Origin of the sequence: Streptomyces sp. CB02959, from assembly GCF_002803155.1 — a bacterium.
GTDB lineage: Bacteria > Actinomycetota > Actinomycetes > Streptomycetales > Streptomycetaceae > Streptomyces.
In genome coordinates this window covers 112,284-211,771 of sequence record NZ_NNBP01000028.1, presented here as the reverse complement: position 1 = coordinate 211,771, position 99,488 = coordinate 112,284, and the positions used below count along the sequence as shown (strand labels likewise).

Genomic DNA, 99,488 nt, shown 5'->3' with positions numbered 1-99,488 from the left:
GGTGCGGGGCCTGTCTGTTTTTGATGAAGCCTCGTTCCCCGAGTTTCGACTCGGGGAACGAGGCTTTTTTGCGTTGTGCCGGAAGTTGTGCCGGAAGTGCGGTGCGCCTGGGCGTCAGGACGGGCGGGGGAGGGCGGTGGCGGTGAGGAGGATGCCGTGGGCGGTGTGCCAGCGGCCGGGGAGGACGGGTGCGGGGACGCCGGCCGGCCAGGGGAGCAGCAGGCGGGCGGTGAAGGTGCGGGTGGTGGGGGTGAAGGTGATTTCGGCGTCGTCGAATTGGAGGGGGCGGGGGGAGAGCGGGGCGCAGGTCTTGTAGACGGATTCCTTGGCGCTGAAGAGGAGGCGGTCCCAGGGGATGTCCGGGTGGGTGGTGGTGAGGTCCTGGAGGTGGGTGCGTTCGGTGGGGGTGGTGATGCCGTCGCGGACGAGGGGCGGCAGGGGGGCGTGGGGTTCGGCGTCGATGCCGAGGTGGGGGAGGTCGGCGGTGCGGGCCACGGCGGCGGCGCGGTAGCCGTCGCAGTGGGTGATGCTGCCGGTGATGCCGGGGGGCCAGGTGGGGGCGCCGGTGGGGCCGGGGGGTACCGGTGTCGGGGGGAGGCCCAGGCGGGTCAGGGCGCGGTGGGCGCAATGGCGGGCGGTGGTGAATTCGCGGCGGCGCTTCTCGCCGGCGTGGGCGATCTCGCGTTCCTCGATCGGGAAGAGACCGGTGGGGGCGGTGGGAGGCGGGTCACCGAGGGCGTCCTCGCCTACGGCGTGCGGGGGGAGGACGTGCTCGATGAGCATGTGGGGGCTCAACTCCTCGGGGATGGGCGGTAGTAGACGGTTTGTCGGGTGACGACTCTATGTGACGGGGGCGACAACGGCGGGCGTTGAGATTCTAGGTCGGGTGACCTAATGTCTGCGCTGTGGACGATGACCTCCAGCTTGATGTGAATGGTCCGGTGCTCGTGGTCGGCGGTTATGGGACCGTCGGTGGCGATCTGGCCCGGCTCGCCGCCCCCTCTTGGTCGTTACTGCTCACCGGGCGTACGCCCGAGAAGGGGCAGGCGCTGGCCGAGGAGGTCGGGGCGGAGGTGCGGCGCTGGGACCTGGGTGATCCGGAGCCGTTCTCGGCGCGGGTCCGGGCCGTGATCAGTACGGTGAACGACCCGGACGACCGGGTGATGCTGGCCGCCATCCGGGGCGGGGTGCCGTATGTGGACATCACGCGGTGGACGGCGCGGTTGCAGCGGGCCACGGCGGTTGCGGCGGTCAATCCGCCGACGGCGCCGGTGCTGCTCTCGTCGAGTTGGATGGGCGGGGTCAGCGCGCTGGTCACCGCGGCACTGGCGGCGGAGCTGGGCGGTGCGTCCGGGGTGCAGATCGCCATCCGGTACGACCTGAAGGACCGGGCCGGTACGGACTCGGTGGAGTTCATGGACCGGCTGGGGCTGGACTACGAGGTCACCGAGAACGGCGGGCGGCGGATGATCATGCCGTTGAGCGATGCCGGGTTCGTGCAGATCGGTGAGCACCGGACGAAGGTGGCGCGGATCGACACGCCGGAGCAGTTCACGCTGCCGCTGGTGCTGGGGCTGGACACCGCGATCACGCGGATCGGGTTCAGTGCGAACTCGTCGACGTCCACGCTGCTGGCGTTGAAGAAGACCGGGTTCTTCCGGTGGGGGCGGGGCGACTCGTTCGAGAAGACCCGCCGGTCGATGCTGTACTCGCCGGGTGAGGGCGGCAGCGCGCTGCTGCGGATCGATGTCCGCGGGCGGGGCGGGGAGCTTCGCAGCGCGGTGGTCGAGGATGCTGCCGGGCAGGCGCATCTGACCGCGCTGGGCGGGCTGTTGGGGTTGCGTCGGGTGTTGGGTGCGGATGGCGCGAAGGCGCCCACCGGGGTGGTGTTCCCCGAGATGACGCCGGTGCCGCAGGACGTCGTCTCCGTGCTGGAGAAGGCAGGGGTCGAGGTCACGGTGTCATGAGCGAGGAGAAAGGCGGCGGCAAGCCGCAGCTGACGCGGCAGGGGAGCCTGCGGCGGACCAGTCTGCTGGATGCCGCCGAGTCCGTACTGGTCGCCAAGGGCAACGCGGACGCGTCGCTGCGGGCCATCGCCGGTGAGGCGGGCGTGCGGGTCGGGCATCTGCAGCACTACTTCCCGACCCGGGCGGACCTGATCAAGGCCGTGCTGGAGCGGGCGTTGGACCGGTCGCTGGAGCGGCTGGCGGAGACCACCGGGCTGCGGATGAGCCGGGAGGACCCGTCGGTCATCGAGGTGCCGGAGGGCGGGCGGGCGGAACCCGACCGGGTGGTGGCCGTGGTGCTGGCCGAGCAGGAGGACCCGCAGCTGGTCCGGCTGTACGTCGAGGTGTGGGCGCTGGCGGCGCGGGACGACGAGATCGCCGCGGTGGTCCGGGAGTTCTACCAGAAGTACGTGGCCCATGTGGAGGCGTTCGTGCAGCAGGGGCGGCCGGAGTGGTCCGCCGAGTTCTGCCGGGCGCGGGCCGAGACGTTCGTGGCGTTGGTCGAGGGGGCGGCCCTGATGCGTTCAGGGATCGCCGGGAGCCGGTCGGGCGCGATGGATACCCAACTCGCGCAGCAGGCCGTGCAGTTGCTCCGGGACTGAGTCCGGGGCGTGCCATCCGCCGGCCGTCGACGTCCGGGGTGGCTTTCTCAGGGCCGGTCGGCCCATGGCGTGGCGTGCGGGCCGCGGCATGGGCCGGCGGCCCGTCATTCGTGGCACAGGGGGGAGTTCGTCATGTCCGAGGTAGTCGATCTGGCCGAGCTGGCGGCTACGGCGGGGCTGGAGCGGGAGCTTGCGTCGCTGGCCGCGCGGCACGACATCATCCGTACGCGGCAGCCGAACGGGCAGGAGACCTGGACGGTGCTGGGTGCGGCGCTGACCCGGGAGCTGCTGGGCGATCCGCGGCTGTCGAACGACGTGCACGCGCATGCGCCGCACGGGGCGCTGGTCCCGGGGCTGCGGGTGATGCTGCTGGAGCAGGACGACCCGGGGCATGCCCGCTACCGCCGGCTGGTGACCGCGGCGTTCGCGTCGAAGGCGGTGCGGCAGCTGGAGCCGCGCATCGTGGAGATCACCCGGCAGTTGCTGGACAAGCTGGGCGACAGCGGGACGGTGGACTTCATCGACGCGTTCACCTATCCGATGCCGTTGGAGGTGATCTGCGATCTGCTGGGTGTGCCGGGTGAGGACCGGGAGCCGTTCCGGAAGTGGGCGATGGACCTCTCCGCGGCGCCGTCGCCGGAGGCGATGCAGGCGTCGGCGGGCGAGCTGTTCGCGTACTGCATCGGGCTGATCGGGGCCAAGCGGGAGCGGCCTACGGAGGACCTGCTCGGTGAGCTGATCGCGGCGCGGTTCGAGGACGGGACCGGGCTGTCGGACGAGGAGCTGTCGTCGTTCGCCGCGGTGCTGCTGATCGCGGGCCACGACACGGTGACGAACCTGCTGGCCAACGCGTTGCACGAGCTGTTGACGCATCCGGAGCAGCTGGCCGCGCTGCGTGCCGACCGGTCGCTGGTGGGCGGGGCGGTGGAGGAGGCGCTGCGGTTCCGCGGGTCGGCGATGACCACGGTCAACCGGGTGGCTCTGACGGACATCGAGGCCGGCGGGGTCACCCTCCGCAAGGGCGAGCTGGTGCGGTTCCTGCTGAACGCGGCCAACCGGGACGCGGAGGTGCGGGCGGACGGGCACCGCTTCGACATCGGGCGGGCCACCGCGCAGCACGTCGCGTTCGGGATGGGGCCGCACTTCTGCCTGGGGCAGCGGCTGGCCCGCCAGGAGGCGACGATCGCGCTGACCGAGATCCTGGACCGGTTCCCGACGTTGGAGTTGGGCGTGCCGGCGGGGGAGGTGCGGTGGCTGGCCTCGGACGCGATCCGGGGGCTGGAGGCGCTGCCGCTGCGGTATGCGCGGGAGACGGTGTAGGGGCGTTGCGGTGGCCGGCGGTGCGGGCCCTGCGGGGTGGTGGCGCCGGTGCCGGGCGGGTGGGGCGGGGGGAGCTCTCCGCCCTGCAACTGACGTGATGTGTCGCGGAGTTGGGGGAGGCAGGTATGCGGATCACGGTCGATTACGCGCTGTGTGACGGGCTGGGGCAGTGTGCCCTGGTGGCGCCCGAGGTCTTCGAGTTGGACGACGATGAGCAGTTGGTGGTCGCGCCGGACCCGGCGCCGGAGCTCGCGGACCGGGTGGTGGCCGCGGCGCGGGCGTGCCCGGTGCGGGCGATCTCGGTCGAGGGGGCCTGAACCTTGCGTGAGGTCGTCGTGGTGGGCGGGGGCCTGGCGGCGGTCCGGGCCGGTGAGTCGCTGCGGGCGCGGGGGTTTTCCGGAGCGCTGACCGTGGTGTCGGACGAGAGTGAACTCCCTTATGACCGGCCGCCGTTGACCAAGCAGGTGATGGCCGGGACGCTCACCGCCGACGACATCCGGCTGGCGGGCGCCGAGGACTTCGGGGCCCGGTGGATCCGGGGGACCGCGGCCGTCGGGTTGGACCGGGAGCGGCGTCGGGTGCGGCTGGCGGACGGCACCCAGGTGCCGTACGACGGGCTGGTGGCGGCGACCGGGGCGCAGGCGCGGCCCTGGCCCGGGGAGGTGCCGGCCGGGGTGCTGACCGTGCGGGGGCTGGACGACGTCCGGGCGCTGCGGGCGGAGATCGACGGCGGGGCCCGTGAGGTGGTGGTCGTCGGGGGGGGGTTTCGTCGGGGTGGAGCTGGCGTCGTCGCTGGTCGGGCTGGGGCTCGGGGTGCGGGTGACGTTGGTGGAGCCGTTCGGGCGGCCGTTGCGGGTGCTGGGCGGGACGGCGCCGGAGGTGGTGGCGGAGGCGGCGCGCCGGGCCGGGGTCGTGCTGCGGCTGGGCACCGGGGTGACGGGTTTCCGGGTGGCCGGGGATCGGGTCGGCGGGGTCGAGTTGGCCGATGGGAGGGTGCTGCCGGCCGAGGTGGCGGTGGTGGCGATCGGGATGGTGCCGGCGACCGGGTGGTTGCGGGGGGCGGGGCTGGCGTTGCCGTCCGGGCGGGTCCACTGCGACGAGCGGTTGTTCGCGCGGACCGCGGGGGTGGCCGGGGTGGCCGATCCGCGGATCGTGGTGGCCGGGGACGTGGCCCGGTGCGATGCGGTGCGGGGTGCGGACGGGCCGGTTCCGTTGGAGCACTGGAGCAATGCGGCGGCGCAGGGGGAGTTGGCGGCGCGGAATCTGCTGGCGGGGCCGGCGGCGGCCGCGCCGTATGTGCATGTGCCGTCGTTCTGGACGTCGGCGTTCGGGCTGCGGATCAGGTCGGTGGGGCTGCCGGGGACCGGGGACCGGGTGGTCGTCGAGGAGGGCGACCCGGGTGCGGGGAAGGTGCTGGAGGCGCACTACCGGGAGGGGCGGTTGGTCGGTGCGGTGAGTGTGAATCTGGGGAAGCGGCTGGCGGGGTATGCGCGGCGGCTCCAGGAGGAGGGGGGACCGGTGGCGGGGGAGGCGGCCGGGGGGTCCGGGGTGTCCGGGGTGCCCGGGGCTTCTGGGGTGTCCGGGGTGTCCGGTGGGGGGTCGGCCGGTGGGGCCGGTGGGTGAGGTGGCGCTCGGCCGGTGGCCGGAATTCGGTGTGGTGGCCGGAAAGCGCATGACTGGCGGGTAAGTTTACGCGGGGTAACCCGCCATATCGCCGGTGGCGAGCAGTGAAACCGGCCTGCGTGAATGGCGCGTTAAGTTTTCCATTACCACGGAACATTTATGGTTTACCTCTTCAGGGGCACTTTGGGTCACGTGACCTATCGCACAAACGAGTGACGGCCCTGGGTGACTCTGGTAACGTTTTTATCGCGCCTCCAGGAGAGGCGGGGCGGGCTTTGCGAGTGCGTCACGACGAGGTGATCGCCGCCAATAAAAGCCTGCTCTTTTTGCAAGCAGGTGTCGGGGGATCATTTGCTACGGGGGATAGCCATGTGTAGCGCCTACGCAGGCGTCTGAAGCTGGGACTTCCTGAATTTCGGAAGCGTTCCCTTTCTCTTGTGTCCGCAGGGTGAACCAGTCGTTTCCGCGACGAGTCGTCATGCCCTGAGCGGGTAATCCATCAACATTTTTCACCGAGTGGCAGCCGGTTGCCGCGGTCGTCTCCGGAAATTCCGAACGACTTCGCGAACGGCTTGCGAAGCGGACTTCTGGTATCGCGCATTTATCGTGCCCGGTGTTCTTACGGGGCGGTGGTGGGCGGTCGTAAATGCGCCGTCGGGTAATTTCTGCTGCCGTTTTCCGGAAATTGCCATGACGGGGCGACGACGGTGTTCAGAGTGCTCAGAAACGAGGAGAGAAGAATGCAGAACCCCTACGAGGCCGAGCAGATCCAGGACATCGTGCGGGAGGGCCTGGCGCAGGTCCTGGGCACCGGTGCGGACGAGATCACCGCGGACGCCACCCTGGTCGCCGACCTGGGCGCGGAATCCCTGGACCTGGTCGAATTCCGCTTCGAGATGGAGACCAAGCTCGGCGTGGCACTGCCGAAGTCGAATGTTCTGGACCAGCTCGCCACCGCCCTCGGCGGCTCCGAGCGGCTTTACGACGAGCGCGGCGGAATCACCGAACTGGCCGCCGAGGTGCTGCGCCGCAGCGCGTTCGGCTACTCCGCGGAGCAGGTGCACGCCGGCCAGCGGCCCTACGAGGTCGCCGCGGCGGCCACCAGCGCGCACTGGGCCGCCTTCACCCACGCGATCTTCGACCACCTGCCCGAGACCTGCACCGAATGCGGCGCCGACAAGGCCGAACTCGCCGCGTCCGGCAAGGCGATCTGCGCCGGCTGCGGCGCCGCGCTGGAGGCGGCCACCGGCGACGAGGTGATGGCCGAGGGCGTCCGGGCGGCGCTCGCCGCCATCGGGCACGCCCAGCCCGTCGGCTGACCGTCCCGCGGCCGGTGCGGAAGGCGTCGCTCGTCGTGCGAGTCGTGCGAAAGGAAAGCAAGTGACACCCCATATACCCAACGGGGCCGAACACGAGGTCGTGGTGACCGGGATCGGTCTGGTCGCCGGGCAACTCACCGACCCGGAGGCGCTGTTCGACCACCTCGCGGAAGGACGCACGCTCATCACCGAGCACCCCCTCCACAAGGAGTGGGGCGTCCCCTGCGCCGTCTCGGCGCACATCGACCCCCAGGTGTGGCAGGCGCTCGCCGACGCGGCGCCCGAAGAAGCCGGGCCGCTGGGGCCGGCCGGCGTCCTCGCCTGGCACGCCGCCGCCCAGGCATGGGAGCGCAGCGGACTGCCGCGGCGGCTGGACACCGAGCGCGGCGGCGTCTTCCTCGCCTGCAACCGCATGGTCATGGAACCGGCCGAACTCACCTGGCTGGCAGCCCACGTGGACCACGAGGCGGGGGCCCTGGACCTGGACGGCTACCTGGAGCACCTCGACGGCCCGGCGGCGTCCGACGCGGACGGCGGGCTCGACCCGCAGCGGTACGAAAAGATCCAGCCGGACTCCGCCACCGCCGCGCTCGCCGACTACTTCGGCGCGGCCGGCGTCCTGGAGACCCACGCGGACGCCTGCGCCGCCGGCGGCATGGCGATCGGCAGCGCCTACCGCTACATCCGCAGCGGCACGCTCGACGTGGCGCTCGCCGGCGGCGCCGAGAGCCTGACCACGCTGACCGCGGTCACCGCCTTCTACGGGGTGGGCGCGCTCGCCCCGGCCGAGGGGCGGGACCCGGCGCGGATCAGCCGCCCCTTCGACAAGGACCGGTCCGGTTTCGTCATCGGGGACGGCGCGGCCTTCCTCGTCCTGGAGTCCCGGGCGCACGCCGAGGCGCGCGGCGCCCGCATCCTGGCCGAGGTCGCCGGGTACGCCGGGGTGACCGAGGCGGTGAAGATGACGTCCAGTTCGCGGGACGGCTCGGACTACGCGGAGTGCATACGGGCCGCGCTCGCCGACGCCGGGCTCGCCCCGGAGGACATCGACCACGTCAACGCGCACGGCACCTCGACCGAGGCCAACGACACCTGTGAGGCGGCGGCGCTGCACACCGTCTTCGGGGCGCGCGCCGCGACGCTCCCGATCACCGGCAACAAGTCCGCCATGGGGCACTCGTTGGCGAACAGCGGGGCGGCCGAGGCGGTGCTGTCGGTGCTCAGCCTGGAGCGGCAGACGCTGCTGCCGACGCTGAACTTCGCCGAACCGGACGAGGTCACCGGCGGACTGGACATCGTCACCGAGCGGCGCCCGGCGCGGGTGACCGCGGTGCTGTCCAACTCCTTCGGCTTCGGCGGCCAGAACTGCTCGCTGATCCTGGCCGAGGCGGGGTGAGCGGGGCCATGGCGACGTATGACGTACGACTGACCGCGCCCGGCCTGTACACCGCGGCCGGCACCGATCCGGACGCCCTGTGGGAGACCCTGGTCGCCGGGAAGGACACCCGCCGGCCGACCGAGGCCCTGGCCGGACCGTGGCCGGAATGCGACACCGCCTTCCTGGTGGACGACCTGGACGCGGCCACCCTCGGGGTGCACCGCAGGGTGCTGCGCACCTCGGAGAAGCAGGCCCGGATGGCGCTCTACGGGGCGCGACTGGCCCTGGCCGGCCCGGCGGAGCGCGGCCCGGTGGGCGGCCCCGGCTGGGGGCTCTACCTCGGACTGCCCACCGTGGACGAGGAGTTGCTGCGGTTCGGCGCCCTGGACCGGCTGCACAAGGCCGCCGGTTCGCCGGGCGAGGTCGCCGCGCTCTACGGGCGGGAGGTCCCGCCGTTCAGCGGACTGTCCCACCTCAACAGCACCGCGGCGGCGCACATCTCGGCGGTCTTCGGGCTGACCGGGGCGATGGCCGCGTACTCGCCGTTCTCCGACGCGGGCCTCACGGCGCTGATCGACGGGGCACTGTCGGTCGCGGAGGGGGAGAACGAGGCGGCGCTGGTCGGGGCGGTGAGCCCCAAGGTGCATCCGCTGCTCTTCGCGCAGTACGAGGAGCTGGGGTGGAACGGCGCGGTGCCGGGGGAGGGCGCGGCCTTCCTGGTCGCCGAGCGGGCCGGTGACGCTGCTGGATCCGGTGGTTCCGGTGGTTCCGGCGGATCCGTGGCCGGTGCCGGGGCTCCCGGTGCGCGGCTGGCCGGTTACGGCCGGGCCTTCGGCGCGGGGGCCGGGGACCGTACCGAGGCGGTCGTCGAGGCCGTCCACGCGGCCCTGGAGGCGGCCGGTACGGACGCCGGGGGGATCGGCTGGGTGCTGCCCGACGCCGCCTGGTCGGCGGACGCCGCACGGGCCCAGAGCGCCGCGCTGGAACGGGTCTTCGCGGGCACCGCGGACCGGCCCGCCCAGTTCACCGGCGAACGGGCCACCGGGGTACTGGGCCCCGCCCACCCGCTGGCGCACACGCTGCTGGCGCTGCATGGCCTGGCGTCCGGGCGGCGGCTGGCCGCCGACGGTGACGCGGTGCGCGAGGAGGCGCTGCCCGTCCCGCGGGCCCTGGTGCTGGCCTGCGGCGCACGCGGCCAGGTGTGCGCCGTCGTACTGGAAGGAGCCGGGAAATGAGCCGCCGCGTAGTGGTGACCGGACTGGGCGCCGTCTGCGGACTGGGGCTCGACTGGCAGACCATGTGGGAGGGCCTGACCGCGGGCCGGTCGGCGATCCGCGCCTGGCGGCTGCCCGGCGTCGAGGACTTCCCGGTGCGGTACGCCGCGCCGGTCGACGACGCCGCGTTCGCCGCGCGGTACGGCGCCGAAGCGGACCCGGACCGGCCGCTGGAGCGGCGCACCCGGTTCGGACTGGCGGCCGCCGCGCAGGCGCTGGCCGACGCCGGTATCGACGGGCCGGGCCCGGTGGGCCGGATCGGCACCGCGGTCGGCTCGGGCGTGCCGGAGCGGGACCCCTACGAGCTGCTGCACGCGGTCGGCGAGGACGGGCAGCCCAGCTGGCAGACGCTCTTCGGGCGGCGCGACCGACTGGACCGGGCCAGCGGCCTGTTCTGCACCAACGACGCGCTGGCCGCCGGGATCGCGGCCCGCCACCGGCTGCGCGGCCCGGCGCTGAACTTCTCCACCGCCTGCGCCGGGGCCACCCACGCCGTCGGCCACGGCTTGAAGATGATCCGCCGCGGGGAGGTGGACGCGATGGTGGTGGGCGGCGCCGACTCGGTGCTCAACCTGCCGACCATGACCGGGCTGCACCTGCTGGGCGCGCCGTCCACGTCCACGCTGTTCGGGGACCGGCTGTGCCGGGCCTTCGACCGGGACCGCAGCGGGCTGGTGGCCGCCGAGGGCGCGGCCATGGTGGTGCTGGAGAGCGAGGAGAGCGCCCGGCGGCGCGGCGCGACCGTCTACGCCGAACTGGCGGGTTTCGGCAGCTCGTTGGACGCCTACCAGGTCACCGCCCCGCACCCCGAGGGGCACGGGGCCGCGCTGGCGATGAGCCGGGCGCTGGCCGACGGCCGGGTGGCGCCGGACGCGGTGGACTCCATCAACGCGCACGGCACCTCCACCCCCCTGAACGACCCGATCGAGACCCGGGCGATCAAGGACGTGTTCGCGGCCGGCGAGCACTACCGGAAGCTGGCGGTCACCGCCAACAAGACCATGCTCGGGCACCTGATCGCCGCCGCCGGCGCACCCGAGCTGATCGCCACCGTGCTGTCCGTACGGGACGGCATCGTGCCCCCGACGCTGAATCTGGAGAACCCGGATCCGGCCTGCGACCTGGACTACGTGCCGGAGAAGGCGCGGTACCGGGAGGTGTCGGTGGCTGTGAGCAATTCCTTCGGCTTCGGCGGACTCAACGCCAGTCTGGTGGTGCGTGGTTATGAGCACTGACATCGTTTCGAGCGACGACATCCTTCCCGGCGCCGGGTCCGCCCCGGCCGCCGACGCCTCCTTCGACCCCGACGCGATCGTCGTCACCGGCATCGGCGCCGTGCTGCCCACCGGGCGCGGGCCCGAGGCCCTGTGGACGGCCTGGCGCGAGGCGCGGACCGCGCTCGCGCCCTACCGGGACCCCTACGTCCGGACGCAGCGGATCACCCACTTCGGGCACGTCCCCGCCGACCTCCAGCAGGCCGGCCGGGACAGCGTCCCCCACAAGCTGCGGAAGTTCGGCACCGCCTTCACCTTCAACGCCGTGCTGGCCTCCGAGGACGCCATGCGGCAGGCCGGCGACAGCTGGCAGACCATCCCCGAGGAGCGGCGCGGGCTCTACGTCGCCCAGGACGACTCCACCGAACTGAGCGCGGCCGCCTTCCACAAGGCGCTCGCCCAGGCCCGTACCGACACCTCGCCGCAGGTCGGCGCGGACCTCACGCGGGTGGTGGCGGAGGCGTTCGGCAACGCCGCGACCTTCAACCCGTTCACCGTCATCCGGGCGCTGAACAACAACACCCTGGCGCTGGTCAGCATCGCCCAGCGGTTCCGCGGGGACTGCGCGGCCTTCGTCCAGGACGCCGGGGCCGCACTCGGCGCCCTCCAGCGGGCCGCGTTCAGCCTCCGCCGGGGCGACTGCGACACCGCGCTGGTCGTCGGCGCCGGCAGCTACAACGAGCCGCTGAAGCTGGCCGCGCAGTACCGCGCCGGCCACCTCACCGCCGGCGGCCGCGGCACCGCCTCGCTGCGCAGCTTCGACGCCGAGCGGGACGGCACGGTGCTGGCCGAGGGCGCGGTGGCGCTGGTCCTGGAACGGGCCGGGGACGCCGCGGCGCGCGGGGCCCGTCCGCTGGTCACGGTGGCGGGCGCGGCGCTGCGGCCCGCCGTGGACAGCGGCGTCGGCCCGGCCGCGCTGGCCGAGAGCGTCCGCGGCCTGATGGCCGCGCACGGGATGACGCCGGACACCCTCGGCGCCGTCCTGGCCGACGGCAAGGGCACCGTCCGGCACGACGCCGCCGAGGCCGAGCTGCTGCGCGCGCTGCTCAAGGACAGCGGCGTCCCGGTCAGCTCCGTACGGCCGGTCACCGGCACCCTGGGGGCCGCCGGCCCGCTGGCCGAACTGGCGCTGGCGCCGAGCCTGTTCGCCACCGGTGAGCTGCCGCCGATCGCGCACCTGACGACGCCGCCGGACGATGGCACCGACTTCGTCACCGGATCGGCCCGGAAGCGCCGGATCGACTCCGTCCTCAGCCTGCACAGCAGTTTCAACGGGTTCGCGGGAGCACTGCTCGCCAAGCGGCCGCACCTCGCCTAGGAGACCACCAGCCAATGTCAGCTACGTCAGCTACGTCAGCGTTCACCGAATTCGTGCAGCCCCAGATGGGCCGGGTCTTCACCGCCCTGGGGCTGGACGTCGAGTACGAGCGGGCCGAGGGCAACACCCTCTACCACCGCGACGACCAGGGCGAACTGGTGCCGGTCCTGGACCTGATGGGCGGTTACGGCTCGCTGATCCTCGGACACAACCACCCGGAGATCGTCGCGCACGCCAAGGGGCTGCTGGACCAGAACCGCGCCGTGCACGCCCAGTTCTCGCTGCGCGGCGAGGCCGGCCGGCTCGGCGCCGCGCTCAGCGACGTCGTCCGCCGGGAGACCGGCATCAAGGAGCCGTACCTGGCCACCTTCGGCAACAGCGGCGCCGAGGCCATCGAGGCGGCCGTCAAGCACGCCGAGCTGGTCCGGGTGACCAAGGCGGCGGCACTGGCCGAGGAGACCGCCGCGCACCTGGAGGCGGCCCGGGACGCGGTCCGCCGCGGCGCGGCCGCCGTCGACCCGGACGCCTACCGGCTGCCCGCCCTCCAGGGGCAGACCGCCCCGGCCGACGGCATCGAGGGGCTGCTGGCCGCGATCGGCGCGCACAACGCGGCGGCGCTCGCCACCCGACCCCTCTTCCTGGCGCTGGAGCGGTCCTTCCACGGCAAGCTCGTCGGCAGTGTCCAGCTCACCTACAACGCCGGCTTCCGCACCCCGTTCCAGAACCTGGGCACGCGGGTCCGCTTCGTCCCCATGGACCAGCCGGAGCTGCTGGACCGGATCGCCGAGGACGAGCGGGTGGTGCTGCTCGACACCGAACTGGCCGACGGCCGGGTGCGGGTCGTCGAACGGGACTTCCCGGCCATCACCGCCTTCCTGGTCGAGCCGGTGCAGGGCGAGGGCGGCATCCACGCGCTCACCACCGAACAGGGCCGCGCCATCCGGCTGTTCTGCAACAAGGTCGGCACCGCACTGATCCTCGACGAGGTGCAGAGCGGCACGGGCCGCTGCGGCGCCTTCCTGGCCAGCTCGCTGATCGGGCTGCGCGGCGACTACTACGCGCTGTCCAAGTCGCTGGGCGGCGGCCTGGCCAAGGTCTCCGCGATGCTGGTCCGCCGGTCGCTGTACCAGGGCGAGTTCGACCTGATCCACAGCTCGACGTTCGCCATGGACGACTTCTCCTCGTCCATCGCCCGCAAGGTCGTCGACATGCTGGAGGACGCCGGCGGACAGGTGTACCGCCAGGTCACCGAGCGCGGCGAGCGGCTGGTCGAGATGCTGGCCGACCTCAAGTCGGCCTACCCGGACGTCATCGAGGACATCCGCGGCAAGGGCCTGTTCCTCGGTGTGCAGCTGCGCGACCAGGGCGAGGCCCGCTCCATGGTGCTGCGCGGCAGCGCCTACAACGGGGCGCTGGGCTACCTCCTCTCCGGCTACCTGCTGCGCCAGGAGCGGATCCGGATCGCGCCGACCGGCAGCGCCGGCAACGTGCTGCGCATCCAGCCGTCCGTGTACCTCACCGACGAGGAGATCGAGCGGCTGCGCGGCGCACTGGACCGGCTCTGCCGCATCCTGCGCTACGAGGACACCCTGCACCTGGTCCACCCGGCCAGCGACCGGACCATCCCCAAGCCGCGGGCGGAGATCCGCGACTTCCGCGGCGCCGTCGAGGGCTACGAGCAGGGCGAGCCGCGGCCGGTCACCGGCCCGGTCCGCAAGGTGGCGTTCGTCAACCACCTGATCACCCCGGCCCATCTGCGGCAGGTGGACCCGGCGCTGGCCGACTTCGGCGACGCCGCGCTGCGCTCCTTCGTGCTGGGCATGGACCCGGTGAAGAAGGCGGCGCCCTACCCGGGCGTGCGGATCGACTCGCCGCTGGGCAGTGCCGTGGAGTTCGCGCTCTACCCGCTGATGGTCGGGTCCGAGCAGATGGGCCGCTACCTGGCGGCCGGGGACGTCGCCGGGATCCGGGCGGACGTCCAGGAGCGGGTGCAGGCGGCCCGCGAGGACGGCTGCGAGGTCGCCGGGCTCGGCATGTACACCTCGATCGTCACCAACAACTGCACCGCGCTGAACGTCCCCGGCATCGCGCTGACCTCCGGCAACGCCCTGACCGTCGCGATGGGCGTACGGGCCATGGAGCGCGGCGCCCGCGACCGCGGCTTCGCGGTCGCCGACGCCACGCTGGCGGTGGTCGGCGCGGCCGGCAACATCGCCTCCGTCTACAGCCAGCTGTTCGCCGAGCAGCTCAGCAGGATCGTGCTGGTCGGCAGCCGCCGGGACGGCTCGGCGCGGCGGCTGCGGAACACCGTGCACGGCATCTACCAGGAGAGCTGGGCGCGGATCGCGGCCGGCGGCGAGCTGACCGGCATCCCGGCCCGGCTGGCCGAGGAACCGCTGATCGCCAAATGGCTGGCCGGCGACCCGACCGCGGACGACGCCGAGCGCGGCAAGGCGATCGCCGCGTACCTGGAGGAGCGCTACGGCCAGGACCCGTTCCTGACCGTCACCCAGGACACCGACGCGCTCCGCGAGGCGCAGCTGGTGCTGTGCGCCTCCAACAGCCCCGAGCCGTTCCTTACCGGGGAGCACTTCGCGCCGGACGCGGTGGTCTGCGACATCGCCGTCCCCAACAACGCGGTGCCGGACCTGGCCGCACAGCGCCCCGACCTGGCGTACATGCTCGGCGGCATCGTCGCCACGCCCCACGGCGAGAGCCTGCACCCCTCGGCGCGGGCCTTCCTGGAGGCCGGCCAGCTCTTCGCCTGCATGGCGGAGACCGCGCTGATGGGCCTGGCCGGCATCGACCGGCACTACTCCTACGGGAACATCAGCCGCCGGCAGGTCATCGACATCGCCGCACTGGCCGACGCGCACGGGCTGCGGCTGGCCGACTACAAGAGCGCGCACTCGGTGTGAGCCTCCCCCCAGCCACCGCTGGGGGGACCCTCGGGCGCCGCACGCGACCCGTCGCGGGCAGCCCCGCGTGCGGCGCCCGGCCCCAACCGCCGAGCCGGTCAACCGACTTCATTCGAGAGGACACGTCAGCTCATGGAATTCGCAGGTCAGGTAGGACTGGTGACCGGCGGCAGCCGGGGCATCGGCCGGGCCGTCGCCGTCCGGCTGGCGGAGGAGGGCTGCGACATCGCCCTCAACTACCGCAGCGCGACGGCCGAGGCGGAGCAGGTCGCCGAGCAGATCGCCAAGCTGGGCCGCAGGGTCGAGCTGTTCCAGGGGGACCTCTCCGACCCCGAGGTGCCGCACACGGTGGTCTCCGCCGTCCGGGCCTCCTTCGGACGGATCGACGTCCTGGTGAACAACGCCGGGATCACCCGCGACGAACTGCTGGTCAACCAGAGCCTCGCGGACATCGAGGACGTACTGCGCACCAACCTCGTCGCCCCGATGCTCACCCTCCAGGCGGCGGCGCCCGCAATGCTGCGGCAGCGCTACGGCCGGATCGTCAACATCTCCTCCGCCGCCGCCTCCAAGCCCGGCCGCGGCCAGTCGAACTACGCGGCGGCCAAGGGCGGTCTGGAGTCCTTCACCAAGGCGATGGCGGTGGAGCTGGCCTCCCGCGGCATCCTCGTCAACGCGGTCGCCCCGGGCGTCGTCAGCACCGACATGACCGACACCATCCGCGCCCACGGCGAGGACGAGATCATGAGCCGGCTGCTGCTGAAGAAGTACGCCGGACCCGAGACGATCGCCGACGCCGTGGCGTACCTCGCCAGCCCGCGCAACACGTACACCACGGGCGAGGTACTGCACGTCGACGGCGGCCTGAAGATGGCGTGAGGGGCTGGCCATGAGCGCACTCGACACCCCCGTACCGGGCTCCGTACCCGGCCTCGTACCCGGCTCCGTACCGGGCGAACTGGCCGGCCGGACCGCCGTGGTCACCGGCGCCGCCCAGGGCATCGGCCGCGAGGTGGCCCTGCTGCTGGCCGAGTCCGGCGCCGCCCGCCTGATCCTCCTCGACCGGGACGCCGCCCAGCTGGAGACCGTCGCCAAGGAAGTCCGCGACCTGGGCGCGGAGGCCACCGCGCTCGCCGCGGACCTGCGCGAGCGGGAGGCGGTCCGCAGCGGACTGCGCACCGCGCTCCGCGCCGCCGGACACCTCCACATCCTGGTCAACAACGCCGGCGTCGCCGACGAGAACGGCCCGGACGACGAGGAGACCTGGCTGCGGGTGCTGGACATCAACCTGCACGGCACCTTCGCGGTCACCGCCGCCTGCCTGGAGTACCTCGTCGACAAGGGCCGGATCGTCAACGTCTCGTCGATCCTCGGCAAGGCCGGCAAGATGCGGAACACCGCCTACTGCGCCTCCAAGCACGGCCTGATCGGCTACACCAAGGGCCTCGCCCTGGACCTGGCGTCCCGCGGCATCACCGTCAACGCCGTGCTGCCGGGCTGGATCGACACCCCGATGCTGCGCCGCGAGATCGCCGCCTCCGCGGAGGAGATCGGCGCCGACCCGGCGCGGATGCTGCGGCAGGCGCGCAAGTCCATCCCGCTGCGGCGGCTGGTCGAGGCACGGGAGGCCGCCGAGCTGATCGGCTTCCTGGTGTCCGACCGGGCGGCCGCCGTCACCGCGCAGTCCCTCACGGTCGACGGGGGCTACACCCGTGGCATGTGACGCCGAGACGGCCACCCTCCCGCGGCCCCGGCCGGCGCCCGCCGCGGACCCGTGGCTGCGGCGGCTGCGCCCGGGGCCGGCCGGGTCCGCCGCCGGGGCCGCCCGGGTCGTCTGCTTCCCGCACGCGGGCGCCGGCGCCGGCACCTACCGGCCGCTGGCCACCGCCGTCGCCGCCCGCACCGCCGGCGGCCGCCCGTACGAGGTGCTGGCGGTCCAGTACCCGGGCCGCAACGACCGGATCCGGGAGGCCCGCGTCGAGGACCTGGCGACGCTGGCGGCCGGCGTGCACCGGGCGCTGGCCGCCCTGACCGACCGCCCGCTGGTCCTGTTGGGCCACAGCATGGGCGCCCTGGTGGCGTACGAGGCGGCCCGCCTCCTGGAGCGCGCCGGGGCCGCCCCGGCGCACCTGATCGCCTCCAGCGCCTGGGCGCCGTCCGAGGTCCGCGGCGGCACGGTCCACCTCCAGGGCGACGACGGGCTGATCGACGAGATCCGGCGGACCCGGGGCACCGACCCGCGGCTGCTGGACAACCGGGACGTCCTGGCGATGGCCCTGCCGGTGGTCCGCAGCGACTACAAGGCCGTGGAGACCTACCGGCACCGGCCCGGCCCGCCGCTGACCACCCCGGTCACCGCGCTGACCGGCGACCGGGACCCGCTGGTCGCCGTCGGGGAGGCGGCCGCCTGGGAGCGGCACACCACCGGCGGCTTCCGGCTGCGGGTCTTCCCCGGCGGCGACCACTTCTACCTGTCCGGGCACTGGGCGGAGCTGGCGGACCACCTGGTCTCGGCGCCGCCGCGCCCGGTGGTGGCGGCGGCCGGGTAGGTCCGGTGGGGGCACCGGCCGGGCGGGGCGCGTCAGGCCGGTGCGAAGTCCTGCGGCCAACGGGCCCGGGCCTGCTCCCGGGAGCGCATGGTGGCCAGCGTCAGCAGGCCGCGCTCCCGGCCCGTCTCCAGCAGGCCCGGCAGGGCGGGCAGCGGGGCGAGCGCGGCGATGTCGTCCAGGACGAGGGTGAGTGGTGGGTCGAGCCGACCGGCGGATGACCGTTCGGCCATGCGGCGGCCGTGCTCGACCACGTGCGAGAGGAGTGCGGTGATCAGCGGCATCGCACCCGGGTCGGTGCGCGGGTCCTCGATGGACTCGCCCACCAGGTACAGCGTTCCCCCCTCGGCGAGGAAAGATTCGAGAACCAGCGCATCCGATCGCAGCGGATTGCTGGCGTCGCGGATATGGACCGAGGAGAGCGCGGTCAGCGCCCGGCCGACCAGCTCCTTCGCCATCTCCCGGCGTTCGGCGTGCGCGGTGAGCACCGACTCCAGCTCGCCGGCCTGCCCCGCGGACGCCTTGGCGTTGGTGCGCAGGATCCGGACCGGCTCCTGGGCGCCGCCCGCGGCGTGCGCCCAGCGGTGCAGCTGGCGGAACGGGCGGCCGTCCAGCGCGGCGGCGTGCAGCCAGCAGCGCAGCAGGGTCCGCGCGGCGTCCGCGACGGCCGAGTCCAGGGCGCTGGCCGGGCGGACCGGGGCCAGCAGCGCGGTGGCGCGGGCCGCGGCGGTGCCGATCTCCTCGCAGCCCGCGGTGGGCGACCAGCGCAGCCGGGCCGGGGTGTCGAGGCGGTGCGTGGGGTCGTAGGCCAGCAGCGGGCCCAGTTTGGCGCGGGCGTCCTTGGTCTCGGCCCAGAGGTCGGGGTCGGTGGTGGCGACGACCAGCGGGCCGGTGGCGGCGGTGGCGGCGGCCAGCGCCGCGGCCCGGGCGACGGCCCGGTCGCTGCCGAACTGGACGCGCGGAAGCGTCGGTTCCGGTGCGGCGACCGGGGCGGGCGCGGGCACGGGGATGGTGCCGCGCTGCTCGGGGAGCGAGCCGGGCTCCGGCGGCGGTGCCGCGGCCGGCACCTGGGGGACGGCGGGCGCCTGCGGGACGGCGGGCACCGGGGCCGCCGCGGGTTGTGGAGCGGCCGGTGCGGCCGGTGCGGCCGTCTCCGCCCCCGTGGGAACGACCGGCTCGGTGCGCCGGCCCCGTGCCGCCTGCGCCCGCTGCTGGGTCCGCTGCTGGGCCCGCCGCGTCGCCCGGACGGCCCGGTACCGCGTGACCGTCCCCAGCGTGAAGATCGCCAGCACCAGCAGCACCATCAACTCGCCGACGAACAGCCCCCAGAACAGGCCGTAGCCCGACAGCTGGTCCTTCGGGGTGCCCGGCCAGGCCGCCGCGATGTCGTGCGGCGCGGCGACCAGGTGCCGCAGCGCGGTCGGCGTACCGGTGTACGTCACCCCCGACGGCCAGCCGCCGTGCGCGAGCAGCCCGGCCAGGCCGGTCGCCGTCCACACCACCAGGGTCAGGCCGAGCAGGAAGCCGATCAGCCCCACCAGCAGCGTGTCGGGCACGCCGCGGTTTCTGGGACGGCCGCCGCCCCGGCCGTCCCCGCGGTCGTACGGGCCGTCGTGGCCACCACCGCCGTCGTGGCCGTCATAGCCGTCGTAGCCGTGGCGGCCGTCGTCGTATCCGCGCCTCACGCCACCGTCTCGCTCGACTCGTTCCGCAACTGCCGTTCCATCGCGATGGCCTCGGCGCGCGCCTCCGCCTCGGCGTCCGCGGCCAGCGCGAGCGCGCGGGCCTCGTCGGTCGGCAGCGGGGCCGACTCGGTCATCGCCCGGTCGGTGTAGACCAACGGCCGCTCGGCCTCGGTGATGAGGTGCTTGACGACCTGCACGTTGCCGTTGACGTCCCAGACGGCGATGCCGGGGGTCAGGGTCGGAATGATCTCCACCGCCCAGCGCGGCAGTCCGAGCACCCGCCCGGTGGCCCGCGCCTCGTCGGCCTTCTGGGCGTAGATGGTGCGGGTGGACGCCATCTTGAGGATCGCCGCGGCCTCCCGCGCCGCCGCGCCGTCCACCACGTCGCTGAGGTGGTGGACGACGGCCACGAACGACAGGCCCAGCCGGCGGCCGAACTTCAGCAGCCGCTGGAAGAGCTGGGCCACGAACGGCGAGTTGATGATGTGCCAGGCCTCCTCGACCAGGAAGATCCGCTTCTTCCGGTCCGGGCGGATCCAGGTGTGCTCCAGCCACACCCCGACGATCGCCATCAGGATCGGCATCGCGATCGAGTTCCGGTCGATGTGCGAGAGGTCGAAGACGATCAGCGGCGCGTCCAGGTCGATGCCCGCCGTCGTCGGGCCGTCGAACATGCCGCGCAGGTCACCGTCGACCAGCCGGTCCAGCACCAGCGCCACGTCCAGGCCCCAGGCGCGGACGTCGTCTATGTCGACGTTCATCGCCTCCGCGGACGACGGCTCGGGGTGCCGCAGCTGCTCGACGATGTCGGAGAGCACCGGCTGCCGGCCGGCGCGGGTCGCCCCATCCGCCGCATCCGCCCCGTCCGCCCCGTCGGTCTCGTCGATCCCGTCCGTCTCGTCCTCGTGTCCGCCGAGCACCGCCGCGTGCGCGACCTTCAAGGCGAAGCCGGAACGTTCGTCCAGACCGTGCCCCATGGCGACCTCGATGATCGTCCGGAGCAGGGCCAGCTGGCCGGTGGTGGTGATCGAGGGGTCGAGCGGGTTGAGGCGGATGCCGCCGTTGAGGGCGGCGGTGGGGTCCAGCCGGATGGGGGTTATCCCCAGCTCCTGGGCGATGAGGTTCCACTCGCCGACGCCGTCCTCGCCCTGCGCGTCCAGCACCACGACCTGCCGGTCGCGGAACCGCAGCTGCCGCAGCACATAGGTCTTCTCCAGCGCGGACTTGCCGTTGCCGGACTCCCCGAGCACCAGCCAGTGCGGCGCCGGCAGCTGCTGCCCGTACAGCTGGAACGGGTCGTAGATGTACCCCTTGCCGGAGTACACCTCGCGCCCGATGATCACGCCCGAGTCGCCGAGCCCCGGCGCCGCCGTCGGCAGGTAGACCGCCTGCGCCTGGCCGGTGGAGGTGCGTACGGGCAGCCGTGTCGTCTCCACCTTCCCGAACAGGAAGCTGGTGAAGGCTTCGGTGAAGGCACCGAGCGGATCGAACATGGCCATGGCGTACGCGCCTCCCAGGGCTTAAGCGGCGTTGGCGGCGTTAACGGCGGATACCGGTCGCGAACGGCAGGGTGTTCACGAAGGCCCGGTGGTGCTCACGGTCGCACCACTCCAGCTTGAGGTAGGACTTGCCCGCCGAAGCGCGGATGGTCCGCTTGTCGCGGGCCAGCGCCTCCGGCGACCGGGACGAGACGGTGAGGTAGCCGACGAGGTTGACCCCGGCCGCGCCGGACGCCAGGTCCTCGCCGCGCTGGTCCACCCGCCCGTGGTGCGCCACGTCCCGCGGGTCCACCACCCGGTTCATCTTCGCCGCCCGGCTCGCCTCGGCGTCGTCGTTGGTCTTCTCCGTCAGCATCCGCTCGATGGCCACCTCGGTGGGCTCCAGGTCCATGCAGACCGCGACCGTCCGGATCACGTCCGGGGTGTGGACCAGCAGCGGCGCGAGGAAGTTGACGCCCACCGGCGTCAGCGGCCACTCCTTGACCCAGGCGGTGGCGTGGCACCAGGGCGCCCGCGTCGACGACTCCCGGGTCTTGGCCTGGAGGTACGTCGGCTCGGTCGCGTCCAGCTCGGCCGGCCAGGCGTTGCGCTTGCTCATCGCCTGGATGTGGTCGATCGGGTGGTCCGGGTCGTACATGGAGTGCACCAGCGACGCCAGGCGCGCCTGCCCGAGCGGCTGGCGCACCCGGATGTCCGCCTCCGTCAACCGGGCGCAGATGTCGGTCAGCTCACGCGCCATCACCACCGCCAGCCCGGCGTCCCGGTCCAGCTTCCGGCGCAGCAGGCCGGTGCGCTGGGTGGCCGCGGCCCGGGCCATGGTGACCGCCTCGGCGGCCAGTTCACGGGTGAAGTGCATGCAGGCCACCAGATAGGCCCGGTGCTGCTCGGACGAGGTGGACACCATCGACTGCAGCTGCTCGTACGACTCGCGCAACCACTCCGGGGAGTCGGCGTCGCCCCGCTGGGCGACGTCCTTGGCGTGCGCGTCCGGATCGGCGGGCAGCGTCCGCGCCAGCATCTGCAACCGGGTCACGAACCCGTCCCCGTTGGCCACGTGCTTCAGCAGCGTCCCGAACCGGTCGACCAGGGCCTCCTGGTCCTCGCTGTCCCGCAGGCCGACGCCCGGCCCCTCGATCTCGATCGCCGCGGTCACCGTCCGCCGGTCGGCGTGCAGCAGCACCGCGATCTCGTCCGGCCCGAACGGCGCCGACAGCCAACTGATCCGCCCGATGCCGGGCGGCGGCCCGATCTCCACTTCACTCCCGTCCAGCCGTACGCCGGCTTCCGCGGCAGCGGAGCGGTACACCGCCCCTCCCTTGCGCACGGAACGGCGGAAACTCCGCCGGATCTCGAACCACTTGTAGTACGTGCGCCCCTTGTACGGCACGTAGACCAGGGCCAGCCCCAGCACCGGGAAACCGGTCAGGCTGGCGATCCGCAGCGGCAGCGACGGCACCAGCAGCCCGCACACCATCCCCAGGAACGCACCGGCGATGATCAGGGTGATCTCGCCGGTCTCCCGGTTCTTGCCGACGACGGCGTTGGGCCGGGCACGGCCGATCAGATACGTGCGCCGTGGCGCGATCGGCTGGGACGGCGTGCTCAACGCCCCTCACCTCCAGGTGTCTTGCCGGTGCGGGGGCCGCCGGCACCGGGGTTCGCCCGGGGAGCCGGCGCCGTCGAGGACGAACGGGAACCGTGCGCGGCGACCCCGCCGGACACCGCGTCGGCCGGGCGGGACTGCCCGCCCTGCGCGCCGCCGCCGTCCCCGCCCGACCGGCGGGAACTGTGCGTCTTGATGCCCTGCGACACCAGCGCCGCGGGCGAGGAGATCATGGCGGCCGCCTGGCTGCCGTCGGTGGCCCGCCCCTTGCTGGACCGCGCCGACACCATCTCGTCGCCGAAGCCCGGTACGAACCGGTAGATCACCGCACTCGCGAAGATCGCCAGGATGATGATGGCGAGCCCGGACACCACGGCCGAGAAGGCGTTCGGCCCCTTGTCCCCGGAGAGCGCCCCGGCGATCCCCAGCACGATCACGATCACCGGTTTCACCATGATCACCGCGATCATGATCCCCGCCCAGCGCCGGACGTGCCCCCACATGTTCTTGTCGACCAGCCCGGCGTACACCACGGTCCCCAGCAGCGCCCCGACGTACAGCAGCGCGGCCCGGATCACCAGCTCCAGCCAGAGCACACCGGCGGCCAGCACCGACACCAGCGACACCACGATCAGCATGATCGGGCCGCCGCCGATGTCCGTCCCCTTGGTCAGCGCCTGCGAGAACGCCCCGAAGAACGTGTCGGTCTGCGCCCCCGTCCCCTTCGCGATGATCTCGGTGACGGCGTCGGTCGCCGACACCACCGTGTAGAGGATCAACGGCGTGAACGCGGACGCCAGCACCGTCAGCCAGAGGAACCCGACCGCCTCGCTGATCGCCTCCGTCAGCCGCACCCCCCGCACGGCCCGCTTGGCGACGGCCAGCAGCCACAGCACCAGCGTGAGCACGGTGGACGCGGCGAAGACCACCGCGTACTGCCGCAGGAACGCCGCATTCGTGAAGTCCACCTGCGAGGTGGCCTTCACGGCCCCCGACAATTTATCGACAATCCAGGCCGCGGCTTTGGCACATCCCTGCGCGAGGGAACCGAGGGGGTCTAGGGGGTTGTTGGTGGAGAGACCGCCGCCGCCCGGATCGGCTGTCCCGGTCCCGCCGCCCGAGCTGCGCTGCTCGCAGAGCTCTTTGGCCTTGTCCGTGAGGAGGGCGCAGGCACCGTCGGAGGGGTTCGGTGAGGGTGAGGGCGCGGCGAACGCGCGTGCCGACAGGACCACGAGCGTGGTCTGCACACCGGTCAGCGCCGCGGTGACCCCAAGGAGCCGACGCCGGTTGTCACCTCGCATAGGTCAACCCTCCGAACCCTTGAACGGCCTTGGAAATGGCGTCGGCCGTGGCGGCGGTCTGGTCTCCGCCGATCGGAGCCGGCCCGGCGCTCGTCGTGAACCCGGCGACCTTCCAGTCGCCGTTCACCCACTGCAGTTGCATCGTGGCCGTGTACCAGTTCTCCGAGACCGGATTCTGGGATCCCTGGCCCGCGACGCCGAAGAGGAGGGAGTACCAGACCGAGACCTTGGCGGTGGTGCCCCCGAACGCCTCGGTCTTCGTCCCGGCCGGGTTGGCCCTGGAGACGAAGGTCATGCCCTGGGGGACGCTGCCGTCGGCCTTGAGGCCGACCTGCGCGAGGAATTTCGGGTCGGTGTAGGTCTTGCCCAGGCTCGCTTTGCGGGCCGTGGCGGCGGAAGGGGTGTAGACGGCGTCCACGAGTGCGTCCCGGCGGCCGGACTGGTACATCCCGTCCCCGGAGAGCGCCACCACATAATTCGCCGCCGCCGACTGCGCCCCCTGTTCCGTCTGCGGGAAGCCCGAGGCGATGCCGCCGGTCTTGCCGGTGACCGGCTTGGTGCCCGTGGGGGCGGTCGGCTGGGCCGCGGCCTGGTCCTTGGCGGAGCCGGTGGAGCCGGAGTCGGTCTCGCTGTTGCCGCTGCCGCCCCGGTTCGCGAAGGCGATGGCCGCGAGCAGCAGGACGACCACGCCGACGACCGTGATGAGGTTGCGGCTGGAGAGGCCGGCCCGGGCGCGGCGGGGCGTGCCGTAGGTGTCGGTCTCGCCGTCGGGAAGTCTGGTCCTGGTCTGACCCGTGCCGGAGCCGCGGCTGTCGCCGTAGCCTCCGTCGTCGCCGATACTCATCGCGCCTGTGCCCCCTCTGCCGCCATCGCCGTTGCCGCCCTCGCCGTCCGTGCCGTTGGTGTGCCGCCTTCATATGACCGTAGCTGCGCGGGCGGCGGCTCGGGTGAAGTGGTACGAGTACATCTCACCGTGACGGTTCCTCAGTTGCTGGGCGGCAGAGGCGAATGGGGGACTCTGGGAGGTTTGTCCCCGTCGTCCGCCGAACGCCCGCCGCGGCCTGCTTGTCTCCGGAACCAACCGTCCCCGCGACACGGGCGGCCCAATCGGCCCGCTGGTGGCGGGTGTGGTCACGGCGCGGCTCAGGGCCCCGCGGTCCGGGGTGAGTGGGCGTCAGCATGGGGCCTCGGGCAGGGGGGTGGGACATGTGGGGGCACGGGACGGCGGAGAGGGGTCGGGCGGGGGCGCACGGGGGGCGGCGCCGGGACGGGTGCGTGCCGACGTGCGCGGTGCGGTGGCCGGTGGCGGCGGGCAGGGCGAAGGGGTGGTGCCCGTCCCGCCGGGGCGCCCGGGCGTCCGGCGGCCCGCCGTCGGGCCGCCGGTGCGCGGCGGCTAGACGGCCATGCCGTAGACGATGGTGAACAGCGTGCCGAGGGAACCGATGATGAAGACGCCGGTGAGGCCGGCCACGATCAGGCCCTTGCCCTGCTCGGCGCTGAAGGTGTCGCGGAGTGCGGTGGCGCCGATGCGCTGCTTGGCGGCGCCCCAGATGGCGATGCCGAGGCAGATCAGGATCGCCACCGCCATGATGACCTGCACCATCACGCGGGCCTCGTTGCCCAGGGTGCCGAACGGTCCCCAGTCGGGGGCGATTCCGCCGATGATGGTGGTGATGTCGCCTTTTTCGGCCGCAATGAACATGTGTGAACTCACCGCCCCTTCATGGGTAGTTGCCAGTCCGTGCCGTTCGGCACGGGTCCAGTCTCCATCTTCGCTGACGAAGACGCCATCAGATGTCGACTTGGCGGCTTTCTTCGACGGATCCGGTGCGGGTGTCGTGTGTGCGGCCCCGTCCGTCGCCCGCCGCCTCCCCTTGTCTCACCGTGTGTATCACGCGCGATAACGCTGAGCAATGACTGTCGGGTCGGGGCGGTGTCCGCCGAGGTGCGGCCCAAGGGGCGGGGTGGGGAGGGCGGTTCGGCCGGTCCGCGGTGGCGGCGGGCGGATGTGACGGGAATCGCACACCGTTCGAAGCGCCCCGTGCGCCGGATCGTGCACCGTGGTGCGGCGGCAAGGCGCGCGGTGGCCGGCGAAAGGGCTGTGAACCGGGCCTGAATGGGGGAGGGTTGTGGGGTGCGGAAATTCTGGATGGCCAGCGGGCTCGGGGTGGGGCTGATGCTCTGCCTGGTCGCCCTGCTCGTGATCGGTACGTATGGGGCGGCGGCCGGGCTGGCGGGGGCCGCGGGCCGGGCGGTCGGGCTCGCCAAGGGGGCGGTGCCGGCCGCATACCAGTCGCTGGTGCAGAAGTGGGGGACGCTCTGCCCGGCCATCAACCCGGCTCTGCTGGCGGCGCAGCTCTACCAGGAGAGCGGCTGGAACCCGCATGCGCAGAGCCCGGCGGACGCCCGTGGCATAGCGCAGTTCATCCCGGGGACGTGGGCCACCCACGGCATCGACGGCAACGGCGACGGCAAGAAGGACATCTGGGACCCGGAGGACGCCATTCCGTCGGCCGCCTCGTACGACTGCGAACTGGCCGGTTATGTGAAGGGCGCGGCGGGCAGCGCCACCGAGAACATGCTCGCCGCGTACAACGCGGGCGCGTACCGGGTCATCCAGTACAACGGCGTGCCGCCGTACCGCGAGACGCAGAACTACGTGAAGACCATCACGACCCTGGCCAAGAGCTTCGAGGCCCCGGTCGGCCCGGTGGCGTCCTCCCGGCAGGCCGCGGCCGCCATCTACTACGCCCAGGGCAAGCTCGGCACGCCCTATCTGTGGGGCGGCAACGGAACGGCCGACCAGGGCGGGCGGTTCGACTGCTCGGGGCTGACCAAGGCCGCCTACCACTCGGTGGGCATCGAACTGCCGCGGGTGGCGAACGACCAGTGGAACGCCGGCCCGCACCCGAAGCGGAACGAGTTGCTCCCGGGCGACCTGGTGTTCTTCGCCTACGACCTGAACGACCCGCGGTCCATCCACCACGTGGGCATGTACGTGGGCGGCGGGTACATGATCAACGCGCCCTACACCGGCGCGGTGATCCGGTTCGACAAGATCGATACGCCGGACTACATCGGCGCCACCCGCGTGACGTCGGATGGCGCGAAAGCGCTCCCCGTCGCGAACGGCGGGTGAACATGAGTCCTGGACTGCGGTGACCGACCAAGCTTCGATAACGTCCTGGTGATCATCCCGTGGAGAGTGGAACGCCGGGGGTGAGCGCCACGTTCCCCTGGCGTAGGGGGCACGGCAACGCTCGCGGCGGGTAGGCAGTAGGCAGTACAAGCTCGACGGCCACACGGATCGGCAACGGGGGTTGGTAGCACTGGGCGGCGCTCGCACGGCGCGCGGAAGATAAGGGGCCACGGTAGATGGCTGGACTCGCATTCGAGGGGCCGAACCCCGACGTCGACGTGCTCGACGGCATCAACGGCCTCGCGAAGCACGCCCCGCAAGGGGTGAACCGCGCGATGGAGTTCATCGGTGAGTACGGCATCATCGCCGCCCTCGGAGTGCTGTGTCTGATCGCCTGGTGGTCCGCCCGCCGCCGTCCGGAGGGGCCGGCCGCGATCGCCGGGCTGGTCTGGGCACCGCTGGCCGCCGGACTGGCGCTGTTGGCCAACGTCCCGATCCGCGGATTCGTCCAGCGGCCGCGGCCGTTCAAGGACCACGCCGGCCTGACGGTGCTGATCCCCGGCAAGAGCGACTTCTCGTTCGTCAGCGACCACGCCACGCTCACCATGGCCGTCGGCGTCGGCCTGTTCATCGCGCACCGCCGGTTCGGCCTGATCGGGATCGGGCTGGCGCTGCTCGAAGGGTTCTGCCGGGTCTACATGGGCGTCCACTACCCGACCGACGTGGTCGGCGGGTTCGCCCTCGGCACGGCCGTCGCCCTGCTGCTGGCGCCGCTCGCGCAGGCGGTGCTGGTGCCGATGATGACGGCGGTCGAGCGGTCGCCGCTGGCCTGGCTGGTCCGGGCCGGAGGGCGGCCGGCGGAGCCGGTGGCGGCCGGCCGGGGCGCGGAGCCCGGACCGGTGGTGGCCGCGGAGCCGGCGCTGCGCCATCAGGACGAGCGGGACAAGGACCTGGCGGCCTGACACCCCCGGTACGGCCCCGGCGGTCCGGGCGCCCGGCGCGGGGCGTCTGACGGAGCGTAGGGCGATGGCCCGGTCCCCATGGAAGGGGGCCGGGCCATCGGCGTTCGGTACGCGCCCGGGGCGGGTCAGAGGGCCTGGGCGAAGGTGCTGAACAGCCGCTGCGGGTCGTAGGTCTGCTTGACCTTGTCGAGGCGGGCGGCGGCCGTCCCGTAGTAGGCGGACTTCCAGTCGGACAGGCCGGCGTCGGTGTAGTTCTGGTACGCCGCGCCCGAGGAGTGGCGCCGCATCGCGCCGTGGAAGGCGTCCAGCCAGGCGGTGCCGGCGGCACCGGAGCCGCCGGCCGGCCAGGACGCCAGGTACTGGGCGAGGAAGCGGGAGCGGCGGTGGACGAAGGCGGTGTCGCCGGTGCCCACGCGGTTGATGGCGCCGCCCAGCGCGGTCAGCGCGACGTTGCCGGTGACGCCCTTGCGGCCGCCGCTCTCGATCTGCGTCAGAAGGGCCTGTATGCCCGCCGCGGACAGCGAGCGGTCGAAGAAGTGCGAGCGGGCCGCGTAGGTCTCCCGGCCCAGCTTCCCCTCCCCGGTGTGGCCGGGGAGGGTGCCGGGCATGTGGCACTGGGCGGTGGACTTGGAGGAGCAGCCCGCGTACGCCTCCATCGCGTCCAGGTAGCCGATCGGGGTGAGGCTGACGTGGGTGGCCGGGCCGGGGCCGCCGGGCTGGTCGGCGAGCTTGTCGACGGCGTTCTGGAGGTCCCGGTAGCTGCCGAGGGAGAAGGCCGCGACGGAGACGGCCGGGGTGTTGCCGGGGCGGGCGTCGAAGTGGGCGGTGGACCATATCTCGTCGGCCTGGTCCGGGCCCCACTTCTGCCAGGAGCCCAGCACCGCCGCGGCCTTCGCCCACGGCCAGGTCATGTACCCCATCACCGCGCGGGGCGCCGGGTGGGTGCGGAAGCGGAGTTCGGTGACCACGCCGAAGTTGCCGTTGCCGGCGCCGCGCAGCGCCCAGAAGAGGTCGGGGTGGTGGTCCTTGTCGCAGTCGACGGTCTTGCCGTCGGCCGTGACGACGGTGGCGCCGACCAGGCTGTCGCAGGTCAGGCCGTACGCCCGGGACACCACGCCGTGGCCGCCGCCGAGGGTCAGGCCGGATATGCCGACGGTGGGGCAGGAGCCGCCGGGGACCGTGACGCCGTGCGCGCCCAGGCCCTCGTAGACGTCGATGAGTTTGGCGCCGGCGCCGATCCGGGTGATGCCGCCGGACGGCGCGCCGACCTTGTCGAGCGCCGAGACGTCGATGACGAGCTTTCCGTCGCCGCTGGAGAAGCCGGCGTAGGAGTGGCCGCCGCTGCGGATGGCGACCGGGGCGTTGTAGCGGCGGGCGAAGCCCAGGCATTCGGCTATGTCGCCGGGGTGCTTGACGTAGGCGATGGCGGATGGCTTCAGGGTGTCGAAGCGGGTGTTGTAGAGGCGTCGGGCGGAGGCGTAGGAGGCGTCGGAGGCACGTATCAGGTCGCCGTCGAGGCTCTTGCCGAGTGCGCTCCAGGCCGTCTGGGTGGCGGTGGTCTTGGCGGCGGCCGCGGTGTTCATGGCGCCTCCGATCCCGCTGCCGGAGGCCGCCGCGGCGGGGCCGCCCGGGGCGTCGCAGCCGGTGGCCAGGGCGAGGGAGGTGGCCGCGAGTCCGCCGCCGGCCGTCAGGAGTGTGCGCCGCTTCACTGGGATGAATCCCCCTTGGTTGTCGTACGGTCCGGCCCCGGCCCGCCGGTCGTCCGGCGGGTGGTCGCGGGGTGTGTGCCGGGACACCGCACCGGCGGGGGCGGCCGGGCACATCCCCGTTGTGCCGTTCCGTCCGGTAACGCGAGTGAAGTCCGTTGCCGCGCGGTGCTGTTGTGTCCTCACTACCCAGATGCGGCGCGGGGGGTGGCGGGTTCCCGGAACGGACCGGGTCATTCCACCGGGCGTCCCGGGGCGGTGCCGGGGCCGCTCTGCGCAGCGGCCTGGTGACGCTCGGCATCGGTCCGCGCCTGGGAGCGGGCGCGGCGGGCCATCCCGGTCCAACCGCAGTCGCAACGAGCCAGGCAGAAGGAACCGCGCTCGGTGGTGAAGGCGCGGTGCGGGGCGGATTCGGGCACCCGGCCACGCTAGCCCCTGTCGGTGCACTCCGTCCCGCGGGGCGGACTGCGGGGCGGGCTGCGGGGCGGACGGCGGGGCCGCCGGCGGGGGCGGCGCCCCGGGTGCCGTTGCGTGACGAGGCCCCGGAACGGTCGTTGAACGGATCGGTCGACGCACCGTCAGACGAGCCGGGGGCGGAACGTCCGACCGTCCCGAGCGGACCGGCCGGCCCAGGCGGTCCCGAGCACAGCGGCCGAGGGGGCTCGTACGCATGGTGGTGCAGGACAGGCGAGGCGGCGCGGTCGCCGCGGCCGTGGCGTGCGGGACGGGGCTGATGGCGGGGCTGCTGGCGACGGGCTGCTCGCCGGAGGGTGCCGCGGCGGACGACCAGGCGGCGCCCAAGCGGGCGGCGGCCGCGGTGGACCTGCGGCGCAGCGCCGAGGCGCTGGTGCGGGCCGGCACCGCCAAGGTGCGGACGGCGATGGAGACGGTCAGCGGCGGGACGCTGGTGGCGATCCGGGGGACCGGGGGCTACGACTTCGCGGCCGCCAGCGGGCAGCTGCGGGTGGTGCTGCCGGACCTGAAGGGCAAGCCCGGCGGCGGCCACCAGCCGATCACCGAGATCCTGGCGCCCGGCGCGCTGTTCATGAAGAACCGGGGGGCGGGGGTGCCGGTCGACAAGTGGGTGCGGGTGGACACCGCGGCGCTGTCCGACGGGAACCTGGTCACCGGCGGGGCGACCGACCCGCTGGCCGCCGCCGAACTGCTGCGCGGCGCGCGGGAGGTGACGTTCCAGGGGGAGGAGCGGCTGGGCGGGGTGGTGGTGCGGCACTACCGCGGGACGACCGATCTGGCCGCGGCCGCCGGGCGGGCGTCGGCGCGGACCAGGCCGGCGCTGGTGGCGGCGGAAAAAGGGTTCACCACCGTCGTGGTGCCGTTCGACGCGTACCTGGACGACGCCGGACGGCTGCGCAAGGTCCGCGAGCGGTTCCGGTTCGCCAACGGCGCGCCGGCGGGGGCGGCGGTGACCTCCACGACCGTGCTGTACGGGTTCGGCACCGAGGTCGCGGTACGGCTGCCGGACCGGCGGGACATCTTCACCGGCAAGATCGCTTCGGCGTCGTCGTAGCGGGCGTGCTCGCGGATCGCGCCCTCGGGGGCCGGGTCTCCGGAGGCGGGGTCCCCGGTGGCCGGCGGGAGCGGAAATGGTCCTTCCGTGTCATGTGCGGGACGGGCGGGATCCCTACGCTGGCGGTAACCACCGAGGCGTGGGAAGGCGCTCGAAGGGAGGAGGTGTCGGACGTGCCCGCCCATCGCCATCCGACCGTTCAGGACCAGGTCGCCCTCACCGAGATCGACCTCACCGGTGAGTTGATGATCGCGGCGGCGGCCGCGAGCGAGGACCGGCTCAGCAACGACCGGATCGACGAACTCCTGCACGTGGCCGGGGTGCCGCGCCGGGACGGGTCCGACCGGGGGGTGCCGGACACGCCCTGACGCGCCCGGCTCCGCGGCGGTCAGCTCCGCAGCATCCGCTCGATCGCCTTGGTCGCCTCCTGGACCTTGGCGTCGATGGCGTCCGGGCCCTTGGTGGCGGCGTCGGCGACGCAGTGCCGCAGGTGCTCCTCCAGCAGTTGGAGGCCGAAGGACTGCAGGCCCTTCGTGCTCGCCGAGACCTGGGTGAGTATGTCGATGCAGTAGACGTCTTCTTCGAGCATGCGCTGGAGGCCGCGGATCTGGCCCTCGATGCGGCGCAGTCGCTTGATGTGCGCGTCCTTTTGCTTGGCGTAGCCGTGACCGCCCGGCGCCGGATTTTCCACAGCGGTATCGGTCACAGATCCGGGCCCGGTGCGGGGGTCGGATTCCGGCTGGGGGCCGTGGCAGGCCGCGGCGGCTGCGGTGCCGCCGCTGGTGCCCGCGTCCGTGGTCGTCATGGCCATCTCCCGTGGTATTGAGGCGATCCGTATACCCCCGGCGGGTATATCGTACCGAAGTTTGCGGGCACCCGCGGTACCCCGTGCAGAGCATGCTGCCCGATGGGCGACACTGAAGGAATGCCGGTTAGCTGTGGCTGGATGATGCGCCTAGCATCAACTCGACCGAATCCGATGCACCCCGAGGATTTCACGTGCGCTTTCGTCTGACCCCCAGGGAGACGAGCTTCTACGACATGTTCGCCGCTTCCGCGGACAACATCGTCACCGGCTCCAAACTCCTGATGGAAATGCTCGGGGCGGACGCCTCCGCACGGGCCGAGATCGCCGAACGCATGCGGGCGGCAGAGCACGCGGGGGACGACGCGACCCACGCGATCTTCCACCAGCTGAACTCCTCGTTCATCACGCCGTTCGACCGCGAGGACATCTACGCCCTCGCCTCGTCGCTCGACGACATCATGGACTTCATGGAGGAGGCCGTCGATCTGGTCGTCCTCTACAAGGTCGAGGAGCTCCCCAAGGGAGTCGAGCAGCAGATCGAGGTGCTGGCGCGGGCGGCCGAGCTGACCGCCGAGGCGATGCCGAACCTCCGCACGATGTCGAACCTCACCGAGTACTGGATCGAGGTCAACCGTCTGGAGAACCAGGCCGACCAGATCCACCGCAAGCTGCTGGCCCACCTCTTCAACGGCAAGTACGACGCCATCGAGGTGCTCAAGCTCAAGCAGATCGTGGACATCCTGGAGGAGGCGGCGGACGCGTTCGAGCACGTCGCCAACACGGTCGAGACCATTGCGGTCAAGGAGTCCTGAGCCCCGGCCATGGACACCTTCGCGCTTGTCGTGACCATTGCGGTCGCGCTCGGTTTCACCTATACCAACGGCTTCCACGACTCGGCGAACGCGATCGCGACCTCGGTCTCGACGCGGGCGCTGACCCCGAGGGCCGCGCTGGCGATGGCGGCCGTGATGAACCTCGCCGGTGCCTTCCTGGGCAGCGGCGTCGCCAAGACGGTCAGTGAAGGGCTGATCGCCACTCCCCACGGTGCCAAGGGGATGGGCATCCTCTTCGCCGCGCTGCTCGGCGCGGTCGTCTGGAACCTCGTCACCTGGTACTTCGGGTTGCCCTCGTCGTCCTCGCACGCGCTGTTCGGCGGCATGGTCGGTGCCGCGCTGGCCGGCGGCACGACGGTGATCTGGTCCGGGGTGATCTCGAAGGTCGTCCTGCCGATGTTCATCTCGCCGGTGATAGGGCTGGTGCTCGGCTACTTCGTGATGGTGCTGATCCTGTGGCTGTTCCGTAAGGCCAATCCGCACAAGGCCAAGCGCGGTTTCCGCATAGCGCAGACCGTCTCGGCGGCGGGCATGGCGCTCGGGCACGGCCTCCAGGACGCCCAGAAGACCATGGGCATCGTGGTGATGGCCCTGGTCATCGCCGATGTCGAGAAGGCCGACGACGCCATTCCGCTGTGGGTCAAGCTGGCCTGCGCGATCACCATGTCGCTGGGCACCTACGCGGGCGGCTGGCGGATCATGCGGACGCTGGGCCGGCGGATCATCGAGCTGGACCCGCCGCAGGGCTTCGCCGCGGAGACCACGTCCGCCTCGGTGATGTACGTGGCGTCCTTCATGTTCCACGCGCCGATCTCCACCACGCACGTCATCACCGCCTCGATCATGGGCGTCGGTTCGACGAAGCGGCCGCGTGCGGTGCGCTGGGGCGTGGCCAAGAACATCGTGATGGGCTGGTTCATCACCATGCCGGCCGCGGCGCTGGTCGCCGCCCTGGCGCTCTGGCTGATCAAGCTCGCGTTCGGCTGACGTACCCGGTGCCGTCCCCGCGGACGGTGCGCTTCGACGCCAAAGGGCCCGCCCCCCGGAAGGGGAGCGGGCCCTTCGTCCTGTGGTGGCACCGCCATGCAGCACCGCAGGACACCGGGGGCGGCCGACGGGAGTGCGGCGGCCTAGCCGAACCGTCCGGAGATGTAGTCCTCCGTGGCCTGGACCGACGGGTTGGAGAAGATCCGCTCGGTCTCGTCGATCTCGATCAGCTTGCCGGGCTTGCCGACGGCCGCCAGGTTGAAGAACGCGGTGCGGTCCGAGACCCGCGCGGCCTGCTGCATGTTGTGCGTCACGATGACGATCGTGAAGCGCTCCTTCAGCTCGCCGATCAGGTCCTCGATGGCGAGGGTGGAGATCGGGTCGAGCGCCGAGCAGGGCTCGTCCATCAGCAGCACCTGCGGCTCGACCGCGATGGCGCGGGCGATGCACAGCCGCTGCTGCTGGCCGCCGGAGAGGCCCGAGCCGGGCTTGTTCAGGCGGTCCTTGACCTCGTTCCAGAGGTTGGCGCCCTTGAGGGAGCGCTCGACGATGTCCTTGAGCTCGCTCTTGCGGTACTTGCCGTTGAGCCGGAGGCCGGCCGCCACGTTGTCGAAGATCGACATGGTGGGGAACGGGTTGGGGCGCTGGAAGACCATGCCGACGGTGCGGCGGACGGCGACCGGGTCGACGCCGGAGCCGTAGAGGTTCTCGTCGTCCAGCATCACCTTGCCCTCGACGCGGCCGCCGGGGGTGACCTCGTGCATGCGGTTCAGGGTGCGCAGGAAGGTCGACTTGCCGCAGCCGGAGGGGCCGATGAAGGCGGTCACCGAGCGCGGCTCGACGGTCATGGAGATGTCGTCGATGGCCTTGTGGGCGCCGTAGTACGCGTTCAGGCCGCTGACGTCGATTCGCTTGGCCATGGAAATCACTGCTTCTTTCGTGGTGGGGCTGGTCAGCGGCCGGGCTGACCGGGATGGTCGGACTGCACTTCGCTTCCGCTCCGGCCGGGTGCCACGCCCTCGTTCCTCGGGCGCGCCCCCCGGCCTCCGCTGCAGCTCAGTTCGTCCTCCGCGGGGCCTTCCAGCGGGCGATGCCGCGGGCCACCAGGTTGAGGACCATGACGAAGGCGATCAGCACGAGTGCCGCGGCCCAGGCCCGGTCGTAGGAGGCGTCGGAGCCCTGCTGCCACTGCTGGAAGACGTAGAGCGGCAGGGACTGCTGGGCGCCGGCGAAGGGGTTGTTGTTGATCGTCTTGGCGCCCCACACCAGCAGCAGCACCGGGGCGGTCTCGCCGGTGATGCGGGCGATGGCGAGGACCACGCCGGTGGTGATGCCGCCGATCGAGGTCGGCAGGACGACCTTCAGGATCGTGCGCCACTTCGGGACGCCGAGGGCCAGCGACGCCTCGCGCAGCTCGTTCGGGACGAGCTTGAGCATCTCCTCGGTGGAGCGGACCACGACCGGCATCATCAGGATCGCCAGCGCCATCGAGCCGGCGAAGCCGGACGGGCCGAAGCCGAGGATCAGGATCCACACGGAGAGGACGAACAGGCCGGCGACGATCGAGGGGATGCCGGTCATCACGTCGACGAAGAAGGTGACGACCTTGGCGAGCGTGCCGCGGCCGTACTCGACGAGGTAGATCGCGGTCAGCAGGCCGAGCGGGGCGGCGATCAGGGTCGCCAGGCCGACCTGCTCCAGGGTGCCGATGATCGCGTGGTAGACGCCGCCGCCGGGCATCGCGTCGGGCAGCGTGCCCATCGAGTGGGACAGGAAGTAGCCGTCCAGGACCTTGGTGCCGCGGGCGACGGTCTCCCACAGCAGCGAGGCGAGCGGGACCACGGCGAGCAGGAAGGCGGTCCACACGACGGTGGTGGCGAGCCGGTTCTTGGCCTGGCGGCCGCCCTCGACGGCCGCGGTCAGCAGATACGTCCCGAGGATGAAGAGCAGCGCGGCGATCAGGCCCCACTGGACGGTGGAGTCCAGGCCGGCGGCCAGCCCGATGCCGCAGCCGGCGGCGACGGCGACCAGGGCGAGGACCGGCAGGGTCCAGCGGGGCAGCCGGGACTGCTTGAGCGCGAGCGGGGTGCGGGGCTCGGTGGCCTTGCGGTGGCGGTGGCTGGTGGCGACGGTCATGAGGAGGCCCCCGAGTACTCCTTGCGGCGGGCGATGATCAGCCGCGCCGCGCCGTTGACGAGCAGGGTGATCACGAAGAGGACGAGGCCGGAGGCGATCAGGGCGTCCTGGCCGAAGGTGTCGGCCTCGTTGAACTTGCTGGCGATGTTCTGGGCGAAGGTGCCGCCGCCCGGGTCCAGCAGGCTGGCGTTGATCAGGAAGCTCGGGGAGAGGACCGTGGCGACCGCCATCGTCTCGCCCAGCGCCCGGCCCAGGCCGAGCATGGAGGCGCTGATGACGCCGGAGCGGCCGAAGGGGAGCACCGACATCCGGATGACTTCCCAGCGGGTGGCGCCGAGGGCCAGCGCGGCCTCCTCGTGGATCCGCGGGACCTGGAGGAAGACCTCCCGGCTGACGCTGGTCACGATCGGCAGGATCATGATGGCGAGCAGGATGCCGACGGTGAACAGCGAACGGGCGGCCCCGTCGCTGTAGCTGAAGATCCCGGTCCAGCCGAGGTAGTCGTTCATCCAGCCGTACAGGCCGCCCAGGTGTGGGACGAGGAAGAGCGCGCCCCACAGGCCGTAGACGATGCTGGGGACCGCGGCGAGCAGGTCGATGACGTAGCCCAGCGGCGAGGCCAGTCTGCGGGGCGCGTAGTGCGAGATGAACAGCGCGATGCCGACCGCGACCGGCACCGCGATGAGCATCGCGATCAACGAGCTGGCGATGGTGCCGAAGGCGAGCACCGCGATGCCGAACTTGGGCTCGGTGCCGACGGCGTTCCAGTCGAGGGTGGTGAAGAAGTTGCTCTTGTCCCCGGAGATGGCGAGGACCGAGCGGTAGGTGAGGAAGGCCGCGATGGCGGCCATGATCACCAGGAGGACGATCCCGGAGCCCCGGGAGAGGCCGAGGAAGATCCGGTCGCCGGGGCGGACCGCCTTGCCGGACACCGATCCGGTGGCCGGTGGCGGTGGGGGCGTTGCGGTGGTCGGGTGTGGTGAGTAGTCCATGGGTTTCTCCGGTCTGCGGAGCCCTGCGGGGGCTCCTGCGCGGCGGTGCACCGGATGGGCGGCGGTCCCGTGGTCACCGGGACCGCCGCCCGGCGGGTCAGGAGAGCGTGGCGACGGTCTTGCGGACCTTGTCGGCGATCTCGGTGGGCAGCGGGGCGTAGCCGAGGGCCTTGAGGGCGGCCTGGCCGTCCGTGCTGGAGACGTAGGTGAGGAAGGACTTGGTGGCCGGCAGGGTCTCGGCCTTGTTGCCCTTGTCGCAGGCGATCTCGTAGGTCACGAGGGTGATCGGGTACGCGCCCTCGGCCTTGGTGGTGTAGTTCAGCTTCAGCGCCAGGTCGTTGCCCTGGCCGGCCGGCTGGGCCTCGGCGATCGCCTTGGAGGCGTTGTCGACGGTGGCCTCGACCGGGGCCTTGGCGCCGGTGTTGATCTTGACCGTCGGGATCTTGCTGGCCGTGGCGTAGGACAGCTCGAAGTAGGAGATCGCGCCGCTGGTCTGCTTGACCTGCGAGGAGACGCCGGCCGAGCCGGACGCCGCCTGGCCGCCGGTGCCCTCCCACTTCTTCGCCGGCTCGTGCTTCCAGGCACCGCCGGAGGCGGCCTTGAGGTACTTGGTGAAGTTGTCGGTGGTGCCCGAGTCGTCGGAGCGGTGGAACGCCTGGATCTTGAGGTCGGGGAGCTTGGCGCCCGGGTTGAGCTTCTTGATCGCGGGGTCGTTCCAGTTGGTGATCTGCGAGTCGAAGATCTTCGCCAGGGTCGGCGCGTCCAGGACGAGGTTGTCGACGCCGGGGACGTTGTAGCCGACCGCGATCGGGCCGCCGACCATCGGCAGGTCGATCGCCTGGCCGCCCTTGCAGAGCGTCTTCGACTTGGTGATCTCCTCGGGCTTGAGCGCCGAGTCCGAGCCGGCGAAGGCGGTCTGGCCCTGGAGGAAGGTGGTGACACCGGCACCGGAGCCGGTCGGCTGGTAGTTGATCTCGGTGCCCTGGCAGGCGCCCGAGTAGTTCTGCACCCAGACGTCCATGGCGTTCTTCTGCGCCGACGAGCCGGAGGCGAGCAGCTTGCCCTTGCCGTCGCACTTGATGTTGGCCGCCTTGGCGGAGCTGCCGCTGCCGCCACTGCTTCCGCTGGTGTTGTCGGAGCCGCACGCGGTCAGGGCCAGGGCACCGGAGACGGCGAGAGCGCCAACGGCGAGGGCGCGAACCCGGTTCTTGCGCTGAAGCTTCACTGTCGAGAGTTCCTTCCTGGTGCGCGCCGTTTCCTCGGCGTGCGGGTGGTGACGGGACGGGGCGGTGTCGCGTTGCCTTCCGGCGTGCCGCGCACTCGGTACGGCCGAAATTAGGCAGATCAGGTGAAGCGGCCGATGGGGCGGAGTGAACGCACGGTGAACCTCGGCCGTCGGCTGTGTGCGGCCCGGAGGGGTGCGGGAGGCCGCCCCTGGGGCCACGGCCGGGGGCGGCGGGCGCGGTCCGGGGCGCCGCCCTGGAGCGCACGGTTCCCGTATGCGGCGCCGCCCGGGAGCGCGCGATTCCGGGCCCGAGCGCCCGTTTCCTTCCGGAAAACGGCCCGTCGCCCTGTTGAATTACTGGCCGGTATGGCAGCATCCGCGCCGAAGGCGGGCACACGAATCGGTGCGGAACGACCGGAGGTGACTGGTGGGGAGCCAGGGGGCACAACAGGGCGTTCGGGACACGAGTGGGGGGCGGGGTGTGCGGGGTGGCCGGCTGGCGGTGTGCACCGCGGTCGTGCTCTGCGCGACGGGACTGCTCGGCGGGACGGCGACGGCGGCGCAGCGCACTCCGGCCCCGACGCCGTCGCCCGGGGGCGACGCCCGCCACCTCGACGAGGTGCGCAAGGAGATCGAGGGCCTCTACCGCACGGCGGAGCAGGCCACCGAGGACTACAACGCCGCCGAGGAGCAGGTCCAGCTCCAGCAGAAGAAGATCGTCGAGCTGGCCCGCACCATCGACACCGCACAGGGCCGGCTGGCCGTCCTCAAGCGCCGGGCCGGGGCACTGGCCAGCGCCCAGTACCGCACCGGCGGAATTCCCCCCGAGGCGAAGCTGATGCTCAGTGCCGACCCGGAGATCTTTCTCGCCAATGCCGATCTGGCGCGTAAGGGGCAGCAGGCGGTCAAGGGCGTGATCAGTCAACTCACGCATCTCAAGAGCGACTTGGAGGATTACGCGCAGGACGCCAGTCGCCGCTGGGAGGAGTTGGAAGCCAACCGCAAGAAGAAGGACGCCGCCCGTAAGGAGATCAACGACAAGATCGACGCGGCGAAAGAACTGGAATCCCGACTGGCCGCCAAGGAAAAGGAACGCCTGCGGAAACTGGAGGACGACCAGGCGCTGCTGGCCCAGCAGAAATGGCTCGACTCCGGCGCGCTCAAAGACATCAGCGGCAAAGCGTCTGACCAGGGCAAGAAGGCGATTTCGTACGCCACTTCGCAGATCGGCAAGAATTACGTCTGGGGCGCGGTGGGGCCGGACACCTTCGACTGCTCCGGGCTGACCCTGCGGTCCTGGCAGGCCGCGGGCCGGACGATTCCGCGCACCTCGCAGGAGCAGTGGCGGCAGCTGCCCAGGGTGGCGCTCAAGGATATGCGCCCGGGCGACCTCATCATCTATTTCTCGGACGCCAGCCACGTCGGGATGTACCTCGGCGATGGCGCGATCGTGCACGCGCCTCGTCCGGGCCGGCAGGTGACGATCACCGGTGCCGGCTCGATGCCGATCCTGGGCGTCGTCCGGCCGGACGGGAGTCCTTCCGACTGAGCGGGCGCGGGGGCGCCGTCAATGGCGGTACGGAGTGATTCCGGACATTTTCCCGGCATTCATTCCGTACCGTGCGGGCGGAATGTCGGCGGTGCCGGACGGCACCGCCGCGACTCCTTTGTTTCCTCCGGCGCGACGGGCCGAGGATGATCGACGGCCGTCCATCCGTAGCGATCCGGTAGCTGAATGCGCTCGCCCGGGGTGATGTTCGTCATTCCCCTTCCCGGCCGCCGCAGGTGAAATGGCTTATCAGCCCTGGCATATGACGAAGGCCGCGTGCCAAAGGGCATTCCGTGTGCAGTGGTCCGGGCGCTATGGTCGCCATTCGATGCCCGGTAGCGCCCCGCTCGGCTGACCGACGAGAAGGGGTCGGACCGGGCACGGTGGCGTACCGGTCGGTGCATCGCCGTACCCCTCGGGGGGAGGGAAGGAAGCAGACCCATGCCCGTACCCGTACCGCACAAGCGGACGGTCGTGCTGCCGCACCAGGCAGGACCGGTGGACCCCGGCTGCGCGGAAACCGCCCGCGCCGCCGCCGTCGGCATGCCCGCGCACGGGGGCTGCTCCGGAGCTTCCCGTACGCCGCAGGGTGCGCCGGAGGCGCCCCTCGGGCCCGCCCCGCTGTCCCGGGACCTGCCGGCGGCCGACCTGCCGAGGCCGGCCGCGGACCGGCGAATTCCGGCCGGACGGACTGCTGCCCGCGCGGAGGCCGCCCATGTGCCCGCCACCACGACCGAGCCGGTGACCTCCGTCACACCCGAGACGCCCGAGGTCGAGGACCCCGCGGCCGCCGCCTCCGCCGCAGCCGAGCCGGCACCGGAGCCGCCCGCCCAGGGGCTGACGCTCCTCCTCATCGGCGAGGACCCGAACAACCACGTCCCGGAGATGTGGGACTGGGCCGGCCGCAAGGTCCGGCTGCGCACCGCCCGCAACCTCACCGAGGCCGAGCGGCTGCTCACCGACGACGTGCACTGCATCCTGCTCGACCTCACCCCGGCCGAGCCGGCCGGCCGCGAGGAGCGCGAGCCCGCCCGGGCCGACGCCGGCGGCACCCCCGGCGACGAGCTGGCCGCCCTGCACGCCGTACTGCGCATGGCGCCCTCGCAGGCCGTCCTCGTCCTCACCTGCGAGACGGACGCCGAGCGGGCCGCCGACGCGGTGCGGGTGGGCGCCCAGGACTACCTCTTCCGCGACGAGCTGGACGGCAAGGTGCTCAGCCGCGCGGTGCGCTACGCCGTGGAACGCAAGCGCGCCGACCTCGCCCAGCGCCAGCTCACCGAGTCCCGGCTGCGCGCCCAGGAGAACGCCCGCCTGGAGCGCGGCCTGCTGCCCACGCCGCTGCTCGACGGCTCGGAACTGCGCTTCGCGGCCTGCTACCGGCCCGGCCGCAGCCGCGCCCTGCTGGGCGGCGACTTCTACGACACCGTCCGCACCCCGGACGGCACCGTGCACGCCATGATCGGCGACGTCTGCGGCCACGGCCCCGACGAGGCCGCGCTCGGCGTCGAACTCCGCATCGCCTGGCGCGCGTTGACCTTCGCCGGACTGTACGGCGACGAACTGCTGGCCACCCTCCAGAAGGTGCTGGAGAACGAGCGCTCCGACGACGAGATCTTCGCGACGCTGTGCACCGTCGACATCTCCGAGGACGGCCACCGGGCCGGGGTGTGCCTGGCCGGCCACCCCGCACCGCTGCTGGCCCGCGCCGGCGAGCAGCCGGAACTGCTGCCCTACGAATTCGGCGGCCCGGCGCTCGGTCTGCTGCCGGAGGCCCGCTGGCCGCGCCGCCAGGTCGAGCTGGGCGCGGCCTGGAGCCTGATGATGTACACCGACGGCCTCATCGAGGGCCGTATCGGCGAGGGCACCCAGCGGCTGGGCCAGGAGGGGATGACCGAGCTGGTCACCCGCCAGATGGCGAGCGGCCTGACGGGCGAGGAGCTTCTGGAGGCGTCGGTGCGGGAGGTCCGGGCCCTGAACGGCGGGGAGCTCACGGACGACGTGGCGGTCCTGCTGCTGGACCGGCGGTAGCGCCGGTCCGGTGGCTCAGGGCCGGGCCCGGGGCGGAGACGGGCCCTGCCCGGCCTCAGCGGCCGCCGTTGTACGGCCCGTAGGGGCCGTCCGAGCTGGAGCCCCGGCGGGGACCGCGTCCGCCGCCGGCCACCGCGCGCAGCGCCGGCCGGACGTCGACGGTGTAGACGATCACCGCGATCAGGCCGATGATCGGCAGGAACGACAGCAGCGGCAGCAGGAACAGCAGCGCCGTGGCGGCGCCGAGGAAGATCAGCCACATGGCCTTGTTGTGCTTGTCGGCCGCGCGGTAGGCGTCATCGCGGCGGACGGCCGCGTCGATCAGCATCACGGCGGAATAGATGCCGAGGGCGAGCTGAACCCAGCTCAGAATGCTCTGGAATCCGTAAATCAGCACGCCGTCCACCGCCCGTTAGCCGTTCGCCAGGAAACTCGGTCTGTCATCTCGGTCCGTGTGGCCCCTGTGGGCCCCACCGTACCCGGACAACGGGCCGGACACGTGCGGAGTGCCCGGCCCGTGCGATGACCACCGCTCACCGGCGGCTCACTTCGCGGACGGCGGCGGGGTGCTCTTCTTCGCCGGGCCCGCCGCGGGCTTGCGCTGCGCGGCCGGCTTCTTCGCCGAGGCGGTCTTCGGCTCGGTCGAGGCGGTGGCCTTCGCCTCGGGGCGGGTGCCGTTGGCCGGCACGGTCCTGGCGCGGCTGCCGGTCTCCGTGCCGTTCCTGGCCTCGGTCTTCGGCGCCGACTCCGGCTCGATCGCCACCGCCAGCTCCTCGACCTGCTCGGCGGCGCCGCCGCGCCAGTTCTGCACCGCGCCGCGGCCGCGCTCGGCCAGCTCGTCGTAGGTCTCACGGGCCTGCACGGCGACCTCGGCGGCCCGGCCGACGCCGCGCAGCGCCAGCTCCTGCGCCTGGTCGCGGAACTTCTTCAGGTCCCCGTCGAGCGAGCCCAGCAGGTCGGTCAGCTTGTCCTGGGCCTCCTTGGCCTGCTTGGTGACCAGGGCCTGGATGTCCTTGGGGTCGGTGCTGCGGACCGACTCGAAACGCTTGGGCGCCTCGGCCTTGATCTTCTCGACCAGCTGCGGCACCTCGCTCAGCTTCTCGGCGGCCAGGTCGGCGGTACCGGCCAGGGCGTAGAGCGGGGTGGTGTCGGTCAGGGCCTTGCGGAGGTCATCGGTGGTGATGGCCATGACGTGGTTCCTCCTGGAAACGATGGGGTTGCTCAGGTGGCGTGCGGGCCGCCGTCGGCCCCTGCCTCATGGGGGTGGCCCCCGTCCTCGGGTCCGTCGCCGGACCGGTGCGCCGTGCCGTCGTCCGCGTCGCCGGTGCCGAGCCCGTTCTCCTTGCGGAAGGACTCGTAGATCTGCAGCAGGACCTGCTTCTGCCGCTCGTTCAGCGACGGGTCGGTGAGTATCGCGGTCTGCACCCCGGCGCCGTCCGGGCCGCGCCGCTCGTCCAGGATCCCGGCCTGGACGTACAGCGTCTCGGCGGATATCCGCAGCGCCTTGGCCAGCTGCTGGAGGATCTCCGCGCTCGGCTTGCGCAGACCGCGCTCGATCTGGCTGAGGTACGGGTTGGACACCCCTGCGGCATCCGCCAGCTGCCGCAGGCTCAGCTGCGCGGTGCGCCGCTGCTCCCGCAGGAACTCGCCGAGATTGCCGACATTGAGAGATGCCATGCCTCGATAGTGCACGGCGCTGCTAACTATTGCAAGCAAGTGCTAGCAATAGTGGCGTGTGCCATGCGGGGCAGCACGCCGTCCCCCCTGCGGCGGCGCCACCCCAGGGGGGATATCCCCCGGTCGAACCCGGAGGAAGGCGCCAGTGTGGTCCACCCTCGCCCAGGCCATGATCGTTTCGCCGTCCGGAAAACGAGACCGAGCCGAGGAGTTCATCATGGCCGTGCACCACCAGGGGAGAGGCCGACGGAGGCTGCTGCTCGCAGCAACGGTCGGCCTCACAGCCGTGGCCCTGCTGGCGCCGACCGCCTGCGCCTCGATCAGCGCACCCGCCGCACCCGCCGCACCCGCCCTCACGGGGGCGGAGGACCAGCAGGCCGCCGCGGTCCGCGCGCTGGACCGCGCCGCCCACCCCCTGCGCTCGACGGAACCGGGCGGCAGCACCTCCGACCTGCGGGCGCTGGACGCCATGATCGGCGACACCAAGGTGGTCGGGCTGGGCGAGGCGACCCACGGCTCGCACGAGTTCTTCGCCATGAAGCAGCGCGTCTTCAGCCACCTCGTCGAGGAGAAGGGCTTCACCACCTTCGCCCTGGAGATGAGCTGGACGGCCGGTCTGCGGATCGACGAGTACGTCCAGGGCGGCCCGGGCGACGCCCGGCAGGTGGCCAAGGAGACTCTGGCCGGATCGCCCTGGGAGCGCGAGGAGTTCGTCAGCCTCATCAGCTGGATGCGGCAGTACAACGACCGCCACCCCGACCGCAAGGTCCACTTCATGGGGAACGACATCGGGGCGCCCAAGCTCGGCGACGCCGTCTTCGACCGGGTGCTCTCGTACGTCCGCGCGAACCGCCCCCAGGACGTCGCGCGCCTCGAAGAGCTGTACGCGGGCCTGCGGCCCCTGGACGACGTCTTCGCGTACCTGCGCAAGCCCGTTGCCGAACGCCGCCAGAACGCCGCCACCGCCCAGCAGGCGTTCGACCTGGTCACCGCGAACAAGGGGGCCGGCGGCGACGCCTACGAATGGGCCGAGCAGCACGCCCGGAGCATCGCCCAGACCTTCGAGTTCGCCGCGCTCGACCTCTCCGACCCGGCGTCGGTCTCCAAAGCGGAGCACTTCCGTGACCGGGCCATGGCCGACAACACCGCCTGGTGGCACCGCCGCACCGGCGACAAGATGCTGCTCTCGGCGCACAACGGCCACGTGGGCTACCTGTCCAGCGACCCGGTGACGTACCCGACGACCCAGGGCGTCTACCTGCGCAAGGCCCTCGGCCGGGACTACGCCGCCATCGGCTTCACCTTCGACCGCGGCTCCTTCCTCACCGCGACCACCCTCGGCAGCCCCTGGAACAAGGTCACGGTCCCCGCCGCCACCCCCGACATGCAGGAGTACACCCTGGACAAGGTGCGCTACCGCGACTACTACCTCGACCTGCGCACCCTGCCCGCCGCGGGCCGCACCTGGCTGAACACCGCCCGCCCCACCTACGATGCCGGCTCGTCCTTCAAGAAGGACCCGCTGCCCACTCTCGCCATCACCCCGGCATACGACATCCTGATCCACCTCAACCAGGTCCACGCAGCCACCAGCCTCTGAGGCGCCGGGCCGATTTCGGGGTTCGGCTCCGTCGGCGAGCGGGCCCGAGCGCCCCGGCGGACCCGTTCAGCCGTCGTGGCCGGCGGTGCGGCGCCGCTCGGCGCGGTGGGCGAGCGCGTCGAGGACGCGTTGCCATGCCGGTGACGCCTCGGAGATCCGGGAGGAGACCAGCCGCAGATAGCCGGCCCGGCCGCTGTCCCGTTCGTTCTCGACCTCCCACGCGTCCAGGTCGTCGATGAGCCGGTCCAGGCGCGGATCGTGCGGATCCCAGTCGACCGACCGGTCGCAGGCGAGATACAGGCGCGTCGTCTCGGGGTCGTCGAAGCCGGCGTTCTTGTCCCGTATCCGCTGCGGCATGGCCTGCGGGTCCAGCGCCTGCATCAGGATCCACGCGTCGCGTTCGAGCCGTACCCGCAGTTCGCTGACCCCGAGGCCGCGCATCCGGTTCAGGAGGGCGACCACCTCGGGGGGCAGGACGAGGCTTTCGCCGCCGGCCAGTTGGGCGATCCTGCGGCGGTACTCGGTGAGCTGGTCGATCTTGCGCTGCAACGCGGCGTCGATGTCGGTGACGGCCGCGGCGAACTCGGCCGGCTGCGCGTGCAGCAGCGCGTCGATACGGGCCAGCGGGACCCCCGCGTCGGCGAGGGTCCTGATCCGGATGAGATCCACCGCCGCCTGCGCGCCGTAGCGGCGGTAGCCGGAGGCGTCGCGCTCGGGCTCGGGCAGCAGGCCGACGTGGTGGTAGTGGCGAACGGTGCGCACGGTCACGCCGGCGGTTGCCGCGAGCTGGCTGATCGTGAGCACCGTCCCCCTCGGATCTTCGTGCAACGCGGTCCCGCCGAGTCTAGGCCGGGTCCGCGAAGGAGGGGCGGGCCCGGTCGGCGACGTCGCGGACCGCCTGGACCACGGCATCGGGGCGGTCGAAGCAGAGCCGGTGGTGGACGGTGTCGGAGAGGACCCGGTGCTCCCCGTGCGAGACCGCGCCCACCAGGGCCGCGTCCATTCTCGCGTGGCCGTCGTGCATCTCCCGCAGCGTCCGCTCCGACGTCAGCGTCTGCTGGGCGGGGTCGGTGCCGACCACGGTGAGAGCGATCAACGGGACGTCGGGAAGGTCCGGTCCGGCCCGCAGTTCGGTGGCGAGTTCGGCCAGCCCGGTGCGCTCGGCCATGCCTGCGTCGGTCCATTCGCCGCCGACCTTGGCGTCGATCAGCGCCTGCCGTATGTGCTCGGGGTAGTCCGCGAGCAGCTCGACGTACATCTCGCGCAGGGCCGGCCGCAGCTTCTCCAACTGCTCCCGGCCGGGCGCCATCCGCTCGACCGCGGCCAGGCTCGCCGCGGGCGGCATGAAGTCGTCCCAGTCGCGGTGCAGGGCGTCCAACCAGACCAGCCCGGCCACGTCCTGCGGGTACAGCTGCGCGAACCGGTGCGCGTAGAGGCCGCCGAGGGAGTGCGGCACCAGGATGTAGGGGGCGGCGATGTCCTGGGCGCGCAGCAGCTCGCGCAGTTCCGTGGCGACCGCCGCCGCGCTGCGCGGCAGCGGGAGGGGATCGCTGTAGCCCGTGCCGCCGCGGTCGTAGACCACGGCGGTGGTGAACTGCGAAACCGCCTGCTGCACACCGAAATAGTCCAGGCCGACCGCGCCGGCGCCCGGCAGGAACACCACGGCCGGTCCGCCGCTGCCCGACCGGTGCACGAAAACGCGGCGGCCGTCGATCTCCTGGAACCCTCCGACCGGCGGGGCGAGCCGGGCCGGGGAAGTGCTGTTGTCCGTCATGCGACCAGGCTCCAACCCTGACGCAGGGTCAAGGTCAACCCCTTTCCGCCGGCGCATCCGTGAGCGTGCGCGGTACGCGTGTCGGCGGAGTGTCGGGGCGTCGGCGGGGTTGTCGACGATCCGTAGGCGAGCTGTCGGCGGCCGCTGTGACCTTGGAGGCGGGCCATCCGGTCCGTCCAGTCGCAGCCGTCCGGTCGTTCCAGGCCGTCCGGTCCGCCCCACCGCAAGGGAGCCTGCCCCATGTCGTCCGTGCCGTCCGCCCCGCCCTGGGATGTCCGCAGGCTGCCGCGTGCCGAGGGACGTACCGTCCTGGTCACCGGTGGCAACGCGGGCATCGGGTACTTCATCGCCGAGCAGCTCGCCGCGACCGGGGCCGCCGTCGTGCTGGGCAGCCGGGACCCGGCGAAGGCCGCGGCCGCCCTGGCCGTGCTCCGCGCCCGGGTCCCCGGCGCGCGGGTGCGGGCCCTGCGGCTGGACCTCGCCGACCTCGCGTCCCTCAGGACCGCGGCGGCGTCCCTGGGGCCGCGCCTCGACGCGGTGGTCCACAACGCCGGTGTCGCCCTCGACCACCCGCCGCGCCGGGAGACCGCGGACGGCCACGAGCTGATGTTCGGCACCAACCACCTCGGGCACTTCGCACTGACCCGGTGGCTGCTGCCGCTGCTGGCCGCCGCGCCGGCGGGCCGCGTGGTCACCATGGGGAGCTTCGCGGCCAAGACCGAGCGGCTGGACCTCGCCGACCTCCAGTCCCGGCACGACTACCGCCCGAAGCGCTCCTACGGCCGGTCCAAACTGGCGCAGATGCACGCCGGGCTCGAACTCGACCGCCGCCTGCGCGCCGCCGGCAGCACGGTGGCCAGTGTGGTCGTCCACCCCGGCGGGGCCCTGGACTCCCGCACCCCGGCCCGCCCGCCGGTGCACGTACGGACCGCCGGCGGGTGGCTGCGCGGTCTGCCCGCGGCCGTCGTCCTCCAGGGCAAGGACGCCGGGGCGTGGCCCGCGGTCCGCGCGGTGCTCGACCCGGCCGTGTCCGGTGGGCAGTTGTGGGGGCCCCGCGTCCTCGGGCTGCGCGGCGCCCCGCGCCGGGAACCGGTGTGGCACCACCTGGCCGACGCCGCCGTCGCCGACCGGCTGTGGGCGGCCAGCCGCGAGCTGACCGGGGTCGATCCCGGCACCGTCCTCGGATAGCACCGGGCAATACGGATACGGCGGACGGGTACCCGCCCGCCGTATTGCCCGGACGGCGCGGCCGCCTAGGGTGGGCGGGCGACACAGCTTGTTCGGTTGAGGACATACGGGGGAGGCCACCATGGCAGGAAAGGCACAAACGGATCGGATACGGCGGCGGCTGCGCTCCGGCACCGTCGTCCTCGGCGGTATGGGCGCGCTCGCCGCGGCCCTCACCTCCTGCGGGTCGGAGCCGGACAGACGCTGCGTGGATCCCAAGAGCTACGACAGCACCCTGGGGTACCGGGTGCTCAGCGCGTCCCAGTGCTCGTCGACGAAGGGGACGACCACCACCGGCCGCTGGTACTACGGCTCCGGCAGCTCCGGCCGCTACGTCAAGGACGGCAGCTTCAGCAAGAGCGCGGCCGTGGAACGCGGGGGCTTCGGTTCCGGGCACGGGTCCGGTCACGGCTCCGGGCACGGTTCCTCGGGCGGCTGACCGCGAGATGCGCCGACACACCATCGAGCCCCGCCCCGACTGGCAGACCCTCGTCGAGGCCCAGGGCCTGGTCTACCCGCTCACCCGGTACCCCGACGACTCGCTGCGCCCCTACTGGGACGAGAGCGCGTACTACTCCTTCTCGGCGGACGAGATCGAGGAGCTGGAGGAGGTCGTCGAGGAGCTGCACGGCATGTGCCTGGCCGCCGCCGAGCACATCGTCACCCACGACCGGTTCGCCGACCTCGGCCTCACCGATCCGCAGCTGGCCGCCCGGGTCGCCGAGGCATGGCGCCGCCGCGCCGAACTGCCCTCCGTCTACGGCCGGTTCGACCTCCGCTACGACGGCACCGGCCCGGCCAAGATGCTGGAGTACAACGCCGACACCCCCACCTCCCTGGTGGAGGCCGCCAGCCCGCAGTGGTTCTGGATGGAGGACCGGTTCCCGGCCGCCGACCAGTGGAACTCGCTGCACGAGCGGCTGGTCGACGCCTGGAAGCGGCAGGCCGCCCTGCTGCCGCCCGGCGCCCCGCTGCACTTCGCGCACTCGTCCGCCGACGAGCTCGGCGAGGACCTGATGACCGTCGCCTACCTGCGCGAAACGGCCGAACAGGCCGGCCTGGCGACCGAGGCGATCGCCGTGGAGGAGATCGGCTGGGACCGGCTCTCCGGCCGCTTCGTCGACCAGCGGCTGCGCTTCATCCGGGCCTGCTTCAAGCTCTATCCCTGGGAGTGGCTGGCCGCCGACGCCTTCGGCCCGCACGTCCTGGACACCCTCGACAACGGCGGCGCCACCGGCACCACCCTGTGGATCGAGCCCGCCTGGAAGATGCTGCTCTCCAACAAGGCGCTGCTGGCGGTCCTCTGGGAGCTCTACCCCGGCCACCCCAACCTCCTCCCCGCCTACCTGGACGGCCCCCGCGACCTGCCCGCCGGCCCCGGTTACGTAGCCAAACCGCTGCTGGGCAGGGAGGGCGAAGGCGTCACCGTCCACCCACCGGGATCCGCCGCCGACCCGCGCGAGGAACCGTGCTGCTACCAGGAGTTGGCGCCACTGCCGGACTTCGACGGCAACCGGGTGGTGCTCGGCGCCTGGGTCGTGGCGGACGAGGCGGCCGGGCTCGGCATCCGCGAATCGGCCGGTCTGGTCACCGACGAGTACGCGCGGTTCCTGCCGCACCTCATCGCATGAGAAACCCGGTGCGGCCGCCGGGGCGCCCTGTTACGGTCGGCCCCATGCAGCGCGCTGACCTGTTCGTCACGACGACGCCGGAGAGAGTCCCGGCGCGCTGACCGCTGACCGTTGAGTCGTCAAGCCCCGGGGCGAGTACCCCGGGGCTTCGCCGTGTGGTCGCTCGCCGCTCCGGGCGACCCGCGAGGAGACCACGATGAACGCCACCCCGGTCCACGACCACCGCCGGCTCGGCCGCGAGCTGGACCTGTTCGACACCGACCCGCTGATGGGCGCCGGGCTGCCCTACTGGCTGCCGGACGGCGCGGCGGTGCGGCACGCCCTGGAGGAGTACGTCCGCGAGACCGAGCGCCGCGCCGGCTACCGGCACGTCTACTCGCCCGTACTCGGCAAACGCGAGCTGTACGAGATCTCCGGGCACTGGGACCACTACAGCGAGGACATGTTCCCGCCGATGGACCTCGGCGGCGAACAGGTCGTGCTGCGCCCCAGTCTGTGCCCCCACCACGCCCTCATCTACCGCTCCCGCTCCCGCAGCTACCGCGAACTCCCGCTCCGGCTCGCCGAGTTGGGCGGGATGTACCGCTCGGAACTCTCCGGGGTGCTCGGCGGACTCACCCGCGTACGGGCCATCCAGCTCAACGACGCGCACATCTTCTGCACCCTCGACCAGGTCGCGGACGAGGCCAGCGCCGCCCTCGACCTGATCCGCCGCGCCTACGCCGACCTCGGCATCCGCGCCGCCCGCTACCGCCTCTCGCTCCCGGGGGAGGGCGGCAAGTACGTGGCCGACCCCGCGATGTGGCGCCGCGCCGCGGCCCTGCTGACCGAGGTCCTCGACGGCTCCGGCGTGGCCTACGAGGCCGCCGAGGGCGAGGCGGCCTTCTACGGACCCAAGATCGACGTGCAGATCGCCGACCGCGCCGGACGCGAATCCACCCTGTCCACCGTGCAGGTCGACCTCCACCAGCCGCGCCGCTTCGACCTGTCCTACGTGGGCCCCGACGGCGCCCGGCACCGGCCCGTGATGGTCCACCGCGCCGTCATCGGCAGCGTCGAACGCGCCGTCGCCCACCTCATCGAGGAGCACGGCGGAGCCTTCCCCGCCTGGCTCGCCCCCGTCCAGCTCGCGGTGCTCCCGGTCTCCGAGGCCGAACTCCCGCACGCCGCCGCGCTGGTGCGGCGCTGCGTCGACCAGGGGCTGCGCGCGGAACTCGCCGACCTCGCACAGGGCACCCTCGGCGCCCGGATCCGCGCCGCCCGCCACGTCCCCTACCAGGCCGTCATCGGCCCCCGCGAGGTCCCCGGGGACCTCGTCGCCCTCCGGTTGCGCGACGGCCGCCGCCCGGCGCCGCTCCCCGCCGCCGAGGCGCTGGCCCGCATCGCGGCGGTGGTGGCCGGGCGCGGCGACGCGCTGTGGGCGGCCGCCTGACCCGGGCGGGGCCTGCCTCCGAGCCGGGCGCGGCCTGCCCTGGGCCGGATGCCCCTGCGGGCCCGCCGTGCCGCGGCCCCTCCTAGGGAGCCGCGGCCGGGTCGGCGGGCAGCGTGCCGATCACGACGGTGGCGTACAGCTCGTCGGAGGTGGCCACCTCGGGGCGCAGTCCGCTGCGCCGGAAGGTCTCGACGGCCCGGGGCGCCTGGCGCTCACCGGTCTCGACCAGGAGGTGGCCGCCCGGCGCCAGCCACCGCGGCGCCGCCGCCGTCACCCGCCGCAGTACGTCGAGCCCGTCCGCGCCGCCGTCGAGCGCCACCAGCGGTTCGAACTCGCGGGCCTCCGGCGGCAGCAGGCCGACCTCTTCGGAGGGCACGTAGGGGACGTTGGCCGTCAGGACGTCGATCCGTCCCCGGAGGTGGCCGGGCAGCGGGTCGAACAGGTCGCCCTCGTAGACCCGGCCGCCGACGGCGGCCACGTTGCGGCGGGCGCAGCGCACCGCGGCCGGTTCGATGTCGGAGGCGTGCAGTTCGACGGCGTCCAGCGCGGAGGCCAGGGCCGCCCCCACCGCGCCCGAGCCGCAGCACAGGTCGACCGCCACGGTCGGCCGGCCGGTCCGTTCGGCGGCCCGGCGGCCGAGGGCGACGGCCCGGCCGAGCAGGAACTCGGTGCGCCGCCGCGGTACGAAGACCCCCGGGTCCACGGAGACCCGCAGACCCCCGAACTCGGCCCAGCCGAGGACGTGTTCCAGAGGATGGCCGGTCGCCCGCCGCTCCACCATGGCGGCGAGGTCGTCCGGGGTGCGGGCCGCGGCGATGAGGAGCGCGGCCTCGTCCTCGGCGAAGACGCAGCCGGCGGCGCGGAGTCTGGTGACGACGGCGGACCGGGGCGGCTCGGCCGCCGGGCGCGGGACGGCGGCGCCGGACGCGGGGGAGGAGAGGGGGGACGGCTGGGGTGACGGGTGGGACGACGACATGCTGGTGAGCCTTTCGGGATGCCGAGGGGCGCTTCCCGGGTCACGGATGTCTGGCGGTCACCTGGAACGGGTGGACGCACGGACGTGAGACGGGAGCACCTGCCTGGTCTGGCGGGGAATCGGTCTCACCTCCTTGGGGCGGGTGCGTACACGAACGGGTGCGGGCCGGCGCACGGTACGCGCCGGCGGCCGGGGCCACAGTACCCGACGCGGTGATCAGCAGTCAGAAGGAGCCCGGCCGCCGACTGCCCCCGTGGAACCGGCCCGCGGCCCCCGTCCCGGAGGTCGGATCGCCCCGCGCCGCCCGCGCCCGGACGAACTTCCGGAAAGTACTTGTCAGTTTGGAAAGTTCTTGTCAGCATGGTGGGTGTCGAAAGCGTGAGCGATCTGATCGATGAGGGGGATGGCATGGGGGAGTTCGCTGCCGGGGATGCCGCGGCCGCGCTGGCCCAGGCGGAGGCGCTGGGGTCGACGGTCCGCAAGAGCACCAAGTGGTACGTGCGTTACCAAGTCCTGTACGGCTGCGCGGCCGGGCTGTTCGTGCTCCTGATCGGACTGGTGGAGGCGCCGTACGGGCCGGTGATCGGCGGTGTGCTGTGGGTCGCCGCGATCTCCGGGCTGTCCGTCTACGCCGCCCGACAGCGCGTCGCCCGGCGGGGGTTCGGGGTGCGGCACGGCATCCTGATCGGCGCCTGGGGGGTGCTCTACGCGGCGGTGCTGGTGCCCGGGGATATCTTCTTCCGGGGCGCCCCTGCCTGGTGGGTGCCCGGTGCCGTGGTGGTCGCCCTGCCCGGCCTGATAGGCGGATACCTGGAGGCCCGGCAGTGAAGGAGCCGCACGAGAAGACCGCGGCGGCCGCGGCGACTTCGGCCGCCGCGGACCCCGGCCCGGAGGACGGGGCCGCCCCGCGCGCCGGAAGCCATCCGCGCCACGGGCTGGACGACGTCATCCACGCCCCGGTCCGGTTCTCCATCGTGGCGACCCTGGCGGCCGCCGACAAGGCCGAGTTCGGCTTCGTCCGGGACACCGTCGAGGTGAGCGACTCGGTCCTGTCGCGGCAGATCGCCACCCTGGAGAAGGCGGGCTATGTCGCCGTCACCAAGGGGTACGTCGGCAAGCGGCCGCGCACCTGGCTCGCCCTCACGGCCGGCGGCCGGGCCGTCTTCGCCGCACACTGCCGGGCCCTGCGGGCCATAGCGGGCGGCGACGCCTGACCCGGCCGCAGGCGCGGCCTCGGCGCGGTGACGGCAGCCGCCGGGGTGCGTGCGGTGCCGTTGGGGCCCGGCCCGCGGTGATCGGTTGACTTGGAGCGCGCTCCAACTCCTACTGTCGTCAGCGGGTCGAGGGGCGGCGGAGCGCCGCCCCGGACCAGGGTGACGCCCCGGCTCAGGGGTGCCCGATCCGGTTCGCAGCACGTGCCAGGAGGTAGCAGCATGACGGAGATTCCCACCCGCCGCCTTGGGGGACTCGCGGTGTCCGCGCAGGGGCTCGGGTGCATGGGGATGAGCCACGGTTACGGCGCCTCGGACGACGACCAGTCGATCGCGACCATCCACCGCGCGCTCGACCTCGGCGTCAGCCTGCTGGACACCTCCGATTTCTACGGGGCGGGCCACAACGAGGAGTTGATCGGCCGGGCGATCGCCGGCCGGCGCGACGAGGCGGTGCTGGCCACCAAGTTCGGCTTCGCCAACCGGCTCGGCGAGCCGACCGCGATCCGCGGCGACGCCGCCTACGTCCGCGAGGCGTGCGACGCCTCGCTGCGCCGGCTCGGCGTCGACCACATCGACCTCTACTACCAGCACCGCGTCGACCCCGACGTGCCGATCGAGGAGACCGTCGGCGCGATGGCGGAGCTGGTCGCCGCGGGCAAGGTGCGCCACCTCGGCCTGTCCGAGGCGAGCGCGGAGACCGTCCGGCGGGCCCACGCGGTCCACCCGATCGCCGCGCTGCAGAGCGAGTGGTCGCTGTGGACCCGCGATCTGGAGCAGGAGATCGCGCCGGTCTGCCGCGAACTCGGCATCGGCCTGGTGCCGTTCTCGCCGCTCGGCCGCGGCTTCCTGACGGGGCGCTACACCTCCGTCGAGGGCCTGCCGGAGACCGATCTGCGGCGCACCCAGCCGCGCTTCGCCGACGGCAATCTGGAGCAGAACCTCGCCATCGTGGCGAAGCTCGACGAACTCGCCGCCGAAAAGGGCGTCACCGCCGGGCAGTTGGCGCTGGCCTGGGTGCAGCACCGGGGCGACGACGTCGTGCCGATCCCGGGCACCCGCCGCCAGAAGTACCTGGAGGAGAACCTCGGGGCGCTCGCGGTGCGGCTCTCCGCCGAGGAGCTCGCCGCCATCGATGCCGCGGCCCCCGCCGGCCAGGTCGCCGGCACCCGCTACGACGCGTCGAGCATGGCCTTCGTCAACAAGTGAGCACCCCCGGCGCGGGCCCGCGCGGGCGGCGGCCGGTGGGCGCGCGAGTACCCGCGCGCCCACCGGCCGCCGTTCCCCGGCCTCACGCCGGCGACATCACCTCGTACAGATTGCGGTCGGCGTCGCTGAAGAACAGGCCGCGGGCGCACAGGGGGTGGTCGGTCCGGCCGTTGTCCGGGTGGCCCGGTTCGTTGCCGTAGGGGATGCCGGCCGACCGGAGGCGGGTGAGGATCTCGTCGAAGGTCTCGGGATCGACGTCGAAGGCCAGGTGATGGCCCGGGGGTTCCGGGACGGCCATGAAGTCGAGGGTGAGCGTCCCGTTCACCCGGACCGGGGCGAAGTGCCCGTCGCGGCCGGCCGGCGGGAGTTCCGCCAGGCCCATCACCGAGGCGAAGAAGTGCGCCGCGGCCCGGTGGTCGACGGCCGGGACGATGGTGTGGTTGAGGGTGACGGGCATCAGGCGCTCCCTGGGTCGGTGAGGGTGCCGTGGAGCAGCACGGAGATGAGTTCCGCGGGGGTGAGTGCCGTGTGGGCCGGGCCGCCCGGTGCGGGCAGCCGGCTGAAGAGCAGGCCCAGGAAGGCGGCGGCGACCCGCTCGGGGCTCAGCCGCAGCCGCTCCCGGTCCGGTTCGATCAGTTCGACCACGGCCTCCTGGAGGGCGTGGAAGGACCGGGTCCGCCCGTCCTGCGGGGGCTCGCCGTCCGCCCCCGCCTCCGGGGGGCGCAGCTGGTCGCGGCGGTGCCCGGAGGCGTAGAGGCTGCCGATGACGGTGCCCATCCGCTCCAGGTGGGCGCAGAGCGCCTCGGCGGCCTCGGTGAGGCGTGCGGCCAGCGGTTCGTCCAGGGGGACGGAGGCGAGTTCGCGCAGTACGTGCTCGACGCCCACCGCCTCGGCCGCGCAGGCGTCCAGCAACTCCTCCTTGTCCTTGAACGCGCGGAAGATCGTGGCCTCGCCGATCCCGGCGGCGCGGGCGATCCGGCTGGTGGTGACGGCGGCCCCGTGCTCCGCGATCAGTGGCAGGGCGGCCGCGACGATCATGGCGCGGCGCTGTTCGACGCTCATACCGGGGGCCCGGCGGCGGGGCGGCCGGTTCGCTGCGGGAGGTGTCGGCGATGTCATGGCACAACGGTACGGAGTGAGTACTCACTCCGTCAATGGAGTAGGCGCGGGAGGCGCGCCCGAAGCGCCGTCCCTAGACTTCTTCAGAGGCGGACGGGACACGAGGCAGGCGAGACCCCGAGGGGCGGCGCACCATGGAATGGAAGCTCGAACTGGTGCCGATCCCGGTGAGCGACGTGGAGCGCGCCAAGCGGTTCTACAGCGAGCGGGTGGGCTTCGCCGTCGATCTCGACATCCGGCTCGACGACGGCGGCCGGATCGTCCAGCTGACCCCGCCCGGCTCGGGCTGCTCGATCGTCCTGGGCGCGGGCGGCGGCGTGACGCCGGTACGGCCCGGTTCGATGCAGGGGGTGCAGCTGGTGGTGCCCGATGTGGCCGCGGCCCGCGGCGAGTTGCTCGCCCGCGGGGTGCCGGTCGGCCCCGTGCAGCACGTGGAGAACGGCGCGCTGGCCGACGGCCCCGGCGGCGTCTGGAACTCGTTCGTCTACTTCAACGACCCGGACGGCAACGGCTGGGCCGTCCAGCAGGGGCCGACGGACCCGGCGGACCAGGGATGACCGGGACACCCCGACCACCCCGACCGCCCCGGCTGTTTGGCCCCCCGGCCGCTTAGCCGCCCGGCCGCCGGCCACCGCCGCTGCCCGCCCCGGATCACACCGCGTCCGGAGGGTGCTGCGCCTCCGGATGGCGCCGCGGATACGTGGCCTCCAGAGAGGCCATGTGCAGGCGCCCCCAGGCGCCCAGTGGGGCCAGGGCCTCGTTGAGGGAGGCGCCGAGGCCGGTCAGCGAGTACTCGACCTTCGGCGGAACCTGGTCGAACACCTCGCGGTGGACGATGCCGTCGGCCTCCAGCTCCCGGAGCTGCTGGGCGAGCACCTTCTCACTGATCTTCGGCAGCTCCCGGCGCAACTGGCCGAACCGCCGGGGCCCTTGGGCCAGCGCCCACAGGAGCAGGACCTTCCACTTGCCGCCGATGATGTCCACGGCGGCGTCCAGCCCGCATTCGTAGGGGCCCTTGCGCCCGCTCACACCGACCCCCCTCACGTCCCCCGCACACGGGTCGCCCGGGTGCGCCTCTCCGCGTCCAGTATCGACGATCGCCGACGACCGGGGCCGGGGGGCGACGCCGGGCGCCCGTACGGACGCCCGGCGCGACGGGGCCGGGTCAGTTGCCGTACGGGCGGGCCGTGCGCGCCTCCCGCAGGGCCACGGCCCACCACTCCAGCTGGTTCAGCAGGGCGTCCGCGGCCTGGGCGGGCGGAGCCGGGTCGTGCAGCTGGCCGTCCTCGTCGAACGGGCCGGTGGTGAGCGCGAAGCTGACCGTCTCGCGCACCGTCGTGGCGTGCAACTCGGCGAAAACCAGCCGCAGTTGCTCGACCGCGCGAAGGCCGCCGGAGATTCCGCCGTACGAGACGAAGCCGACCGGCTTGGCCTGCCACTCGGCGCGCAGCAGGTCGACGGCGTGCTTGAGCGGCGCCGGGAAGGAGTGGTTGTACTCCGGCGTGACCACCACGAACGCGTCCGCCTGTTCCACGCGCTTGGCGTACGCGATGAACTCCTCGCTGCCGTAGCGGAGTTCGTACGGCCGGACGGCGTCCAGGTCGATCACGTCGACGGTGACGTGCGGGTGGGAGGCGCTGAGGTGCCGGGTGAACCACTCGGTGATGACCGGGGCGAACCGGCCCTCCCGGGTGCTGCCGACGATGACGGCGAGGGTGTAGCGCTCTGCGGACATGCGAGGCCCTTCGTGGCGGAGTGAATGCGACAGCCCTGAGGCTAGAACCCCAATTAAACTTGAGGTCAAGCGGGCGGGGGCGAGGAAAGGCAACTCGCCCCCGTTCCGGCCGTTACGCGCCGCCGGGCGTCACTCCGCGCCGAACAGCTTCAGCAACTCCGTCTTCTGGAACATCCGGGCCGTCTCGATCGCCGACGGCGCCCCGGCCGCCGGATCGGCACCGTGCGCCACGAGGACCTTCACCACCTCGTCCGCGCCCTTGAACACCGCGCCGGCGAGGGGGGTCTGCCCCCGGTCGTTGGCGCGGTCGGCGTCGCCGCCCCGCTGCAACAGGGCCTCCACGGTGTCCGGGTGGCCGTGATAGGCGGCGAGCATCACGAGGGAGTCGCCCTTGTCGTTCGTCAGGTTGGCGGGCACGCCCGCGTCCACGTAGGCGGCGACGGTGTCGGTGTCACCATGCCGCGCCAGGTCGAACACCTTGGCCGCGAGCTGTAGCACCTCGGGGTCGTGCGCGTGCTCGATCGCCTCGGGTCCCTGCGGCTCGGAATTCGCGTCGCTCATGGTCGCCGGCCTCCTGCTGTGGTGATGAGTGTGTGTTCCGGGTGCACCGCCACTCTAGATTTTTCCGGCCCCCCGCGTTACGGATGCGGGGCGCGGATTCCGCCGAACCGCGGAGCACCGCCCACCTGCGGACTCCCGACCGGCGGACACCCCGCCGGCGGACGCCGCCGAAGGAGGCCCGTCGACGGACCCGGGCCCGAAGACCCGGGCAGGGCTCCACCCGATGCCCCTCGGACCAGCCTCAGAACGCCGCGCGAATCGACCCCACCCGACTCGCGCCCCCGTGCAGCGGCACATCCTCGATGCGCGCCAGAACCGGGTCGTCGACCCCGAGCCCCCGCAGGACCCGGGCCAGGATGGGCCCCAGCGTGCGGGTCGCACCGTCGTCGATCTTGAACGCCAGGGCCCGGCCGTCGGGCAGGGCCAGGGCCTGCACCGCCTCGGCGCCCATCTTGGAGAGCGTGCCGGGCAGCGCCCGCATCAGCCAGGTGTCCGGCCGCCGGGTGCCCGCGACGTACTCGGGGTGCGCCCGCATCGCGTCGGCCACCCGCCGCTCCGGCGTCCCCGGCTCCGCGAGGACGAAGTACCGGTAGGCCCGCGCCAGCCCCGTCAGCGACAGCGACATCAGCGGCGCGCCGCAGCCGTCGGTGCCGATGTGGGCGACCTCCTCGCCGCCCGCCGTCCGGACGACGTCCAGGATCAGCTGCTGGAGCGGGTGGCCCTGCTCCAGGTACGTCTCCAGCGGCCAGCCGTTGAGCGCGCAGACCGCGAGCATCGCGGTGTGCTTGCCGGAGCAGTTCATGGTGAGCCGGTCCCGGATGTTGCCGGCGGCGAGGTAGTGCTCCGCCTCCTCCGGGTCCAGCGGCAGGTCGGGCGGCGTCTGGAGCTGCTCGGCGGCGAGCCCGTGCTCGGCGAGCATGGTCCGCACCAGGTCGAGGTGGAACGCCTCGCCGGAGTGGCTCGCCGCGGCCAGCGCCAGCCGCTCCCCGGAGAGGTCCAGCCCCGCCCGCAGGATCGCCGCGGCCTGCATCGGCTTGTTCGTCGAGCGCGGGAAGACCGGCGCGTCGACGTCGCCCAGGGCCTGCTCGACGCTGCCGTCGGCCGCCAGCACCACCAGCGAGCCACGGTGCCGCCCCTCGACGAAGCCGGAGCGGACGACCTCGGCGAGCACCGGCGACGCCGCCGACGGGCTCGACGGCGCGGCCGCCGCGGACGGCGACTGCTCGGGTATCGGGGTGGACGAGGACGAGGACGAGGTCTTCGACGAGGTCACGGCCGGCCTTCCGGGGGACGGGACCCGCGCCCCGGAGGCGGCTTGTGGCCGTTCAGGACAGCAGGTCGTCTACTTGTGCTTCGCCTTCACGGTACCTGCGGGCGATTTCCGCACTGCAATCGTCGGTCGTGCGCTGGAGGGAGTGGCGGCGCTGCGAGATCTGCCGCTCGTAGCGGATCAGCCGGCCCATCCCGTCGTGCAGCTCCTCGTCCGTACGGGCCGTGAGGTCGGAGAGCTCGACCTCGCCGAGCATCTCGTCGGCGAGCCTGCGGTACTCCTCGCTGTGCGGGGTGCCGAGCGTCACATGGCGGGCGGACGAGCGCTGGCGCGACGGCAGGTCGGTGAGGATCTCGGGCAGCCGGTCCAGCAGCGGCGAGTGCGACCCGGTGCGGCGGGCGATCTCGGCGCGCAGGATGTCGATCCGGCCCTGGAGCAGTCGCCGCAGATAGCTGAGGTCGGCCTCCTCCTGCTGGCAGTCGCGGCGCACCACGCGCAGCTCGGGCAGGCTCAGGCCGGACACCTCGGGGGGCCCGGCGGGGCGGAAGCGGTCGCGCTGCTGCGGGGGGCGGGCGGTCTGTGCCTGGCCTGCCTTGAGCATGGGGTCGTCCTCGGTACGGGCGGGCTCGCCGGGAGCCGGCGCCGGGGTGGTGGTCGTCAGGGCGTGCGGGGCCTCCGGGGCGGTCGGGGTCTCCGGGGCGGCCGGTCTCGTACGGCCGGACGGCGGGGTGGGGTGGGCCGGCGACGAGCTGCCGGCCGGTGCCGTACGGGCGGGTGGCACGGGGCCGGGTGTCTGTCCGGCGCCGAGTGTCGTCATGAATCGTTCCGTCCCCTCGTCCGGTGCCGCATCCAGGGCATGTTGTCCGTGAAACGCACCGCGTGCACGCATCGTGCCACTCTGTGCGGTCCGTGTGCAGGGCCATGGCACTCGAACGGCCCTTGTGGGGGTACCCACGGCGAGGCGGCGGGGCGGTCGGCATGATGGCGGGTATGCGAGCTGTGGTGCAGAGAGTGAACGGCGCACGCGTCGAGGTGGCGGGCGAGACGGTCGGGGAGATCGTCGGGGAGGGGCTGTGCGCGCTGGTCGGCGTCACGCACGACGACACCCCGGAGAAGGCCGCGCAGCTCGCCCGGAAGCTGTGGTCGGTGCGGATCCTCCAGGGCGAGAAGTCCTGTTCGGACAACGGGGCGCCGCTTCTGGTGATCAGCCAGTTCACCCTCTACGGTGACGCGCGCAAGGGCCGCCGCCCCACGTGGAACGCCGCCGCGCCCGGCCCGGTCGCCGAACCGCTGGTCGACGAGGTGGTCGCCCAGCTGCGGGCGCTGGGCGCGCGGGTGGAGACCGGGCGGTTCGGCGCGGACATGAAGGTGTCGCTGACGAACGACGGGCCGTTCACGGTGCTGCTGGAGGTCTGAACGGCCTCCAGGGGGAGGGGAACGGATTCCCTAGGGGATGCGGACGCCCCCTGCGGGGCCACAACGCGGTCGGGGCGGCGGGTGTTCCCGGGCACTCGGCGGAGGGGGCCCGGTCGCTCCGCGGAGCTCGACTCACGCTGCCGCAGCCCGAATCGAGCCGTAGCAGCCCGACTCACGCCGCAACAGCCGGAGTCGCGCCGCAGCAGCCCGACCAGGGCCGCCACGGCGCGACGCACGCCGCCACGCCGCCACGGCGCGACGCGCGCCGGGCGCCAGGCACGGCCTACGGCTCGACGACGACCTCCTGGGCCGCCGCGGTGCCGCCCGCGATCAGGGGGGCGTCGGTCGGCACGTTGCGCTTGACCAGGGCCAGGGCGATCGGGCCGAGCTCGTGGTGGCGGGCCGAGGTGGTGACGAAGCCCAGCTGGCGGCCCTCCTCGCCGTCCGCGGCCAGGCGGACCGGCGTCCCGTGCGGCGGGAGGTGGACCTCGCTGCCGTCGAGGTGGAGGAAGACCAGGCGGCGCGGCGGCTTGCCGAGGTTCTGGACCCGGGCGACGGTCTCCTGGCCGCGGTAGCAGCCCTTCTGGAGGTGGACCGCGCCGCCGATCCAGCCGACCTCGTGCGGGATGGTGCGGTGGTCGGTCTCCAGGCCGAGCCGCGGGCGGTGCGCCTCGACGCGCAGCGCCTCCAGGGCCAGGACGCCGATCGCGGGGCCGTGGGCCGCGGCGAAGGACGTGAGCGCGGCGCGGGGCAGGAAGAGGTCGCGGCCGTGCGGGGTCTCCCGCACGACGCTGCCCTCGGGCGCCTCGGTGATGGAGCCGGCCGGGAGGTGGACGACGGCGAAGTCGGCGGTGCGGTCGGCGGCCTCGACCCGGTAGAAGAACTTCATGCTCTCCAGGTAGGCGATCAGCGCCTCCTGTTTGCCGGGCTCGGTGTGCATCCAGGTCGTCTCGCCGTCGTCGACCAGGTAGACCGCGTGCTCGACGTGGCCGTTCGCGGAGAGGATCAGCGCCTCGGTGGCCTGGCCGGGCGGGAGTTCGCTGACGTGTTGAGTGAGCAGCAGGTGGAGCCAGCTCAGCCGCTCGGGGCCGCTGACGGTGACCACGCCGCGGTGCGAGAGGTCCACGAAGCCGGAGCCGTCGGCGAGGGCGCGTTGCTCCCGGAACAGGTCGCCGTAGTGCGCGGCGACGCCTTCGTCGGGGGCCTCGGCGGGGACGGCGCCGGGCAGCGACAGCAGGGGGCTGGCGGATGAATGTCGCAGCATGGGGCCAGCCTACGACCAGGGGCGGTGGTGCTACCCCTGGCCCTTGGCGGTCCCGTCGTCCTGCGCGGCGCGGTCCGTGCAGGAGGCGCACCGGCCGAAGATCGCGAAGTGCTTCATGTCGGTGTCGAAGGCGAACTTCTCGCGGAGGGTGGCCACGAACGGCTCGGCGACCGACAGGTCCGCCTCGATGACGTCGGTGCAGTCCCGGCACACCAGGTGGATGTGGTGGTGGCGGTCGGCGAGGTGGTAGGTGGGCGCGCCGTGCCCGAGGTGGGCGTGGCTGACCAGCTCCAGCTCCTCCAGCAGCTCAAGGGTGCGGTAGACGGTGGAGATGTTGATGCCGCCGGCGGTCTTCCGCACCTCGGTGAGGATGTCGTCCGGGGTGGCGTGCTCAAGCCTGTCCACCGCCTCCAGCACCAGTTGCCGCTGCGGCGTCAGCCGGTACCCGCGCCTGCGGAGGTCGCTCTGCCAGTCGGTGGTCACCACGAGGCCAGTGTAGGAGGGCGGTCAGGCCGAGCGCACGCCCCGCAGATAGCGGGCGAGGTCGCTGACGGCCGTGGGGTTGCGGGGGCTTTCGACGAGTTCGGCGTAGTCCATCACGTAGATGCGGTGGTGTTTGATCGCGGAGACGCCCGCGAGCGGGGCGTAGGACGTAAGGAACGCCTTCTTCTGGGCGGCGGAGGTGTCGCCGTAGTTGTTGATGACGATGACCTCCGGGTCGCGGGCGACGACGGTCTCCCAGCCGACGGTGGTCCACGAGTCCTGGAGGTCCTTCATGACGTGGTCGCCGCCGGCCTTGGTGATGATGTCGTGCGGGCCGGCGTACCTGCCGGCGGTCAGCGGCTTGTCGCGGCCGTCGTCGTAGAGGAAGACGGTGGGGCGGTGGGCCGGGGCCCGGTCGGCGGCGTCGGCGACCTGCTTCTGGTAGGTGCGGATCAGGGCCTGGGCGCGGTCCTCGACGCCGAAGAGCTTCCCGAGGGCGGCGAGGTCGGTGTAGAGCGCCTCCAGCGGCGGCATCACGCCGCGGGCGCCGGCGCCGGTGCCGTTGTGGCAGGACTCGGTCAGGACGTACGCGTCGATGCCGAGCTTCTTGAGGGAGGCGGGGGTGACGCCGCTGCCCTCGCCGAAGCCGTAGTTCCAGCCGGCGAAGACCAGGTCGGCCTTGGCGTCCAGCGCGATCTCCTTGGTGATGGCCTTCTTGGACAGCCAGGGGACCTTGTCGTAGGCGGCCTTCCAGGGGACCTTGGTGAGATCGCCCTTGTCGTCGGGCATGACGTAACCGGCCATCCGGTCCTCCAGGCCCAGCGCGAACATGATCTCGGTGATGCCGACGTCGTTGGTGACCACGCGGCGCGGGACCCGCGGATAGGTGGTCCGGGTGCCGCAGTTGGTGACGGTGACGGGGTGCTGCCCGGCGGCGCGGTCGCCGGCGGGGGCCGGCTCCTTTGCCACCTGGGCGCCGCAGCCGGTGAGGGCCAGGGCCAGGGCGGCGAGCAGGGCGGCGGGGCGGGTGCGGCGGCGGGCGGTGCGCGGTGCGTGCGTCATGGGTCCCCGGGGTCCTCAGGTGGTGGGCAGGCGGTCGAACAGCAGCTGGACGGCGCCGGTTTCGGGGTGCCGTACGCGGTGCGCGCGGACACCGAAGACCTCGGCGAGCAGTTCGGCGGTGAGGACGTCGTGCGGCGGGCCGGAGGCGACGATCCGGCCGTCGGCGATGACGTGCAGCTCGTCGCAGTGCACGGCGGCCAGGTTGAGGTCGTGCAGCGCGGCCAGGACCGTCAGGCGGCTGTCCCGGACCAGCGCCAGGACCTCCAACTGCTGGGCGATGTCGAGGTGGTTGGTGGGTTCGTCGAGGACCAGTACCCGCGGCTCCTGGGCCAGTGCGCGGGCGATCAGGACCCGCTGCTTCTCGCCGCCGGAGAGGCGCAGGAAGCCGCGCTCGGCCAGGTGGGCGGCGCCGACCCGGGCCAGTGCCCGGTCGCAGATCTCGCGGTCCGCGGCGCTGGGCCGCCCGGAGCCGCGCTGGTGCGGCAGCCGCCCCATCGCGACCACCTCGGCGGCGGTGAAGTCGAAGTCGGTGCCGGCCTCCTGGGGCAGCGCGGCCAGCAGCCGGGCGGCCTCCCGGGAGGTCAGCGCGTGCAGGTCGGTGCCGTCCAGCCGGACGGTGCCGACGGCCGGCCGCAGGGCGCGGTAGACGCAGCGCAGCAGGGTCGACTTGCCGCTGCCGTTGGGGCCGACGAGCCCGATGAGCCGTCCGCTGCCGGCGGTCAGGGTGACGTCGTGGACGAGCCGCCGCCCGGCCACCTCCACCGACAGCCCGGTGATGTCGAGCCGCATCAGGCACCGCCTCCGAAGGTGTAGCCGCGCCGCCGCATCAGCAGCACGAAGCAGGGCACGCCGAGCACCGCGGTGATCACTCCGACGGGCAGTTCCACGGGCGCCAGCAGCACCCGGGAGAGCAGGTCGACCCAGACCAGCAGCACCGCGCCCAGCAGCGGGGCGACGGCCAGCACCCGGCGGTGGTCGGCGCCGACCAGCATCCGGGTGGCGTGCGGCACCATCAGCCCGACGAAGCCGATCGCGCCGCTGACCGCGACCACCGCGCCGGTGGTCGCGGCGGCCACCACGAACAGTTCGCGGCGCAGCCGCTCGGGGTCCACGCCCAGCGCGGCGGCGGTCTCGTCGCCCATGGCCAGGGCGTTCAACCGGCCGGCGGAGAGCAGGAGATGGGCGAGGGCCGCGACGACGGCACAGGCGGCGATGGGGACCGAGCCCCAGCCGGCCCCGCTGAGGCTGCCGAGCAGCCACATCATCGCCGAGCGGGCCGCCTCGCCGCGGTCGGCGGTGAACACCATCAGGGTGGTGACCGCGGAGAAGCCGTAGTACATCGCGGTGCCGGTCAGCACCAGCCGCATCGGGGTGAGCCCGTGCGCGGTCCGGGCGGCCGCGTAGACCAGGGCCATGGCGAGCAGCGCGGAGAGGAAGGCCGAGGCGGACAGCGCCCAGACGCCGAGCGCGCCGAGCGCCCCGAAGAGCAGGACGGCGTTGGCGCCGACCGCCGCGCCGGAGGATATGCCGAGCACGAAGGGGTCGGCGAGGGCGTTGCGGACCAGGGCCTGGACGGCGACGCCGATCGCGGAGAGCCCGGCGCCGACGACGGCGGCGAGCACCGCGCGGGGGAACCGCAGCTCCCAGACGATGGTGTACGCGGCGACCTCGTCGGGCCGGATGGTGCCGCCGGTCAGTCCGGCGCCCAGATAGCGCAGCACCTGCGGCCAGCCGATCCCGGCGGCGCCGAGGGCGGTCCCGCACAGCAGGGAGCCCAGTAGGACGGTGGCGAGCGTGACGGCCAGGGGGAGAGGGCGGGCGGGACGTGCCAAGGGTGGTCAGACCTTCGGCTCGGGCCGCGTGCGTACGGGAAGGAGCGGCGGCCCGGGTGCGCCTGGCACCGGCGGCGTCCCCTCGCAGTCCACGGCGAGTTGGTGGGGGTCCGGCGCCGCCGCGGGTGATCGGGCTTGCGGAACGGGTCCCCTGGCGGGGCGTCCGCTTACCGTTGCGGGTCAGCGCCGGACTCTCACCGGACTTCCCCCGCGGGGCGCGTCATGGAGTTGTGGAGCGGGCCGGGCGGCCCGCCGGGGCCCCGGCGGCAGCCGGGGGAGGAGCTCAGCCCTCGTACGGCGTGCCGTCCGGGCGGAAGAAGGAGACGCCGTCCGGCATGTCGTCGGGCAGGCTCTCGGCCCACTCCTTGAGGTCGGCGACCTTCTTCAGCTGCGCGGACATGTAGGGGCGCAGCGGGACCTGGGGGGTGGACTTCTCGCCGACCCACATCAGGTCGCCCTTGACGTAGCCGTAGAGCCGCTTGCCGCCGCTGTACGCGCCGGCCGCGGCGGTCCGCGCGATGGCGTCGGTGGCCAGGTCGATCTGCGGCTTCTTGTCGGCCAGCTCGCCGTACCAGATCTCGACGACGCCCTGGTCGCGGGTCATCACGACCTCGACCTTGCGGTCCCCGTCGACCCGCCAGAAGCCGGTCTCCGTCTCCAGCGGGCGGACCTGCTTGCCCTCGCTGTCGAGCACCCAGGTGTGCGAGGTGTATTCGAGGAAGTCGCGGCCGTCGTGGCTGAAGACGACTTCCTGGCCGAAGTTGCACTTCTCGGCGCCGGGGAAGTCGAAGACGCCCGCGCCCTCCCAGCGGCCGAGGAGGAAGGCGAGCGGCACCAGCGACGGGTTCAGGTCGGACGGGATCTCGATCATGAGCTCAGGCGATCTGTAGTGGGGGACGGGAAGGCGGTCAGCGCTGGCCCTGGTACAGCTTCTTCCAGGTCAGCCCGGCGAACGCGATCACGCCGACGGCGACCAGGACCAGCAGGGTGGTGAAGAATGCCTCAAGCACGAGCGCGCTCCTTGGGCGGAGGGTGAGGTGTTACGGACCGCCTGAGAGTCTAGTCGGCGCGTTCGGCGGCGGCGCTGTGAGGTCCGCCGCGGGGCTGCGTCCGGTCGCCGGACTCCCGCAGGGCGTGCGCGGCCCGGCGGCTCGATGGCGCCTACGCTTGGCTCATGGCCAAGAAGCTGGTGATCAAGGTGACGGCGGGCGCGGACGCGCCCGAACGGTGCTCGCAGGCGTTCACGGTGGCGGCGGTGGCGGTGGCCAGCGGCGTCGAGGTGTCGCTGTGGCTGACCGGGGAGTCGGTGTGGTTCGCGCTGCCGGGGCGGGCGGCGGAGTTCGAGCTGCCGCACGCGGCGCCGCTGCCGGACCTGATCGACGGGATCCGCGCGGGCGGCGGGGCGATCACGGTCTGCACGCAGTGCGCGGCACGGCGCGGTATCGAGGAGAAGGACCTGATCGAGGGGGCGGGCATCGCCGGTTCCCAGCTGTTCGTCAGCGAGATCATGCCGGACGGCGTGCAGGCGCTCGTCTACTAGGCCGGTGGGCGCGGGCCGGCACTCCTAGCTCCGGCGGCGGTCGTCGTCGTCGCGGTCGTCCAGCTCGCGCCACCAGCGGTCGGACTCCGGGTCGCCGGACTCGTCCCACCAGCGCTCGCCCGGCTCCCGGCGGTTGCCGACGACCGCCGCGACGGGCGGGATGACCATGGCGACGAGGCACATCGCGACCGCGGCCGGTACGGACCACAGCCGCACCACGCTCCACGCCAGCACGAACAGCACCAGGCACACGCCCATCAGCACGAAGTACCGGCGGTGGCGGCGCTGCGGCGGGGTGGGCGGACGGTGCGCATGCGCGTACATAAGTCCACGGTAAGTCCGCGGCGCCCCGGAAAGAAGTCCGGCGGGGCGGCCCGTACGGGGCCCTGGGCACCCGGGACGGCGCGGAGGGCCGCACCCCTTAAGCCAAGGCGTCCAAACCCCTGGGGTGCGGCCCTCCGGCCGGACGGACCCGGGTCGCGGGTCCGTGTCACGCGTGCCGTCAGACGGCGATGGCGACCTCCGCCAGCCCGCCCTGTTGGGCGACGACCGTACGGTCCGCGGTGCCGCCCGGCACGAGCGCACGCACGGTCCAGGTGCCCTCGGCCGCGTAGAAGCGGAACTGTCCGGTCGCGGAGGTGGGAACCTCGGCGGTGAATTCGCCGGTGCTGTCCAGCAGGCGGACGTAACCGGTGACGGGCTGGCCGTCGCGGGTCACGCTGCCCTGGATGGTGGTCTCACCGGGCTTGATGGTCGAGGCGTCCGGGCCGCCGGCCTGTGCTCCACACATAGGGGTACTTCCTTGAGGGGTAGAGAGGGGGCTCTCGGGGGTTACTTGTTGGCGCCGAGCTCGATCGGGACGCCGACCAGCGAGCCGTACTCGGTCCAGGAGCCGTCGTAGTTCTTGACGTTGGTCTGGCCGAGCAGCTCGTGCAGCACGAACCAGGTCAGCGCGGAGCGCTCACCGATCCGGCAGTAGGCGATGGTGTCCTTCGCCAGGTCGACGGCCTCCTGCTCGTAGAGGGCGGTCAGCTCGTCGTCCGACTTGAACGTGCCGTCGTCGTTGGCGTTCTTCGACCACGGGATGTTGCGGGCGCTGGGCACGTGGCCGGGGCGCTGCGACTGCTCCTGCGGGAGGTGGGCGGGGGCCAGCAGCTTGCCGCTGAACTCGTCGGGGGAGCGGACGTCGACCAGGTTCTTGGTGCCGATCGCGGCGATGACGTCGTCACGGAAGGCGCGGATCGAGGCGTCCTGGGCCTTGGCCTGGTACTCGGTGGCCGGGCGGGCCGGGACCTCGGAGCCGTCGACCAGGTCGCGGGAGTCCAGCTCCCACTTCTTGCGGCCGCCGTCGAGGAGCTTGACGCTGCCGTGGCCGTAGAGCTTGAAGTACCAGTAGGCGTAGGACGCGAACCAGTTGTTGTTGCCGCCGTAGAGGACGACGGTGTCGTCGTTGGCGATGCCCTTCGCGGAGAGCAGCTTCTCGAAGCCCTCCTGGTCGACGAAGTCGCGGCGGACCGGGTCCTGGAGGTCCTGCTTCCAGTCGATCCGGACGGCGTTCTTGATGTGGTTCTTGTCGTACGCCGAGGTGTCCTCGTCGACCTCGACGATGACGACCTTCGGGTCGTCCAGGTGGGCCTCGACCCAGTCGGCGTCTACCAGGACGTCGCTACGGCTCATGTTCTTCTCTCCTCCGGGGCAGTTGCGGGGGGCGGTTGTGAGGGGTCCCACGGGTACGCCGGACGGCGCGGCGCGGTGAGGGCGCGCGGCGCTGGGCGGGGACTCGTGAGGGGGCGGCCTTGAGGGGCGGCCGGCCGGGGCGACGGGAGCGAAGGCCCGTCAGGCAGGGCGACAGAGCATGGCGGCGACACGGCACAGGTCGACTGCCCGCCGCTTCGTCAGTACCGCCTGTCCCCGTGGACGGAGACCGCTCAATGCGCTCTGCATGGCTCCGATCGTAGGGACGGAGAGCGCGGCATGTCACCGGTGTGTCAAATGCCGAGATGTGATTGTCCGCGATGTGGGATACGTGGCCCAGGAACACGGGCGCGCACCCCTCGCCGGGGTGCCGTCGCAGGTGGGGGGTCTGGCGTACGGACCGGGGTGTCTCAGGGAGTGGACGGGTGGTGGTCCGGTGGGGCGGTCCGCCACCCGTCGGGGCAGGTCAGCCGGTGAGCTTCACGTCGGTGCCGGACGCGGTGACCGTGATGCCCTGCGCGGTCGTGGTGACCTTCTCCAGCTTCAGGCTGCCCGGCAGCTGGTCCAGCTTCCAGCCGTGGTCGGTCTGGCTCCGCACCTTGCTCTCGCAGCCGGGGAGCGCCCGGCACATCGCGGGGATGCTGTCGGCCCGCACCTGGACGGTGTCGCCGTGCACGATCTCGATGGTGCCGGTGACGTCGAACGAGCTGAGCAGCGGGACGTTCGGGGAGATCTTGACCTGGGAGCGGCCGTTCTTCTCGCCGCCGTAGGTGATCTTGACGCCGCCGCCGGCCGCGTTGGTCATGTCCGGGTAGCTGATCTCGGCGGTGGCGGAGGCCGAGGCGGCGCTCTCGATGGAGGTGAAGTCGTTGGTCAGCGTGACGTCGCGGAACTGCGCCGAGAGGTGCTTGAGGGTCAGCGTGCGGCCCTCGGAACGGGCCGACACGTGGTCGAGGTCGGCGTCGACCTCGTCGAGGTTCCGCCCGGCGACCTGGGTCAGGAACGGGAAGCCCTTGATGGAGACCTCCGGGGTCGAGGTGACCCCCTGCATGCTGCGGAGCTTGTCCGCGGCCTTGCTCTCGGCGAGATTGACCGCGACGCGGTCCGCTGCCACGAACAGCCCGCCGAATATGACGACGAGCACCAGCAGCACCTTGAGTGCGCGCATCGAACCACTACCCCCACTTGTCACGGCCGGGTCGAGGTCCGCCCGGCCGGTTTCGTCCAATCCGGTACCCGCGGGCCCCCAGCCCGCGCTCCGGGAACCCTAGACGACCCGGTCGGCGGAACGGGAGCGGCGGCCGTACGGAGCGCAGAACCCTGCGCTCCGTACGGCCGCCGCGGCGTGGAGTGGCGACCCGGGGCCCGGGGCTACCCCAGGGCCCGGCCCAGGACGTAGACCGCCGGGCCCGCGAGGGCCAGCGGCAGGGCGACGCCCGCGGTCATGTGCACGAAGCGGGAGGGGTAGTCGTAGCTGGCCACCCGCAGGCCGATCAGGGCGCAGCCACCGGCGGCCAGGCCCAGCAGCGCGCCGGTGGTCCCCATGCCGGTCAGCTGGCCGGCCGCGATGCCGCCGCCGGCGCCCGCCAGGAGGCCGAGCACCAGGGAGACCGGGCCGGGCAGCGGCAGCGCCCGGGCCAGGGTCGCCAGGGCGACCGCGGTCGCGCCGACCACCACCGCGTCCGGGTCGGCGGCCAGGTGGCCGGAGGCGAGCACCGCCAGCGCGGACGAGGTCAGGCCCGCGGTGAGCGCGTACATCCGCTCGTCCGCGCTGCTGCGGTTGCGCAGCTGGAGGACGAGCACCAGCAGGCACCACACGCCGAGCGTGCCGATGGCGACCAGCGGCGCGTCCTCGCGTGCGGTGGCGAGCAGTCCGGCGTCGGTGGCCAGACCGCCCAGGAAGGCCAGGGCGATGCCCTGCCGGGCCGGCCACATGCCGTTCAGCCGGAACCAGCCGGCGGCGGTGACGGCCTGGAGCAGCACCACCGGGACCGCCAGGACCAGGTGGGCGACCGGCGCGGCCAGCGCCAGCAGCAGGGCGAGCAGCGCGGTCAGCGCGGCCGGCTGGATCCCGGGCGGAATGATCGGCGAGCGGCCCTCGGCACGGGCGATCTGGTTGGGCTTGAGCGGCGCGGCGGGGGCCGGCGCGGCGGCCGGACCGGACGCGGCGGCGTCGGCGGCCGGGGGACCGGCCGGCACCGGCTCGGCGGTGGCGGTGGTCCCGTGCGCGGTGCCGTAGGCGCCCTGGTGGGTGCCCTGGTGGGGGGCGCCCTGGTGGGCGTCCTGGTGCGGGGCCGAGTACGCGCTCTGGTGCTGCGCCGGGACCGGGGCGGCGTGGCCGTCCTGCCCGTAGGCGTCCTGGCCGTAGCCGCCGTCCTGGCCGTAGCCGTGCTGCCCGTAGGAAGCGGTGGGCTGGTGCTGCGGCTGCCCGTACGCCTCGTACCCGTGGGGCTGCTGGGGCTGCTGCGGCTGCTGGGGCTGCGCGGGCTGCTGGTGCGGTTGCTGCATATAGGGGTCGTAGGGCTGCTGCCCGTACGGGGTGCCGTAGGCCGCCTGCGGGTCGTACCCGGGGTGCGGGGACGGGGGAGCGTAGCGGGAGGTGTCGTCGCGCAGCGGCGCCGTTGGGGGGTGGTGGTCGGGTGACGGGTGGGTGTACGGGTCGTACGGGTTCTGGTGGGGGTGCTCCGGCTGGTTGTCGCTCATGACCCTCTGCTCATCCTCCGGCGAACGGCGGCAGGACCTCGACGGTGCCGCCCTGGGACAGCGGCACCTCCGCATGATCGCGGGAGCCGACCTGGACGCCGTCCACCAGGAAGGAGCAGCGCAGCAGGACGCGGGCGAACTCCGGGTTCGCGGCGTGCGTGGTGCGCGCCACGTCCAGCGCCTCGGCGAGCGTGGCCGCCGCGTACGGCTCCTCTGCCGCGCCGGCGGCGGCCTTGGCCGCGGCCCAGTAGCGCACGGTGCCAGTTGTTGTCACGGCGGCCTCTTCATGTCGGGGGGCTCTTGCCGCCTCCATGATGGCGTACGCGGCGGCCGGGCCGAATCCGGGCAAGTTCGGGTAAAGACTTGTGGCGGTCCGGGCCGATTCCTGCACGGTTCGGAGAAATTCGATTGCCGAAGGCAAGTGTTCGCATAGGCTCCGCCTGTGTTGGTCCGACTCGCGCGGGCGCATCTGCGGCCCTACAGGCGCTCCATATATCTGATCGTCCTGCTCCAGCTGATCCAGACGCTGGCGACGCTCTATCTGCCGAACCTCAACGCGGACATCATCGACAGCGGTGTCGTGCCGGGGGACACCGGTTACATCTTCCGCGTCGGCGGCTTCATGGTCGCGGTGACGCTGCTGCAGATCGTCTGCGCGATCGGCGCGGTCTACTTCGGCGCCCGTACGGCCATGGCGCTCGGCCGGGACGTCCGGGCCGCGGTCTTCGACCGGGTGCAGGCGTTCTCCGCCCGGGAGATGGGCGGCTTCGGCGCGCCCTCGCTGATCACCCGGACCACCAACGACGTCCAGCAGGTCCAGATGCTGGTCCTGATGACGTTCACGATGATGGTCTCGGCGCCGATCATGTGCGTCGGCGGCGTCGTCATGGCGCTCAACCAGGACGTGCCGCTGTCGGCGCTCCTCCTGGTCATCGTCCCGGTCCTGGCGATCCTCGTCTCCCTCATCGTGCGCCGGATGCGTCCGCTGTTCCGCGGGGTGCAGGAGCGCATCGACACCGTCAACCGCGTGCTGCGCGAGCAGATCGCCGGTATCCGCGTCATCCGCGCCTTCGTCCGGGACCGGCACGAGCGCGAGCGGTTCGCCGAGGCCAACACCGACCTGTACGACATCTCGATCCGCGCCGGCCGGCTGATGACGATGATGTTCCCGCTGGTCATGCTGATCGTGAACCTCTCCAGCGTGGCCGTGGTCTGGTTCGGCGGGCTGCGCATCGACAGCGAGCAGATGCAGATCGGGGCGCTGACGGCCTTCCTCAGCTACCTGATGTACATCCTGATGTCGATCATGATGGCGACCTTCATGGTGATGATGCTGCCGCGCGCCGAGGTCTGCGCCGAGCGCATTCAGGAGGTGCTGACGACCGAGTCCAGCGTCTCCCCGCCCGCCGAGCCGGTCACCGCACTGCGGCGGCACGGCGAACTGGAGCTCCAGAACGTCGAGTTCCGTTTCCCCGGCGCCGAGCAGCCGGTCCTCAAGGACATCTCCCTGGTCGCCCGCCCCGGCGAGACCACCGCCGTCATCGGCTCCACCGGCGCCGGCAAGTCCACCCTCCTCGGGCTGGTGCCCCGGCTCTTCGACGCCACCGGCGGCACCGTCCTGGTCGACGGCGTGGACGTGCGCACCCTCGACCCGGAGACGCTGGCCTCCGTCATCGGCCTGGTGCCGCAGAAGCCGTACCTCTTCTCCGGGACGGTCGCCAGCAACCTGCGGTACGGCAATCCGGACGCCACCGACGAGGAGCTGTGGCAGGCGCTGCGGACCGCCCAGGCCGAGGGCTTCGTGGCGCGGATGGAGGGCGGCCTGGCGGCGCCGATCGCGCAGGGCGGCTCCAACGTCTCCGGCGGCCAGCGGCAGCGGCTGGCGATCGCCCGCGCGCTGGTCCGCAAGCCGGAGATCTACCTCTTCGACGACTCCTTCTCCGCCCTGGACTACGCCACCGACGCGGCCCTGCGCGCCGCGCTGGCCCAGGAGACCGACCGGGCCACCGTGGTGATCGTCGCCCAGCGGGTGTCCACGATCCGCGGCGCCGACCGGATCGTGGTCCTCGACGAGGGCCGGATCGTGGGCACCGGCACCCACCGCGAGCTGATGGCCGGCAACGAGACCTACCGGGAGATCGTGCTCTCCCAGCTCACCGAGCAGGAGGCGGCATGACCACCGCGGACAAGCAGGGCCCGGCCGCCGACCGGGCCCCCGAGGAGGCGCCCGCCGGGGAGGCCCCCGCCTCGGCGCCCCGCCGCGGCCCGGCCCCCAGCGCCGGCCCGATGGCCCGCATGATGGGCGGCCCGATCGACAAGTCCCTGCACTTCAAGAGCTCCGGCAAGCGGCTGCTGGCCCAGATGCGGCCGGAGCGCGGCATCATCGCGGTCGCGCTGCTGCTGGGCGTGCTGAGCGTGGCGCTGACCGTCGTCGGACCCAAGGTGCTGGGCCGGGCCACCGACCTGATCATGGCCGGTATCGTCGGCCGCCACCTGCCCGCGGGCCTGACCAAGGCGCAGGCCGCCGAGCAGCTGCGGGCGCACGGCCAGGGCGGGCTGGCGGACCTGGTCGCCAGCATGCCGGTGGCCCCCAGCCCGCACATCGACTTCGGCGCGGTCGGCACGGTCCTGCTCTGGGTCACCCTGATCTACGCGGGCTCCGCCGTCTTCGGCTTCGTCCAGGCCCGGATCGCCACCCGGGTCGTCCAGCGCACCGTCTTCCGGATGCGCGAGCAGGTCGAGGAGAAGCTGGCGCGGCTGCCGCTGAGCTACTTCGACAAGCAGCAGCGCGGCGAGGTGCTCTCCCGCGCCACCAACGACATCGACAACATCCAGCAGACCCTCCAGCAGACCCTCAGCCAGATCGTGTCCTCGCTGCTGACCATCGTCGGCGTGCTGGCCATGATGTTCTGGATCTCGTGGCTGCTGGCGCTGGTCGCGCTGGTCACCGTGCCGGTCTCGGTCGTGGTCGCCACCAAGGTCGGCAAGCGCGCCCAGCCGCAGTTCGTCCAGCAGTGGAAGACCACCGGCAAGCTCAACGCGCACATCGAGGAGATGTACACCGGCCACTCCCTGATCAAGGTCTTCGGCCGGCAGAAGGAGTCCGCCGAGCTCTTCCGCGAGCAGAACGAGGCGCTCTACTCCGCGGGCTTCAGGGCCCAGTTCATCTCCGGCATCATCCAGCCCGCGATGATGTTCATCGGCAACCTCAACTATGTCCTGGTGGCCGTGGTCGGCGGTCTGCGCGTCGCCTCCGGCGCACTGTCCATCGGCGACGTCCAGGCGTTCATCCAGTACAGCCGCCAGTTCAGCCAGCCGCTGACCCAGGTCGCCTCGATGGCCAACCTCGTCCAGTCCGGCGTCGCCTCCGCCGAGCGGGTCTTCGAACTCCTCGACGCCGCGGAGCAGGACCCGGACCCGGCGCGGCCCGCCCGCCCGGAGCAGGTCACCGGCCGGGTCGCCTTCGAGGACGTCGCCTTCCGCTACGAGGAGAACAAGCCGCTCATCGACGGCCTCTCGCTCACCGTCCGCCCCGGCCAGACCGTCGCCATCGTCGGCCCCACCGGCGCCGGCAAGACCACCCTGGTCAACCTCCTGATGCGGTTCTACGAGGTGCGCGGGGGCCGGATCACCCTCGACGGCGTGGACATCGCCCGGATGTCCCGCGAGGAGCTGCGCGGCAACATCGGCATGGTCCTCCAGGACACCTGGCTCTTCGGCGGCACCATCGCCGAGAACATCGCCTACGGCGCCCCCGAGGGCACCACCCGCGACAAGGTCGTCGCGGCGGCCAGGGCCACCCACGTCGACCGCTTCGTCCGCACCCTCCCGGACGGCTACGACACCGTCATCGACGAGGAGGGCGGCAACGTCTCGGTGGGCGAGAAGCAGCTCATCACCATCGCCCGCGCCTTCCTCGCGGAACCGGCCATCCTGGTCCTGGACGAGGCCACCAGCTCGGTGGACACCCGCACCGAGGTCCTCATCCAGCACGCCATGGCCCAACTCCGCACCGGCCGCACCAGCTTCGTCATCGCCCACCGCCTCTCCACCATCCGCGACGCCGACGTCATCCTGGTGATGGAGAACGGCTCGATCGTCGAACAGGGCACCCACGAAACGCTGCTGGCCGCCGACGGCGCCTACGCCCGCCTGTACGCGGCCCAGTTCGCCGACGCGGTGGTGGAGGCCGAGTAGGGCACGGGGCGGCGGAGCGGTCCCCAACCCCCGCCGCCCACCGCCCTGTTGCGGGGACTCCCCTGGTGGGAGATTCCTGCGAAAATCGCACCGTCGTGCCACTAGGGTGTGTGACGCATGTGACGCATGTGACGCACGACGGCACCGTGCCTCCGACGGCACCGTGACGTGAGGGTTTCAGGATGGCCTGGAAGCCGCTGCCCGCAAGGGAGTTGACGAGCGGCGTGTCGCTTGCGGTGAGTGTGCGCCTCGCACGAGGGCTGATCCTCCGCAGTGCGGCGTTCCCGTACGACCGCCGGGCGGAGCCTGTGCGTGGTGACGAGAGGGTGCCTGCCACGCCTCGCGGCGCCAGGGCATCACCGCCCCGGTCTTCGACGACCTCGACCAGTGGCAGGAGCTGCGCGAAACCGCCATCCGCGTCCAGAACCGGATCCACGCCCACAAGCCGCCGGTGGCCGACGAGGAGGAGGACGAGCCCGCCGAGGACGCCGACGCCGGGTGAGGTCAGGCCGCCCGCGCCACCGCCCACGCCCCGATCCGCCGCAGCAGCTCCGGGCCCGCGGCGTTCTCCGCGTGGCCGAAGCCCGGTTCGATCCAGAGTGCGGTGGTGGCGGGGTCGGCGGCGGCCATCAGCATGCGCGGGTGGTCGAGCGGGAAGTAGGGGTCGCGGTCGCCGTGGACGAGGAGCAGCGGGGTCGGGGTGATCAGGGGGACCGCCTCGGTGGGGGAGAGGGGGACCGGGTCCCACTCCTCGGGGTGGACGCGGGTGCGCAGACCGACGCGGGAGACCAGGCGCCCGGTGGGGCGCGTGACGGCCCAGTGGAGGCGCCGCATCGACGCCGTGCCCCGGTAGTACCACCGGGCGGGAGCACTGACCGCGACCACGACATCGGGGGACGCATCCGTGCGCTCCCCGTGCTCCCCCCACCCGCCGCCCGCCCGCCGCCGGCCGTGCAGGGCGGCCTGCCGGAGGACCACCGAGCCGCCCATGGAGAAGCCGACGGTGGCGATCCGGCGGTGCCCCAGGGAGCGGGCCCAGCGGACGGCGGCGGTCAGGTCGTGGATCTCCCGGTCGCCGACCGTGGAGCGCCCGCCGGAGCCGCCGTGCCCCCGGAACGAGAACGTGATCACGTCCGCATGCTGGGACAACGCGGCGGCCGCACGGCGGAGCGCGGGCCGTTCGAGGGAGCCGGTGAAGCCGTGGGCGAGGACGATGGCGAGGTCGGTCGCGGGGGCGGGAAAGGGCCCGGACGAGGGTGCGGAAAGCGCTTCGGGAAGCGGGTTCCGGGGGGTGCGGGCGGCCTCGATACGGACGCCGTCGTCCGTCAACAGGGTCGCCCGGTGACCACTCGAAGTGATCGACGGAACACAAGAACGTGCAAAATCGGCCTCGGGTCCGCAACTCATGTGAGCTATTCTGCTGGGCAAGAAGGATCCGGGCAGCGTCGCCCCCGGATCCTTTTGTGCTTTCACGCACGCAAAGAGATGTGAGCGGAAGCACTCCGTACGAAGCAGTGCCGCAGACTCCCCCGGCCTGGCCGGGTGGTGCCCCCGTCGCAGGGACCGAGGAGGAACCAGACGTCATGGGCAAGCGAAGCGTGCAGGACAGCGAGCCGCACAGGACGAAGCTCGCCGGAAACCGGGTAGGTGGTCGGAAGTGAGTTCACTTCTGCTGCTGACCAATGCTCTCCAACCGTCGACGGAGGTGCTTCCGGCGCTCGGCTTGCTGCTGCACAGCGTCCGGGTGGCCCCCGCCGAGGGTCCGGCCCTGATCGACACCCCCGGGGCCGACGTCATACTGATCGACGGCCGCCGCGACCTTCCGCACGTGCGGTCCCTGTGCCAGCTGCTGCGGTCCACCGGACCCGGCTGCCCGCTGGTGCTGGTGGTCACCGAGGGCGGGCTGGCCGCCGTCACCGCCGACTGGGGCGTCGACGACGTCATGCTGGACACCGCCGGGCCGGCCGAGGTGGAGGCGCGGCTGCGGCTGGCGATGGGCCGCCAGCAGATCACCACCGACAACGGCCCCATGGAGATCCGCACCGGTGATCTCTCGGTGGACGAGGCCACGTACAGCGCCAAGCTGAAGGGCCGGGTCCTGGACCTGACCTTCAAGGAGTTCGAGCTGCTGAAGTACCTGGCGCAGCACCCGGGCCGGGTCTTCACCCGCGCCCAGCTCCTCCAGGAAGTGTGGGGCTACGACTACTTCGGCGGTACGCGGACGGTGGACGTGCACGTCCGGCGCCTGCGCGCCAAGCTCGGCCCCGAGCACGAGTCGCTGATCGGCACCGTCCGGAACGTCGGCTACCGCTTCGTGGTGCCGGAGAAGGTGGAGCGGGCGGCCGCGGAGGCCAAGGCCCAGGACGGCGGCGCGAAGGCCGGTGACGGAGGCAAGCGGGCCGACGGGCGGGCGCCCGCGCGTTCGTCCTCGTCGGGCGCCGGATCCTCGTCCACACAGCCTGCCCGCCGGTAGGACCACCCGCGTAGACTGCCGCGCGTGGCCAAGGTGACGCGGGATGATGTGGCAAAACTGGCGGGGACATCCACCGCCGTCGTCAGTTACGTCATCAACAACGGACCGAGGCCGGTCGCCCCGGCCACGCGCGAGCGGGTGCTCGCCGCCATCAAGGAGCTCGGCTACCGACCCGACCGGGTCGCGCAGGCCATGGCGTCCCGCCGTACCGACCTCATAGGTCTGATCGTCCCGGACACCAGGCAGCCGTTCTTCGCGGAGATGGCGCACGCCGTCGAACAGGCCGCCTCCGAGCGCGGCAAGATGGTGCTGGTCGGCAACGCCAACTACATCGACGAGCGCGAGGTCCACTACCTCCGCGCGTTCCTCGGGATGCGGGTGGCCGGGCTGATCCTGATCAGCCAGGGCCCCAGTGAGCACGCCGCCGCGGAGATCGACGCCTGGGACGCCCGGGTGGTGCTGCTGCACCGCCGGCCGGACGCCATCGACGACGTCGCGGTGATGACCGACGACATCTGGGGCGCGCAGCTGGCGACCCGGCACCTCCTGGAGCACGGCCACGAGTACGTCGCCTTCCTGGGCGGCACCGAGGAGACCCCGAAGTCCGGCGACCCGGTCACCGACCACGTCGAGGGCTGGCGGCGGGCCATGCTGGAGTCCGGGCGGTCGACGGAGGGGCGCTACTTCCAGGCGCCCTACAACCGCTACGACGCCTACCAGGTCGCGCTCGGGCTGCTGGCCGGGCCGGACCGGCCGCCGGCCATCATGTGCGCCACCGACGACCAGGCGATCGGCGTGCTGCGGGCCGCCCGCGAGCTGCGGATCGACGTCCCGGGCGAGCTGGCGGTGGCCGGCTTCGACGACGTGAAGGAGGCCGGGCTCACCGATCCGCCGCTGACGACGGTGGCCTCGGACCGGCAGGCGATGGCCCGGGCGGCGGTCGACCTGGTGCTGGACGACGGGCTGCGGGTGGTCGGCTCGCGCCGCGAGCGGCTGCGGCAGTTCCCGTCGCGGCTGGTGGTGCGGCGGTCGTGCGGGTGCGGGGGCTGAGCGGGCCGACCGCCGAACGGCGCCGGACCGGGCACCGGAACGAGGGCTTCCTTATACCGGGCATACCCACTTCTGTCGGGTCTCTCAGGGCCTTCTCAGACGGTTCTCATGCAGCGGCCGCAGAGTCATCCGTATGACCGAGAGCTACCGCCGCAGCGGCGATGAGATGCCCCAGGACCGGCCGTACGCCTACGGCACCGAATACGGCACCGGCCACAGCAGCGACCACGGCGCGGACCGGGCGCACGGCGAGGTACCGCCGCCGCCCCCGTACACGCCGGGGATGCCGGACGCGGGCGGAGCCGGTGCGCCGGAGCCGCGGCGCCGGGCCCGGCGGCCGATCGCGCTGATCGCGGCGGTGGCACTGGCCTCGGGTCTGATCGGCGGCGGCAGCGCGGCGCTGATCGCCGGCGCCACGCAGCAGAACACCACGTCCGGTGGCATCTCCACCCCGCTCGTCAACGCCGGCCAGAACTCCGGCGGCGGCAGCGGCGTCGCCGGGGTGGCCAAGGCGGTCAGCCCGGCCATCGTGGAGATCCAGGCGCGGACGTCCGGCGGCCAGTCCACCGGCTCCGGCGTGGTGATCACCAGCAGCGGCGAGATCGTCACCAACAACCACGTGGTGGCCGGCGCGCGCACGGTGAGCGTCACCTTCAGCGACGGCAGCAAGAAGACCGCGACGGTCGTCGGCACCGACCCGGACAAGGACCTGGCACTGATCAAGGTCGACGGCGGCAAGGGGCTGACGCACGCGGTGCTGGGCGACTCCAGCAAGCTCGTGGTCGGCGACCCGGTCGTCGCGATCGGCTCGCCGGAGGGCCTCACCGGCTCGGTGACCAGCGGCATCGTCTCGGCGCTCAACCGCGATGTCTCGGTCCCCAAGGAGGGCGGCCAGGGGCAGGGCCAGGGACAGGACCAGGGGCAGGGCCAGGATCAGGGCCAGGGCCGCGGCTTCTTCGGGGGCGGCGGCGGTGGCTGGCCGTTCGAGTTCGGCGGCAACCAGTACAACGGCGACACCGGCTCGTCCAAGACGACCTACAAGGCGATACAGACCGACGCCGCGCTCAACCCGGGCAACTCCGGCGGCGCCCTGATCAACATGCAGGGCCAGATCATCGGCATCAACTCGGCGATGTACTCGCCCAGTTCGTCGGACAGCAGCCAGGCGGGCAGCGTCGGCCTCGGCTTCGCGATACCGATCAACACCGTCAAGGCCGACCTCGACGCGCTGCGCGGCGGGGGCAGCGGAGGCGGGAACAGCGGGGTCTGAGCGGTTCCCGGGCAGTCTCCCGGGCGGCCTCCGGGCGGGGCCGCCGCTCGGGCGGCGGTTGTCCACAGGCGGTTGTCCACAGGGCGTCCGCCGGTGCGGTATCCGTGTCAGGCTGAAGCCAGGAAAGGTCCAGTCGGTCGTTCGTCACGCAATCCGAGGTAGTCGCGCACATGAGCCCCGCCGAGCACGGTGATCACCCCGCCCGCATCCTGATCGTCGACGACGAGCCCGCGGTCCGCGAGGCGCTCCAGCGCTCGCTCGCCTTCGAGGGGTACGGGACCGAGCAGGCCGTCGACGGTCTGGACGCGGTGGAGAAGGTCGCCGCCTACGACCCCGAACTCATCGTGCTGGACGTGCTGATGCCCCGGATGGACGGCCTGACCGCCGCCCGCCGACTGCGGGCGGGCGGGGTGACCGTCCCGATCCTGATGCTGACCGCCCGGGACACCGTCGGCGACCGGGTCACCGGCCTGGACGCCGGCGCCGACGACTACCTCGTCAAGCCCTTCGAGCTGGACGAGCTGCTGGCCCGGATCCGCGCCCTGCTCCGCCGCAGCTCGTACGCCACGGCGGCCGGTACCGCCCGGCCCGACGAGAGCGAGCTGCTGACCTTCGCCGACCTGCGGATGAATCTCGCCACCCGCGAGGTCACCCGCGGCAACCGCCCCGTCGAGCTGACCCGCACGGAGTTCACGCTCCTGGAGATGTTCCTGGCCCATCCGCGGCAGGTGCTCACCCGCGAGCAGATCCTCAAGGCCGTCTGGGGCTTCGACTTCGAGCCCACCTCCAACTCCCTGGACGTGTACGTGATGTACCTGCGCCGCAAGACCGAGGCGGGCGGCGAACCGCGGCTGGTCCACACCGTGCGCGGGGTGGGCTATGTGCTGCGGTTGGAGGGCGGCGCGGAATGAGCGGCACCGGCGACGTCCACGAGACACCCGCTCCCGAGGCGCAAGGCACGGCGGGCCCCCAGGGCGGCGCGGCCCGCTCCGGCGGCGGCCACGCCGGCGTCGGCGGCCCGGACGCCGGCGGCCCGGACGCCGGGGGCCCGGGCGGCGCGGCCCCGTCCGGCGGCTCCTTCGGCCTGACCAGGTTCCACCAGTTGCCGCTGCGCTCCCGGCTGGCACTGCTGATCGCGGTCGCGGTGGCCTTCGCGGTGGCGCTGTCGGCCGCCGCCTGCTGGCTGATCACCCGGGACCGGCTCACCGAGCAGCTCGACACCAGCCTGAGCACGGTCGAGGTGAACTCCGACTACGTCCAGGCGATCAGCGCCCGCTGCGCCGGCAGCCCGCTGAACGTCCGCTTCCAACCCACGCCGTACACCATCCAGCTGGTCTCCGCGAGCGGCTACGTCTGCACCTCGCCCAACAAGGCGCCCATCCCCGCGCAGCGCGTGGACCAGGCGGTCGCCGACGGGCGGCTGGCCGGCGCCGTCCACACCACCAAGGACGAGAACGGCGCCGAGATGCGGGTCTCGACCGTCCCGTACCGCGGCCCGATCGCCGACGCCCAGGGCAACCGCCTGGCCATCTCGGTGGCCGCGCCGATGGACCAGGTCACCGACCCGCTCAACCACCTCGCGCTGGTGCTGCTGGTCGTCGCCGGCGTCGGAGTGCTGGGCGCGGCGACCGCCGGCCTGTGGGTGGCCCGGGCGGCCCTCAAGCCCGTCGACCGGTTGACCGCCGCCGTCGAGCACGTCGCCCGCACCCAGGACCTCACCATCCGGATCCCCACCGACGGCGAGGACGAAATCGCCCGGCTGTCCCGGTCGTTCAACGCGATGACCGCCGCGCTGGCCGCCTCCCGCGACCTCCAGCAGCAGCTGATCGCCGACGCCGGCCACGAGCTCCGCACCCCCCTGACGTCGCTGCGGACCAACATCGACCTCCTGGAGCGCAGCGAGCGCTCCGGCCGCCCGATCCCGGCCGCGGACAAGGAGGCCCTGCTCGTGTCGGTGAAGGCCCAGATGGGTGAGCTGGCAGCGCTGATCGGCGACCTCCAGGTGCTCTCCCGCCCCTCGGAGACGGGCGCCGGCGGCGCGTCGGCCCTGCGGGTGGTCGCCCTCCACGACATCGTCGGCACCGCCCTCGAACGGGCCAGGTTGCGCGGCCCGTCGCTCACCATCACCGCCGACCTCGACCCCTGGTACGTCCGCGCCGAGCCGACCGCGCTGGAGCGCGCGGTGGTCAACCTCCTGGACAACGCCGTGAAGTTCAGCCCGTCCGGCGGCACGGTCGAGGTCCGGCTGGCCGGCGGTGCGCTGACCGTCCGGGACCACGGCCCCGGCATCCCGCCCGACGAACTCCCACACGTCTTCGAACGCTTCTGGCGCTCCCCTTCCGCCCGCAGCCTCCCCGGCAGCGGTCTGGGCCTGTCCATCGTGGCCCGCACGGCGGAGCAGTCCGGCGGCGGCGTACGCCTGCGGAACGCCCCCGGCGGCGGCACGCAGGCCCTGCTGACCCTGCCGGGCGCGACCACCCCGCCCCCGGACGCACCGGGGAGCGCGGGCGCCGCGCCGGGCCGGGCGGCGGCGCCGGGGGAGCAGGGCGCTCCCGGGGAGCAGACCGGTCCGGGGGAGCAGGGGGCGCCTCGGGCGTAGGCCCGGCCCGCAGTGCCCCTCCCGGGGCTGCTTCCCCGGGGCTACTTCCCCTTCGCGGCGTCGCCGAAGGGCAGGTTCGAGCCGGTGAGATCGGCGTGGATGCCGTCGCTCTCCACGGTGATGTTGCGCAGCCGCACATCGCCGGGGGTCTTGGGGAGCTGGAAGGAGAGCGACAGGCGGTCGGCGAGCTGAGGCTTCGTCAGATCGGTCAGGGCGCCCAGCATCTTCGCGTCGATGCCGACCTTCTGGAGCAGCCAGGGGTGCTCCATCACCACGTCGACGAGGTTGACGTTCATCAGCTGGTGCACGAAGCGCGGCGTGCCGATCAGGTCGTGCAGCTTGTCGTCGCTGCGCAGGGCGTCGTCGATGTACTCCCGGGGGATGCCGATCCGCTCGGCGATGGCCGGGATGCTGAGCATCGCCTTGACCTTGGCGGCCTGCCGGCTGAGTTCGACGGCGCCCTTCTGGGTCAGCCGCAGGCCCTCCTCCTTGCCGGTGCCCGGGCGGTAGACCGCCACGTCGCCGATGTCCAGCCGCATCTGCCCGATCTCGGTGGAGATCCCCCGTTCGCCGTTGCGCTGGATACGCGCCTCGGCCCGTACGCGCAGGGTGTGCCCGGCGATCGGCAGTTCGCCGACGGCGCGCACCCCGTTGCGCCCCGCTCCGCTGAACTTCACCTGGGAGGCGCCCAGTTCGCGGTTCATGTCGTCGAAGGCGAGCAGCACGCTGCCGTGCATCTCGCCGATGGTGGCGCCCTTGATGGCGGTCGGCAGATCGCCGTCGAGCCGGATGTTCCGGGCGGTCGCCTCCACCTTCGCCAGCGAGACCCGGTCCGCGGCGACGTCCGGGATCACCACGTCGACCTGGTCGAGCTGCTTGTCGAAGACCTGGGTGAGGAAGGGGAAGCCGTGGATGTCCACCTCGGGCCGGGCGTGCAGGTTCAGGGCGGTCTTGACCTGCTCCTCGGCCTTGTTCTGCGCGTACAGCACGGCGAACCGGTCGGCGAGCGCCAGTATCCCCGCGCAGGCCGCCAGCGCGACCAGCGCCTTGAGCGTGCGCGGGACGGCCGCGAAGCGGCTGATGCCCCGCTTCAGCTTCCGGTGGTTCGGGGGCGACCAGGCGTCCTCGTCGTCCTCGTCCGAGCGCAGGCCCAGGCCCAGCGGATCGTCGGCGTCGTCGTCCCGCTCGTTGAGATAGCTGCGCTGCCGGGGCGAGGGCGCGTACTCCGGCTCGAACTCCGGGCCGTCCCCGGGGCCGTACGGCTGTGCTCCGGACCGCGCCTGGGGCCGTGCTCCCGAGGCGGTTCCGGCGTCCGGGCCCGGTTCCAGATCGGCGAGATCGGCCAGGTCCGTGTACGGATTGACCGGCTGGAGCTTTCTGGTGTCACCCTGCGGGTCGTCCGGGCGCCCGGCTATGTGGGGCGGGTCGCCGGCTTCGGAAGCGGAACCGGAAGCGGCGGCCGGGTGGGGAGAGGGGGACGAGGGTGAAGCTATGCGTGTGGGGGTTCGCATCCGCACATCCCACCACGAGCGGGACCCGGAAGTGCAAGTCGTCCTCGCGTAATGTGAGATACGCGAAAGTTGTCCGGCCCTCCTTGGCAAAATCTTGCCGCATCCGTGGGGCGGCCTGAACTACCGTCAGCTTCCCCGGCGCGCTTCCGCCGCCGCGTCCCTCGGGAGGAACCCCCATGATCGTGGTAACCGGAGCAACCGGCAACATCGGCCGCCGACTTGTCGACCGCCTTGTGGAGGAAGGTGTTCCGGTTCGTGCGCTGACCCGCGACCCGGCCCGCGCCGGACTTCCCGCCCAGGTCGAGGTGGTGCGCGCGGACCTCACCGAGGACACCGACCCCGCCCCGCTCCTCGCCGGCGCCGACGCCCTCTTCCTCAACCTCGCGGCCGGCGGCGGCGACTCCGTGGAACGGCTGATCGACGCCGCCGTGAAGGCGGGCGTCTCCCGGATCGTCCTCAACTCCTCCCTCGCGGTGACCGGAACGCCCGCCGACGAGACCAACTTCATCGCCCGCTCGCACGCCCTCCTGGAGCGCGCGGTCCGCGACTCCGGCCTGGAGTGGACCTTCCTCCGGGGCGGCAACTACGCGACGAACGCACTCAACTGGGCCCCGGCGATCCGCGAGAGCGGCGTGGTCCGCGACCCGCACCCGGGCGCCCGGAGCGTGCCCGTCCACGAGGCCGACCTCGCGGACGTCGCCGCTCTCGCGCTCCTGGACCGCACCGGTGCCCACGCCGGCCAGGTCCACCGGCTCACCGGCCCGGAGGTGCTGACCAACGCCCAGCAGGTCGCCGCCATCGGCGAGGCCGTCGGCCGCCCGACGCGCATCGAGCAGATCTCGGAGGACGAGGCCGCCGAGGCGATGGCCGGCCCGCACTTCCCACTGGCGGCGGCCCGCCAACTCGTCCGCCTCTTCGGCCAGTCGGTGGACGCGCCGGCCTTCGCGCGGACGGACACCGTCGAACGCGTCACCGGCCACCCGGCCCGCACCTTCGCCCAGTGGGCGCGGGAGCACGCCGGGGACTTCTCCTGACGGCGACGCCCCCTGTACGCGGTACAGGGGGCGTGCTCCGGTCGGGGTGTCAGTCCCCCGGCCTCACTTCACGACCGTGATGCGGTCCGCCTTGGGCGGGGCGAGCGGGGCGGTCGGGGTGGAGTGCGCCGTCAGATAGGCGGTGAGGGCGTCCAGGTCCGACGGGCCGACGTACTTGTCGGTGCCCTGCTTCAGGGCGGGGAAGCCGTCGCCGCCGCCGGCCAGGAACTCGTTCATCGCGACGCGGTAGGTCTTGGCGGGGTCGAGCGGGGAGCCGCTCACCCTGACCGAGTCGGCGACGACGCGGGCGGCGCCCTGCTTGGTCATGTCGAGGGTGTAGGCCAGGCCCTCGGAGATCTGAAGGATCTTGGGGGACGCCTCGTTGGGGCCGCTGACCTGCTGCTGGAGGGCGGCCAGGAGCTGCGCGCCGGTCAGGTTCACGACGTTGGTCATGTTGGTGAACGGCTGGACGGTGAACGCCTCGGCGTAGGTGACGACGCCGTCGCCCTCCTTGCCCGACGCCTTGTAGGCGAGGTCGGAGCGGATGCCGCCGGGGTTCATCAGCGCGAGCTGGGCGCCGCCCTTGCCGGCGTCCCGGGTGGCCGCCAGCTGGGCGTCGGCGATCAGATCGCCCAGGGGTTCTTCGGGGGTGCCGGCGCCGCGGCCGTTGATGTCGGCGGAGAGGTAGCCGACGGGCTTCTCGGCGACGGGCGCGGCGAGCTTGTTCCAGCGGGTGATCAGGGACGTCATGTCCGGCGCCGGCGGCTGGGTGCGGTTCACGACGTGGTTGGCGGCGTGCGGGCCGTGGACCGCGGTGCGCACGATGTCGTGGGTCCGGCGGTCGTAGGTGAGCGTGGTGTCGGTGTAGAGGCGGCCGTAGGACGCGGCCGAGGTGACCGTGCGGGGGTGGCCGGCCGGGTCGGGGACGGTGCAGGTGTAGGACTGGTGGGTGTGGCCGGTGACCAGCGCGTCCACCTGGGGGCTGACGTGCTTGGCGATGTCCACGATCGGCCCGGAGATCCCTCCCCCGGTCTCGGCTCCGCTCGACCGGGGGGACCCCCATCCCGGCCCGGGGCTGTCGCAGTCGTAGTTGTACGAGGTGGAGGCGGGCAGGCCGCCCTCGTGGATGAGCGCGACGATCGCCTTGACGCCCTGGCGGTCGAGGACCCGTGCGTACTTGTTGATCGTGGTGACCTCGTCGTGGAACGTCAGGCCCTTGACGCCGTCGGCGTTGACGATGTCCGGGGTGCCCTTGAGCGTCACACCGATGAAGCCGATCTTGACGCCCTTGTGCTGCCAGACGGTGTACGGCTTGAGGATCGGCTTGCCGGTCCTGTCGTCGGTGACGTTGGCGGCGAGGTAGGGGAAGTCGGCGCCCCGGAAGGTCTTGCCCTTCTCGTAGCAGCCGTCCTTGGGGTGGCAGCCGCCGCGCTGCATCCGCGTCAACTCGGCGCGGCCCTCGTCGAATTCGTGGTTGCCGACCGAGGTGACGTCGAGGCCGAGCTTGTTCATCGCCTCGATGGTCGGCTCGTCGTGGAAGAGGCCGGACAGCAGCGGGCTGGCGCCGATCATGTCGCCGGCCGCCGCGGTGACGGAGTACGGGTGGCCCTTGCGGGCGGTGCGGAGGGACTGCGCCAGGTACGCGACGCCGCCGGCCGGGACGGTTTTCCTGCTGCCGTCGGGCTGGAGCTCCTCGACGGTGCCGGAGGAGCCCTGCGGCGGTTCGAGGTTGCCGTGGAAGTCGTTGAAGGAGAGCAACTGGACGTCGACCGTGCCGGCGGGGCGGTGGGCGCTGCCGCTGTCGGCGCCGGCGGGCGGCGCGGTGGCGGTCAGCGCGACGCCCGCGGCGGTGGCGAGCACGGCGGCGCCGGCCGCCAATCTGCGGGCGAGACGGCGCCGTTGAGGTGTCGGTGGCATGGTTCCCCTCCGTGGATGGTGCTGAGCGGACCGCAGCATATTGTCGACGCGCGTAGAGGGATAGGGGTCGGCGGCTTACGGCTCGGTGGCCGTGCGATGACCGGACGGATCGCGGCGGCGTCCGCGGCACCCGCGTGACGTCGCGGCAGCGTCGTACGCTTCAGGCATGACTGACGCTGCACAGGAGATGGGCCGGACCGGCCGCAGGATCCAGGTGGTCGACGAGCTCGCGCCGGAAGCGGCCGCGGCCGTCCTTGAGCTGATCGAACGGGCCGCGCGGACGGACGGGCAGCCGGCCGTGTCCGAGCAGGGGCGGCTCCAGCTGCGGGGCGGCCGGCGGGACGGCGTCCGGCATGTGCTGGTGTTCGCGCCGGGGGAGGACGGCGAGGAGCTGGTCGGGTACGGGCAACTGGAGGACACCGACCCGGTGGAGGCGCCGGCCGCCGAGCTGGTCGTCCACCCGGGCTACCGCGGCCGCGGCCACGGCCGGGCGCTGGGCGGTGAACTCCTCGTCCAGTCCGGGCGCCGGCTGCGGGTGTGGGCGCACGGCGGGCACCCGGCCGCCCGGCACCTGGCGCAGACGCTGGGGCTGACGATGTTCCGGGAGCTCCGGCAGATGCGGCGGGCGCTGGCCGACCTGGACCTGCCGGAGCCGGTGCTCGCGGAGGGGGTGACGGTGCGGACCTTCCAGCCGGACACCGACGACGCGGCCTGGCTGGAGGTCAACGCGGCGGCCTTCGCGCACCACCCCGAGCAGGGCTCGCTGACCCAGCGCGACCTGGACGACCGCAAGCGCGAGCCGTGGTTCGACCCCAAGGGCTTCTTCCTCGCGGAGCAGGACGACCGGCTGGTCGGCTTCCACTGGACGAAGGTGCACGCCGAGGAGGGCCTGGGCGAGGTCTACGTCCTCGGGGTGCGGCCGGGCGCGCAGGGCGGCGGCCTGGGCAAGGCGCTCACCGCGATCGGGCTGCGGCACCTGGCGGCGCAGGGGCTGGCGACCGCGATGCTCTACGTGGACGCGGACAACGTGGCCGCGGTGACGGTGTACGAGCGGCTGGGCTTCGTCACGCACGAGACGGACCTGATGTACCGGTCGGAGACGTGACCGGTGTGACCGGTGTGACCGGTGTGACGCGAGCGGTCGGCGGTCCGCGGGTGGCATGCGGTCGCTGAGCGGTGAGCGGTGAGCGGTGAGCGGTGAGCGGCGGGGCGGGCCTGAGGGCCCGCCCCGCCGCTGTCGTCACGACTCCGGTTGCCGCTCCTGCTGCGCGCGCCACTCGCGCGCCAGGATCGCGTAGATCACCTCGTCGCTCCACTCGCCGTCGAGGAACTCGTTCTCCCGCAGATGGCCCTCGCGGCGCATCCCCAGGCGCTCCAGCAGCTTGGCGGAGGCGGTGTTGCGGCCGTCCAACTCGGCCTGGATGCGGTGCAGTCCGAGCTCCTCGAAGCCCAGCTTCAGCAGGGCGCGGGAGGCTTCGGTGGCGTAGCCGTGGCCGGCGTGGTCGGGGTGGAAGACGTAGCCGATGCCGCCCTGGCGGTGCTCGCGGCGGGTGTAGACGAAGGTGACGTCGCCGACCAGGGTGCCCGTCTCGTGGACGACGACGGCGAGCTGGAGGAAGTCGCCGGACTCCCGCAGCGCCGTGCGGGTCACCTTGTCGGCGACGGAGGCGCGGGAGCCGGCCTCGTCGTGCGGACCCCAGTAGAGGTAACGGCAGACCTCCGGGAGGCGCTGGTAGGCGTAGATGGCGTCGAAGTCGTCGTGGCGCACCGGGCGGAGGTCCAGCCGCTCGGTCCGCAGTGGGTAGTCGGGGGTGAACGGGAGCGGGGGCAGCGGCGGTATGGGTGGTGTGGAAGGTCTGAGCACGCGCTCAGCCTAGGGAGCGGGGGCGGGCGGCGCCCGGGACTTTTCCGGATGCGTGTGCGGCGGCGTCCCGGCTTCCGGCGCTTCGCCCGGATTGGCGGAAGTGAAGATCACGAGGCGGGTCGCCGACCGGGAAATACCCGGGGGTGGTTTCCCGCTTGCCTGGTCGCCATGTCCGCGTTACCGGCGATTCAATATCGCTTGCAAGCATCACTGAATGCAGCCCGCTGTGCCGAACGTCCCGAACCCGCGGCTCGAAGTCGTGCCGCCGCCTCCTGGCGCGCCTGGAAGTGCCCGAGCGCGGAAGAATAAGGACATGAACCAGCAGCGCAGCGCTCAGGCCCCGGCCCAGCCCGAGATGCCGTCCCAGGAATCGCCGAGGGTGGCAGACTCCTCGGTGCAGCAGCCCTCGGTGCAGCCGTCGGTGGGCTCGATCGCCGCGCACCGCCCGAACGCGGTCCGCCGTGCCATCTCCGGGCTGGAGCCCGACCTGGACGCCGATCCGGACGCCTACGAGGACCGCGGCGTCCCGGGTGCGAACGGCGAGGAGCTGCCCAGCGGGCGCTTCCTGGACCGGGAGCGCAGCTGGCTGGCGTTCAACGAGCGGGTGCTGGAGCTGGCCGAGGACCCGGCCACCCCGCTCCTCGAACGGGCTAACTTCCTTGCGATTTTCGCCAGCAATCTGGACGAGTTCTTCATGGTCCGGGTCGCCGGCCTCAAGCGGCGGATCGCGACCGGGGTCGCCACCCGCTCCGCCTCCGGGCTCCAGCCCCGGGAGGTGCTGGACCAGATCTGGACCCGGTCCCGGGAGCTGATGGCGCGGCACGCCGCCTGCTTCCAGCAGGACGTCGCCCCGGAACTCGCCGACCAGGGCATTCACCTGATCCGCTGGCCCGAGCTGACGGAGAAGGAGCAGGCCCGGCTGTTCACGCTGTTCCGGCAGCAGATCTTCCCGGTGCTCACGCCGCTGGCGGTCGACCCGGCGCACCCCTTCCCGTACATCTCCGGGCTGTCGCTGAATCTGGCCGTGGTCGTCCGCAATCCGGTCAGCGGCCACGATCACTTTGCGCGAGTGAAGGTTCCGCCGCTGCTCTCCCGCTTCCTGGAGGCGTCCCCGCAGCGGTACGTGCCCATCGAGGACGTGATCGCCGCCCACCTGGAGGAGCTGTTCCCGGGGATGGAGGTGCGGGCGCACCACATGTTCCGGGTGACCCGCAACGAGGACCTGGAGGTGGAGGAGGACGACGCCGAGAACCTCCTCCAGGCCCTGGAGAAGGAGCTGATGCGGCGGCGCTTCGGGCCGCCCGTCCGCCTGGAGGTCGAGGAGTCCATCGACCCGGCCGTCCTGGACCTGCTGGTCCAGGAGCTGAAGGTCTCCGAGGCCGAGGTCTACCCGCTGCCCGGCCCGCTCGACCTGACCGGACTGTTCGGCATAGGGGCGCTGGACCGGCCGGAGCTGAAGTACCCCAAGTTCGTGGCGGGCACCCACCGTGACCTGGCGGAGGTGGAATCGGCGTCCGCACCCGACGTCTTCGCCGCGCTGCGCGCCCGCGACGTGCTGCTGCACCACCCCTACGACTCGTTCTCCACCTCCGTGCAGGCGTTCCTGGAGCAGGCCGCGGCCGACCCGAACGTGCTCGCCATCAAGCAGACCCTCTACCGCACCTCCGACCACTCCCCGATCGTCGACGCCCTGATAGACGCCGCCGAGTCCGGCAAGCAGGTGCTGGTCCTCGTGGAGATCAAGGCGCGCTTCGACGAGCAGGCCAACATCAAGTGGGCCCGGAAGCTGGAGGAGGCCGGCTGCCACGTCGTCTACGGCCTGGTGGGGCTGAAGACGCACTGCAAGCTGTCCCTGGTGGTCCGCCAGGAGGGCGAGACCCTGCGCCGGTACTCCCACGTGGGGACCGGCAACTACCACCCCAAGACGGCCAGGCTGTACGAGGACCTGGGGCTGCTGACCGCGGACCCCCAGGTGGGAGCCGACCTCTCCGACCTCTTCAACCGGCTCAGCGGCTACTCCCGGCGGGAGACCTACCGCCGGCTGCTGGTGGCGCCCACCTCGCTGCGCGACGGGCTGATCCAGCGGATCAACAAGGAGGCCGCGCACCACCGGGCGGGCCGTCCCGCCTACGTCCGCATCAAGGTCAACTCGATGGTCGACGAGGCGGTCATCGACGCGCTCTACCGGGCCTCCCAGGCCGGGGTCCCGGTCGACGTCTGGGTGCGCGGCATCTGCGCGCTGCGCCCCGGGGTCCCCGGGCTGAGCGAGAACATCCGGGTCCGCAGCATCCTCGGCCGCTTCCTGGAGCACTCCCGGGTCTTCGCCTTCGGCAACGGCGGCGAGCCCGAGGTGTGGCTGGGCAGCGCCGACATGATGCACCGCAACCTCGACCGGCGGATCGAGGCGCTGGTGCGGGTCACCGACCCGGCCCACCGGGCGGCCCTCAACCGGCTGCTGGAGACCGGGATGTCGGACACGACGTCGTCCTGGCACCTGGGCCCGGACGGCAACTGGACCCGGCACGCGGTGGACGCGGACGGCACCCCGCTGCGGAACGTACAGGAAATGCTCATCGACGCCCGGAGGCGCCGGCGTGGCCCAGCGACATGACCAGCCGGCCGGGGGGCCGCGGCCCGGTCTCCTCGGTACCGGCACGGGGATCAGCAGCGCAATCGGAAGCAGAATCGGATACGAGCCCGGCCGGACGCCGGGGGCCCGTGCAGCGGTAGTGGACGGGCCGGGGGACGGTGTGTACGGGGACAGGGCGTACGGGGAGACGGTGCGGCACGGGGCGGACGACGGTCCGCACGGGGCGGCGGGCGGGAACCACCGGGGGGAGGTCGGGAGCTACGCCGCCGGGGTGCCGTACGGGCCCGAGGACGCCCCCGGGGCCGGGCCCGGACTCGCCGGGCGCACGGCCGAGGAGGCACTGGCCGGCTACCTCCACTGGCACGCCGCGGAGTTCCTGCGCAGTCTGCGGCTCCACGGGGAGGCCGGCCCGGACGCGGCGGGCGCCGGCGAGGCGGCCCGGCAGCTGCGCCGCGCCGCCCGCCGGATCAGCGCCACGCTGCACACCTTCCGGCCGCTGACCGAAGAGCTCTGGGCCGATCAACTCCGCGCCGAACTCGGCTGGTTGAGCGGCACGCTGGCCCGTGAGCAGGCGTGCACGGCACGCCGCGACCGGCTCATGGCGGCGTTGCAGCGACTCACCGGGCGGGCCGAGCGGATCGAACGGCCTGCGGAGCGGGGCGGACGGGGGAGCCGGAGCGCCCGGGACGGCCGCCCGGCCGCGTCCGGCAGCGCCGCCACGGCCACCGTCCCGGCCGCCGCCACCGACCCGGACCGGGAGAGCGCGCTCGCCGCCGGGGCCGCCCGGGCCGGGGCACTGCTCGACCGGCAGCTCACCCTGGCCCGTACGCGGGCCCACTCCGCGGCCCTCCAGGCGCTCGGCTCGTCCCGTTTCCACGCCGTCGCGGACGCGGTCGCGGTGCTCGCCTCGGAGGCGCCGCTGGCCCGCCGGGCCGCCGAGGTGTCCGCCGCGGAGGCCCTGCCGCCGCTCGCGGAGCAGGCGCACCGGCGGCTCGCCGAGGCGGTCGCCACCCTGCCGCTGGCCCGCGCCGGCCACCCGTACAACGCCGCCGCGCTCGCCGCCGACCACCTCCAGGACGCGCCCTGGCACCAGGCGCGGCTGCTGGTCCGGCTGAGCCACTACGCCCAGGAGGTGGTCGCCCCCGAGACGGTCGACCCCCGGCTGACCGCGTCCGGCCGGGCCCTGGAGCACCACCGCGACGCCGCCGAGGCGGCCGCCGCGGCCGCCGCCGCGGCCCGTACCCCGCGGATCGCGCCGGCCACCGCGTACGCGCTGGGCGTGCTCCACGCCGACCAGCGCCACGAGGTCGAGGCGGCGCGGTACGCCTTCGGCCTGGTGTGGCTGCCCGGCCCGAGCGCCGAGCGCACCACCTGAGCGGGCGGGAAGACGGAACGGGAAAACGGGAACCGGGAAAACGAGAAACGGGGAAAAGGGGGAAAGGGGACCGATGGGCAGGACGGCGGGCCACAAGGGCGGCGGAGCGGCCGGCGCGCGGACACCGGTGGCCGAGCCGATCCGGGCGGCGGGCTGTGTGCTGTGGCGCCCGGCGCCGGGCGGCGACGGGATCGTGCTGGCCCTGGTGCACCGGCCGAAGTGGGACGACTGGTCGTACCCCAAGGGCAAGCTGAAGCCGGGGGAGGACCCGCTGCGGGGCGCGCTGCGCGAGGTGCTGGAGGAGACCGGGGCGACCTGCGCGCCCGGCCCGGAGCTCCCCACCGTCCGCTATCGGGTCGGCGGCCGCCCCAAGGAGGTCCGCTACTGGGCGGCCGAGGCCACCGGCGGCGGGTTCATCCCCAACAAGGAGGTGGACCGCCTGCTGTGGGTGGCGCCGGACGTGGCCCGGGACCTGCTCACCCAGGACCGCGACAAGGACCTGGTGGCGGCCCTGCTGGCCGCGCTGCGGGTGCCGGGCGGGAGCGGCTGAGCGGCGCCGCGGCGTCACCCGTCGCGCCGACCGGCGCATACTGGAGTGATGCTGCACGGGGAAATCGAGATCAGCGCCTTCCTCAAGGCGCGCCGTGCCGCGCTCGACCCGGCCGAGGTAGGTCTGCCCGATGGGTACGGCCGGCGCCGGGTGCGGGGGCTGCGGCGCGAGGAGGTCGCCCAGCTCGCCGGGATCAGCGTGGACTACTACATCCGGATCGAGCAGGGCCGGGCGCCCGCCGTCTCCGACTCCGTCCTGGACGCCATCGCGCGGGCGCTGCGGCTCTCGGACGGCGAGGTGACGTACCTGCGGAACGTCGCGGTGCCGCGCCGCCGCCCCGCCGACGGGGCCGCCGGCTGCGTGCCCGGACCGGCGCAGACCGTGCGGCCGGAGATCCGGCAGCTGCTGGACGCCATGGACCGCACGGTCGCCGCCGTGGTGCTGGGCCGCGGGCTGGACATCCTGGCGTGGAACGAATCCGGCGGCCGGCTCTCCTGCGACCTCGCGGAGCTGGCGCCCGACCGGCGGAACACCGCACTGCTGGTCTTCCTCGAACAGTCCGCCCGGGAGCGGTACCCGGACTGGGACGGCAAGGCCGAGGAGGTCGTCGGCAACCTGCGCGCCGACAGCGGCCGGCACCCGGACGATCCGCGGATCTGCGAGGTGGTGGGTGAACTCCTCGACCGCAGCGCGGAGTTCCGCCGGATGTGGGCGGCGCAGGGGGTGCACGAGTGCCTGCGCGGCACCAAGCGGATCCGGCACCCGGAGGCCGGGGAGCTGACCGTCACCTTCGAGAGCTTCCGGCTGGGCGCGGACCCGGACCAGGTGCTGGTGACGTACACCGCGCCGCCCGGGTCGGAGTCCGAGGCCCGGCTGCGCGGGCTGGCGACCGGCGCGGCGGTCCCGGCGGGGAGCGCTTCCTAGAGGGGCTGCGGACGCTTCCGCAGCCCGGCCGCCCTCCGGTCAGCCGCCGCGCGGGGCCAGCGCCTCCCACCGCACCGTGACCTCGCCCTGGCGCCGCCGGCGGGGGTCCCCGGCCAGCGGCCAGTCCGCCGCCAGGGAGGCGACCGCGGCGCGCCACCGCTGCCGGGCGCCCAGCGCGCCGAGCGGGGCGGCGCTCGCCCAGGCGCGGTCGAAGTCGCGCAGGAAGGCATGCACCGGTTCGCCCGGAACATTGCGGTGGATCAGCGCCTTGGGGAGGCGTTCGGCCAGGTCGGATGGGGTGTCGAGGGAGCCGAGCCGGGTTGCGAAGGTGACCGTGCGGGGGCCCTCGGGGCCCAGCGCGACCCAGACGTGACGCCGCCCGATCTCGTCGCAGGTGCCCTCGACCAGGAGCCCGTCGGGCGCCAGCCGGGCCCGCAGCCGCGCCCAGACGGCGGCGACCTCGTCCTCGTCGTACTGGCGCAGCACGTTCGCGGCCCGGATGAGGACCGGGGCGCGGCCGGGCCCGCCGGGCAGCGGCACCTCGAAGCCGCCGTGGACGAAGTCCAGCCCGGAGCGGGCGTACGGCAGGGCGGCGGCGACCCGGGCCGGGTCGATCTCGACGCCGACGACCTGGGCGTCCGGCCGGACCGTACGCAGCCTCCCGAGCAGCTCCAGCGCGGTCCAAGGGGCGGCGCCATAGCCTAGGTCGACCGCGACCGGGTCGGCGGTGCGGCGCAGTTCGGCGCCGTGCTCGGCGGCGATCCAGCGGTCCATGCGGCGGAGCCGGTTGGGGTTGGTGGTGCCGCGGGTGGCGCTTCCGACCGGCCGGGACGGCGCGGGGGCCGGTACGGCGGCGGTGCGGGAGGCGGAAACGGGCGAGCGGCGGGCCATGCATCGAGGGTATGGGGTCGCGGCGGGAGGTCGGCCGGGTGCCCTGACCTGGGCCGCGGGCCGATCCGCGGTCATGCTTTGGCAAAGTACGAAGAAAGTTCGAAGAGGACGGGCCGGACGGAAATGGATGGTGGTCCGGCGTTGTTGCAGGGGGGCGGAGGCGCGCCACCCGCCTCGCCTAGGAGGTAGCTCGCAGTGAGCCAATATGTGTCCAGGCTCCGCAGCCGTCCCCACAGCCAGTTCGCGGGCCCGCCGCGGCTGCGCCTGCCCGGAGGGGCCCGGCGCCCCCGCCGGGTGGCGATGCTCAGCGTGCACACCTCCCCGCTCCACCAGCCCGGCACCGGCGACGCCGGCGGGATGAACGTCTACATCGTCGAGCTGGCCCGGAAGCTCGCCGCGCACGGCATCGAGGTGGAGATCTTCACCCGGGCCACCACCGCGGCCCTGCCGCCCGCCGTCGAGCTGGCCCCCGGCGTGCTCGTCCGGCACGTCGACGCGGGCCCGTACGAGGGGTTGGCCAAGGAGGAGCTGCCGGCCCAGCTGTGCGCCTTCACCCACGGCGTGATGCAGGCGTGGGCGGGCCACCGCCCCGGCTACTACGACCTGGTCCACTCCCACTACTGGCTCTCCGGCCACGTCGGCTGGCTGGCCGCGGACCGATGGCGGGTCCCCCTCGTGCACGCCATGCACACCATGGCGAAGGTCAAGAACGCCGCGCTGGCCGTCGGCGACACCCCCGAGCCGCCCGCCCGGGTGATCGGCGAGACCCAGATCGTCGAGGCCGCCGACCGCCTGATAGCCAACACCGCCGAGGAGGCGGACGAGCTGGTCCGGCACTACGACGCCGAGCCCGGCAAGGTCGCGGTGGTCCACCCCGGCGTCAACCTCGACCGCTTCCGGCCGCTGGCGGACGACGGCGCCGGCGACGTCGCGGCCAGTCGGGCCGCCGCCCGGGCCCGCCTCGGGCTGCCGCAGGACGCGGTCATCCCGCTCTTCGCCGGCCGCATACAGCCGCTGAAGGCGCCGGACATCCTGCTGCGCGCCGCCGCGGTGCTGGTCGACGAGGATCCCTCGCTGCGTTCCCGGCTGGTGGTCCCGGTGGTCGGCGGGCCCAGCGGCAGCGGCCTGGCCAAGCCCGAGGGACTGCAGAAGCTGGCGGCCCGGCTGGGCATCGCCGATCTGGTGCGGTTCCGTCCGCCGGTCGGCCAGGAACAGCTCGCCGACTGGTACCGCGCCGCGTCCGTGCTGGTCATGCCCTCGTACAGCGAATCGTTCGGGCTGGTGGCGATCGAGGCCCAGGCGTGCGGCACCCCGGTCGTGGCGGCCTCGGTCGGCGGGCTGCCGGTGGCGGTGCGGGACGGCGTCAGCGGCTTCCTGGTCGCCGGCCACGACCCGGCCGACTACGCCCGGACGCTGCGCCGCTTCCTCGACGACCCGTCGCTGGCCGACCGGATGGGCAGCGCCGCGGCCCGGCACGCCCAGTCCTTCGGCTGGGACACCGCCGCCGCCGCGACCGCCGACGTCTACACCGCCGCGATGCAGGAGCGCCGCCGTCACCTACGATCGCTGCATGGGTGAGGAACGGGAGCCCTCCGCGGGCGAGCGGCAGGCGACGGATGCCGGTGCGGTGATCGAGCGCACCCTCAAGGACGCCGAGCTGGAGTGGGAGTCGCCCGCCGCGGGCAACTACGTCGTCAAGCTGCCCGGCACCCGCAAGCTCGCCACGACCTGTTCGCTGATCGTGGGCCGCCACTCGCTCTCCATCAACGCCTTCGTCGTCCGCCGGCCGGACGAGAACCACGAGGCGGTCCACCGCTGGCTCCTCGAACGCAACACCCGCCTCTACGGCGTCGGTTACGCGATCGACAAGCTCGGCGACATCTACCTCGTCGGCAAGCTCCCGCTGGCCGCCGTCACCCCCGCCGAGCTGGACCGGATCCTGGGCACCGTCCTGGAGAACGCCGACGGCAGCTTCAACACCCTCCTGGAGATGGGCTTCGCCTCGGCGATCCGCAAGGAGTACGCCTGGCGGGTGGCGCGCGGCGAGTCCACCCGCAACCTCGCGGCCTTCGAGCGGCTGACCCGGGGCGACACCGAGGAGTAGCCGCCCCGGCGGCGGCTCACCGCACGAACCGCACCTCCGGGTAGCGGGCGGACGGCCCGTCCAGCAGGGCGCCGTCCGCACCGCGCAGCCACCGGTCGAAGAACGCGGTGACGTACGCGCGCTCGGCGGCGACCGCGCGCTCCGGCCGGACCGTCCCGATCATCTCGGTCACGTCCTTGCGCGCCAGCCCCAACTGCCGGGCGATCTGCGGGACAAGCGATTCCGCATCGGTGAAGCTTGCGTGCCGGCCGCCGCGCAGCGTCAGGTCCCGCAGCCAGGCCCCGCGCGCCGCGCTGTGCCGCCACACCGCGTCCCAGGACGCGACCGAGTGGTGGTCGTCCCCGGCCATGCCCATGAGCAGCAGCGGCCGGTCCACCCCGTCCCGCCCCGCGGTGGACGGATGTGACGGATCGTCATCGCGCTGGGTGTAGCCCATCACCCCGTCCATGTTCACCGCCGCCTTGATCCGCGGGTCGTCGTGCATCGTCTGCACCGCGGTGAACCCGCCCGCCGACTGCCCGAACATCCCCGCCGCGGCCAGGTCCAGCACCCCGCGCAGCCCCTGCGGCAGCACCGACCCGGGCCCGGTCCGGGCCAACTCGTCCAGGACGAACCGGGTGTCGGCCACCCGCACCGCGCTCACCTTCTCCAGCAGCTCGGTGATCCGGCCGGCCCGCTGCGCCTTCGCCGCCTCCGCGGGCAGCACGCTGTGGGCCACCCGGCCGTCCGGGAACTGCACCGCGGGCGCCTCGTAGGTGTGGTCGACGGTCACCACGACATAGCCCCGGGAGGCCAGTTCGTCGCAGAGGGTGCTGCCGAGCGCGCGGGGGTCGCCGGCGCCGGGGGAGTAGAGGACCACCGGCAGCCGGCGCCCGCGCGGCCGGGCCACCGGGGCGCCCTGGTGGGCGTGGGTGAGGGTGGCGCCCCAGGCCACCTTCCCGGCCGGGATGCGGTCGGAGAGCGAGTTCGACGTGTCGAACGCGGCCGCCTCGCCCGCCGTCAGCTGCGGCGCCCGCGGGAACCGCCCGGCGCCCGGCGCGGCCGGGTACCGCACGTTCACCATCAACTCCCGGTGCGGCTGCCCCGCGACCCAGGGATCCCGCCGATGGCGGTCCGTCAGATGCAGCGCGGTGGTGCCGACGGGATACCGCCCGGTGGGCGCCGGGAGGGCCAGCGGCCGCGCGGTCACCGCGGCCCCGCCCCCGGGCGCCCGCCCTGGCGCCGCCTCTTCCGCCCCGGCCCCGGCCGTCGCCGCGACCGCCACCGCGAGCGCCGCCAGCGCCCCGGCGCCCGCGGTCCTCCGCCACGCCCGAACGGCGCGGGACGACCCGCCTCGCGTCCTGCTGCCCATCGCTTCTCCCCGTGCACTCGGTCCCCGGGCGCGGCGTGCGCCCGACGCGCGGTTCACCGCCCGTGTGCAGCAGAATCCCGTCTCCGGCCGCCCTGATCGACCGTGCCGCCACCCGTCTTGGGGGTGTGGCCACCACGAACATCCGCGTGGTCCTGGAAGGCGGGCGTCGCCCCGGTCACCGCCGGCCCCGCTTCCCGCGGGCCGGGCCCGCCCTAGCGGTTCGACGGCATCTCGCCCCGCCCGGTCCCGACGCACCCGTCCGCCGTACCCGCGTCCGCGACATCTGTGTCCGCGCCATCTGCGTCCGCGGCACCGGCCGCCGCGGCACCGGCCGTCGTGGTGTCCGCCTTCCCGGTGTCCGCCGCCGCGGCACCCGAACCGGCCGCCCGTTCCGGCAGATTGCGCAGCAGCAGCCCGTACCCCAGCGCGGCCACCGTGCCGACCGCCGCGCAGCCGGCCCAGAGCACGTCGGCGCCGTAGTGGTCGATGACCGTGCCGCCCAGCAGTGGCGCGGTCAGCGAGGCGACGGACCAGGACAGCGCGTACATCCCCTGGTAGCGGCCGCGTCCGTGGAGCGGTGAGAGGCGGACCACCAGGCCCATCTGGGTGGGCGAGTTGATGATTTCGCCGAGGGTCCAGACGGCGACCGCGACCGCGTACATGGCCACCGAGCCGGCCAGCGCCGTCAGTCCGAAGCCGTAGCCGGCGAGCAGCGCCGAACCGATGAGCAGCATCGCCGGGCTGCGGTGCTCGATGAAGCGGGTGACCGGGATCTGCAGCAGCACGATCAGCACCCCGTTCACCGCGATGAC

95 protein-coding genes and 1 riboswitch (1 of these 96 only partly in view) are annotated in these 99,488 nt (G+C 72.9%); of the genes, 48 read left to right on the top strand and 47 right to left on the bottom strand.

Going from position 1 to position 99,488, the window contains the following annotated elements; genetic code table 11:
• Positions 1-114: 114 nt before the first annotated feature.
• Positions 115-783 carry a 4'-phosphopantetheinyl transferase gene (locus CG747_RS36155; protein ID WP_100606119.1) on the bottom strand — a complete coding sequence of 223 codons (669 nt, stop codon included), beginning with the start codon at positions 781-783 and terminating at the stop codon, positions 115-117.
• 158 nt (positions 784-941) lie between these two features.
• On the opposite strand from CG747_RS36155, the gene CG747_RS36150 reads away from it, so the two are divergent.
• The 14 genes from CG747_RS36150 (at position 942) to CG747_RS36085 (ending at position 17,581) form a co-directional block, all read left to right on the top strand.
• A complete protein-coding gene (locus CG747_RS36150) occupies positions 942-1,967 on the top strand; it encodes a saccharopine dehydrogenase (protein WP_100606118.1) in 1,026 nt (341 codons plus the stop codon).
• The gene (locus tag CG747_RS36145; RefSeq protein WP_100606117.1) at positions 1,964-2,608 is read left to right on the top strand and encodes a TetR/AcrR family transcriptional regulator; all 645 of its coding nucleotides are present in this window, start codon (positions 1,964-1,966) and stop codon (positions 2,606-2,608) included. The genes CG747_RS36150 and CG747_RS36145 overlap by 4 nt, the downstream gene beginning before the upstream one ends.
• Positions 2,609-2,740: 132 nt before the next feature.
• Positions 2,741-3,928, top strand: coding sequence for a cytochrome P450 (locus tag CG747_RS36140; protein ID WP_100606116.1), 1,188 nt, complete (start codon positions 2,741-2,743; stop codon positions 3,926-3,928).
• 125 nt (positions 3,929-4,053) lie between these two features.
• Positions 4,054-4,245, top strand: a complete 192-nt coding sequence (locus tag CG747_RS36135; RefSeq protein WP_100606115.1) for a ferredoxin — start codon at positions 4,054-4,056, stop codon at positions 4,243-4,245.
• Between the two features lie 457 nt (positions 4,246-4,702).
• Entirely contained in the window at positions 4,703-5,551 is an 849-nt protein-coding gene (locus tag CG747_RS36130; RefSeq protein ID WP_257980960.1) for an FAD-dependent oxidoreductase, read from the top strand.
• 740 nt (positions 5,552-6,291) lie between these two features.
• A complete protein-coding gene (locus CG747_RS36125; protein WP_100606114.1) occupies positions 6,292-6,870 on the top strand; it encodes an acyl carrier protein in 579 nt (192 codons plus the stop codon).
• Positions 6,871-6,931: 61 nt separating this feature from the next.
• The gene (locus tag CG747_RS36120) at positions 6,932-8,266 is read left to right on the top strand and encodes a beta-ketoacyl-[acyl-carrier-protein] synthase family protein (protein WP_100606113.1); all 1,335 of its coding nucleotides are present in this window, start codon (positions 6,932-6,934) and stop codon (positions 8,264-8,266) included.
• An 8-nt stretch (positions 8,267-8,274) separates the two neighbouring features.
• Positions 8,275-9,483: a beta-ketoacyl synthase N-terminal-like domain-containing protein gene (locus tag CG747_RS50805; protein WP_100606112.1), complete on the top strand. Its 1,209-nt coding sequence runs from the start codon at positions 8,275-8,277 to the stop codon at positions 9,481-9,483.
• Positions 9,480-10,757: a beta-ketoacyl synthase gene (locus CG747_RS36110; RefSeq protein WP_100606111.1), complete on the top strand. Its 1,278-nt coding sequence runs from the start codon at positions 9,480-9,482 to the stop codon at positions 10,755-10,757. Before CG747_RS50805 ends, CG747_RS36110 begins: the two co-directional genes overlap by 4 nt.
• Positions 10,747-12,114: a beta-ketoacyl synthase N-terminal-like domain-containing protein gene (locus CG747_RS36105; RefSeq protein ID WP_100606110.1), complete on the top strand. Its 1,368-nt coding sequence runs from the start codon at positions 10,747-10,749 to the stop codon at positions 12,112-12,114. Before CG747_RS36110 ends, CG747_RS36105 begins: the two co-directional genes overlap by 11 nt.
• 14 nt (positions 12,115-12,128) lie before the next feature.
• Positions 12,129-15,032 (top strand): aminotransferase class III-fold pyridoxal phosphate-dependent enzyme, encoded by a 2,904-nt coding sequence (locus CG747_RS36100; protein WP_100606109.1) that lies wholly within the window; start codon positions 12,129-12,131, stop codon positions 15,030-15,032.
• Between the two features lie 132 nt (positions 15,033-15,164).
• Positions 15,165-15,911 carry a 3-oxoacyl-ACP reductase family protein gene (locus tag CG747_RS36095; protein WP_100606108.1) on the top strand — a complete coding sequence of 249 codons (747 nt, stop codon included), beginning with the start codon at positions 15,165-15,167 and terminating at the stop codon, positions 15,909-15,911.
• A 10-nt stretch (positions 15,912-15,921) separates the two neighbouring features.
• Entirely contained in the window at positions 15,922-16,755 is an 834-nt protein-coding gene (locus tag CG747_RS36090; RefSeq protein ID WP_219621578.1) for an SDR family NAD(P)-dependent oxidoreductase, read from the top strand.
• Positions 16,745-17,581 carry a thioesterase II family protein gene (locus CG747_RS36085; protein WP_100606107.1) on the top strand — a complete coding sequence of 279 codons (837 nt, stop codon included), beginning with the start codon at positions 16,745-16,747 and terminating at the stop codon, positions 17,579-17,581. Before CG747_RS36090 ends, CG747_RS36085 begins: the two co-directional genes overlap by 11 nt.
• A gap of 32 nt (positions 17,582-17,613) precedes the next feature.
• Here CG747_RS36085 and CG747_RS36080 read toward each other — a convergent pair whose 3' ends face one another.
• From CG747_RS36080 to CG747_RS36055, 6 genes are all read right to left on the bottom strand, one after another.
• On the bottom strand, positions 17,614-19,263 hold the full coding sequence (locus CG747_RS36080; RefSeq protein WP_374701859.1) for a TraM recognition domain-containing protein: 1,650 nt from the start codon (positions 19,261-19,263) through the stop codon (positions 17,614-17,616).
• Positions 19,260-20,756 (bottom strand): ATP-binding protein, encoded by a 1,497-nt coding sequence (locus CG747_RS36075; RefSeq protein ID WP_100606138.1) that lies wholly within the window; start codon positions 20,754-20,756, stop codon positions 19,260-19,262. The genes CG747_RS36080 and CG747_RS36075 overlap by 4 nt, the downstream gene beginning before the upstream one ends.
• A gap of 46 nt (positions 20,757-20,802) precedes the next feature.
• Positions 20,803-22,368 carry an SCO6880 family protein gene (locus tag CG747_RS36070; protein WP_100606106.1) on the bottom strand — a complete coding sequence of 522 codons (1,566 nt, stop codon included), beginning with the start codon at positions 22,366-22,368 and terminating at the stop codon, positions 20,803-20,805.
• Complete coding sequence (locus CG747_RS36065; protein ID WP_100606105.1) at positions 22,365-23,666, bottom strand: hypothetical protein; 1,302 nt, start codon at positions 23,664-23,666, stop codon at positions 22,365-22,367. Before CG747_RS36065 ends, CG747_RS36070 begins: the two co-directional genes overlap by 4 nt.
• A complete protein-coding gene (locus tag CG747_RS36060) occupies positions 23,656-24,510 on the bottom strand; it encodes a hypothetical protein (protein WP_100606104.1) in 855 nt (284 codons plus the stop codon). The genes CG747_RS36065 and CG747_RS36060 overlap by 11 nt, the downstream gene beginning before the upstream one ends.
• A 549-nt stretch (positions 24,511-25,059) precedes the next feature.
• Positions 25,060-25,368, bottom strand: a complete 309-nt coding sequence (locus CG747_RS36055; protein ID WP_039634054.1) for a hypothetical protein — start codon at positions 25,366-25,368, stop codon at positions 25,060-25,062.
• A 432-nt stretch (positions 25,369-25,800) separates the two neighbouring features.
• Here CG747_RS36055 and CG747_RS36050 point away from each other — a divergent pair, with 432 nt between their 5' ends.
• On the top strand, positions 25,801-26,805 hold the full coding sequence (locus CG747_RS36050; protein ID WP_100606103.1) for a bifunctional lytic transglycosylase/C40 family peptidase: 1,005 nt from the start codon (positions 25,801-25,803) through the stop codon (positions 26,803-26,805).
• A 236-nt stretch (positions 26,806-27,041) separates the two neighbouring features.
• Entirely contained in the window at positions 27,042-27,767 is a 726-nt protein-coding gene (locus CG747_RS36045) for a phosphatase PAP2 family protein (RefSeq protein WP_100606102.1), read from the top strand.
• A 125-nt stretch (positions 27,768-27,892) separates the two neighbouring features.
• Here the strand turns inward: CG747_RS36045 and CG747_RS36040 are convergent, their stop codons facing one another.
• A complete protein-coding gene (locus CG747_RS36040; protein WP_100606137.1) occupies positions 27,893-29,476 on the bottom strand; it encodes an FAD-binding oxidoreductase in 1,584 nt (527 codons plus the stop codon).
• Positions 29,477-29,706: 230 nt separating this feature from the next.
• Positions 29,707-29,892 carry a hypothetical protein gene (locus tag CG747_RS36035; protein WP_100606101.1) on the bottom strand — a complete coding sequence of 62 codons (186 nt, stop codon included), beginning with the start codon at positions 29,890-29,892 and terminating at the stop codon, positions 29,707-29,709.
• A gap of 251 nt (positions 29,893-30,143) precedes the next feature.
• Here CG747_RS36035 and CG747_RS36030 point away from each other — a divergent pair, with 251 nt between their 5' ends.
• Together CG747_RS36030 and CG747_RS36025 are read left to right on the top strand one after the other, a co-directional pair.
• Entirely contained in the window at positions 30,144-31,001 is an 858-nt protein-coding gene (locus CG747_RS36030; protein WP_100606100.1) for a hypothetical protein, read from the top strand.
• A gap of 164 nt (positions 31,002-31,165) precedes the next feature.
• The gene (locus CG747_RS36025; RefSeq protein WP_100606099.1) at positions 31,166-31,369 is read left to right on the top strand and encodes a hypothetical protein; all 204 of its coding nucleotides are present in this window, start codon (positions 31,166-31,168) and stop codon (positions 31,367-31,369) included.
• A gap of 20 nt (positions 31,370-31,389) precedes the next feature.
• Here CG747_RS36025 and CG747_RS36020 read toward each other — a convergent pair whose 3' ends face one another.
• Positions 31,390-31,806, bottom strand: coding sequence for a metal-sensitive transcriptional regulator (locus tag CG747_RS36020; protein ID WP_100606136.1), 417 nt, complete (start codon positions 31,804-31,806; stop codon positions 31,390-31,392).
• 194 nt (positions 31,807-32,000) lie between these two features.
• Between CG747_RS36020 and CG747_RS36015 the strand changes: the two genes are divergently transcribed.
• Positions 32,001-32,621 carry a DUF47 domain-containing protein gene (locus tag CG747_RS36015; RefSeq protein ID WP_100606098.1) on the top strand — a complete coding sequence of 207 codons (621 nt, stop codon included), beginning with the start codon at positions 32,001-32,003 and terminating at the stop codon, positions 32,619-32,621.
• A gap of 9 nt (positions 32,622-32,630) precedes the next feature.
• Positions 32,631-33,629 (top strand): inorganic phosphate transporter, encoded by a 999-nt coding sequence (locus CG747_RS36010; RefSeq protein ID WP_100606097.1) that lies wholly within the window; start codon positions 32,631-32,633, stop codon positions 33,627-33,629.
• Positions 33,630-33,772: 143 nt separating this feature from the next.
• Here the strand turns inward: CG747_RS36010 and pstB are convergent, their stop codons facing one another.
• The 4 genes from pstB to pstS form a co-directional block, all read right to left on the bottom strand.
• Positions 33,773-34,549 carry a phosphate ABC transporter ATP-binding protein PstB gene (gene pstB, locus CG747_RS36005; RefSeq protein WP_100606096.1) on the bottom strand — a complete coding sequence of 259 codons (777 nt, stop codon included), beginning with the start codon at positions 34,547-34,549 and terminating at the stop codon, positions 33,773-33,775.
• A gap of 136 nt (positions 34,550-34,685) precedes the next feature.
• The gene (gene pstA, locus CG747_RS36000; protein ID WP_100606095.1) at positions 34,686-35,765 is read right to left on the bottom strand and encodes a phosphate ABC transporter permease PstA; all 1,080 of its coding nucleotides are present in this window, start codon (positions 35,763-35,765) and stop codon (positions 34,686-34,688) included.
• Positions 35,762-36,757 carry a phosphate ABC transporter permease subunit PstC gene (gene pstC / locus CG747_RS35995; RefSeq protein ID WP_100606094.1) on the bottom strand — a complete coding sequence of 332 codons (996 nt, stop codon included), beginning with the start codon at positions 36,755-36,757 and terminating at the stop codon, positions 35,762-35,764. Before pstC ends, pstA begins: the two co-directional genes overlap by 4 nt.
• A gap of 97 nt (positions 36,758-36,854) precedes the next feature.
• Complete coding sequence (pstS, locus tag CG747_RS35990) at positions 36,855-37,982, bottom strand: phosphate ABC transporter substrate-binding protein PstS (protein WP_100606093.1); 1,128 nt, start codon at positions 37,980-37,982, stop codon at positions 36,855-36,857.
• A gap of 496 nt (positions 37,983-38,478) precedes the next feature.
• Here pstS and CG747_RS35985 point away from each other — a divergent pair, with 496 nt between their 5' ends.
• Both CG747_RS35985 and CG747_RS35980 read left to right on the top strand, forming a co-directional pair.
• Positions 38,479-39,531, top strand: a complete 1,053-nt coding sequence (locus CG747_RS35985) for an NlpC/P60 family protein (protein ID WP_374701860.1) — start codon at positions 38,479-38,481, stop codon at positions 39,529-39,531.
• 441 nt (positions 39,532-39,972) lie between these two features.
• On the top strand, positions 39,973-41,559 hold the full coding sequence (locus tag CG747_RS35980) for a PP2C family protein-serine/threonine phosphatase (protein WP_100606091.1): 1,587 nt from the start codon (positions 39,973-39,975) through the stop codon (positions 41,557-41,559).
• Positions 41,560-41,614: 55 nt separating this feature from the next.
• Here the strand turns inward: CG747_RS35980 and CG747_RS35975 are convergent, their stop codons facing one another.
• The 3 genes from CG747_RS35975 to CG747_RS35965 all read right to left on the bottom strand — a co-directional run bounded on the left by CG747_RS35975 (position 41,615) and on the right by CG747_RS35965 (position 43,236).
• Positions 41,615-41,956: a DUF2516 family protein gene (locus tag CG747_RS35975; RefSeq protein ID WP_180985833.1), complete on the bottom strand. Its 342-nt coding sequence runs from the start codon at positions 41,954-41,956 to the stop codon at positions 41,615-41,617.
• 147 nt (positions 41,957-42,103) lie between these two features.
• Positions 42,104-42,748: a hypothetical protein gene (locus CG747_RS35970; RefSeq protein WP_100606089.1), complete on the bottom strand. Its 645-nt coding sequence runs from the start codon at positions 42,746-42,748 to the stop codon at positions 42,104-42,106.
• A gap of 32 nt (positions 42,749-42,780) precedes the next feature.
• Positions 42,781-43,236, bottom strand: a complete 456-nt coding sequence (locus CG747_RS35965; RefSeq protein ID WP_100606088.1) for a helix-turn-helix domain-containing protein — start codon at positions 43,234-43,236, stop codon at positions 42,781-42,783.
• Positions 43,237-43,453: 217 nt separating this feature from the next.
• Between CG747_RS35965 and CG747_RS35960 the strand changes: the two genes are divergently transcribed.
• Entirely contained in the window at positions 43,454-44,836 is a 1,383-nt protein-coding gene (locus CG747_RS35960; protein ID WP_100606135.1) for an erythromycin esterase family protein, read from the top strand.
• Between the two features lie 66 nt (positions 44,837-44,902).
• On the opposite strand, the gene CG747_RS35955 is transcribed toward CG747_RS35960, so the two are convergent.
• Entirely contained in the window at positions 44,903-45,640 is a 738-nt protein-coding gene (locus CG747_RS35955; protein ID WP_100606087.1) for a MerR family transcriptional regulator, read from the bottom strand.
• A 40-nt stretch (positions 45,641-45,680) separates the two neighbouring features.
• Entirely contained in the window at positions 45,681-46,610 is a 930-nt protein-coding gene (locus CG747_RS35950; protein WP_100606086.1) for an alpha/beta fold hydrolase, read from the bottom strand.
• A gap of 240 nt (positions 46,611-46,850) precedes the next feature.
• Here CG747_RS35950 and CG747_RS35945 point away from each other — a divergent pair, with 240 nt between their 5' ends.
• The 4 genes from CG747_RS35945 to thrS all read left to right on the top strand — a co-directional run bounded on the left by CG747_RS35945 (position 46,851) and on the right by thrS (position 50,900).
• The gene (locus tag CG747_RS35945; RefSeq protein ID WP_100606085.1) at positions 46,851-47,798 is read left to right on the top strand and encodes an SDR family NAD(P)-dependent oxidoreductase; all 948 of its coding nucleotides are present in this window, start codon (positions 46,851-46,853) and stop codon (positions 47,796-47,798) included.
• 121 nt (positions 47,799-47,919) lie between these two features.
• Positions 47,920-48,276, top strand: a complete 357-nt coding sequence (locus CG747_RS35940) for a hypothetical protein (RefSeq protein WP_100606084.1) — start codon at positions 47,920-47,922, stop codon at positions 48,274-48,276.
• A gap of 7 nt (positions 48,277-48,283) precedes the next feature.
• Entirely contained in the window at positions 48,284-49,468 is a 1,185-nt protein-coding gene (locus CG747_RS35935) for a glutathionylspermidine synthase family protein (protein ID WP_100606083.1), read from the top strand.
• A gap of 196 nt (positions 49,469-49,664) precedes the next feature.
• On the top strand, positions 49,665-50,900 hold the full coding sequence (gene thrS / locus CG747_RS35930; protein ID WP_100606082.1) for a threonine--tRNA ligase: 1,236 nt from the start codon (positions 49,665-49,667) through the stop codon (positions 50,898-50,900).
• An 82-nt stretch (positions 50,901-50,982) separates the two neighbouring features.
• Here thrS and CG747_RS35925 read toward each other — a convergent pair whose 3' ends face one another.
• Positions 50,983-51,876, bottom strand: a complete 894-nt coding sequence (locus tag CG747_RS35925) for a putative protein N(5)-glutamine methyltransferase (RefSeq protein WP_100606081.1) — start codon at positions 51,874-51,876, stop codon at positions 50,983-50,985.
• Between the two features lie 408 nt (positions 51,877-52,284).
• Here CG747_RS35925 and CG747_RS35920 point away from each other — a divergent pair, with 408 nt between their 5' ends.
• The 3 genes from CG747_RS35920 (at position 52,285) to CG747_RS35910 (ending at position 54,296) form a co-directional block, all read left to right on the top strand.
• Entirely contained in the window at positions 52,285-52,704 is a 420-nt protein-coding gene (locus CG747_RS35920; protein ID WP_100606134.1) for a hypothetical protein, read from the top strand.
• Positions 52,705-52,811: 107 nt separating this feature from the next.
• Positions 52,812-53,090, top strand: coding sequence for a transcriptional regulator (locus CG747_RS35915; protein WP_100606133.1), 279 nt, complete (start codon positions 52,812-52,814; stop codon positions 53,088-53,090).
• A 219-nt stretch (positions 53,091-53,309) separates the two neighbouring features.
• Positions 53,310-54,296: an aldo/keto reductase gene (locus tag CG747_RS35910; protein ID WP_100606080.1), complete on the top strand. Its 987-nt coding sequence runs from the start codon at positions 53,310-53,312 to the stop codon at positions 54,294-54,296.
• An 82-nt stretch (positions 54,297-54,378) separates the two neighbouring features.
• On the opposite strand, the gene CG747_RS35905 is transcribed toward CG747_RS35910, so the two are convergent.
• Together CG747_RS35905 and CG747_RS35900 are read right to left on the bottom strand one after the other, a co-directional pair.
• On the bottom strand, positions 54,379-54,753 hold the full coding sequence (locus CG747_RS35905) for a VOC family protein (RefSeq protein ID WP_100606079.1): 375 nt from the start codon (positions 54,751-54,753) through the stop codon (positions 54,379-54,381).
• A complete protein-coding gene (locus CG747_RS35900) occupies positions 54,753-55,334 on the bottom strand; it encodes a TetR/AcrR family transcriptional regulator (RefSeq protein WP_100606132.1) in 582 nt (193 codons plus the stop codon). The genes CG747_RS35905 and CG747_RS35900 overlap by 1 nt, the downstream gene beginning before the upstream one ends.
• A 215-nt stretch (positions 55,335-55,549) precedes the next feature.
• Between CG747_RS35900 and CG747_RS35895 the strand changes: the two genes are divergently transcribed.
• A complete protein-coding gene (locus tag CG747_RS35895) occupies positions 55,550-55,972 on the top strand; it encodes a VOC family protein (protein WP_100606078.1) in 423 nt (140 codons plus the stop codon).
• Between the two features lie 94 nt (positions 55,973-56,066).
• Here the strand turns inward: CG747_RS35895 and CG747_RS35890 are convergent, their stop codons facing one another.
• The 5 genes from CG747_RS35890 to CG747_RS35870 all read right to left on the bottom strand — a co-directional run bounded on the left by CG747_RS35890 (position 56,067) and on the right by CG747_RS35870 (position 59,798).
• Complete coding sequence (locus CG747_RS35890) at positions 56,067-56,444, bottom strand: helix-turn-helix domain-containing protein (RefSeq protein ID WP_100606077.1); 378 nt, start codon at positions 56,442-56,444, stop codon at positions 56,067-56,069.
• Positions 56,445-56,580: 136 nt separating this feature from the next.
• Positions 56,581-57,150 carry an NADPH-dependent FMN reductase gene (locus CG747_RS35885; RefSeq protein ID WP_100606076.1) on the bottom strand — a complete coding sequence of 190 codons (570 nt, stop codon included), beginning with the start codon at positions 57,148-57,150 and terminating at the stop codon, positions 56,581-56,583.
• A 129-nt stretch (positions 57,151-57,279) separates the two neighbouring features.
• Positions 57,280-57,711, bottom strand: a complete 432-nt coding sequence (locus CG747_RS35880) for an ankyrin repeat domain-containing protein (protein WP_100606075.1) — start codon at positions 57,709-57,711, stop codon at positions 57,280-57,282.
• 241 nt (positions 57,712-57,952) lie between these two features.
• Positions 57,953-58,942: an asparaginase gene (locus CG747_RS35875; protein ID WP_100606131.1), complete on the bottom strand. Its 990-nt coding sequence runs from the start codon at positions 58,940-58,942 to the stop codon at positions 57,953-57,955.
• A gap of 94 nt (positions 58,943-59,036) precedes the next feature.
• The gene (locus CG747_RS35870; protein WP_100606074.1) at positions 59,037-59,798 is read right to left on the bottom strand and encodes an ABC transporter substrate-binding protein; all 762 of its coding nucleotides are present in this window, start codon (positions 59,796-59,798) and stop codon (positions 59,037-59,039) included.
• Between the two features lie 173 nt (positions 59,799-59,971).
• Here CG747_RS35870 and dtd point away from each other — a divergent pair, with 173 nt between their 5' ends.
• Positions 59,972-60,397: a D-aminoacyl-tRNA deacylase gene (gene dtd / locus CG747_RS35865; RefSeq protein WP_100606073.1), complete on the top strand. Its 426-nt coding sequence runs from the start codon at positions 59,972-59,974 to the stop codon at positions 60,395-60,397.
• Between the two features lie 283 nt (positions 60,398-60,680).
• On the opposite strand, the gene CG747_RS35860 is transcribed toward dtd, so the two are convergent.
• From CG747_RS35860 to CG747_RS35835, 6 genes are all read right to left on the bottom strand, one after another.
• Positions 60,681-61,661, bottom strand: coding sequence for a folate-binding protein YgfZ (locus CG747_RS35860; RefSeq protein ID WP_100606072.1), 981 nt, complete (start codon positions 61,659-61,661; stop codon positions 60,681-60,683).
• A 30-nt stretch (positions 61,662-61,691) separates the two neighbouring features.
• Positions 61,692-62,147, bottom strand: coding sequence for a Fur family transcriptional regulator (locus CG747_RS35855; RefSeq protein ID WP_100606071.1), 456 nt, complete (start codon positions 62,145-62,147; stop codon positions 61,692-61,694).
• A 21-nt stretch (positions 62,148-62,168) separates the two neighbouring features.
• A complete protein-coding gene (locus tag CG747_RS35850) occupies positions 62,169-63,206 on the bottom strand; it encodes an ABC transporter substrate-binding protein (RefSeq protein ID WP_100606070.1) in 1,038 nt (345 codons plus the stop codon).
• A 15-nt stretch (positions 63,207-63,221) separates the two neighbouring features.
• Positions 63,222-63,995, bottom strand: coding sequence for an ABC transporter ATP-binding protein (locus CG747_RS35845; protein ID WP_100606069.1), 774 nt, complete (start codon positions 63,993-63,995; stop codon positions 63,222-63,224).
• On the bottom strand, positions 63,995-65,038 hold the full coding sequence (locus CG747_RS35840) for an iron ABC transporter permease (protein ID WP_100606068.1): 1,044 nt from the start codon (positions 65,036-65,038) through the stop codon (positions 63,995-63,997). The genes CG747_RS35845 and CG747_RS35840 overlap by 1 nt, the downstream gene beginning before the upstream one ends.
• Positions 65,039-65,161: 123 nt before the next feature.
• Positions 65,162-65,247: riboswitch (cobalamin riboswitch) on the bottom strand.
• 74 nt (positions 65,248-65,321) lie between these two features.
• The gene (locus CG747_RS35835; RefSeq protein WP_100606067.1) at positions 65,322-65,909 is read right to left on the bottom strand and encodes an FABP family protein; all 588 of its coding nucleotides are present in this window, start codon (positions 65,907-65,909) and stop codon (positions 65,322-65,324) included.
• 303 nt (positions 65,910-66,212) lie between these two features.
• On the opposite strand from CG747_RS35835, the gene CG747_RS35825 reads away from it, so the two are divergent.
• Positions 66,213-66,578 carry a DsrE family protein gene (locus tag CG747_RS35825; protein WP_100606066.1) on the top strand — a complete coding sequence of 122 codons (366 nt, stop codon included), beginning with the start codon at positions 66,213-66,215 and terminating at the stop codon, positions 66,576-66,578.
• Positions 66,579-66,602: 24 nt separating this feature from the next.
• Here the strand turns inward: CG747_RS35825 and CG747_RS35820 are convergent, their stop codons facing one another.
• The 7 genes from CG747_RS35820 to CG747_RS35795 form a co-directional block, all read right to left on the bottom strand.
• Positions 66,603-66,902, bottom strand: a complete 300-nt coding sequence (locus CG747_RS35820) for a DUF3099 domain-containing protein (RefSeq protein WP_100606065.1) — start codon at positions 66,900-66,902, stop codon at positions 66,603-66,605.
• 178 nt (positions 66,903-67,080) lie between these two features.
• Positions 67,081-67,368 (bottom strand): DUF1416 domain-containing protein, encoded by a 288-nt coding sequence (locus CG747_RS35815; RefSeq protein WP_100606064.1) that lies wholly within the window; start codon positions 67,366-67,368, stop codon positions 67,081-67,083.
• Positions 67,369-67,409: 41 nt separating this feature from the next.
• Positions 67,410-68,255, bottom strand: coding sequence for a sulfurtransferase (locus tag CG747_RS35810; RefSeq protein ID WP_100606063.1), 846 nt, complete (start codon positions 68,253-68,255; stop codon positions 67,410-67,412).
• A 159-nt stretch (positions 68,256-68,414) separates the two neighbouring features.
• Positions 68,415-68,522 carry an Ms5788A family Cys-rich leader peptide gene (locus CG747_RS51100; protein WP_351473977.1) on the bottom strand — a complete coding sequence of 36 codons (108 nt, stop codon included), beginning with the start codon at positions 68,520-68,522 and terminating at the stop codon, positions 68,415-68,417.
• A gap of 217 nt (positions 68,523-68,739) precedes the next feature.
• The gene (locus tag CG747_RS35805) at positions 68,740-69,441 is read right to left on the bottom strand and encodes a DUF2993 domain-containing protein (protein ID WP_100606062.1); all 702 of its coding nucleotides are present in this window, start codon (positions 69,439-69,441) and stop codon (positions 68,740-68,742) included.
• A gap of 203 nt (positions 69,442-69,644) precedes the next feature.
• Entirely contained in the window at positions 69,645-70,976 is a 1,332-nt protein-coding gene (locus CG747_RS35800) for a hypothetical protein (RefSeq protein WP_100606061.1), read from the bottom strand.
• Positions 70,977-70,986: 10 nt separating this feature from the next.
• Complete coding sequence (locus tag CG747_RS35795) at positions 70,987-71,289, bottom strand: MoaD/ThiS family protein (protein ID WP_180985835.1); 303 nt, start codon at positions 71,287-71,289, stop codon at positions 70,987-70,989.
• Positions 71,290-71,418: 129 nt separating this feature from the next.
• On the opposite strand from CG747_RS35795, the gene CG747_RS35790 reads away from it, so the two are divergent.
• Both CG747_RS35790 and CG747_RS35785 read left to right on the top strand, forming a co-directional pair.
• Complete coding sequence (locus tag CG747_RS35790) at positions 71,419-73,152, top strand: ABC transporter ATP-binding protein (protein ID WP_100606059.1); 1,734 nt, start codon at positions 71,419-71,421, stop codon at positions 73,150-73,152.
• On the top strand, positions 73,149-75,173 hold the full coding sequence (locus tag CG747_RS35785; protein WP_100606058.1) for an ABC transporter ATP-binding protein: 2,025 nt from the start codon (positions 73,149-73,151) through the stop codon (positions 75,171-75,173). The genes CG747_RS35790 and CG747_RS35785 overlap by 4 nt, the downstream gene beginning before the upstream one ends.
• Positions 75,174-75,677: 504 nt before the next feature.
• On the opposite strand, the gene CG747_RS35780 is transcribed toward CG747_RS35785, so the two are convergent.
• Complete coding sequence (locus tag CG747_RS35780) at positions 75,678-76,580, bottom strand: S9 family peptidase (protein ID WP_100606057.1); 903 nt, start codon at positions 76,578-76,580, stop codon at positions 75,678-75,680.
• A gap of 250 nt (positions 76,581-76,830) precedes the next feature.
• Between CG747_RS35780 and CG747_RS35775 the strand changes: the two genes are divergently transcribed.
• The 5 genes from CG747_RS35775 to CG747_RS35755 all read left to right on the top strand — a co-directional run bounded on the left by CG747_RS35775 (position 76,831) and on the right by CG747_RS35755 (position 82,565).
• Positions 76,831-77,646 (top strand): response regulator transcription factor, encoded by an 816-nt coding sequence (locus CG747_RS35775; protein WP_100606056.1) that lies wholly within the window; start codon positions 76,831-76,833, stop codon positions 77,644-77,646.
• A 24-nt stretch (positions 77,647-77,670) separates the two neighbouring features.
• A complete protein-coding gene (locus tag CG747_RS35770) occupies positions 77,671-78,696 on the top strand; it encodes a LacI family DNA-binding transcriptional regulator (RefSeq protein ID WP_100606055.1) in 1,026 nt (341 codons plus the stop codon).
• 133 nt (positions 78,697-78,829) lie between these two features.
• Positions 78,830-79,966, top strand: a complete 1,137-nt coding sequence (locus CG747_RS35765) for a S1C family serine protease (RefSeq protein ID WP_100606054.1) — start codon at positions 78,830-78,832, stop codon at positions 79,964-79,966.
• Positions 79,967-80,136: 170 nt separating this feature from the next.
• Positions 80,137-80,877, top strand: a complete 741-nt coding sequence (locus CG747_RS35760) for a response regulator transcription factor (protein WP_100606053.1) — start codon at positions 80,137-80,139, stop codon at positions 80,875-80,877.
• Entirely contained in the window at positions 80,874-82,565 is a 1,692-nt protein-coding gene (locus tag CG747_RS35755) for a HAMP domain-containing sensor histidine kinase (protein ID WP_257980958.1), read from the top strand. Before CG747_RS35760 ends, CG747_RS35755 begins: the two co-directional genes overlap by 4 nt.
• A 41-nt stretch (positions 82,566-82,606) precedes the next feature.
• On the opposite strand, the gene CG747_RS35750 is transcribed toward CG747_RS35755, so the two are convergent.
• Positions 82,607-84,076, bottom strand: a complete 1,470-nt coding sequence (locus tag CG747_RS35750) for a DUF2993 domain-containing protein (protein ID WP_100606052.1) — start codon at positions 84,074-84,076, stop codon at positions 82,607-82,609.
• Between the two features lie 176 nt (positions 84,077-84,252).
• On the opposite strand from CG747_RS35750, the gene CG747_RS35745 reads away from it, so the two are divergent.
• Positions 84,253-85,110 carry an SDR family oxidoreductase gene (locus CG747_RS35745; RefSeq protein WP_100606051.1) on the top strand — a complete coding sequence of 286 codons (858 nt, stop codon included), beginning with the start codon at positions 84,253-84,255 and terminating at the stop codon, positions 85,108-85,110.
• Between the two features lie 63 nt (positions 85,111-85,173).
• Here the strand turns inward: CG747_RS35745 and CG747_RS35740 are convergent, their stop codons facing one another.
• Positions 85,174-87,027 (bottom strand): bifunctional UDP-sugar hydrolase/5'-nucleotidase, encoded by a 1,854-nt coding sequence (locus CG747_RS35740; RefSeq protein WP_100606050.1) that lies wholly within the window; start codon positions 87,025-87,027, stop codon positions 85,174-85,176.
• Positions 87,028-87,214: 187 nt separating this feature from the next.
• Between CG747_RS35740 and mshD the strand changes: the two genes are divergently transcribed.
• The gene (gene mshD / locus CG747_RS35735) at positions 87,215-88,132 is read left to right on the top strand and encodes a mycothiol synthase (RefSeq protein ID WP_100606049.1); all 918 of its coding nucleotides are present in this window, start codon (positions 87,215-87,217) and stop codon (positions 88,130-88,132) included.
• A gap of 135 nt (positions 88,133-88,267) precedes the next feature.
• On the opposite strand, the gene CG747_RS35730 is transcribed toward mshD, so the two are convergent.
• Positions 88,268-88,891 (bottom strand): GNAT family N-acetyltransferase, encoded by a 624-nt coding sequence (locus tag CG747_RS35730; RefSeq protein WP_100606048.1) that lies wholly within the window; start codon positions 88,889-88,891, stop codon positions 88,268-88,270.
• 313 nt (positions 88,892-89,204) lie between these two features.
• Between CG747_RS35730 and CG747_RS35725 the strand changes: the two genes are divergently transcribed.
• The 4 genes from CG747_RS35725 to CG747_RS35710 all read left to right on the top strand — a co-directional run bounded on the left by CG747_RS35725 (position 89,205) and on the right by CG747_RS35710 (position 94,330).
• A complete protein-coding gene (locus tag CG747_RS35725; RefSeq protein ID WP_100606047.1) occupies positions 89,205-91,502 on the top strand; it encodes an RNA degradosome polyphosphate kinase in 2,298 nt (765 codons plus the stop codon).
• Between the two features lie 139 nt (positions 91,503-91,641).
• Positions 91,642-92,856, top strand: a complete 1,215-nt coding sequence (locus tag CG747_RS35720; protein WP_100606129.1) for a CHAD domain-containing protein — start codon at positions 91,642-91,644, stop codon at positions 92,854-92,856.
• A gap of 73 nt (positions 92,857-92,929) precedes the next feature.
• Positions 92,930-93,406 carry an NUDIX hydrolase gene (locus CG747_RS35715; protein WP_100606046.1) on the top strand — a complete coding sequence of 159 codons (477 nt, stop codon included), beginning with the start codon at positions 92,930-92,932 and terminating at the stop codon, positions 93,404-93,406.
• Between the two features lie 48 nt (positions 93,407-93,454).
• On the top strand, positions 93,455-94,330 hold the full coding sequence (locus CG747_RS35710; protein WP_100606045.1) for a helix-turn-helix domain-containing protein: 876 nt from the start codon (positions 93,455-93,457) through the stop codon (positions 94,328-94,330).
• 39 nt (positions 94,331-94,369) lie between these two features.
• Here the strand turns inward: CG747_RS35710 and CG747_RS35705 are convergent, their stop codons facing one another.
• Positions 94,370-95,221, bottom strand: coding sequence for a class I SAM-dependent methyltransferase (locus CG747_RS35705; RefSeq protein ID WP_100606044.1), 852 nt, complete (start codon positions 95,219-95,221; stop codon positions 94,370-94,372).
• Between the two features lie 195 nt (positions 95,222-95,416).
• On the opposite strand from CG747_RS35705, the gene mshA reads away from it, so the two are divergent.
• Together mshA and CG747_RS35695 are read left to right on the top strand one after the other, a co-directional pair.
• Positions 95,417-96,799 (top strand): D-inositol-3-phosphate glycosyltransferase, encoded by a 1,383-nt coding sequence (gene mshA, locus CG747_RS35700; RefSeq protein ID WP_100606043.1) that lies wholly within the window; start codon positions 95,417-95,419, stop codon positions 96,797-96,799.
• The gene (locus CG747_RS35695; protein ID WP_100606042.1) at positions 96,792-97,325 is read left to right on the top strand and encodes a YbjN domain-containing protein; all 534 of its coding nucleotides are present in this window, start codon (positions 96,792-96,794) and stop codon (positions 97,323-97,325) included. Before mshA ends, CG747_RS35695 begins: the two co-directional genes overlap by 8 nt.
• 16 nt (positions 97,326-97,341) lie before the next feature.
• On the opposite strand, the gene CG747_RS35690 is transcribed toward CG747_RS35695, so the two are convergent.
• Entirely contained in the window at positions 97,342-98,676 is a 1,335-nt protein-coding gene (locus CG747_RS35690) for a hydrolase (RefSeq protein WP_100606041.1), read from the bottom strand.
• Positions 98,677-98,888: 212 nt separating this feature from the next.
• On the bottom strand, positions 98,889-99,488 hold the 3' portion of the coding sequence (locus tag CG747_RS35685) for an MFS transporter (protein WP_257980957.1). The gene runs 822 nt beyond the window's last position; the window shows 600 of its 1,422 coding nt (coding positions 823-1,422); its start codon lies beyond the right edge, outside the window — the gene reads right to left on this strand; the stop codon is at positions 98,889-98,891.

Bases quoted from the DNA above. Each gene is read 5' to 3' on its own strand.
- CG747_RS36155 (WP_100606119.1), bottom strand. From the start codon at position 783: ATGCTCATCGAGCACGTCCTCCCCCCGCACGCCGTAGGCGAGGACGCC.
- CG747_RS36145 (WP_100606117.1), top strand. From the start codon at position 1,964: ATGAGCGAGGAGAAAGGCGGCGGCAAGCCGCAGCTGACGCGGCAGGGG.
- CG747_RS36140 (WP_100606116.1), top strand. From the start codon at position 2,741: ATGTCCGAGGTAGTCGATCTGGCCGAGCTGGCGGCTACGGCGGGGCTG.
- CG747_RS36135 (WP_100606115.1), top strand. From the start codon at position 4,054: ATGCGGATCACGGTCGATTACGCGCTGTGTGACGGGCTGGGGCAGTGT.
- CG747_RS36125 (WP_100606114.1), top strand. From the start codon at position 6,292: ATGCAGAACCCCTACGAGGCCGAGCAGATCCAGGACATCGTGCGGGAG.
- CG747_RS50805 (WP_100606112.1), top strand. From the start codon at position 8,275: ATGGCGACGTATGACGTACGACTGACCGCGCCCGGCCTGTACACCGCG.
- CG747_RS36110 (WP_100606111.1), top strand. From the start codon at position 9,480: ATGAGCCGCCGCGTAGTGGTGACCGGACTGGGCGCCGTCTGCGGACTG.
- CG747_RS36105 (WP_100606110.1), top strand. From the start codon at position 10,747: ATGAGCACTGACATCGTTTCGAGCGACGACATCCTTCCCGGCGCCGGG.
- CG747_RS36100 (WP_100606109.1), top strand. From the start codon at position 12,129: ATGTCAGCTACGTCAGCTACGTCAGCGTTCACCGAATTCGTGCAGCCC.
- CG747_RS36095 (WP_100606108.1), top strand. From the start codon at position 15,165: ATGGAATTCGCAGGTCAGGTAGGACTGGTGACCGGCGGCAGCCGGGGC.
- CG747_RS36090 (WP_219621578.1), top strand. From the start codon at position 15,922: ATGAGCGCACTCGACACCCCCGTACCGGGCTCCGTACCCGGCCTCGTA.
- CG747_RS36075 (WP_100606138.1), bottom strand. From the start codon at position 20,756: ATGTTCGATCCGCTCGGTGCCTTCACCGAAGCCTTCACCAGCTTCCTG.
- CG747_RS36065 (WP_100606105.1), bottom strand. From the start codon at position 23,666: ATGCGAGGTGACAACCGGCGTCGGCTCCTTGGGGTCACCGCGGCGCTG.
- CG747_RS36060 (WP_100606104.1), bottom strand. From the start codon at position 24,510: ATGAGTATCGGCGACGACGGAGGCTACGGCGACAGCCGCGGCTCCGGC.
- CG747_RS36055 (WP_039634054.1), bottom strand. From the start codon at position 25,368: ATGTTCATTGCGGCCGAAAAAGGCGACATCACCACCATCATCGGCGGA.
- CG747_RS36045 (WP_100606102.1), top strand. From the start codon at position 27,042: ATGGCTGGACTCGCATTCGAGGGGCCGAACCCCGACGTCGACGTGCTC.
- CG747_RS36030 (WP_100606100.1), top strand. From the start codon at position 30,144: ATGGTGGTGCAGGACAGGCGAGGCGGCGCGGTCGCCGCGGCCGTGGCG.
- CG747_RS36020 (WP_100606136.1), bottom strand. From the start codon at position 31,806: ATGACGACCACGGACGCGGGCACCAGCGGCGGCACCGCAGCCGCCGCG.
- CG747_RS36010 (WP_100606097.1), top strand. From the start codon at position 32,631: ATGGACACCTTCGCGCTTGTCGTGACCATTGCGGTCGCGCTCGGTTTC.
- pstB (WP_100606096.1), bottom strand. From the start codon at position 34,549: ATGGCCAAGCGAATCGACGTCAGCGGCCTGAACGCGTACTACGGCGCC.
- pstA (WP_100606095.1), bottom strand. From the start codon at position 35,765: ATGACCGTCGCCACCAGCCACCGCCACCGCAAGGCCACCGAGCCCCGC.
- pstC (WP_100606094.1), bottom strand. From the start codon at position 36,757: ATGGACTACTCACCACACCCGACCACCGCAACGCCCCCACCGCCACCG.
- CG747_RS35980 (WP_100606091.1), top strand. From the start codon at position 39,973: ATGCCCGTACCCGTACCGCACAAGCGGACGGTCGTGCTGCCGCACCAG.
- CG747_RS35970 (WP_100606089.1), bottom strand. From the start codon at position 42,748: ATGGCCATCACCACCGATGACCTCCGCAAGGCCCTGACCGACACCACC.
- CG747_RS35965 (WP_100606088.1), bottom strand. From the start codon at position 43,236: ATGGCATCTCTCAATGTCGGCAATCTCGGCGAGTTCCTGCGGGAGCAG.
- CG747_RS35960 (WP_100606135.1), top strand. From the start codon at position 43,454: ATGGCCGTGCACCACCAGGGGAGAGGCCGACGGAGGCTGCTGCTCGCA.
- CG747_RS35950 (WP_100606086.1), bottom strand. From the start codon at position 46,610: ATGACGGACAACAGCACTTCCCCGGCCCGGCTCGCCCCGCCGGTCGGA.
- CG747_RS35945 (WP_100606085.1), top strand. From the start codon at position 46,851: ATGTCGTCCGTGCCGTCCGCCCCGCCCTGGGATGTCCGCAGGCTGCCG.
- CG747_RS35940 (WP_100606084.1), top strand. From the start codon at position 47,920: ATGGCAGGAAAGGCACAAACGGATCGGATACGGCGGCGGCTGCGCTCC.
- CG747_RS35935 (WP_100606083.1), top strand. From the start codon at position 48,284: ATGCGCCGACACACCATCGAGCCCCGCCCCGACTGGCAGACCCTCGTC.
- thrS (WP_100606082.1), top strand. From the start codon at position 49,665: ATGAACGCCACCCCGGTCCACGACCACCGCCGGCTCGGCCGCGAGCTG.
- CG747_RS35925 (WP_100606081.1), bottom strand. From the start codon at position 51,876: ATGTCGTCGTCCCACCCGTCACCCCAGCCGTCCCCCCTCTCCTCCCCC.
- CG747_RS35920 (WP_100606134.1), top strand. From the start codon at position 52,285: ATGGGGGAGTTCGCTGCCGGGGATGCCGCGGCCGCGCTGGCCCAGGCG.
- CG747_RS35910 (WP_100606080.1), top strand. From the start codon at position 53,310: ATGACGGAGATTCCCACCCGCCGCCTTGGGGGACTCGCGGTGTCCGCG.
- CG747_RS35905 (WP_100606079.1), bottom strand. From the start codon at position 54,753: ATGCCCGTCACCCTCAACCACACCATCGTCCCGGCCGTCGACCACCGG.
- CG747_RS35900 (WP_100606132.1), bottom strand. From the start codon at position 55,334: ATGATCGTCGCGGCCGCCCTGCCACTGATCGCGGAGCACGGGGCCGCC.
- CG747_RS35895 (WP_100606078.1), top strand. From the start codon at position 55,550: ATGGAATGGAAGCTCGAACTGGTGCCGATCCCGGTGAGCGACGTGGAG.
- CG747_RS35885 (WP_100606076.1), bottom strand. From the start codon at position 57,150: ATGTCCGCAGAGCGCTACACCCTCGCCGTCATCGTCGGCAGCACCCGG.
- CG747_RS35880 (WP_100606075.1), bottom strand. From the start codon at position 57,711: ATGAGCGACGCGAATTCCGAGCCGCAGGGACCCGAGGCGATCGAGCAC.
- CG747_RS35870 (WP_100606074.1), bottom strand. From the start codon at position 59,798: ATGACGACACTCGGCGCCGGACAGACACCCGGCCCCGTGCCACCCGCC.
- dtd (WP_100606073.1), top strand. From the start codon at position 59,972: ATGCGAGCTGTGGTGCAGAGAGTGAACGGCGCACGCGTCGAGGTGGCG.
- CG747_RS35860 (WP_100606072.1), bottom strand. From the start codon at position 61,661: ATGCTGCGACATTCATCCGCCAGCCCCCTGCTGTCGCTGCCCGGCGCC.
- CG747_RS35850 (WP_100606070.1), bottom strand. From the start codon at position 63,206: ATGACGCACGCACCGCGCACCGCCCGCCGCCGCACCCGCCCCGCCGCC.
- CG747_RS35845 (WP_100606069.1), bottom strand. From the start codon at position 63,995: ATGCGGCTCGACATCACCGGGCTGTCGGTGGAGGTGGCCGGGCGGCGG.
- CG747_RS35835 (WP_100606067.1), bottom strand. From the start codon at position 65,909: ATGATCGAGATCCCGTCCGACCTGAACCCGTCGCTGGTGCCGCTCGCC.
- CG747_RS35825 (WP_100606066.1), top strand. From the start codon at position 66,213: ATGGCCAAGAAGCTGGTGATCAAGGTGACGGCGGGCGCGGACGCGCCC.
- CG747_RS35820 (WP_100606065.1), bottom strand. From the start codon at position 66,902: ATGTACGCGCATGCGCACCGTCCGCCCACCCCGCCGCAGCGCCGCCAC.
- CG747_RS35815 (WP_100606064.1), bottom strand. From the start codon at position 67,368: ATGTGTGGAGCACAGGCCGGCGGCCCGGACGCCTCGACCATCAAGCCC.
- CG747_RS35810 (WP_100606063.1), bottom strand. From the start codon at position 68,255: ATGAGCCGTAGCGACGTCCTGGTAGACGCCGACTGGGTCGAGGCCCAC.
- CG747_RS51100 (WP_351473977.1), bottom strand. From the start codon at position 68,522: ATGCAGAGCGCATTGAGCGGTCTCCGTCCACGGGGACAGGCGGTACTG.
- CG747_RS35805 (WP_100606062.1), bottom strand. From the start codon at position 69,441: ATGCGCGCACTCAAGGTGCTGCTGGTGCTCGTCGTCATATTCGGCGGG.
- CG747_RS35800 (WP_100606061.1), bottom strand. From the start codon at position 70,976: ATGAGCGACAACCAGCCGGAGCACCCCCACCAGAACCCGTACGACCCG.
- CG747_RS35795 (WP_180985835.1), bottom strand. From the start codon at position 71,289: ATGGAGGCGGCAAGAGCCCCCCGACATGAAGAGGCCGCCGTGACAACA.
- CG747_RS35785 (WP_100606058.1), top strand. From the start codon at position 73,149: ATGACCACCGCGGACAAGCAGGGCCCGGCCGCCGACCGGGCCCCCGAG.
- CG747_RS35780 (WP_100606057.1), bottom strand. From the start codon at position 76,580: ATGAGTTGCGGACCCGAGGCCGATTTTGCACGTTCTTGTGTTCCGTCG.
- CG747_RS35765 (WP_100606054.1), top strand. From the start codon at position 78,830: ATGACCGAGAGCTACCGCCGCAGCGGCGATGAGATGCCCCAGGACCGG.
- CG747_RS35760 (WP_100606053.1), top strand. From the start codon at position 80,137: ATGAGCCCCGCCGAGCACGGTGATCACCCCGCCCGCATCCTGATCGTC.
- CG747_RS35755 (WP_257980958.1), top strand. From the start codon at position 80,874: ATGAGCGGCACCGGCGACGTCCACGAGACACCCGCTCCCGAGGCGCAA.
- CG747_RS35750 (WP_100606052.1), bottom strand. From the start codon at position 84,076: ATGCGAACCCCCACACGCATAGCTTCACCCTCGTCCCCCTCTCCCCAC.
- CG747_RS35745 (WP_100606051.1), top strand. From the start codon at position 84,253: ATGATCGTGGTAACCGGAGCAACCGGCAACATCGGCCGCCGACTTGTC.
- CG747_RS35740 (WP_100606050.1), bottom strand. From the start codon at position 87,027: ATGCCACCGACACCTCAACGGCGCCGTCTCGCCCGCAGATTGGCGGCC.
- mshD (WP_100606049.1), top strand. From the start codon at position 87,215: ATGGGCCGGACCGGCCGCAGGATCCAGGTGGTCGACGAGCTCGCGCCG.
- CG747_RS35725 (WP_100606047.1), top strand. From the start codon at position 89,205: ATGAACCAGCAGCGCAGCGCTCAGGCCCCGGCCCAGCCCGAGATGCCG.
- CG747_RS35715 (WP_100606046.1), top strand. From the start codon at position 92,930: ATGGGCAGGACGGCGGGCCACAAGGGCGGCGGAGCGGCCGGCGCGCGG.
- CG747_RS35710 (WP_100606045.1), top strand. From the start codon at position 93,455: ATGCTGCACGGGGAAATCGAGATCAGCGCCTTCCTCAAGGCGCGCCGT.
- CG747_RS35705 (WP_100606044.1), bottom strand. From the start codon at position 95,221: ATGGCCCGCCGCTCGCCCGTTTCCGCCTCCCGCACCGCCGCCGTACCG.
- CG747_RS35695 (WP_100606042.1), top strand. From the start codon at position 96,792: ATGGGTGAGGAACGGGAGCCCTCCGCGGGCGAGCGGCAGGCGACGGAT.
- CG747_RS35690 (WP_100606041.1), bottom strand. From the start codon at position 98,676: ATGGGCAGCAGGACGCGAGGCGGGTCGTCCCGCGCCGTTCGGGCGTGG.